The 115343-nt window shown below is 40.7% G+C and carries 118 protein-coding genes, 1 tRNA gene and 2 pseudogenes (1 of these 121 running past the window's edge); 45 read left to right on the forward strand and 76 right to left on the reverse strand.

Annotated elements, in window-relative coordinates:
* Nucleotides 1–460: 460 nt before the first annotated feature.
* The gene (locus tag ACIQ0C_RS18185; protein ID WP_403062507.1) at nucleotides 461–658 is read left to right on the forward strand and encodes a helix-turn-helix domain-containing protein; all 198 of its coding nucleotides are present in this window, start codon (nucleotides 461–463) and stop codon (nucleotides 656–658) included.
* A gap of 353 nt (nucleotides 659–1011) precedes the next feature.
* Entirely contained in the window at nucleotides 1012–2145 is a 1134-nt protein-coding gene (locus tag ACIQ0C_RS18190) for a site-specific integrase (protein ID WP_403062510.1), read from the forward strand.
* A gap of 106 nt (nucleotides 2146–2251) precedes the next feature.
* Here the strand turns inward: ACIQ0C_RS18190 and ACIQ0C_RS18195 are convergent.
* The 3 genes from ACIQ0C_RS18195 to ACIQ0C_RS18205 all read right to left on the reverse strand — a co-directional run bounded on the left by ACIQ0C_RS18195 (nucleotide 2252) and on the right by ACIQ0C_RS18205 (nucleotide 3878).
* Nucleotides 2252–2323: transfer RNA gene (locus tag ACIQ0C_RS18195), tRNA-Val, on the reverse strand.
* A 542-nt stretch (nucleotides 2324–2865) separates the two neighbouring features.
* Nucleotides 2866–3447 (reverse strand): hypothetical protein, encoded by a 582-nt coding sequence (locus ACIQ0C_RS18200; protein WP_403062513.1) that lies wholly within the window; start codon nucleotides 3445–3447, stop codon nucleotides 2866–2868.
* On the reverse strand, nucleotides 3423–3878 hold the full coding sequence (locus ACIQ0C_RS18205) for a hypothetical protein (protein WP_403062516.1): 456 nt from the start codon (nucleotides 3876–3878) through the stop codon (nucleotides 3423–3425). Before ACIQ0C_RS18205 ends, ACIQ0C_RS18200 begins: the two co-directional genes overlap by 25 nt.
* Before the next feature lie 614 nt (nucleotides 3879–4492).
* Here ACIQ0C_RS18205 and ACIQ0C_RS18210 point away from each other — a divergent pair.
* Nucleotides 4493–4714 (forward strand): hypothetical protein, encoded by a 222-nt coding sequence (locus ACIQ0C_RS18210; protein ID WP_402836411.1) that lies wholly within the window; start codon nucleotides 4493–4495, stop codon nucleotides 4712–4714.
* A gap of 17 nt (nucleotides 4715–4731) precedes the next feature.
* Here ACIQ0C_RS18210 and ACIQ0C_RS18215 read toward each other — a convergent pair whose 3' ends face one another.
* The gene (locus tag ACIQ0C_RS18215) at nucleotides 4732–5289 is read right to left on the reverse strand and encodes a phosphatidylglycerophosphatase A family protein (protein ID WP_034314446.1); all 558 of its coding nucleotides are present in this window, start codon (nucleotides 5287–5289) and stop codon (nucleotides 4732–4734) included.
* A 190-nt stretch (nucleotides 5290–5479) separates the two neighbouring features.
* On the opposite strand from ACIQ0C_RS18215, the gene ACIQ0C_RS18220 reads away from it, so the two are divergent.
* From ACIQ0C_RS18220 to ACIQ0C_RS18240, 5 genes are all read left to right on the forward strand, one after another.
* Complete coding sequence (locus ACIQ0C_RS18220; RefSeq protein ID WP_403062519.1) at nucleotides 5480–6202, forward strand: alpha/beta hydrolase; 723 nt, start codon at nucleotides 5480–5482, stop codon at nucleotides 6200–6202.
* 88 nt (nucleotides 6203–6290) lie between these two features.
* Nucleotides 6291–6806, forward strand: a complete 516-nt coding sequence (locus ACIQ0C_RS18225) for a YjcG family protein (protein ID WP_063232156.1) — start codon at nucleotides 6291–6293, stop codon at nucleotides 6804–6806.
* 4 nt (nucleotides 6807–6810) lie between these two features.
* On the forward strand, nucleotides 6811–7239 hold the full coding sequence (locus ACIQ0C_RS18230) for a GNAT family N-acetyltransferase (RefSeq protein WP_403062523.1): 429 nt from the start codon (nucleotides 6811–6813) through the stop codon (nucleotides 7237–7239).
* A 159-nt stretch (nucleotides 7240–7398) separates the two neighbouring features.
* On the forward strand, nucleotides 7399–7662 hold the full coding sequence (locus ACIQ0C_RS18235; RefSeq protein ID WP_402836417.1) for a hypothetical protein: 264 nt from the start codon (nucleotides 7399–7401) through the stop codon (nucleotides 7660–7662).
* Between the two features lie 233 nt (nucleotides 7663–7895).
* Entirely contained in the window at nucleotides 7896–8384 is a 489-nt protein-coding gene (locus ACIQ0C_RS18240) for a spore coat protein (RefSeq protein ID WP_367406946.1), read from the forward strand.
* A 54-nt stretch (nucleotides 8385–8438) separates the two neighbouring features.
* Here the strand turns inward: ACIQ0C_RS18240 and ACIQ0C_RS18245 are convergent, their stop codons facing one another.
* Complete coding sequence (locus ACIQ0C_RS18245) at nucleotides 8439–8735, reverse strand: hypothetical protein (RefSeq protein WP_402836419.1); 297 nt, start codon at nucleotides 8733–8735, stop codon at nucleotides 8439–8441.
* 150 nt (nucleotides 8736–8885) lie between these two features.
* Between ACIQ0C_RS18245 and ACIQ0C_RS18250 the strand changes: the two genes are divergently transcribed.
* Nucleotides 8886–11159 carry an ATP-dependent helicase gene (locus ACIQ0C_RS18250; RefSeq protein WP_403062525.1) on the forward strand — a complete coding sequence of 758 codons (2274 nt, stop codon included), beginning with the start codon at nucleotides 8886–8888 and terminating at the stop codon, nucleotides 11157–11159.
* 116 nt (nucleotides 11160–11275) lie between these two features.
* Here the strand turns inward: ACIQ0C_RS18250 and spoVIF are convergent, their stop codons facing one another.
* From spoVIF to ACIQ0C_RS18295, 9 genes are all read right to left on the reverse strand, one after another.
* Nucleotides 11276–11530: a sporulation-specific transcription regulator SpoVIF gene (gene spoVIF, locus ACIQ0C_RS18255; protein ID WP_034314458.1), complete on the reverse strand. Its 255-nt coding sequence runs from the start codon at nucleotides 11528–11530 to the stop codon at nucleotides 11276–11278.
* Between the two features lie 112 nt (nucleotides 11531–11642).
* A complete protein-coding gene (locus tag ACIQ0C_RS18260) occupies nucleotides 11643–11780 on the reverse strand; it encodes a YjcZ family sporulation protein (RefSeq protein WP_402836423.1) in 138 nt (45 codons plus the stop codon).
* 103 nt (nucleotides 11781–11883) lie between these two features.
* Nucleotides 11884–12240: a stage V sporulation protein AE gene (gene spoVAE / locus ACIQ0C_RS18265; protein WP_402836424.1), complete on the reverse strand. Its 357-nt coding sequence runs from the start codon at nucleotides 12238–12240 to the stop codon at nucleotides 11884–11886.
* 16 nt (nucleotides 12241–12256) lie between these two features.
* Nucleotides 12257–13282 (reverse strand): stage V sporulation protein AD, encoded by a 1026-nt coding sequence (gene spoVAD / locus ACIQ0C_RS18270; protein WP_402836425.1) that lies wholly within the window; start codon nucleotides 13280–13282, stop codon nucleotides 12257–12259.
* 3 nt (nucleotides 13283–13285) lie between these two features.
* Nucleotides 13286–13756: a stage V sporulation protein AC gene (spoVAC, locus tag ACIQ0C_RS18275; protein WP_402836427.1), complete on the reverse strand. Its 471-nt coding sequence runs from the start codon at nucleotides 13754–13756 to the stop codon at nucleotides 13286–13288.
* Nucleotides 13757–13772: 16 nt separating this feature from the next.
* On the reverse strand, nucleotides 13773–14270 hold the full coding sequence (locus tag ACIQ0C_RS18280; RefSeq protein WP_403062528.1) for a YhcN/YlaJ family sporulation lipoprotein: 498 nt from the start codon (nucleotides 14268–14270) through the stop codon (nucleotides 13773–13775).
* 290 nt (nucleotides 14271–14560) lie between these two features.
* Entirely contained in the window at nucleotides 14561–14926 is a 366-nt protein-coding gene (locus tag ACIQ0C_RS18285) for a DUF1360 domain-containing protein (protein ID WP_402836430.1), read from the reverse strand.
* A gap of 14 nt (nucleotides 14927–14940) precedes the next feature.
* The gene (locus ACIQ0C_RS18290; protein ID WP_402836431.1) at nucleotides 14941–15513 is read right to left on the reverse strand and encodes a hypothetical protein; all 573 of its coding nucleotides are present in this window, start codon (nucleotides 15511–15513) and stop codon (nucleotides 14941–14943) included.
* Nucleotides 15514–15524: 11 nt separating this feature from the next.
* Complete coding sequence (locus ACIQ0C_RS18295; RefSeq protein WP_402836433.1) at nucleotides 15525–15839, reverse strand: hypothetical protein; 315 nt, start codon at nucleotides 15837–15839, stop codon at nucleotides 15525–15527.
* Between the two features lie 219 nt (nucleotides 15840–16058).
* On the opposite strand from ACIQ0C_RS18295, the gene ACIQ0C_RS18300 reads away from it, so the two are divergent.
* From ACIQ0C_RS18300 to ACIQ0C_RS18310, 3 genes and pseudogenes are all read left to right on the forward strand, one after another.
* Nucleotides 16059–16226 carry a hypothetical protein gene (locus tag ACIQ0C_RS18300; protein ID WP_403062531.1) on the forward strand — a complete coding sequence of 56 codons (168 nt, stop codon included), beginning with the start codon at nucleotides 16059–16061 and terminating at the stop codon, nucleotides 16224–16226.
* 40 nt (nucleotides 16227–16266) lie between these two features.
* Nucleotides 16267–16485, forward strand: a complete 219-nt coding sequence (locus ACIQ0C_RS18305) for a hypothetical protein (RefSeq protein ID WP_402836436.1) — start codon at nucleotides 16267–16269, stop codon at nucleotides 16483–16485.
* Nucleotides 16486–16539: 54 nt separating this feature from the next.
* Nucleotides 16540–16725: pseudogene (locus ACIQ0C_RS18310) on the forward strand (Ger(x)C family spore germination C-terminal domain-containing protein); the annotation flags it as partial.
* A gap of 117 nt (nucleotides 16726–16842) precedes the next feature.
* On the opposite strand, the gene fabI reads toward ACIQ0C_RS18310, so the two are convergent.
* The gene (fabI, locus tag ACIQ0C_RS18315; RefSeq protein ID WP_402836438.1) at nucleotides 16843–17616 is read right to left on the reverse strand and encodes an enoyl-ACP reductase FabI; all 774 of its coding nucleotides are present in this window, start codon (nucleotides 17614–17616) and stop codon (nucleotides 16843–16845) included.
* Nucleotides 17617–17749: 133 nt separating this feature from the next.
* Nucleotides 17750–19120, reverse strand: a complete 1371-nt coding sequence (mgtE, locus tag ACIQ0C_RS18320) for a magnesium transporter (RefSeq protein WP_403062889.1) — start codon at nucleotides 19118–19120, stop codon at nucleotides 17750–17752.
* Between the two features lie 122 nt (nucleotides 19121–19242).
* Between mgtE and prpE the strand changes: the two genes are divergently transcribed.
* Nucleotides 19243–19986, forward strand: coding sequence for a bis(5'-nucleosyl)-tetraphosphatase PrpE (prpE, locus tag ACIQ0C_RS18325; RefSeq protein ID WP_402836440.1), 744 nt, complete (start codon nucleotides 19243–19245; stop codon nucleotides 19984–19986).
* 92 nt (nucleotides 19987–20078) lie between these two features.
* Here the strand turns inward: prpE and ACIQ0C_RS18330 are convergent, their stop codons facing one another.
* The 3 genes from ACIQ0C_RS18330 to yjbM are packed head-to-tail and all read right to left on the reverse strand — an operon-like array spanning nucleotide 20079 to nucleotide 22475.
* Entirely contained in the window at nucleotides 20079–20993 is a 915-nt protein-coding gene (locus ACIQ0C_RS18330; RefSeq protein ID WP_403062534.1) for an RluA family pseudouridine synthase, read from the reverse strand.
* Nucleotides 20994–21010: 17 nt separating this feature from the next.
* On the reverse strand, nucleotides 21011–21805 hold the full coding sequence (locus ACIQ0C_RS18335) for an NAD kinase (RefSeq protein WP_053534153.1): 795 nt from the start codon (nucleotides 21803–21805) through the stop codon (nucleotides 21011–21013).
* Between the two features lie 49 nt (nucleotides 21806–21854).
* Nucleotides 21855–22475 carry a GTP diphosphokinase gene (gene yjbM / locus ACIQ0C_RS18340; protein ID WP_034314484.1) on the reverse strand — a complete coding sequence of 207 codons (621 nt, stop codon included), beginning with the start codon at nucleotides 22473–22475 and terminating at the stop codon, nucleotides 21855–21857.
* A gap of 320 nt (nucleotides 22476–22795) precedes the next feature.
* Here yjbM and ACIQ0C_RS18345 point away from each other — a divergent pair, with 320 nt between their 5' ends.
* The 4 genes from ACIQ0C_RS18345 (at nucleotide 22796) to ACIQ0C_RS18360 (ending at nucleotide 25590) form a co-directional block, all read left to right on the forward strand.
* Nucleotides 22796–23374 carry a CYTH domain-containing protein gene (locus ACIQ0C_RS18345; protein ID WP_403062537.1) on the forward strand — a complete coding sequence of 193 codons (579 nt, stop codon included), beginning with the start codon at nucleotides 22796–22798 and terminating at the stop codon, nucleotides 23372–23374.
* Nucleotides 23375–23396: 22 nt separating this feature from the next.
* Complete coding sequence (locus tag ACIQ0C_RS18350) at nucleotides 23397–24062, forward strand: lytic transglycosylase domain-containing protein (protein ID WP_483878365.1); 666 nt, start codon at nucleotides 23397–23399, stop codon at nucleotides 24060–24062.
* A gap of 233 nt (nucleotides 24063–24295) precedes the next feature.
* A complete protein-coding gene (locus ACIQ0C_RS18355; protein ID WP_053534150.1) occupies nucleotides 24296–24700 on the forward strand; it encodes a globin domain-containing protein in 405 nt (134 codons plus the stop codon).
* Nucleotides 24697–25590: a ClpXP adapter SpxH family protein gene (locus ACIQ0C_RS18360; protein ID WP_402836449.1), complete on the forward strand. Its 894-nt coding sequence runs from the start codon at nucleotides 24697–24699 to the stop codon at nucleotides 25588–25590. Before ACIQ0C_RS18355 ends, ACIQ0C_RS18360 begins: the two co-directional genes overlap by 4 nt.
* Nucleotides 25591–26525: 935 nt before the next feature.
* On the opposite strand, the gene pepF is transcribed toward ACIQ0C_RS18360, so the two are convergent.
* From pepF to ACIQ0C_RS18390, 6 genes are all read right to left on the reverse strand, one after another.
* A complete protein-coding gene (gene pepF, locus ACIQ0C_RS18365; protein ID WP_402836451.1) occupies nucleotides 26526–28343 on the reverse strand; it encodes an oligoendopeptidase F in 1818 nt (605 codons plus the stop codon).
* A 188-nt stretch (nucleotides 28344–28531) separates the two neighbouring features.
* The gene (locus ACIQ0C_RS18370; RefSeq protein ID WP_403062543.1) at nucleotides 28532–29740 is read right to left on the reverse strand and encodes a competence protein CoiA; all 1209 of its coding nucleotides are present in this window, start codon (nucleotides 29738–29740) and stop codon (nucleotides 28532–28534) included.
* A 97-nt stretch (nucleotides 29741–29837) separates the two neighbouring features.
* Nucleotides 29838–31349: a cardiolipin synthase gene (cls, locus tag ACIQ0C_RS18375; protein WP_403062546.1), complete on the reverse strand. Its 1512-nt coding sequence runs from the start codon at nucleotides 31347–31349 to the stop codon at nucleotides 29838–29840.
* 89 nt (nucleotides 31350–31438) lie between these two features.
* Nucleotides 31439–32107 carry an adaptor protein MecA gene (gene mecA, locus ACIQ0C_RS18380; protein WP_034314498.1) on the reverse strand — a complete coding sequence of 223 codons (669 nt, stop codon included), beginning with the start codon at nucleotides 32105–32107 and terminating at the stop codon, nucleotides 31439–31441.
* Between the two features lie 496 nt (nucleotides 32108–32603).
* Entirely contained in the window at nucleotides 32604–32999 is a 396-nt protein-coding gene (gene spxA / locus ACIQ0C_RS18385; protein WP_034314502.1) for a transcriptional regulator SpxA, read from the reverse strand.
* A 914-nt stretch (nucleotides 33000–33913) separates the two neighbouring features.
* Nucleotides 33914–34495 carry a GNAT family N-acetyltransferase gene (locus ACIQ0C_RS18390; RefSeq protein ID WP_403062549.1) on the reverse strand — a complete coding sequence of 194 codons (582 nt, stop codon included), beginning with the start codon at nucleotides 34493–34495 and terminating at the stop codon, nucleotides 33914–33916.
* Nucleotides 34496–34591: 96 nt separating this feature from the next.
* On the opposite strand from ACIQ0C_RS18390, the gene ACIQ0C_RS18395 reads away from it, so the two are divergent.
* A complete protein-coding gene (locus tag ACIQ0C_RS18395; protein WP_402836458.1) occupies nucleotides 34592–34780 on the forward strand; it encodes a hypothetical protein in 189 nt (62 codons plus the stop codon).
* Between the two features lie 51 nt (nucleotides 34781–34831).
* Here ACIQ0C_RS18395 and ACIQ0C_RS18400 read toward each other — a convergent pair whose 3' ends face one another.
* A complete protein-coding gene (locus ACIQ0C_RS18400; protein ID WP_403062892.1) occupies nucleotides 34832–35977 on the reverse strand; it encodes a putative glycoside hydrolase in 1146 nt (381 codons plus the stop codon).
* Between the two features lie 538 nt (nucleotides 35978–36515).
* Here ACIQ0C_RS18400 and trpS point away from each other — a divergent pair.
* Nucleotides 36516–37502 (forward strand): tryptophan--tRNA ligase, encoded by a 987-nt coding sequence (gene trpS, locus ACIQ0C_RS18405; RefSeq protein WP_402836460.1) that lies wholly within the window; start codon nucleotides 36516–36518, stop codon nucleotides 37500–37502.
* 305 nt (nucleotides 37503–37807) lie between these two features.
* Here the strand turns inward: trpS and ACIQ0C_RS18410 are convergent, their stop codons facing one another.
* The 4 genes from ACIQ0C_RS18410 to ACIQ0C_RS18425 form a co-directional block, all read right to left on the reverse strand.
* Entirely contained in the window at nucleotides 37808–38563 is a 756-nt protein-coding gene (locus ACIQ0C_RS18410; protein ID WP_034314514.1) for a YjbA family protein, read from the reverse strand.
* A 108-nt stretch (nucleotides 38564–38671) separates the two neighbouring features.
* The gene (locus tag ACIQ0C_RS18415; RefSeq protein WP_403062553.1) at nucleotides 38672–39502 is read right to left on the reverse strand and encodes a DUF2268 domain-containing putative Zn-dependent protease; all 831 of its coding nucleotides are present in this window, start codon (nucleotides 39500–39502) and stop codon (nucleotides 38672–38674) included.
* Nucleotides 39503–39568: 66 nt separating this feature from the next.
* Complete coding sequence (fabF, locus tag ACIQ0C_RS18420; protein ID WP_048686925.1) at nucleotides 39569–40807, reverse strand: beta-ketoacyl-ACP synthase II; 1239 nt, start codon at nucleotides 40805–40807, stop codon at nucleotides 39569–39571.
* A gap of 50 nt (nucleotides 40808–40857) precedes the next feature.
* Nucleotides 40858–41793 carry a beta-ketoacyl-ACP synthase III gene (locus ACIQ0C_RS18425; RefSeq protein ID WP_402836464.1) on the reverse strand — a complete coding sequence of 312 codons (936 nt, stop codon included), beginning with the start codon at nucleotides 41791–41793 and terminating at the stop codon, nucleotides 40858–40860.
* 203 nt (nucleotides 41794–41996) lie between these two features.
* Between ACIQ0C_RS18425 and ACIQ0C_RS18430 the strand changes: the two genes are divergently transcribed.
* The gene (locus tag ACIQ0C_RS18430) at nucleotides 41997–42218 is read left to right on the forward strand and encodes a hypothetical protein (RefSeq protein ID WP_402836466.1); all 222 of its coding nucleotides are present in this window, start codon (nucleotides 41997–41999) and stop codon (nucleotides 42216–42218) included.
* A 41-nt stretch (nucleotides 42219–42259) separates the two neighbouring features.
* Here ACIQ0C_RS18430 and ACIQ0C_RS18435 read toward each other — a convergent pair whose 3' ends face one another.
* The 3 genes from ACIQ0C_RS18435 to ACIQ0C_RS18445 all read right to left on the reverse strand — a co-directional run bounded on the left by ACIQ0C_RS18435 (nucleotide 42260) and on the right by ACIQ0C_RS18445 (nucleotide 44341).
* Nucleotides 42260–42442: a ComZ family protein gene (locus ACIQ0C_RS18435; RefSeq protein ID WP_034314525.1), complete on the reverse strand. Its 183-nt coding sequence runs from the start codon at nucleotides 42440–42442 to the stop codon at nucleotides 42260–42262.
* Nucleotides 42443–42682: 240 nt separating this feature from the next.
* Nucleotides 42683–43516 (reverse strand): Rossmann-fold NAD(P)-binding domain-containing protein, encoded by an 834-nt coding sequence (locus ACIQ0C_RS18440; RefSeq protein WP_403062557.1) that lies wholly within the window; start codon nucleotides 43514–43516, stop codon nucleotides 42683–42685.
* A gap of 102 nt (nucleotides 43517–43618) precedes the next feature.
* Nucleotides 43619–44341 (reverse strand): alpha/beta fold hydrolase, encoded by a 723-nt coding sequence (locus ACIQ0C_RS18445; protein ID WP_403062560.1) that lies wholly within the window; start codon nucleotides 44339–44341, stop codon nucleotides 43619–43621.
* A gap of 295 nt (nucleotides 44342–44636) precedes the next feature.
* Between ACIQ0C_RS18445 and ACIQ0C_RS18450 the strand changes: the two genes are divergently transcribed.
* Nucleotides 44637–44828 (forward strand): YjzD family protein, encoded by a 192-nt coding sequence (locus ACIQ0C_RS18450; protein WP_048686917.1) that lies wholly within the window; start codon nucleotides 44637–44639, stop codon nucleotides 44826–44828.
* A gap of 82 nt (nucleotides 44829–44910) precedes the next feature.
* Here the strand turns inward: ACIQ0C_RS18450 and clpB are convergent, their stop codons facing one another.
* The 5 genes from clpB to ACIQ0C_RS18475 all read right to left on the reverse strand — a co-directional run bounded on the left by clpB (nucleotide 44911) and on the right by ACIQ0C_RS18475 (nucleotide 51748).
* Nucleotides 44911–47499 (reverse strand): ATP-dependent chaperone ClpB, encoded by a 2589-nt coding sequence (gene clpB / locus ACIQ0C_RS18455; protein WP_403062563.1) that lies wholly within the window; start codon nucleotides 47497–47499, stop codon nucleotides 44911–44913.
* Nucleotides 47500–47838: 339 nt separating this feature from the next.
* Nucleotides 47839–49041, reverse strand: a complete 1203-nt coding sequence (locus ACIQ0C_RS18460) for an FAD-dependent monooxygenase (RefSeq protein ID WP_402836474.1) — start codon at nucleotides 49039–49041, stop codon at nucleotides 47839–47841.
* 123 nt (nucleotides 49042–49164) lie between these two features.
* On the reverse strand, nucleotides 49165–50277 hold the full coding sequence (locus tag ACIQ0C_RS18465; RefSeq protein WP_403062566.1) for a cupin domain-containing protein: 1113 nt from the start codon (nucleotides 50275–50277) through the stop codon (nucleotides 49165–49167).
* A 30-nt stretch (nucleotides 50278–50307) separates the two neighbouring features.
* A complete protein-coding gene (locus ACIQ0C_RS18470) occupies nucleotides 50308–50799 on the reverse strand; it encodes a DinB family protein (protein WP_403062569.1) in 492 nt (163 codons plus the stop codon).
* A gap of 1 nt (nucleotide 50800) precedes the next feature.
* Nucleotides 50801–51748 (reverse strand): fumarylacetoacetate hydrolase family protein, encoded by a 948-nt coding sequence (locus tag ACIQ0C_RS18475; RefSeq protein WP_403062572.1) that lies wholly within the window; start codon nucleotides 51746–51748, stop codon nucleotides 50801–50803.
* Nucleotides 51749–52121: 373 nt separating this feature from the next.
* Between ACIQ0C_RS18475 and ACIQ0C_RS18480 the strand changes: the two genes are divergently transcribed.
* Nucleotides 52122–52880, forward strand: a complete 759-nt coding sequence (locus ACIQ0C_RS18480) for an IclR family transcriptional regulator (RefSeq protein ID WP_403062575.1) — start codon at nucleotides 52122–52124, stop codon at nucleotides 52878–52880.
* A 54-nt stretch (nucleotides 52881–52934) separates the two neighbouring features.
* Here the strand turns inward: ACIQ0C_RS18480 and ACIQ0C_RS18485 are convergent, their stop codons facing one another.
* The 8 genes from ACIQ0C_RS18485 to argC all read right to left on the reverse strand — a co-directional run bounded on the left by ACIQ0C_RS18485 (nucleotide 52935) and on the right by argC (nucleotide 62689).
* Entirely contained in the window at nucleotides 52935–53114 is a 180-nt protein-coding gene (locus ACIQ0C_RS18485) for a YjzC family protein (protein WP_034314546.1), read from the reverse strand.
* Between the two features lie 123 nt (nucleotides 53115–53237).
* Entirely contained in the window at nucleotides 53238–54197 is a 960-nt protein-coding gene (gene argF, locus ACIQ0C_RS18490; protein WP_403062578.1) for an ornithine carbamoyltransferase, read from the reverse strand.
* Nucleotides 54194–57313 (reverse strand): carbamoyl-phosphate synthase (glutamine-hydrolyzing) large subunit, encoded by a 3120-nt coding sequence (locus ACIQ0C_RS18495; RefSeq protein ID WP_403062581.1) that lies wholly within the window; start codon nucleotides 57311–57313, stop codon nucleotides 54194–54196. Before ACIQ0C_RS18495 ends, argF begins: the two co-directional genes overlap by 4 nt.
* Nucleotides 57306–58388, reverse strand: a complete 1083-nt coding sequence (locus ACIQ0C_RS18500; RefSeq protein WP_402836486.1) for a carbamoyl phosphate synthase small subunit — start codon at nucleotides 58386–58388, stop codon at nucleotides 57306–57308. Before ACIQ0C_RS18500 ends, ACIQ0C_RS18495 begins: the two co-directional genes overlap by 8 nt.
* A gap of 81 nt (nucleotides 58389–58469) precedes the next feature.
* Nucleotides 58470–59621: an acetylornithine transaminase gene (locus tag ACIQ0C_RS18505; RefSeq protein ID WP_403062584.1), complete on the reverse strand. Its 1152-nt coding sequence runs from the start codon at nucleotides 59619–59621 to the stop codon at nucleotides 58470–58472.
* Nucleotides 59618–60391 carry an acetylglutamate kinase gene (argB, locus tag ACIQ0C_RS18510; protein WP_402836489.1) on the reverse strand — a complete coding sequence of 258 codons (774 nt, stop codon included), beginning with the start codon at nucleotides 60389–60391 and terminating at the stop codon, nucleotides 59618–59620. The genes ACIQ0C_RS18505 and argB overlap by 4 nt, the downstream gene beginning before the upstream one ends.
* An 11-nt stretch (nucleotides 60392–60402) precedes the next feature.
* Entirely contained in the window at nucleotides 60403–61635 is a 1233-nt protein-coding gene (gene argJ, locus ACIQ0C_RS18515) for a bifunctional ornithine acetyltransferase/N-acetylglutamate synthase (RefSeq protein ID WP_402836491.1), read from the reverse strand.
* Nucleotides 61636–61651: 16 nt separating this feature from the next.
* Entirely contained in the window at nucleotides 61652–62689 is a 1038-nt protein-coding gene (argC, locus tag ACIQ0C_RS18520) for an N-acetyl-gamma-glutamyl-phosphate reductase (protein ID WP_403062586.1), read from the reverse strand.
* A gap of 232 nt (nucleotides 62690–62921) precedes the next feature.
* Here argC and ACIQ0C_RS18525 point away from each other — a divergent pair, with 232 nt between their 5' ends.
* Nucleotides 62922–63611 (forward strand): Crp/Fnr family transcriptional regulator, encoded by a 690-nt coding sequence (locus ACIQ0C_RS18525; protein ID WP_402836495.1) that lies wholly within the window; start codon nucleotides 62922–62924, stop codon nucleotides 63609–63611.
* A 243-nt stretch (nucleotides 63612–63854) separates the two neighbouring features.
* Here ACIQ0C_RS18525 and moaA read toward each other — a convergent pair whose 3' ends face one another.
* The 3 genes from moaA to ACIQ0C_RS18540 all read right to left on the reverse strand — a co-directional run bounded on the left by moaA (nucleotide 63855) and on the right by ACIQ0C_RS18540 (nucleotide 66168).
* Nucleotides 63855–64868: a GTP 3',8-cyclase MoaA gene (gene moaA, locus ACIQ0C_RS18530; RefSeq protein WP_403062589.1), complete on the reverse strand. Its 1014-nt coding sequence runs from the start codon at nucleotides 64866–64868 to the stop codon at nucleotides 63855–63857.
* Nucleotides 64869–64974: 106 nt separating this feature from the next.
* The gene (locus tag ACIQ0C_RS18535) at nucleotides 64975–65283 is read right to left on the reverse strand and encodes a metal-sulfur cluster assembly factor (RefSeq protein ID WP_192203688.1); all 309 of its coding nucleotides are present in this window, start codon (nucleotides 65281–65283) and stop codon (nucleotides 64975–64977) included.
* Nucleotides 65284–65379: 96 nt separating this feature from the next.
* The gene (locus ACIQ0C_RS18540; RefSeq protein ID WP_403062592.1) at nucleotides 65380–66168 is read right to left on the reverse strand and encodes a prolyl oligopeptidase family serine peptidase; all 789 of its coding nucleotides are present in this window, start codon (nucleotides 66166–66168) and stop codon (nucleotides 65380–65382) included.
* Between the two features lie 216 nt (nucleotides 66169–66384).
* Between ACIQ0C_RS18540 and ACIQ0C_RS18545 the strand changes: the two genes are divergently transcribed.
* From ACIQ0C_RS18545 to ACIQ0C_RS18555, 3 genes are all read left to right on the forward strand, one after another.
* Nucleotides 66385–67200: a Cof-type HAD-IIB family hydrolase gene (locus ACIQ0C_RS18545; RefSeq protein ID WP_402836502.1), complete on the forward strand. Its 816-nt coding sequence runs from the start codon at nucleotides 66385–66387 to the stop codon at nucleotides 67198–67200.
* 103 nt (nucleotides 67201–67303) lie between these two features.
* Entirely contained in the window at nucleotides 67304–67456 is a 153-nt protein-coding gene (locus tag ACIQ0C_RS18550; RefSeq protein WP_164468789.1) for a hypothetical protein, read from the forward strand.
* Nucleotides 67456–67647 carry a DUF3813 domain-containing protein gene (locus tag ACIQ0C_RS18555; RefSeq protein ID WP_403062595.1) on the forward strand — a complete coding sequence of 64 codons (192 nt, stop codon included), beginning with the start codon at nucleotides 67456–67458 and terminating at the stop codon, nucleotides 67645–67647. Before ACIQ0C_RS18550 ends, ACIQ0C_RS18555 begins: the two co-directional genes overlap by 1 nt.
* 98 nt (nucleotides 67648–67745) lie before the next feature.
* Here ACIQ0C_RS18555 and ACIQ0C_RS18560 read toward each other — a convergent pair whose 3' ends face one another.
* Nucleotides 67746–68588, reverse strand: coding sequence for a YitT family protein (locus tag ACIQ0C_RS18560; RefSeq protein WP_403062598.1), 843 nt, complete (start codon nucleotides 68586–68588; stop codon nucleotides 67746–67748).
* Between the two features lie 157 nt (nucleotides 68589–68745).
* Here ACIQ0C_RS18560 and ACIQ0C_RS18565 point away from each other — a divergent pair, with 157 nt between their 5' ends.
* The 5 genes from ACIQ0C_RS18565 to ACIQ0C_RS18585 all read left to right on the forward strand — a co-directional run bounded on the left by ACIQ0C_RS18565 (nucleotide 68746) and on the right by ACIQ0C_RS18585 (nucleotide 72418).
* Nucleotides 68746–69612: a DegV family protein gene (locus ACIQ0C_RS18565; RefSeq protein WP_403062601.1), complete on the forward strand. Its 867-nt coding sequence runs from the start codon at nucleotides 68746–68748 to the stop codon at nucleotides 69610–69612.
* A 68-nt stretch (nucleotides 69613–69680) separates the two neighbouring features.
* Nucleotides 69681–69812, forward strand: coding sequence for a DUF3941 domain-containing protein (locus tag ACIQ0C_RS18570; protein ID WP_402836510.1), 132 nt, complete (start codon nucleotides 69681–69683; stop codon nucleotides 69810–69812).
* 102 nt (nucleotides 69813–69914) lie between these two features.
* Complete coding sequence (locus tag ACIQ0C_RS18575; RefSeq protein ID WP_063232211.1) at nucleotides 69915–70406, forward strand: YajQ family cyclic di-GMP-binding protein; 492 nt, start codon at nucleotides 69915–69917, stop codon at nucleotides 70404–70406.
* A 217-nt stretch (nucleotides 70407–70623) separates the two neighbouring features.
* Nucleotides 70624–71511 (forward strand): SDR family oxidoreductase, encoded by an 888-nt coding sequence (locus tag ACIQ0C_RS18580; protein ID WP_402836512.1) that lies wholly within the window; start codon nucleotides 70624–70626, stop codon nucleotides 71509–71511.
* Between the two features lie 118 nt (nucleotides 71512–71629).
* Nucleotides 71630–72418, forward strand: coding sequence for an MBL fold metallo-hydrolase (locus ACIQ0C_RS18585; RefSeq protein WP_403062605.1), 789 nt, complete (start codon nucleotides 71630–71632; stop codon nucleotides 72416–72418).
* Between the two features lie 38 nt (nucleotides 72419–72456).
* Here the strand turns inward: ACIQ0C_RS18585 and ACIQ0C_RS18590 are convergent, their stop codons facing one another.
* The 4 genes from ACIQ0C_RS18590 to ACIQ0C_RS18605 all read right to left on the reverse strand — a co-directional run bounded on the left by ACIQ0C_RS18590 (nucleotide 72457) and on the right by ACIQ0C_RS18605 (nucleotide 78496).
* Nucleotides 72457–73500 (reverse strand): LacI family DNA-binding transcriptional regulator, encoded by a 1044-nt coding sequence (locus tag ACIQ0C_RS18590; RefSeq protein WP_402836515.1) that lies wholly within the window; start codon nucleotides 73498–73500, stop codon nucleotides 72457–72459.
* Between the two features lie 330 nt (nucleotides 73501–73830).
* Entirely contained in the window at nucleotides 73831–75480 is a 1650-nt protein-coding gene (locus ACIQ0C_RS18595; protein WP_403062608.1) for a glycoside hydrolase family 13 protein, read from the reverse strand.
* A 79-nt stretch (nucleotides 75481–75559) separates the two neighbouring features.
* Nucleotides 75560–77095: an alpha-amylase family glycosyl hydrolase gene (locus ACIQ0C_RS18600; protein WP_403062611.1), complete on the reverse strand. Its 1536-nt coding sequence runs from the start codon at nucleotides 77093–77095 to the stop codon at nucleotides 75560–75562.
* A gap of 150 nt (nucleotides 77096–77245) precedes the next feature.
* The gene (locus ACIQ0C_RS18605; RefSeq protein WP_403062614.1) at nucleotides 77246–78496 is read right to left on the reverse strand and encodes an extracellular solute-binding protein; all 1251 of its coding nucleotides are present in this window, start codon (nucleotides 78494–78496) and stop codon (nucleotides 77246–77248) included.
* A 364-nt stretch (nucleotides 78497–78860) separates the two neighbouring features.
* On the opposite strand from ACIQ0C_RS18605, the gene ACIQ0C_RS18610 reads away from it, so the two are divergent.
* Nucleotides 78861–80612: a glycoside hydrolase family 13 protein gene (locus ACIQ0C_RS18610; protein WP_403062617.1), complete on the forward strand. Its 1752-nt coding sequence runs from the start codon at nucleotides 78861–78863 to the stop codon at nucleotides 80610–80612.
* A 44-nt stretch (nucleotides 80613–80656) separates the two neighbouring features.
* Here ACIQ0C_RS18610 and asnB read toward each other — a convergent pair whose 3' ends face one another.
* A complete protein-coding gene (gene asnB / locus ACIQ0C_RS18615; RefSeq protein ID WP_403062620.1) occupies nucleotides 80657–82504 on the reverse strand; it encodes an asparagine synthase (glutamine-hydrolyzing) in 1848 nt (615 codons plus the stop codon).
* Nucleotides 82505–82788: 284 nt separating this feature from the next.
* Between asnB and ACIQ0C_RS18620 the strand changes: the two genes are divergently transcribed.
* Entirely contained in the window at nucleotides 82789–83355 is a 567-nt protein-coding gene (locus ACIQ0C_RS18620; protein ID WP_063232220.1) for a DUF2777 domain-containing protein, read from the forward strand.
* Between the two features lie 57 nt (nucleotides 83356–83412).
* On the opposite strand, the gene ACIQ0C_RS18625 is transcribed toward ACIQ0C_RS18620, so the two are convergent.
* The 4 genes from ACIQ0C_RS18625 to ACIQ0C_RS18640 form a co-directional block, all read right to left on the reverse strand.
* Complete coding sequence (locus tag ACIQ0C_RS18625; protein WP_402836526.1) at nucleotides 83413–83757, reverse strand: YisL family protein; 345 nt, start codon at nucleotides 83755–83757, stop codon at nucleotides 83413–83415.
* 133 nt (nucleotides 83758–83890) lie between these two features.
* On the reverse strand, nucleotides 83891–85072 hold the full coding sequence (locus ACIQ0C_RS18630; RefSeq protein ID WP_403062623.1) for a DUF418 domain-containing protein: 1182 nt from the start codon (nucleotides 85070–85072) through the stop codon (nucleotides 83891–83893).
* Between the two features lie 40 nt (nucleotides 85073–85112).
* Nucleotides 85113–86387, reverse strand: a complete 1275-nt coding sequence (locus ACIQ0C_RS18635) for an MFS transporter (protein ID WP_403062626.1) — start codon at nucleotides 86385–86387, stop codon at nucleotides 85113–85115.
* Nucleotides 86388–86706: 319 nt separating this feature from the next.
* Nucleotides 86707–88299 carry a long-chain-fatty-acid--CoA ligase gene (locus ACIQ0C_RS18640; RefSeq protein WP_403062629.1) on the reverse strand — a complete coding sequence of 531 codons (1593 nt, stop codon included), beginning with the start codon at nucleotides 88297–88299 and terminating at the stop codon, nucleotides 86707–86709.
* A 225-nt stretch (nucleotides 88300–88524) separates the two neighbouring features.
* Here ACIQ0C_RS18640 and ACIQ0C_RS18645 point away from each other — a divergent pair, with 225 nt between their 5' ends.
* From ACIQ0C_RS18645 to ACIQ0C_RS18670, 6 genes are all read left to right on the forward strand, one after another.
* A complete protein-coding gene (locus tag ACIQ0C_RS18645) occupies nucleotides 88525–88746 on the forward strand; it encodes a spore germination protein (RefSeq protein ID WP_063592643.1) in 222 nt (73 codons plus the stop codon).
* A 21-nt stretch (nucleotides 88747–88767) separates the two neighbouring features.
* The gene (locus ACIQ0C_RS18650) at nucleotides 88768–88974 is read left to right on the forward strand and encodes a spore germination protein GerPB (RefSeq protein ID WP_403062633.1); all 207 of its coding nucleotides are present in this window, start codon (nucleotides 88768–88770) and stop codon (nucleotides 88972–88974) included.
* A gap of 83 nt (nucleotides 88975–89057) precedes the next feature.
* On the forward strand, nucleotides 89058–89669 hold the full coding sequence (gerPC, locus tag ACIQ0C_RS18655; RefSeq protein ID WP_402836538.1) for a spore germination protein GerPC: 612 nt from the start codon (nucleotides 89058–89060) through the stop codon (nucleotides 89667–89669).
* Nucleotides 89659–89838, forward strand: a complete 180-nt coding sequence (locus ACIQ0C_RS18660; RefSeq protein ID WP_402836540.1) for a spore gernimation protein GerPD — start codon at nucleotides 89659–89661, stop codon at nucleotides 89836–89838. Before gerPC ends, ACIQ0C_RS18660 begins: the two co-directional genes overlap by 11 nt.
* Before the next feature lie 5 nt (nucleotides 89839–89843).
* Nucleotides 89844–90251, forward strand: a complete 408-nt coding sequence (locus ACIQ0C_RS18665) for a spore germination protein GerPE (protein ID WP_403062636.1) — start codon at nucleotides 89844–89846, stop codon at nucleotides 90249–90251.
* 21 nt (nucleotides 90252–90272) lie between these two features.
* Nucleotides 90273–90491, forward strand: a complete 219-nt coding sequence (locus tag ACIQ0C_RS18670) for a spore germination protein (RefSeq protein ID WP_095392665.1) — start codon at nucleotides 90273–90275, stop codon at nucleotides 90489–90491.
* Between the two features lie 46 nt (nucleotides 90492–90537).
* On the opposite strand, the gene trpB is transcribed toward ACIQ0C_RS18670, so the two are convergent.
* Complete coding sequence (trpB, locus tag ACIQ0C_RS18675) at nucleotides 90538–91701, reverse strand: tryptophan synthase subunit beta (protein WP_403062639.1); 1164 nt, start codon at nucleotides 91699–91701, stop codon at nucleotides 90538–90540.
* 403 nt (nucleotides 91702–92104) lie between these two features.
* On the opposite strand from trpB, the gene ACIQ0C_RS18680 reads away from it, so the two are divergent.
* A complete protein-coding gene (locus ACIQ0C_RS18680) occupies nucleotides 92105–92767 on the forward strand; it encodes a transposase (RefSeq protein WP_403062642.1) in 663 nt (220 codons plus the stop codon).
* 143 nt (nucleotides 92768–92910) lie between these two features.
* Here the strand turns inward: ACIQ0C_RS18680 and addA are convergent, their stop codons facing one another.
* From addA to ACIQ0C_RS18700, 4 genes are all read right to left on the reverse strand, one after another.
* Nucleotides 92911–96645 (reverse strand): helicase-exonuclease AddAB subunit AddA, encoded by a 3735-nt coding sequence (gene addA / locus ACIQ0C_RS18685; protein ID WP_403062644.1) that lies wholly within the window; start codon nucleotides 96643–96645, stop codon nucleotides 92911–92913.
* On the reverse strand, nucleotides 96638–100135 hold the full coding sequence (gene addB, locus ACIQ0C_RS18690; RefSeq protein ID WP_403062647.1) for a helicase-exonuclease AddAB subunit AddB: 3498 nt from the start codon (nucleotides 100133–100135) through the stop codon (nucleotides 96638–96640). Before addB ends, addA begins: the two co-directional genes overlap by 8 nt.
* Nucleotides 100136–100324: 189 nt before the next feature.
* Nucleotides 100325–100888 (reverse strand): signal peptidase I, encoded by a 564-nt coding sequence (lepB, locus tag ACIQ0C_RS18695; RefSeq protein WP_403062650.1) that lies wholly within the window; start codon nucleotides 100886–100888, stop codon nucleotides 100325–100327.
* A gap of 33 nt (nucleotides 100889–100921) precedes the next feature.
* The gene (locus tag ACIQ0C_RS18700) at nucleotides 100922–101536 is read right to left on the reverse strand and encodes a TVP38/TMEM64 family protein (protein ID WP_402836555.1); all 615 of its coding nucleotides are present in this window, start codon (nucleotides 101534–101536) and stop codon (nucleotides 100922–100924) included.
* A gap of 290 nt (nucleotides 101537–101826) precedes the next feature.
* Here ACIQ0C_RS18700 and ACIQ0C_RS18705 point away from each other — a divergent pair, with 290 nt between their 5' ends.
* Nucleotides 101827–102198, forward strand: coding sequence for a YhjD family protein (locus tag ACIQ0C_RS18705; protein WP_402837156.1), 372 nt, complete (start codon nucleotides 101827–101829; stop codon nucleotides 102196–102198).
* A 251-nt stretch (nucleotides 102199–102449) separates the two neighbouring features.
* Here the strand turns inward: ACIQ0C_RS18705 and ACIQ0C_RS18710 are convergent, their stop codons facing one another.
* Together ACIQ0C_RS18710 and ACIQ0C_RS18715 are read right to left on the reverse strand one after the other, a co-directional pair.
* A complete protein-coding gene (locus tag ACIQ0C_RS18710; RefSeq protein ID WP_403062653.1) occupies nucleotides 102450–102713 on the reverse strand; it encodes an STAS domain-containing protein in 264 nt (87 codons plus the stop codon).
* A 110-nt stretch (nucleotides 102714–102823) separates the two neighbouring features.
* Nucleotides 102824–103096, reverse strand: a complete 273-nt coding sequence (locus ACIQ0C_RS18715; protein WP_403062656.1) for a hypothetical protein — start codon at nucleotides 103094–103096, stop codon at nucleotides 102824–102826.
* Nucleotides 103097–104084: 988 nt separating this feature from the next.
* On the opposite strand from ACIQ0C_RS18715, the gene ACIQ0C_RS18720 reads away from it, so the two are divergent.
* Complete coding sequence (locus tag ACIQ0C_RS18720) at nucleotides 104085–104924, forward strand: ComEC/Rec2 family competence protein (protein WP_403062659.1); 840 nt, start codon at nucleotides 104085–104087, stop codon at nucleotides 104922–104924.
* A pseudogene (locus ACIQ0C_RS18725) lies at nucleotides 104925–105142 on the forward strand (DUF3006 domain-containing protein).
* 90 nt (nucleotides 105143–105232) lie between these two features.
* On the opposite strand, the gene ACIQ0C_RS18730 reads toward ACIQ0C_RS18725, so the two are convergent.
* Nucleotides 105233–105796 carry a competence protein ComK gene (locus tag ACIQ0C_RS18730; RefSeq protein ID WP_403062662.1) on the reverse strand — a complete coding sequence of 188 codons (564 nt, stop codon included), beginning with the start codon at nucleotides 105794–105796 and terminating at the stop codon, nucleotides 105233–105235.
* Between the two features lie 316 nt (nucleotides 105797–106112).
* Between ACIQ0C_RS18730 and ACIQ0C_RS18735 the strand changes: the two genes are divergently transcribed.
* Nucleotides 106113–106349, forward strand: a complete 237-nt coding sequence (locus tag ACIQ0C_RS18735) for an IDEAL domain-containing protein (protein ID WP_251437004.1) — start codon at nucleotides 106113–106115, stop codon at nucleotides 106347–106349.
* Nucleotides 106350–106401: 52 nt separating this feature from the next.
* Here ACIQ0C_RS18735 and ACIQ0C_RS18740 read toward each other — a convergent pair whose 3' ends face one another.
* The 7 genes from ACIQ0C_RS18740 to ACIQ0C_RS18770 form a co-directional block, all read right to left on the reverse strand.
* Complete coding sequence (locus tag ACIQ0C_RS18740) at nucleotides 106402–107211, reverse strand: YitT family protein (protein ID WP_251433446.1); 810 nt, start codon at nucleotides 107209–107211, stop codon at nucleotides 106402–106404.
* Between the two features lie 142 nt (nucleotides 107212–107353).
* Nucleotides 107354–108619 (reverse strand): M48 family metallopeptidase, encoded by a 1266-nt coding sequence (locus ACIQ0C_RS18745; protein ID WP_402836563.1) that lies wholly within the window; start codon nucleotides 108617–108619, stop codon nucleotides 107354–107356.
* A gap of 334 nt (nucleotides 108620–108953) precedes the next feature.
* Nucleotides 108954–109619, reverse strand: a complete 666-nt coding sequence (locus ACIQ0C_RS18750; protein WP_403062665.1) for a LuxR C-terminal-related transcriptional regulator — start codon at nucleotides 109617–109619, stop codon at nucleotides 108954–108956.
* Nucleotides 109620–109799: 180 nt separating this feature from the next.
* On the reverse strand, nucleotides 109800–110327 hold the full coding sequence (locus tag ACIQ0C_RS18755; protein ID WP_034314654.1) for an HD domain-containing protein: 528 nt from the start codon (nucleotides 110325–110327) through the stop codon (nucleotides 109800–109802).
* Between the two features lie 176 nt (nucleotides 110328–110503).
* Nucleotides 110504–112048: a fatty acid--CoA ligase family protein gene (locus ACIQ0C_RS18760; protein ID WP_402836568.1), complete on the reverse strand. Its 1545-nt coding sequence runs from the start codon at nucleotides 112046–112048 to the stop codon at nucleotides 110504–110506.
* A gap of 180 nt (nucleotides 112049–112228) precedes the next feature.
* Nucleotides 112229–113218, reverse strand: a complete 990-nt coding sequence (gene lplA, locus ACIQ0C_RS18765; protein ID WP_403062668.1) for a lipoate--protein ligase — start codon at nucleotides 113216–113218, stop codon at nucleotides 112229–112231.
* A gap of 40 nt (nucleotides 113219–113258) precedes the next feature.
* Nucleotides 113259–113993 (reverse strand): MBL fold metallo-hydrolase, encoded by a 735-nt coding sequence (locus ACIQ0C_RS18770; RefSeq protein ID WP_402836572.1) that lies wholly within the window; start codon nucleotides 113991–113993, stop codon nucleotides 113259–113261.
* 173 nt (nucleotides 113994–114166) lie between these two features.
* Here ACIQ0C_RS18770 and yhfH point away from each other — a divergent pair, with 173 nt between their 5' ends.
* Nucleotides 114167–114295, forward strand: coding sequence for a protein YhfH (gene yhfH / locus ACIQ0C_RS18775; protein ID WP_065310849.1), 129 nt, complete (start codon nucleotides 114167–114169; stop codon nucleotides 114293–114295).
* A 158-nt stretch (nucleotides 114296–114453) separates the two neighbouring features.
* On the opposite strand, the gene ACIQ0C_RS18780 is transcribed toward yhfH, so the two are convergent.
* Nucleotides 114454–115029 carry a TetR/AcrR family transcriptional regulator gene (locus ACIQ0C_RS18780; protein WP_403062671.1) on the reverse strand — a complete coding sequence of 192 codons (576 nt, stop codon included), beginning with the start codon at nucleotides 115027–115029 and terminating at the stop codon, nucleotides 114454–114456.
* Nucleotides 115030–115308: 279 nt separating this feature from the next.
* Nucleotides 115309–115343 carry the final stretch of a ferrochelatase gene (gene hemH / locus ACIQ0C_RS18785; protein ID WP_034314663.1) on the reverse strand. It continues 901 nt past the right edge of the window, so the window shows 35 of its 936 coding nt (coding positions 902–936); its start codon lies beyond the right edge, outside the window; it ends in the stop codon at nucleotides 115309–115311.

Below are 115343 nucleotides of genomic sequence, written 5' to 3' on the forward strand. Positions count from 1 at the left end.
ATGGTGTAAACCATTGGTTTACATAAAGAAAATCATAGGTAGTACAGTAGTAATCTATTTCAAATACATTATCCCTTGTTGAGCTAACCTGCCCCATTAGTTTAAGTTGAAACCATCACAATCTCTCAAATTTACTTTTGCTATGCATTATCTTATTACTTTTTTATTATTTTTCGAGTCCCCCTTGAAAATGAGAGGTTTTTAAAAATATAATGTGTCCGAATTAAATAAGTTAATTCTAATTAATTACTTTTAAACTAATAAATAAAAAATTAAAGGAGAAATAAAGTATGCCTAAAAACATCGAAGATTATCATTTTGAGACAATAACCTTTTTATTTTTAGAGTAACCCCTTGAAAACGATTGGTTTTTAAAAATATAATGTGTCCGAATTAAATAAGTTAATTCTAATTAATCACTATTAAACTAATAAAATAAAATTATGAGGAGAAATAAAGTATGCCTAAAAACATCGAAGATTATCCAATGATCCTAACAGCCGTACATTTATCTGAAATTTTAATGGTATCTAAGCCAACCGCTTATGAGTTAATGGAACAAAAATCATTTCCACTTATTAAATTAGGTCGCAGCAAACGCGTGCTCCGTGATGAATTTTTTAACTGGCTGACGCAGCAACAAGTGTGCAGCTTATAAAACCGGAAATGCATAGTGGTCATATCAATGAACTACTTACTTCCCTTACATAATTACTATCAAACATTTACGGAGGTTAGCATAATGAGAGGTAGCTCAAAAAAGAGAGGAAACTCTTGGACATATAGTAGATTTTGAGAATAATTCGCTAGCTAACAGGTGAATGTAGGCAAAAAAAATAAAGCAGATTCACACGCCAAAAAGATGCACAAGCAGCATTTTTCAAGCTGCTCATTTAAAACTTGAGGAAAAGAGCGGCTTATAGAACCGAAAGTAAGTGGTCAAACTGATACTAGACCACTTGCTTTCCATTTTTCTAACACGAACTACAATAGGATATGGGGGCAAGCACTATGAAAGGCACTGTTAAAAAAAGGGGTAAAACTTGGTCATATATTGTAGACATAGGAAGAGACCCGATTACAGGTAAACGAAGACAAAAAACTAAGAGTGGATTTCCTCGTGAAAAAGATGCAGATGCTGCTCTTCGAAAGATTCTGACTGCACTGGATGAAGATCGATATGCCGAACCGAGCAAAGAGTCATTTTCTTCCTATATGGAATTTTGGTTTACGTCACATTATCAAAAAAGGATTAAAGAAACAACAGCCTCAAGCAGAAAGTATTTGATGGATAAGCACTTAATTAGGGAAAATCCCTTTGCCATCAAGCCCCTTTCAAAAATTACGACCGAAGATATTGATGCTTTTTATAACCTCAAATTAGACGAGGAGTATAGTACGAGTACCATTAGAAAGTTACATCAGTTGTTAAATCAGGCATTCGGTCAAGCGGTAAAGTGGAAAAAGATTAGTTCCAATCCGGTGATAAATGCCGATCCACCCTCGGTTAAAAAAGAAGAAATGAAGATATGGTCTTTTGATGAGATTGATTCGTTCCTTAATCAATGCAAGGGAGAACGACATTATCTAACGTTCTTACTCGCCATTTATACGGGAATGAGGAAAGGTGAACTCCTTGGGCTAAAATGGAGCGATATTGACTTTGGAAAAAAATCTATCCGGATACAACGTTCCCTTTCTCACATCCCTAATAAAGGATATCTCTTATCAACACCGAAAACGAAAAAATCAAAACGGCAAGTCCCGATTCCTGATTTCCTTGTCAGGGAATTAAAGGCTCATAAAGAACGTCAAGAAACACTGAGGAAAAGGCTTGGGGAACATTATCAAGACCAAGACTTAGTCATTTGTACAGAGATCGGCACCTTACAAGATCCACGGAACGTGTTACGCGTGATGAAGCGTATCAGTAAAGCGGCTAACGTGACATCCATTCGGTTTCACGATATCAGGCACACACACGCCTCCATCTTGATCTCTGAAGGGGTAGATATCGTCAGAGTAGCGGCTCGTTTAGGACATTCGGATCCTACAATCACGTTAAAGAATTACGCCCATTTGATTCCAAACCAAGATGATGAAGTAGCGGATATTTTCCACAATGCTATTCAGAAGTCACGTTAGCAAAATGTGAGCAAATCACTATCATTGATCTAAACGCATCCAGTAAGACAAAATAAAAAAGGCCCAAATCCCTGTGATATCAAGGATTTGAGCCTTTGGCAGTTGATGACCTGTGAGGGATTCGAACCCACGACCCCTTCCCTGTCAAGGAAGTGCTCTCCCACTGAGCTAACAAGTCGTATGTAAATCAAGCTCTTTAGAGCTTGGTTTTAAACCTTACTTAGTTGCTGACTTCTTTTCTGAACAAGATTTATTATATATTGGTATTCAAAATAAAACAAGTAGTTTTGCTAAAAAAGTTTTTTCCTTAAAGCGATCTTTGAAGTTAATCCCTGAAAGCTTCAAGCTTGTAAGAATCAGTTCACTATTCAAACTATTTATCTTAATGAATTTCCTATATCCGTTATCTCCAGATCTTCGTAGTAAAGTAACACGAGCCAATTTGATAAAGTATCTTTTCTTTATAGTCGGATACTGTTTTTGTCTTCATTTTAGTCATTCTACTGAAAGCTGACGCTGAGTAAGGTTTGTTTTTGAGAAGTTGTTCAAGAGAGTTTACTCTTTTTTCCCCGATAACCGTTCATAGAAAAAAAGAAGCCAGCAGGATCTGACCCCAAAAATCTCTCAGAATAGAATCCGACTAACATTTTTCAAGGCTCAACTTTCATTAACCAATATGATGTCCAGGTGCTCCATCTAAGGCTTAAGCAAAAAAGATCTTTACATTGGAGAAGGGAATCTAGCAGCCTGAAAGTTGGTTAAAGGTGCTTCTGCTAAAATTTCTCCGTTTGCATCTGCGCTAAATAATACTTGTACCCGATCTCCTGCTTGTAACTTAAGGATTGCAGTAACCGATAGTCCAATAGGTCTTGATTTCTCCAAGAAGTCATTAACAATATCTAAATCATCTCCATTTACGTTAATTGAAATGGATGCGACACTTCCTTCTTTTGAAGGATGCTTTTTTTTGTCTTTTGAAGAATGGCTTTTTTTGCAATAATCGCATTTGCAACTATTTTTTCTGCAATAATCACATTTACAATTGTCTTTTTTGTTTTTTGAGGAATCATCGCTTTTACTTTTTGACGGACGAAACGAGACTTTTGCTGTAATCTCATAAATTCCATCCTTAGTTGGAATAAATGTTGATATATGTGGATTATATTCATCTGCTAAATCAAACTGTTCTGTTTGGTATAAAACTTTTACAGAGGGAGTTTCCTCTGCTTTGTAAAGTTGTGGTGTGTTCTTATTAGCCCTGAACGCAGATGCTCTTACTAGATCATGTTTCTTATGGCACAAATGACAGTCATCGGTTTTCTTTTGCTCACAAATACATTCACTGTGTTTTTCATGACAACAATGACAATCATCCGGTTTCTTATGATGACAAATACAGTCATTATGTTTCTTATGGCACAAATGACAGTCACCGGTTTTCTTTTGCTCACAAATACATTCACTGTGTTTTTTATGACAACAATGACAATCATCCGGTTTCTTTTGATGACAAATACAGTCATTGTGTTTCTTATGGCAGCAATGACAATCATTCGGTTTCTTTTGCTTACAAATACATTCACTGTGTTTTTTATGACAACAATGACAATCATCCGGTTTCTTTTGGTGACAAATACAGTCATTGTGCTTCTTATGACAGCAATGACAATCATCCGGTTTCTTTTGGTGACAAATACAGTCATTGTGCTTCTTATGACAGCAATGACAATCATCCGGTTTCTTTTGCACACATTTCTTATTAAGATATGTGGTGTCTATAAAGGAATTACAATGTGAAATGGAATAATGATTTTTAATTATAATCACCTTTTTCTTTTTTTATTTTCGGGTTATTTTATTCATTAAAAGAAAAGATGTTTGTACATATGTTACAAATTTGAAAATAAATCTAACTCAAACAGCGAAAATCTACTGGTTTATAAACCATTTTAAGAAGGTTGGTCGTTAACAAAAAAAAAGAAGGGATTTTTGTGGATGATAATCGGGGAAACAGATTCTTTATTCTTAATCTGAAAAGAGGTGGGGTATAAATGGCACTTCAGTTTGGATTGATGAAGAACCTAGCTACTGTACTACTAAGAGGAAACTCCCGCAGAAAATGGGATGAATACAGTTGAGGATCACCCTTAGAGATATTCACCGTCAAGGAAGTGTTCTCCAACTGAACTAACTTTTCGTATGTAATGACTAACTAGTAATGTACTTAAAGTACATAATTTGTTATTTGTTTTTTTGAGCGAACCAACGTTCCCCCCTTTTCACTTGCATACAAAACGTATGTTCGCATATAATGATAGCAAGCAAGTCAGCAAAGGAGTGACAGAGAATGAAATATATGCTTCGTAAACATATGGAAGATAATGCTCCATTGGAGATAATTTATCTCTCCGAACAAGGTAAAATTACGCAACGGAAAATCCAGGTGATTGAAATTTATCCAGGGCATATTCACGCATTCTGTTTTCTAAGGCAGACGAAAAGGACATTTAAAGTAGCCAACATCCTTTCTGCCCGCCTCATTAAGGCCAGGTTTTACAGGTCTGGATGAAGATTGCTCATCAAGGTTCAACCTATTAACTCTTCTTCTTCCTGGATGTCCTTTTCCTGTTCAGTTAACGATTCTTCTTCATCTCTCAAACGATGGGCTAACCTCGAGGCGGCACTCGCGGCAATGCTTGCAACGATATCATCCAGGAAGGTATGCACGATTCCCTCTTGCTTCTTATCAAGTTCGTGTATGACGCCTATTTTATTTTTATCCAAATGGCCAAAGGTCGTTACAGCAATGCTTCCATAACCGAGTACTGCACCAAAGGCAATCGTTTCATCCACTCCGAAAAGCCCTTCATCAGATTCAACAATCGATTGCAGGGGTTCTGATAGCTTTTTTTGCTCTGCCAGTTTATCCAGCTCCACACCGACTAAAATGGCATGTTGAATTTCCCTTTTCAACAAGACACGCTCAACGCTGTGGATGCATTCCTCCAGCTTAAGATCAGCTTTGTACGGGAACTGCAATTCATAAACGATTTTTGCAATTGCCTCCACACTGACACCACGCTCCAATAATGTTCGTTTAGCCGCCTTTGTCACTTCCCTGCTGTGTACGTGTACATCTGCCATTTTATTCGCCACCTTTTTTTGTATTATTTTTCTATATCCTTGTATTATAGCACCTTATAATTTAAATTTTTAGAAAATATAACGAAAATTTTATATTCCAAATTCTTGTCGCGGGAAAAAGTTGCGAGGCTATGCTAAAATAATCAAGTAAGTTGTTTTTCATTATTAATTATCATTGAGGTGCGGGAGAATGAGTTTACGCAAAGGCACAATTAAAGAGTACATGTTTAAAAGCGAAGCTTTAGCAGAAGAATTGGAACTGCTTGTTTACTTGCCTGCTAATTATTCGCCATTGTATAAATATTCGCTTGTGATTGCTCAGGATGGCCGTGATTATTTTCAAATGGGACGAATCGGCCGGGTGGCAGATGAACTGTTAGGGAACGATGAGATCGAAAATATCATCATTGTCGGCATACCTTATAAAGACCGCTTTGACCGCAGGCGCAAATATCATCCGGACGGGGAACAGCACATTGCATACATACGTTTTCTTGCCCATGAACTTGTCCCGTTTTTAGATGATGAATTCCCAACCTATCAAATGGGACATGGTCGAACTTTGATCGGTGACTCTCTTGGCGGTACAGTTTCTTTATTGGCCGCTTTGCAGTATCCGCATACATTCGGGAAATGCATCATGCAGTCCCCACTTGCCAATGAAGCAGTAATGGATGCTGTACGTAATTTTGAGGATCCGCATCTCCTCGAACTTTACCATGTGATCGGGACTGGTGAAACAGATGTTCCGACGACGGATGGCAATAAGGCAAACTTCATAGAACCAAATAGGGAATTGCATAAATTAATAAACCAAAAAGGATTTCCTTGCTTCTATGAAGAATTTGAAGGTAAGCATACCTGGAAATACTGGCAGGCAGATTTGAAACGAGCACTGTTGGAAATGTTCTAATTCACTCGAAATCATTTCTTTGGGATGGTTTCAAGAAAAAACATGTCCAACTATAATACACAATAAAAAATATCAGGAGGTTTTATTTATGAAATATGGTGTTGCAATTTTCCCTTCAAAAAAACTTCAAGATTTAGCTAACTCCTATCGCAAACGGTATGATACGAAATATGCTTTCATACCACCGCATCTAACGCTTAAACCAACGTTCGAAGCGACGGATATGGAAATTTCAACAATCGCGGAACAATTAAAAGGCATCGCTCAAAAGTGCAGGCCTTTTACGCTGAGCGTAACGAAAACGAAGTCTTTCCAACCAGTAAGCAATACTATTTATTTCAAAGTAGAATTATCCGAAGGACTCCAAGAGCTGCATGATGCACTTAACAATGAGGATTTCATAAAAAGTGAAAGTGAACATGCATTTGTCCCGCATATTACGATCGCTCAAGATTTATCCGATAATGAGCATTCTGATGTTTTAGGCCAATTAAGCATGCTTGACATCAGCCATGAAGAAGAGGTGAAACGAGTTCACTTGCTGTATCAACTTGAAGACGGGGCATGGACCGTTTATGAAACATTTAGATTAGGAGCTGAATGATTTCGTGTTTGTAAAAATTGCAGAGAACAGCCAAGAGCTTGAAAATGCATATATGATTCGAAAAAAAGTGTTCGTCCAAGAACAAAACGTCCCTCTTGAAGAAGAGATCGATGAACATGAAAAAGAATCTACACATTTCGTTTTATATGATGAGCAGCATCAGCCAATCGGTGCCGGCCGCTTCAGGGTCATTGACAACATCGGTAAAGTACAGCGCATTTGTGTACTATCATCGGGCCGTAAGAATGGTGCCGGGGCCATGATCATGAATGCTATTGAGGAATACGCAATCCAGCAGGAAGTGCCTCAATTGAAGCTTGATTCCCAAGTGCACGCTATCCCTTTTTATTCAAAATTAGGGTATGAGATCGTTTCCGACGAATTCATGGATGCTGGCATTCCTCATAAAACGATGAAGAAAACCATTTTATGATATGAAAAAGCTGTCCTTTCAGTCTTCTGATTGGACAGCTTTTTTTGTTCGTTCATGGATTTAAATTATCGTTTTATGAAAAAAACCATTTCCGTTCAATGGCAATCTCCTCAAAAATACATAGTCTATATATAGAAAGCAAGAAGGAGGGAAAATTTTATGGGTAACAATGATTTTAACCTGGAGGAGTCTCAAAAAAGACTGATGGAACTGCTGGTTTCGAGGACTATGAGAAAACATGGTTTCAAAAAGGAAAAGGTCGATCTAACTGAAAAAGAGAGAAACAACCTTAAAGAAACCGTGCGTTATTTACAAGAGCAATCACTAAAAATCATAAACCAAGAAAAGAACATCACGGAACATGATGTTAATCCAGTTACAAATTCCATTCACAACAAATTCACGGATTCCAAAGATAAATGATGCACCATATCACCTAATCACCCTACTTGCTGGCGAGAAATAAGTAAACCGAGTCATAGCAGCACTTACATTTCATTCCTAAAGCTCCAGCTTCTTTATTGTTCATCCCCCACACACTAATACTTTCTCTAAGTATTTAAAAAATAGACGAATGAACTGATTTATTCGTCCAACCCGATTAACCAGCAAAGCATATTTTAATAGGGAATAAAACCTAAGGAGGAAAAAACAACATGAACCAAAATGTATATCGTAGCAACTGTAACACACATGATGACTCTGAAAGGTCATGGTCGGCTCTAGATTCAGCTTCCAGACATCCCCTTTCAGGATTCTGTAACGACGATGACACAAAGATTGACCAAGATGCGAAACAGGATAATAATCAAGTTCAGCTTTCTGAAGAACTTATTTACATTAAAGATTCTTGTAATGTAAATATCACTTCAACGGATGTTAAAGCGGCCCTATCACTACAAGCTGCTCTACAAGCTGCAATTGCGGTCATCGTAAGCATTTCCATTGCAGATGCTGATAATGCTGAAAAGATCACTCAAGAATTAATCCAATCTTCTAATGTTAAACAAATCACGCGCCAAAAAACAATTGTTGAAAACAGCCGTGATATCGACATTACAACAACTGATGCACAAATCGCTCTAAACATCCAACTTTTATTGCAACTATTGTTAGCTCTAATCGTGGAAATAGACATTCTTTAAGAAATCAACACAAAAAGGACACTTCACGTGTCCTCTTTTGTCTTTCTGGAGGAACTAGACAATTTCGTTGATGAATCTGCCTTTTCCCGTCATTCCAGCCGTTAAATCTTCACTGGCGCTCATGCCCATTTTATATTGATATGTGCCTGCTCCATATGCACATACCCGATCATTATCTTGAATTTGATGTAATCCTTCAACGCTTTCCCTTTCCCTTTCCAACACCTGATCAAAACGGATGGGTTGAATGGGTGTCGTTCCTTTAACAATTCTTACTTTCCCTGCAGCTTCGACAGTCCGGTTGGCATATTGAATATAATCAAATTGTGTGACAGGTGCTATATATCCCATACTAACCCTCCTTATATTGAAATAGTTATATTGTCATTTAATTACCCTGCCGGAACAATATTTAAACATGATTTCCGCATTCTTTTTTCCTGATCTTCTGGTATGATGAGTATTGCCGATATTTTTAATAGATTAGAGGTATCCATTTATATGAATCAAGCAAAATCTGGCAATGAAATCGTACATTTACATACCGTTTCAGCTGGTGAGCTGCAGACACTTTTTGAAAAAGGAAAACGTGATCAGCTTTCTTGTATCATTTGTCATAAACCAGTGAAATTATTTATTGGAATCCATGAAACGCCTTATTTTTATCATAGTGATCCATCGCAGGTACCCTGTGACATGCCAATTTCAGAACCAATAAATGAGGAAAACCCATTAGAATACATGGAACAGAATGGATTTAGGATTCCTACATCACGAACCATTACGGAAACGAAAACCATTACCGAACCTTTCCTTAAAAGCCGGCCCATAACCGGCAATCCGAAATATTCAGATAAACCATCTTGCCTTGCACAATCAGAGGAACCATACTTTCAAGAATTAGCCTCATCAGGGGTTGTTCTCGATGCAGAGCAACTAAAGGCGGTAACGACGATCGATGGACCCATCCTAGTCCTTTCAGGAGCAGGCAGCGGGAAAACCCGCGTATTGACGGTACGCACAGCCTACATGCTTACAGTGAAAAAGATTGATCCTAAAAGTATCATGCTTGTAACATTTACGGCGAAATCCGCAAAGGAAATGCAGCAGCGTCTGCTCGGTTATCCCTATATGACTCCTTCCCTTGTTTCTCAAATCGTTAGCGGGACCTTTCATAGCATCTTTTATAAAATCCTGATTTTCCATGAACCAGCCAAATGGCAGCGTGATTTCCTATTGAAGTGGGAGTGGGAAAAAGAAAAGGTATTGAAACAGGCTGGCAGGGAATTGGAACTTGATGAGAAGGAATTTGCATATGATCAAGCCCTTCAACAAATTGGGCTTTGGAAAAACTCATTGGCCTTTCCAGAAGATATCCAACCTAAGGACGATTGGGAGAAATCGTGTTTATTTTTATATAAGAAATATGAAGAATATAAACAGCAAACAGGGAAGTATGATTTTGATGATATGCTTGTAGGCTGTTATGTATTTTTAAAAAACCACCCGGATTTTTTAAAGAAATATCAGCAAAGGTTTAACTATTTTTTGGTAGATGAGTTTCAGGATATTAATAAAGTTCAATATGAATTGATAAAACTCCTCTCTGCTGAATCAAAAAATGTATGTGCAGTTGGAGATGATGATCAATCGATCTATTCATTCCGTGGAAGCGATCCGAAGTATATTTTGAATTTCAATCATGATTTCCCTCGCTCCCAAGTTGTGAAGCTGACGGAGAATTACCGCTCTTCCCATGAAATTGTCGCTACAGCGAACCGCTTGATCAAGCGCAACCAGAACCGGATGGAGAAAAAGATGAGGGCACAGCATGATTCAGGAAATCCCCCTGTTTTATTTTATCCTTATGATGAGGAATTGGAAGCAACGATGATCGTATCCGATATCCAGGAGAAAATATCCAAGGGAGCAAACCCTGGGGACTTTGCAGTATTGTACAGGACACACACGATGTCCAGGGCCATTTTTGAACGGCTAGCCGCTTCCAATCTGCCATTCGTCATTGAAAAGGATGCGGATTCGTTTTATCAGCGCAAGGTCATTCGCGGCATGCTTGCCTTTATGCGCTTGAGTTTGTTCCCGCATGACAGCAAGGCAGCATCCGATGTCCTTTCCTCCTTATTCTTAAAGCAAAGTATATTACAGGAGTTAAAAGCAATGACAATATTGCAGGATTGTGATTTCATCGATGCATTTGCTTTCGTTAAGACTGGACATGCTTTTCAAGAACGAAAATTAAAAACGATTCCGGGACAGATCCGATCTTTAAAAATCATGTCGCCACTCGTAGCGTTAGAAATCATCGAGAAAGATTTGGGATACCAGGAATATGTAAAAAAACGCGGTAATGATGCGAACCTGGAAAAAGGGTCCGATGACATCCGTGACTTAAAGGTGGCGGCAAATCGTTTCCCGACCGTCGCCGCTTTCCTTGAACATGTCGATCATATGACCGCGATGGTGCAAGAGATTAAACAGCTATCGAAACACTTTAAGGATGCCATACAGCTTACCACCATACATCGTTCCAAAGGGCTTGAATATCAAACCGTATATGTCCTTGCTGCTGTCGATGGCAGCATTCCTCATGATTTCGCACTTGAATCTTACCGCAAAGGGGAACTATCCCCTCTTGAAGAGGAAAGACGATTGCTCTATGTGGCGGCAACCAGGGCTAAAAAGGACCTTTACCTTTCCATCCTGCAAACTAGACGCGGACGGACCGCCCATCCATCACGCTTCCTGAAGCTTTGACCAAAAGCTGGTGCTATAAAGCTATGACTGTTTTAAATTAAAAAACCGCAGGCAAGCTCGCTTTTTTTTCGAGTTTGGCTGCAGTCTGAAGGCCTGCATGGATAGCAGGCCTTTTTTCACTTTTTATTTATCATATTGGATATCGTCCCGAAATCGAGTTTATTCCCTTCCGCTACGATGGAATGAACGATTTTATCTTCCGTTTCCTTATTGACCGGTTTATTCGCTATTTTTGAAACGCGCTTAATGACGTTTCTAACCGTTGTTTCATCTTTGAAGTTGGCTCCTTGCAGCGAGTTTGCCAATTCTAATACATCTTTCATATTTACGCCGGTTTTACCTTCTATGTTTTTAAAAAAGTTATTATCCATACTTAAGCCCCTCCCTTTTCTGTACCTATCCTATGGCATTATCAGAAAAAAGTGCTAGGCCCAACAAAAAAAATAAAAGGAATAGGCTTCTTCTGCCTATTCCTTTTATGCCTTAGCAGAAAGAAGCCCCTACAATGATCAATAGGATAAACAATACAACGATTATCGCGAAAGTAGATCCGCCGCCGTATCCTCCGCCGTATCCATAACCGCTGCCGCCACAACAACCGTAGCCACCAAAACCAAACATACAATATCACCTCGCTCTCGCTAAAGCTTACTGATAACATATGTAGGTCTGGACAAATATGTATAGGCCATGTCCTATTCGAAGGCTGCCTATTTCGCTTCTTTTACCCTTTTGGCCTGAAAACCAAAGCTCCGATGAATCCAAAGACGATTGCTGCAGAGATACCGGAACTCGTAATCTCAAACATACCTGTCAGTACGCCAACGAGACCATGTTTTTCCGATTCCATCATCGCCCCGGTCACCAGCGAATTCCCAAACGAAACGATCGGTATGGTTGCTCCAGCACCGGCAAAGTCAACAAGCGGTTCATATAAATCAAATCCGGCAAGAACAGCTCCTATTACAACGAACAAGCTTAACGTATGTGCTGGCGTCAGCTTAGCAACATCGAAAAGAAGCTGGCCGACTACACATATCAAGCCACCGATGACAAATGCCCAAAAAAACATTGCTAACATCGAAATCCCTCCTTTTTCATGAATTCATCCCATACTCAATGGCCACCGCATGGGCAATGCACGGAATCGTATCTTTTTGCTGGACGGAAAGCGGCGACAATAATGCTCCTGTTGCGACAAGCAGGATTTTTTTATATTTACCGGAAATCATTTCATTTAATATATGACCGTATAAAACGACTGCCGAACATCCCGCACCGCTCCCGCCAGCCAAAACAGGCTGGTCCTTTTTAAAAATCATCAATCCGCAATCCTTGAATTTTTCCTGATTGATATCACAGCCCTTTTGCTTTAATAAGTCAAGAGCTGTCTCCCTCCCTATTTGACCTAAATCGCCAGTAATGATGAAATCGTAATCATCCGGGGTCAAACCAGTATCTTTAAAATGGGAAAGAATCGTATCGGCGGCCGCCGGGGCCATCGCTCCCCCCATATTGAAAGGATCTTTCAGCCCCATGTCAATGACCTTTCCAATAGTGGCCGAGACAATATGGGGAAATTCCCCTTGCTTGCTTCCATTAGGAGCAACCAGCGCCACCCCCGCTCCTGTTATCGTCCATTGAGCCGTAGGTGGTTTTTGCCCTCCATATTCAGTTGGATAGCGAAATTGTTTTTCAACAGCTGCATTGTGGCTCGATGCACCTGTCAACACATAGTTAGCCCCGCCATAATTAGTGATGAAGGCAGCTAGAGCAAGCCCTTCCATCGATGTGGAACAGGCTCCAAACAAGCCGAAATATGGAATTCCATTGGTTCTGGCTGCAAAGCTTGTCGGTGTAACCTGATTGATTAAATCACCCGCCAAGAAAAATTGTACCTGCTCCTTGTCAATCTTCCCTTTCTCCAATGCAAGCTCTACCGCTTTCTCCATCAAATGTCGATGAGCCTTCTCATATGAATCCTGCTCCATCCACAAATCGTCGTATAGAATATCGAAATCACCCGCGATTTCTCCATTAGCTTCAAATGGCCCTCCTGTTACCCCTGTTTCCAAGATGACCGGTTTATTGGTGAACATCCATGTTTGTTTTCCCTTTAACACCGCTTAGCCCCCAATCATTAGGTAAATCGTTTTTATCAACGCCACGACAAAGGCTGAAAATACTCCAAATAAAATAACGGATCCGGCCAATTTAAACATATTGGATCCAACTCCAAGGACAAAACCTTCCGTCCGATGTTCGATTGCTGCAGAAATGACTGCGTTACCGAACCCCGTAACAGGGACGGCACTCCCTGCCCCCCCAAACTGGCCAATGCGGTCGTAAAACCCGAACCCGGTCATCAAAAGGGCCAGAAACACCATGGTTGCCGTTGTCGGACTTCCGGCTGTCTGCTCCGTAAAGTTGAAAAAATAAATATAGAAGTAGGAAATGGCTTGTCCGACTGCGCAGAATATGCCACCTACCAAAAAGGCTTTCAAACAATTCTTCACTAATGGTCTTTTAATTTCATGCTTCCCTTGAAGCTCTTGATACGCATCCTGTATTGGGGTCGTTTTATCCTTGCCGCTCATGTGTTGAACCTCTCTTCTAAATTAATTCTTTTTGAAGTTCTTCAATTTCCTTGAACTTCTTCCTTGCCTTTTTCTCAGGTACATCTTTTTCCTTGAGTAACTCGTTCAATCTTACAGATTCCAAAAAGATTTTATAATCGCTTGAAACAATAAAATCATTATCGGGAAACCTTTCTTCCAGATGTTCAGTCACAGTCTTTTCAATTTTCTTCATGTGAAAACGTTGTAAGTGCTTAACTTTATAAGCGACGATAATCTTTTTCCCGTTCTTCACGACGATCACGTCATAGATGGTGTCTTCATTAGCAACTGTTTCCTTGACCTTTGAGATCAGTCCCTTTTCATCCTTCTCATCCATTCCATTAATGATATCCATCGGTTCAGGATTCGTACGTTTAATCATTGCTAAATTCTCCGTTTTTCCATCATTCTGATTGCTGCATGCAGTAAGCACACACAAAACAACTATAAAAACCAGCCAGCTTCCTTTAAAATATCTTCCTTGTCTGAACATAGAATCACATCCTAATTTATCGTTCTATTGTTATTTTCTTGTTTAACTGTTTTTTTATGAATGGTAGGATTAGGAAATAAAAAAACCCTTCCAAAATGGAAAGGTTTTTTTACTCAATAGCCTTTATTTTTATTGTTATTATTACAGCCACAGTCCTTCTTGATTTTGATTGGCTGATCTTTTTTTATCGGTTTGGCATATGCCCATGGATTCTGTTTCTGATTCAATTCATGACTCCTCCTTTAAGATCTATATCATACTATATGAACGAATAGACAAGTTGTTTCCAATCAAATGTCCATAATTTTGCTGATTAGGACCTCAATAATCGCTCCTACTGCTGCGACGGCAAGGATTAATATCAGTACGTCGCCTATAAACCAATGTTGGATATAAAGGAAAACCAGAAACAGGCTGACCCAGACACCCACGCACCAAAAACAGCTTAGCAATTGTCCAAACCAGCCAAGCAGGCCCTTTTCCTTGGGCATTAAAAATATTTCCACTTCCCCTTCTTCATTTTTTTCCTCTATCTCTTTAAAAAAGGGGCTGCGCAGCGGCTCCATGATTTTATCGAAAACGATCAAGCGTGTCAGCCTGAAGGAAGCCAAGCCCAATATGATAAATAAGGTAAATTCATTTTGTGGGGGAAACATTTAATATTGCTCCTTCACTTGGATTCTTCAATTATTTTGGCATCGATAATATCCGGCAGACCCACGAAACGGATATGGTTCCCTCTTTTAATCTTCACTGATTCCCCTCTCATTCCCAACACATGAAACCGAAGCGTTTCTCCGTTAATTACAGCCTCACATAATGGTTTTGGAAAACCTTGATGATTGGATAGGCGGGAAATGATGTCCCGGGAAGATTCTTTCTTCTCCACCTTTTTCCTTTTTCTCTTAACTGGCTTTTCGTTTTCCTGTTCTATATGTTCAGGGTGTTCCATTTTTTCAACTGGAGTTTGCTCAGGGACATATTGTTCGGTGATTTTCCTTAATCCCGTAATCTCTTTTTCAATTTCCATCATGGCATCATAAACACCAAATTCGCGTTTGACTTTTTCGATTTTTTCTTCTTTATTCTCGGCTTCTTCCTGAAGTTCCGGCTCAGCGCTGTCTTGAGGTTTAGCTTTTTTCGTTCGAAAATCACTTTGCATATTTCCACGCTGATCTGATATTTTTGCTTGATCGACATACAAAAGTGGTTTGGATTCCTTATCGCCATTTTTCTCTGACATGAAAACCCTCCTTAATATTTCAGAATATCCACGGACTGTAGCTGTTCCATCTGGTATTGGACAACTTTTTTCCCGAATTTATGCCTTATGAACAAACTGGATTCTTTTTTTTGTTCCAATTTCCCGAATAGTGTACGGTCATTGATGATGAACTTACAAACAGGCTTAGGTGCAAAGGCTGGAAGTCGGGACAATAGCTCCACCAATTCCTCGGCGGTATATGAAGTGCTGATATTTTTTTCATTCAAATCAATATGTCTCTTCAGCGGATTGTGTCTGGTTTGTTTTCCAACAGCACAAGGCAGACCAACTTTCTTCACGTCCATGATGCCCCTCCTTCTTTTTTACGAATAGGGTTGAAAGCAGGTTTTTGCCGATTCTCGCAAATAATGAATATCAGCTCTATGTATCATTTATATGAGATTCACCCTTCTTTATGCTGGAGATGTGCCACTCCCCCAAAAAAAGGACATCACCCAATCTTGGATATGTTGGGCATTAGTGGAGAAAACTAATAAATAATGGCTGTTAAAGGAGCTCCGAAGATGAAAAAAAGCGGAAAGATCGATCCTTCCTCATTTACTGCCAAGTGCAAAACGGGTATCTCCATTGCATTTTCAAAATTGAGTGATCCGGATGATAACTATCATCAAAGTTCATTCATCCTGCCCATCAATCTTAGAGAGATCCATTCCAGAATTAAAAATAACTAAGCAATGGACCGGTCAGGATAAAAAGAAGAAGTCATTATTAATGGAAAGTGTAACTATCATTTCCAATAATAAAATAAAAGATTTTCTGCCGAATAACGTCATGAATGGCGGACGATTGGTCAATAAAGATTTCGTTCGTGATAACGTAACCCTTTTCCCCGGAACAAAAAAGGATACATCTGTCATCCTTTACGATAAAAAGACAAAAATCACTCCTAGCAAAGGGAAAAACGGGAAAGTCGTTTTAATGTGGACTTAAAAATAAGGGCAAGTGTGGAATTGATTAAAAATGATATAACGCGTAAAACAATATGAATCAGAAATAAAACGCTCAATCAAGAAAGAGATAAAAAAGACATATCAATATACGCAAAAAAGAGATATCGACCTCTTCAACCTCCCTAAAATACTCTATCGGAATGGAAATGATACTTGGAAAAGAATTGAGAACAAAGGAATGATCCCCTTGGAAGATGATACTCAGATCAATTTGGGTTGAGGTAGAACTTCAAGACACCGGTAAACAAAATTATCTCCTATCTTTGAAGGGCACTGAGACAAAGGAGTTGAAAATCAATAAAAAAAGGGGACCGATATCGGCCCCCTACTTTTATTGTCATCCGATTACATGGTAACCGGAATCCACATGGATATTTTCCCCGGTAATTCCGCGGGACATGTCACTTAATAAAAATACTGCCGTATCCCCTACTTCTTCAGGAGTCGTTGTACGACGAAGCGGTGCTTCTTCTTCAATCTTCTTTAAAATTGTATTGAAGTCACGAACACCTTTAGCGGATAAAGTACGGATAGGTCCCGCTGAAATAGCATTGACTCGAATGTTATCTTTGCCAAGATCACTTGACAGGTAACGGACATTGGCTTCAAGCGAAGCCTTGGCCACTCCCATTACATTATAATTAGGCATGACCCGTTCACCGCCAAGATACGTCATTGTGACGATGCTGCCACCTTCAGGCATGATTTCCTTCGCCGCTTTAGCTACAGCTGTTAAAGAAAATGAACTGATATTATGGGCAAGCAAGAACCCTTCACGGCTCGTGTTGACGAACTCACCATCCAGCTCTTCCTTGTTAGCGAATGCGACACTGTGTACCACGCCATGAATGATACCTGCTTCTTCCTTAATCGTCGCAAAACATTTATCAATGCTTTCATCCTTCGTTACATCACATTGTAAAATGATGGAGGGCTCCCCTTCCAATGTAGAAGATAGTTCCTTGACGCTTTTTTCTGTACGGTCTTTTCCGTAAGTGAAGATAAGCTTTGCACCTACTTTATGTAAGGAACGGGCAACTCCCCATGCAATACTTCTTTTATTCGCAACACCCATTATGACAAACGTTTTTCCCTCTAATGAAAAAGTCATCGTATGTGACCTCCTATTTTTAATACAAGTTATTAGTACCTGCTACTAATTACAGTATATCAAATTTCCTTTGATAAAAAAACCGTTTTCTAAAGTCCTCTGGGAATGACCCTCCAAGAGGGCATTCTTTGACTTATAATAAATAGCCCATTAATAATGTTGCTAATCCGAAATAAATAAGAATACTGATAAGGTCATTTATAGTTGTAATGAAAGGACCTGAAGCTACTGCTGGATCGATTTTCATTTTATGCATGAGAAGCGGGACGATTGAACCGGCAAGTGTGGCAACGATTAGAGTTATGAAAATCGAAATACCGACTAATAATCCCAGCATTAAATCATTTTGCCAAAAATAGACGATAAAAATGATGGCAATTCCGCATGTCAGGCCAATAATAAGGCCAGTTCCAGCCTCTCGAAGGACTAGTTTCCACTTGCTTTCCTGTTCTAATTCACCTGTTGCGATCCCTCTGACCGCTACTGCCAATGCTTGTGTTCCTGTATTTCCAGCCATTCCGCCAATCAATGGAATAAATACAGCCAGAATCGCTTTTTGGCTTAGTGTCTCTTCGAATCGGCCGATCAAACTCGCAGTCAGCAAGCCTAAGAACAAGAGGATGACCAACCATGGCAGCCGTTTTTTTGCAGCTGAAAATGGACTCTTATCAACATGATCAAGATCAGATATACCTGCCAATTTAGAATAATCATCGGATGCCTCTTCATCCATGACATCAATGATATCATCAACCGTAATAATCCCTAACAAATGGTTTTGGAAATCGACGACCGGCACGGCAAGGAAATTATAGTCCCTTATTTTTCGTGCCACCTCTTCCTGGTCTTCAGATACAGGTACCGAAACTACCCTGTCATCCATTAAATCACCGATTAAAGCATCTTCATCTGCAATGATCAATGTCCTGAGCGATAAAACACCAAGCAGCTTCTTATCCTGATCGGTAACGAACACATAATATATCGTTTCCGCATCCGGAGCTTCCCTTTTTAAGATCTGCATGGCTGATCGAGCCGTTTCATTTGCTTCTATGGCAATGAACTCTGTCGTCATGATACTTCCTGCCGTAGATTCCTCATAATTCAGAAGCCCCTGGATTTCACTTGCGGCTTCATCATCCATGATGGTCAAATAGCTGACGGCCTGCTCATCATTGATTTCATTCAGGACGTCAGCAGCATCATCCGCATACATATGGGAAAGCATTTCGGCTGCGTAAGAAGGATTCATTTCAGCCAACAGGCTTTCGTAATCCTCTTCATCTATTTCTATATTTTCAAAAAGGTCCGCCATTTCTTCCGGTGACAAATATGTGTAAACGACGGATCTGAATTCATCTGACAAGCTTGTATAAAATTGAGCCTGATCATAAGGATGCATTTCAAGGAACTCCGTACGAAACTGATCTAGATTTTCCGTTTTAAGCGCTTCAAGCAAAAACTCGTTATCCACTTGACTACTCTCCCGCTCCCGGTCCTTCATCTCCTCCATAACCATACACCTCCTAAAACATATTTTTTCATTTCCTCGGTTTATATTTTATTTTTTAAATAATACTATACTAATACCATAAACATATACAAAACAAACAAAGGATGTGTCAAATGAACATCGATATCATAGGGGACATTCATGGATGTTTCGCTGAATTCAGGCAGCTGACCGAAAAAATGGGCTATACATGGGAGACTGGGTTTCCTGTACATCCCTCTGGAAGGATCCTCGGCTTTGTAGGGGATTTAACCGATCGCGGCCCCAATTCCCTGCAAGTGATCGAGGTTGTCCATGAATTAGTCATTAACCAAAATATAGCAAGGTATGCCCCAGGTAACCACTGCAATAAATTGTATCGTTATTTTTCAGGCAATAAAGTCCAAATATCACATGGTTTGGAGACTACTGTAGCTGAATACGAATCACTGAACAGTCGGGAGCAGAAAAAAATCCGAAAAAAATTCATGGATCTGTATGAACGTTCCCCACTTTACCAACTCATTGATGAAGGGCGATTGATCATTGCCCATGCAGGAATTCGCAGTGACTATATTGGTCAATATAGCAGTAAAGTAAAAACCTTTGTCCTCTATGGTGATATAAATGGCTCCAAACATCCGGATGGGTCTCCGGTCAGGAAGGACTGGGCCAAATCATACAAAGGGGAAACTTGGATCGTATATGGACACACACCTGTCCCTGAAGCTAGACGAGTCAATCATACATACAATATTGATACAGGCTGCGTCTTCGGTGGAAAACTGACGGCTGTCCGTTATCCCGAAATGGATCTTCAAGAGGTGCCTTCAACGATGCCATATATAGCTGAAAAATTCAGGACATCTTTTGATTAACCAAAAAAACTCGCCATCTTGGTGAGTTTTTTTGCGTCTATGGATTTATTCATAATCTTGAATCATTCGTTTTAATGTGCCCCGTTATAAAGTCAGGAATCCCATCCTTTACTTCCCTCGAGCAAACGGGTCATATCTTCTGGCAATTCTTCTTGAAACAACATCATCTTCTTTGTGAATGGATGTAAAAATTTCAACTCAAAACAATGCAGGGCTTGGCGAGGGATACCTCTCCTGTTCCCTCCATATAAATCATCACCAGCCAGCGGGTGACCAATATGCGCCATATGGACCCTGATTTGATGTGTACGCCCTGTTCGCAATTCCAAATTAAGGAATGTATGGGACTCTGTGTGTGCCAATACCTTAAATAGGGTACAGGCATGCCGGCCATCCTCCCTGACTTCCCGTTCAATGATGCTTGTCGATTTTCGTCCGATTGGCGCCACTATCTCCCCTACAGGTCCTTCAACGATACCTTCAGCTATGGCTTGGTATCTCCGTTTAACCTGTCCTGATTTTTGCTGTTCACTTAAAAGGTGATGGATATGCCTGTGCTTGGCAACTAAAACCAGACCCGATGTGTCCCGGTCAAGACGTGTAACGATATGGATCGTCGCCTGTACTCCCGTCTCCCTATAATAACCCGCCAAGCCATTCGCCAGACTGCCTTTGGGATGCTCGCGGGAAGGAATGGTATTCATGAAAGGGGGCTTGGCCACCACCAATACAAAGTCATCTTCATACCTGACATCCAGTGGGATGGGTTCCGGTAAAAGGCCTTCGCTAGCCTGCTCCGGCGGGAATATGACGGTGACGGTGTCGCCTGTTTCAATCCGTTCCCTAACGGTTACTTCTTCGCCGTTCAACCGGATATATCCACCTTTAAACTTAATATCCGTTAATGCTCGTTTTGAAATATCGCATTTGCTGAGAAACTCTCGCAATAAAGAGCCAGAATCCTCTTCAAAAACCGACCAGGTCAAAGAAAAGTTTTGATTTGACATGAGGTGAGTCTATCTCCTTAATTAGCAATAAATGAATCATGCACTCTTTTCCAGAAAGGAAAAGGGCGGAATCTGGCAAATCGGATCTTTTCATCTGCCACTCGGCACTGTATCGACTTTACATTCTCCTGAAGCAAGGACAAATGGTCGACAGTAATTTGAAAATTGACCGCATTGACCGGCCTGAACATGCATGTATGATGTGCCGGCAGCAGAAGTGGAGATCCTACCGTTCTAAATACCCGGTTATTAATGGATGCCAATTCGGTAATCTGGATGGCATCGATTGATGGATGGACGATGGCCCCGCCAAGCGCCTTATTATACGCCGTGCTTCCAGATGGCGTCGCAATGCATAAACCATCTCCACGGAACGTCTCGAAATGCTGGCCGCGTATTTCAACGTCCATTACGAGCGTCCCTTCAACACTTTTGACTGTCGATTCATTCAAAGCCAAAAATCTGGCTTCCCGTCCTCCATGCTGATAACGGACAATCGTTTCGAGCAGTGGATATTCCACTATTTGAAATGGGGTTTTCGCTAAAGCTATCACCAATTTTTCGATTTCATCAGGGGTCCAATCTGCATAAAACCCAAGATGTCCTGTATGTACACCAACAAAGGCGGTTTTATCCAATCGATTCTTATACCGGTGAAAAGCATATAATAAAGTGCCATCACCACCGACAGAAATGACAATATCCGGCTGATCTTCGTCATATTCCAAATGAAAGTCCTGGAGATACGTTCGCATCCTTTGCATTAAAGTATTCGATTTAGCATCTCCTTTTGACGTAATCGCAAATTTCATGTAATCCCACCTTCAATTTAGACTTCTTCTCGTTTTCCCATTTATGCGTTCAAGAATCTTTCTTCCTGGAAAAAAGACGCTGTGCTTCCTGGATTTCCGTACGGATTTGCGACATTTCTGCATCGAGCAGGAAGGCCGCTTCAGCTGCGCGTTTGAGCCGCAGTTGAATATCTTCCGGGAAAATGCCTTTATATTTATAATTCAAAGAATGTTCAATCGTCGCCCAAAAATTCATCGCAAGAGTCCTGATTTGAATTTCGGCAAGGATATTCTTTTCGCCATGTATCGTCTGGACCGGATAGCGGATTACAACATGATAAGATCGATAACCGCTTGCTTTTTTATGGGAAATATAATTCCTCTCCTCGACTATCTCGAAGTCATTGCGACCTCGTAATAGTTCAACTACCTGTTCGATATCATCCACGAACTGGCACATCATGCGAAGCCCTGCAATATCCTGAATTTCAGTTCCCAATTTATCAATGGGAATGTCCTTTAGGCTCGCCTTATCCAATATGCTGACAATCGGCTTTACCCTGCCTGTTACAAATTCGATCGGTGAGTGAATATTCTCTCTCTCAAACTGTTTCCTTAAACCCTTTAGCTTAACCTTTAATTCTTCGACAGCCTGAGTATAAGGCGCCAAGAAATCGTCCCAACTCTCCATTGCCACACCACCTATATCTATCTAAAAAGCGCCTGTTCAACTCTGGTATGGGCAGAACGCTCTCCTGAATCCAGAAGTCACATGACTTATGCAAAATTCACCACTGGATCCTATTAAATCTTTCCCTAGCAAAAAGTATGTATTAAATTTCTATATATACGATGATTCAATTCTCGTGCTCAACGTTTATATTTTATCATATCCTGCAAATGATTCCTAAATATTCAAGTACAATAGCAAAAAATTATTGAATTCAATTTGACAGCTGGAATGGTTCTTATATGATTAACCTAAGAATCAGCCAGAAAGGAAGGTAACACATGAACCAGCATATTGAAATTGAATTTAAAAACCTCTTAAACAAAAAAGAATTTCGCCAACTGATCGACTACTTTCATGTCGGGGCATCGAACTTTAAAACACAGAAAAACCATTACTTCGATACACCTGGATTCTCTTTGAAAAAGCAAGACTCTGCACTTAGGATCAGGGAGAAAAACGGGCATTACGAGCTGACTTTAAAACAGCCAGCTACAGAAGGATTATTGGAAACGAATCAGGATATTCCTGAAGGAACCGCATATGCGTTCCTGAAACATAACATATTCCCTGATGGCGGGATCCGACATCTTATCCTCGAATGCGGAATTGATCCAAAAGACTTTACATGCTTCGGGACACTAAAGACAGACCGTTTTGAATTTCCTTACAAAGAGGGTTTAATCGTTTTAGATCATAGTTCGTATTTGAATCAGGAAGATTTTGAGCTTGAATATGAAGTGTCGGATGCAAAAGCCGGGAAAAAAAATTTCCTGACCCTCCTTGAAACCCTTCAAATTCCGGTAAGGGAAACCGAAAATAAGGTTAAGAGGTTTTATCGTGCCAAATTCCAGGAATAATCCTGTTTGAACCCATTCGGAGGTGGAGAGTTTGAAAATCCAAGATTTCAAAACGTTTATGGAATTGCAGGCAATCCAGCAATTCACGAACAACAACATCAAAAATACAAATTCATCTCGATCCGTTTTCCAGGACATGCTATCGTCACTGGTTTCGGGTGATGCTCTGGAAGGCACTTCACAGACATTGGGTTCCTTATTATCCAATGTGGAAGCGGAAACGAAGTCCTTTCTTCAACCCGGCGGCCTGACATACATGAACATCAACCCGATATCCACTGCCCATGCTAACAATCAGAGCAGCGAAACCGCAACAAACTATGATCATATCATCAGCCAGGCGGCAAGTTTATATAATCTCCCGGAAAAACTGATTAAGTCTGTCATTAAACAAGAATCGAACTTCAACCCTGAAGCCACCAGTTATGCGGGTGCAACTGGCCTTATGCAGTTAATGCCAGCAACTGCAAAAAGCCTTGGGGTGGATGATGCAGCCGATCCAGAACAAAACATCATGGGCGGGAGTAAATATTTAAGTCAAATGATGGCCCGTTATGACGGGGACATCCAGGTTGCCCTTGCTGCTTATAATGCAGGACCAGGAAATGTCGATAAATATAACGGCATCCCGCCTTTTAAAGAAACTCAGAACTATGTTCAAAAAGTTTTTGGCACATTTTCAAGCTAAAGCAAGCTGACCCTGTTTGTTCATGACGGGTCAGTTTTTTCATGTCTATATATGCTTCTTCCACGCACCCCGAGCAAATGGTAAAGATCCCCAAAAGCTTTCATTTTCAACCATTCCCCTGTGTCATACTACAGATGTAAAATTTTCTTTAAGCTATATATTTGTTATATCAGTACGTCATTGATAAAATATGAATAAATATCAACCATCTTTCTTTAAAAGGAGTAATCAACATGATGCAAGGGAACCCTACACCATATGAATTAATTGGAGAAGGGCAATTACACAAATTAATTGATGTGTTTTACTCCAACGTTAGTCAACACCCGGATCTGCAGCCAATATTCCCTGACGATTTAACTGAAACGGTCCGTAAGCAAAAACAATTCATGACTCAATATTTAGGGGGTCCCTCTTTATATACCGAAGAGCATGGCCATCCTATGTTGCGGGCTCGACATATACCTTTTGAAATTACACCAGAACGTGCGAAAGCCTGGCTCTCATGCATGTATCAAGCTATGGACGAAGTTGGCCTTGAAGGTGAGATTAGGGAGTTTTTCTATCACCGCCTCTATTTGACGGCACAGCATATGATCAATACATCCGGAACTGACGGGAAAGGAGAAGACAGTTGAGCGCACAAAAACCAGTTTTCAATATTTCCGATTGGATCAAGACGCAGCATTGCTATGATATAGGAAAAAAGCCAATTGAAATTTATGTTTTTGTTGATCCGCTTTGTCCCGAATGCTGGGGCTTAGAACCAATTATTAGGAAATTACAGATAGAATATGGCCAATTGTTCAGTTTACGCCATGTTTTAAGCGGTAAAATCGATTCTCTTAATATGGGGAAAAATAAAAATTATGAAAACATTGCTCAAGTTTGGGAAAAGACAGCCAGCCGCTCGGGAATGTCCTGTGACGGGAGCCTTTGGTCTGAAAACCCAATTTCTTCTCCATATACAGCTTCCATCGCAATAAAAGCCGCGGAATTGCAGGGCCGTAAATTGGCCATTCGCTTTTTAAGGCAGCTTCAAGAATATGTATTCATAGGTAAAAAGGATATATCCAATATCGAAGTCTTGACCGAATGTGCCAAAATGGTTGGATTGGATGTTGAGGAATTCCTTTATGACATCAATTCTTCCAGTGCAGCCAAAGGCTTTCAATGTGACATGAAAATCACAAGTGAAATGGAAGTGACTGAAATACCTTCCCTTGTCTTTTTCAATCAAAATATTGAAGAAGAGGGAATAAAGGTTTCAGGTGTCTATTCTTACGAGGTATATGTTCAAATTTTAGAAGATATGCTGAATGGTCTTCCAGCCCCTGCACCCCCTCCCTCTCTCGAAGAATTTTTAAGCTGTTTCAAACTAGTGGCCACAAAGGAGATTGAAACGGTTTATAATATGAGTAAGAATAACGTCGAGTTGGAAATGAAAAAGCTTGTTTTAAAACAGTTGGCAGAGAAAATTCCTGCTAAATACGGAACGTTTTGGAGATATACAAAGAAGCAGTCATGAATTTGGCTGCTTCTTAGTTATAAAAAAGAAAAACCATGCAAATCAAAAGATTGCATGGTTTTTTTATTTAGAAATAAGGGGATGGGAGAAATTTTACACGATCAAACAAAGGGGTATAAGTTTGTTTGTGATTCACTTCACAATATATAATATAACAGATAACCCTTTTACGTTTCAACTATATGTGTAACTTTTCACAAATTGTTCACAATATATTTTTTTTCATCTTTTATTATCCCTGCTGGTATATATAGCTAAATAAGAGCCAATTTTAATTTAAAGCCATAAGTGTTTTTGATATCTGATATAGCTTGGAATGAACTTAATTGTGAAATATATCACAATAATAAACTAATTCATTTCTTTTTATAACTTCATCTTTCGTTCAACTTTTGTTACTACCGTTACCATTTTAATCTTTTTACATTTCATTCAAATGAAAAACCCCAGCAAATCGCGAAATTTGCTGAGGTTTTCATCTATTTATACGATTAAGGGGATGGGAGAAATTTCACGACGAACAAACAAAGGGGTATATGTTTGGGATGTGATAACTTCTATATCTGTACTATAGCAGATTATACACCTTATTTGCAAGAACTTTGTGCGCAACTTCACATTATTGTCATATTCTTAGAATACTGCTTATTCTAAAACATACTATCTAATAAAGAGCAGATGAGTTTTTACTGCTGCCAGGTTGGAGGTGACCAAATTGAAAGGCTTTATTCTACTCATACTCTTGATAGGGTCGCTATTTGTCCAGCTACTCGGTATCATGGACCTCATTCCTCTGTATTTTACCTCCCCTATTCTATTTTTTGCTTTCTTCATAATTCTTCATAGTTTAAATCAGAGAAATCGTTTTAAAGGATTATGACGGACATCGATATAAAGATGAAAAGGACCCGAAGTGTTCGGGTCCTTTTCACATCCTATTTTTTCAAAAGTTCTTCCAACTCATTTAATTTTTCTTCGAATACATTCATGGCTTCTTGTACAGGCTCGGCTTTTGTCATATCTACGCCGGCCTTTTTGAGTACTTCAATCGGATAATCGGAACTTCCTGACTTCAAGAACTCCAGATACCTTTCGACAGCCGGCTCTCCTTCTTCAAGGATTTGCTTGCTCAATGCTGTTGCTGCACTGATTCCAGTTGCATATTGATAAACATAGTAATTATAGTAGAAGTGTGGAATACGAGCCCATTCCAAACCGATTTCTTCATCAATCGTCACGTTCTCGCCAAAGTATTTCTTGTTCAGCTCATAATATTCCTTAGTGAGCATATCCGCTGTCAACGCTTCCCCATTTTGAGCTTTTAAATGAATGGTATGTTCGAACTCTGCAAACATCGTTTGTCGGAACAATGTGCCACGGAAACCTTCCAGGTAATGGTTCAGTAAGTAGATGCGTTTCTTTTCATCTTCGATTGAATTCAGTAAATAATCATTCAACAGGTTTTCATTACAAGTCGATGCAACTTCCGCTACAAATATTGAATAATTCCCGTATGGATATGGCTGATGTTTCCGTGTATAGTAGCTATGGACCGAATGCCCAAACTCATGAACGAGCGTGAATAAGTTATTGACGTTATTTTGCCAGTTCATCAGAATATAAGGGTTCGTCCCGTATGTACCCGAAGAATAGGCACCGCTTCGTTTCCCTTTGTTTTCATGCACATCGACCCAACGGTTTTCAAATCCCTCTTTCAAAACGTTCAAATAGTCCTCCCCAAGCGGAGCAAGGCCTTTAAGGACATAATCTTTGGCCTCGTCATATGTCACTTCCATCTTCACTTCTTTAACAAGAGGAGTGAATAGATCATACATATGAAGTTCATCTAATTCCAGTACTTTTTTACGTAAATCAAGATAACGGTGCAGTAATGGCAAGTTGTCGTTTACCGTTTTAACGAGATTATCGTATACGGTCTCAGGAATGTTATTATTACTTAACGCCGCTTGGCGTGCTGATTCATATTTTCGAACCGTGGCATTGAAGTTGTGGTTTTTGACCTCACCTGACAGGGTTGAAGCAAATGTATTACGGAACTCCCCGTACTTGCTGTATACCCCTTTAAATGCCTCCTCACGTACTCTGCGATCTTCACTCTCAAGAAACCTGATATACCTTCCGTGAGTAATTTCGACTTCATTTCCCTCTTCATCCTTGATGGTCGGGAATTTCAGGTCGGCATTGTTAAGCATACCGAAAGTATTGCCCGATGCATCGAGTACTTCTGATGCCTGCGCCAATAATTCTTCCTGCTCTGCTGATAAGATATGGGGTCTCTGAAGATTGATTTCCTCTAAAGAATGTTTATATAATTTCAATTCTTCTTTTTCTTCCAAAAACCCTTCCACTTTGCTTTCGTCAATACTCAATAGTTCAGGAACCATGTATGAAAACGCAGCCGCTGCCTGGGCGTATAAAGCTTTTGCCCGATCCTCCATCCCTTGATAAAAAGGATTGGTTGTATCTTGATCATTGCGCATATGTGAATAAGAATAAACTTTGCCTAGCTTCTCGAAAACCTCATCTTGAAGTTGAAGGGCCGCAAATAGCTTTTCTGCGCTTTCCCCCAACGTCCCTTTATGTGCCTCCGCTTTCTTGAGGTCTTCCTTTACCGTTTTGAAGGCAGCTTCCCAATCTTCCTCGGTTGCGAAGATATCTTCCAGTCTCCAAGTATCTTCAGGAGCTATTTCGCTTCTTGAAGGTAATGTATTCGCTTTTGTTTCCTGTGCCATAAAAAATTCCTCCCCATTCTATAGAAACTTGCCATTGGGCTGACTCATTAAACCGATTGAACACTGCAATGCTTCATTCTGCGTTCATTCTTTCTTAAAGTTTTTAATTCCCAGTTCTTATTACTATTTCTCCATTTACAAAAATAATCCTGCCATTTCATCTGAATTCAAGATAAATAGAGATGTCATCACTGATTATACTGGATATTCCCCTTTTCAATCATCAATTTATGCTTATCATAGAAATCTTTTTCCAAAATTTGAGCTTGATCACTTGTGACAGGAAGGGTAATTTCCTTTTCAACTTTAAAAACCCCTTCTTCCAGCTTTGATAGATAACCCAATTGCTCCAAAATCCTGATATATTGACCTATAGGATACTCGATGGTTTTTTCATGAAGCAATGGCAACGGTCTGAACTTTATTTCCCCTTTTTTTGAACGCTTTCTAAAAATGTGGATAATATCAGCCATAGAAATCTTTTCCCCTGTTCTTTTCTCTTGAAACACCTCCATGTATAACCATGCCTGCCATTCTATTGAGGCAGTTTCGATCAACAGCATTCCTCTGACGGGAACACCCACTTCAATTGGAAGTGTCGCAGGTGAAATATGATGTAAATATAGCGCTTCGAAAAAAGGATCGCGTCTGCGTGCTGTTTTCACTCGATGGAGGGACCAGCCAATTCGTTTATATCTCCATACAGGGAGAAAAGGGAAACGAAAGCAGTTCTGGGGCAATGCCCGACTAGGGGGAAGGAGCTTCAGAGAAGCTGTTGTCAATTCGGCAAAGACGGTTCTAGGGGTAAAAGGAGTGAGGTTTTTCAATACTGATAAATGATCAGTTTCCGGGCAATACAACCAAAGAAACGGATGATGGAAGCTGCCGGTGACGAAGAGCCATTGGAAGCGGGATAAACTGAATTCATAAAAGCCTTTCCTTTTCAAGCTTTTTGCAGCGAGGATCCAGATTGGCTTGATGCCTATGCTTTGATAGGCTCTTGACCTTTCCATGAATTCCAACTCGGGAATAACTGAGCATTGAAATTCTATCGCATAGCGATTACCTCCTATCTTAACTAAAATATCAGCCCTTTTCTTAATTTCGGGAAGGTAGGCTTCTAGATCCACTTGATAACCATGTGATAAAAACCACTGAAACAATTTTCTTTTTCCCATTAAATGATAGGCAGATTCCGGTTCTGAAGAAGCACCGCATGAAGAACTATTTTTATGGGCGAAATGCGGAACCCTTACGTTTCCCGCTTTGATGGTCAATTCCATCTTGCAGCATGGACAGTAATAATCTGCTGATTTTCTCCACTCATCAATCATGTTTGCCGGTATCTTTTCAGGGAGGGTAATCCAAGCCCCATCTTTATTTATCGCAGTTAGCATACATCTCCTCCTCATCCACTACATTCGCCTGCTTTGCTTAGGATTCCTTTTAATGTGCAAAAAAAAATGCCTGATCGGCATAAAAGAGAGTTACTATCTAAAGAAGGGGTGAAAGCAATCGGCAAGTGGACTCCAATAATTTCAAACCGAAATTCCGTTTGGAAAACGCATCAATCTCCAGTTCTTGGGATACCTTCATATCTTCCATGTAATCATTCACCAGCTGCTGAGTACTTTCCGTCCGGTAGAGAAAAGCATTGACTTCAAAATTCAGGTGAAAGCTTCTCATATCGATATTGGTTGTCCCAATTGATGCCAGTTGGTCATCCACAATGATGATTTTACTATGCATGAAGCCTTCATTATATTGGAATATACGAACTCCCGAAGCAAGCAATTCGGGAAAATAAGTTCTCGATGCATGAAATACGATACGTTTATCGGGGTTCTTCGGGACGAGAAGCCTGACATCCAAACCACTTAAAGCAGCCACCTTCAATGCTTGTAAGATATCATCATCAGGAACGAAATACGGGGAGGCAATCCAGACGGACTTTTCTGCTGAAGTGATCATCTTAAAAAAAATGCTTTTAATGATTGTCCATTCACTATCCGGTCCGCCGCCAATCAATTGAACTCCGCCATGTCCGTGATGATGGTTCGTCATTCCGGCCATGAGGTATTCATCGCTTAAAAAACTATTATTGGTGCTATAATACCAATCCTGCAGAAATATGAGCTGTAAAGTCCTGACCGCTTCCCCCTTTATGATAAGATGCGTATCCCGCCAAGAACCGAATTTCTGGTCTTGTCCCAAATATTCATCCCCTATATTGAGGCCACCGATGAAACCGACAGAACCATCTATCACAATTATTTTACGATGGTTGCGAAAGTTGAATTTATTATTTAATAAAGGGAAATGCAACGGACCAAAGGCCACCATTTCGGCTCCCGCATTCTTCAGTTCATCGATATAAGAGCGAGCCAACTTCCAAGAACCAACCGCATCATAGAGAAAACGGACCTTTACCCCTTCTTTTACTTTTTGTATCAAGATGTCTTTTAGCAGTACGCCAATGCGGTCATCCCTAACAATATAATATTCTAAATGAATATGATGTCTTGCTTTTTTCAATTCTTCGATGATATTGGAAAATGTCTCCTCACCATTCCTTAAAACCCTGGTTTCGGTCGTAAATGAAACAGGGCTATTCCCCAGCCTATTTGCAAGAGTGATTAACTGCTGAGGGTTCTCGCCCATTTCCTTAATTCGTTCATTATATCCCGCTTCGCCGCTTATTTTCACGAAAGTCTGTTTATCCAAAAAGTACTTCTTGCGAAATATCCTTTCTTTCCGAAAATTACGGCCAAACAAAAAGTAAAAAATGAAACCGATGAATGGGAAAGCGCAAAAAATAACAAGCCATGTTATGGTCTGGATGGGATCTCGATTTTCCAGGAAAATGTTGAATCCAATTATCACTAAGAAAAGGGTCAATATAAGGCTAGAATAAAAAATCAGCCCCCCATCAACGCCATTTATTAGAAAATACCAAGTGCTGACCAACATGAGAATAAGCAGACCGATGCCAACTATATCCTTCACCTAGACTCCCTCCAATTAACAAACACAGGCACACTAAAAAACCCCCTTAGACGAAAAGGCCGATTTCTACTGAAATCGGCCTCAACAGTCTATGCGAAATATTTATCGACCGTTGTGAATACATCATTTTCGATAACTATCTTTCCGTACTCTTCAAGCATGTGCACCGTTATAGGTGACTCCTGGCTATATTCCAATAAAAGACTTAGAACATTATCGATTTCTTCCTCATCAATCTCCGCTTCGGAAAATTCGATATAAAGATAATATTTATTCTGATAAACATAAAGTTTAGTCGTCCAATCATCCAGGCCATGACGTTTGCTTAATGAAATGACATCTTCAAAATCCTCGAAAGTCGTGATGAATTCAATCATACCATCTTCGAATGTCATACCGCTTTCTTCATCTTTACCATGAAAATGTTGATCAAGAAGCGTATCCATCTTGTCTGATACATTCAAATCCCTTAACTTATCATCTGAAAGAGGCAGCTCGAGTTTCTGACCATCTTTGGCAAGCTGGGCTTTTGTGACCAAAACTTCCAAACCTTTTTCAAGGGCTTGAACTTGAATCCATAAAGGTCCTTCAATCATGAATTCTTCTTCTTGATGCACTTCATCCATCATTTCCCAAAAAAGTTCCTCACTTCGCTCGCGGCTGTACCAAATTTCTTCGCGATCAAAGCCTCTTTCCTCAATATCTATATAGGAAATATAAAATTTTACTGTATCGTCATTAATGCGTTCGATTTCCATGATTCCCCTCTCCCTTCCTTTCTCATTTTGAAGGGATAATAACCCCCAAGCGAAAATTGCTCTTAAAAGCTCTTTACCCGTAAGTGAATACTGTAAATCATGATAGTCATTAAAACAGACTATTTTACATCATTTTATGACAAAACCTTGAAGAAGGGAAATAAAAAACATTACTTATCTAAAAAACAATTGTTTGCCTAATATTCCATACATTCTATAAAAAAATACATCCGCATGCAACTATCATAATGCTTTAATAAATTTTAATCTTAATGCCGTCAATGTCATATTATATACACGGCATGATGAGCTGCATTCTTATTTTTTTTCTTTAAATGATGACCGGTTCAAGGAACCTGCTACAGCCCAGGAACGACCCCTGTCGCCTATGAATCCTGTTATGTTCCCCGTCATTAAGTAAAAAAAATCGGCGGAAAATCGGATATGTATAAAGAAAAAGCCCTGCACATTTCCTGGCAGAGCTTGAAAGACCTTATTAGTTGACCATACGTTGTGCTTCCCGTAATTGGAAGGTACGGACTTTACGCGGTAAAAAGCGTCTTATCTCATCTTCATTATAACCAACTTGAAGCCGTTTCTCGTCAAGGATAATTGGGCGTCTCAACAATCCTGGATTCTCCTTGATCAATTTATATAATTCTTGAAGAGGCAGGCTCTCTAAATTAACGTTTAACTTTTGGAAAGTTTTTGACCGTGTTGAAATGATTTCATCCGTTCCATCTTCTGTCATTCGAAGAATTTCTTTAATCTCATCAATCGTTAACGGTTCTGAAAAAATGTTTCTTTCTTTATATCCAATCTCATGTTCCTCTAACCATGCTTTTGCTTTTCTGCATGAAGTACAACTAGGTGATGTATATAATGTTACCATGCTTACTCACACTCCCTAAATATAGAATCGGTGATCTATGAGGAGAAATCTACTATTAGTATTCATAAGTACCACTCTAATTTGAAATAATTTTAAATAAGTATTTCATGTTCCTTATTATACACTAATTTTTTTAAAATGAATACCCTTTTTGATATTTGAAAAATTCCTTTAAAACTTCCTGTTCAGCCTGTACTATAGCTTTTTCATTTTTTTATGTAATACATTAAGACCACATTTTCTAATTGAAAAAACACACCTGCCATTCTCATTTAACACTCAATTCGGCCCTCATGATTTTTTAATTAATTCGTTACTTTTATTTACCCCCAATCCTTGTCAATAAACAAGTTCATGTTAATATATTTTCTTTAATAAAAAGCAAATTCCTCCTTTTACATTAAAAACCATTCTTTTAGCACATATATTTCCAAAAGTTAAAAAGGTAATTCGAAAGAATCAACGATAAGGGAGTAATCTACCATCCAAGAAGTTATAGATATTCATTTTCTTGCAAAATATGCAAAATAAGAAAAGACAGTCTAAAAAAAGATCCTTTTGTTTTCAGAAACCCTCACCCTTTCGGCCGACTGTCTGCCAACCTCTCCTGAACGCAAGCGTCTCCGGTAGCTCGATCAGCAGTTACTCGGCTGGAGTGTCGCAAATTTCTTCAATATATTTGGGGTTACACCCAAGTGAAAAAAGTGAAAATTGAATGTTAACCAAGTTCTCCTTTTAAAAGCATGGTGTGAAGTAAAACCATTCCGGATCTCTTTTATCGACAAATTCTAAGAAAAAACAGTTTGCTTCACTTTTTCTAAAATAAATGTTCTCTGCTGAGTACTTTTTTCGTCCTTTACCGCAACTTTTTTCGACAAACTAAAAAGGGCCGGTGAACGACCGGCCCTTTCCCCTCAAATTTCCATCTCTTTAAAAATATCCGTTTCCTGACCTGCATTCAAACTTAGTACATCCTCTACATCTTGATAAGATTTCCCATAAAGGTCATCATCTTTGTAAGTATGGATTTCAGAATATATCTCTTTCATGAAATCAAATACATCTTCTTCATCAACAGATGGATTTGCCGGCCAATATAAGATTTCCATAGGCGTATTCTCCTTGGTGGCAAGGGATTTTCTGCTGTAGGAAATTGAAGAGGCATGCTGGAATCCTTCCCTTTTATAAAATTTAAGCCTTTTAAATGTATCGTCATCATTTTCTTGTACTGGTTCTACTTCCAGCAAGATCGTTTTCTGCTTTTTTTGCAATTTTTGAATCAATTTCCTTCCTAGTCCCTGCCCTCTTGAATTCTTTGATACAAAAAGGTAATCAACGAATATAAACTCTTCCCCTTCCACATACAATAAAACATGGTCGGGACCTTCATCCTTTTTATATATTTCCTGCTTATCTTCTAAAAGAACTTCTATATGTTCTTTGGACTTCATTTCCTCAATAGGGAAATACTGGTTCAACTTATCATACCAATTCATAATTTAATCTCCTCATTTGCTAGATTATACTTTCCAGATTTTTTCTTATCCACTACAATGGAACTTGAATAGCTTGAAAATATTAGGAGGGTTTTGATGATCAGTTACTTTTTAGACTTTTTTTTAGTCGCTGCTTGCGTTATTGGCATTACAGCTGTGAATGGCGTTGTAACGAATGGCGTCGGCGAAAAATGGTTTGGCGGGAAACGTCACTCTCATATTTTCGATCAATCGAAACGAATTCAGTCAGGGTGGAGTAAAGTTGGCGGGAATAAAAAGCGGTGATTCAGAGAGAAATTGGATGACCGGAAGGAAATTCCAAGGTCATCCTTTTTTTCATGGGGTATAGTCTACTCCCTTTGTATATCGATTTGCTGCATTCCATAATAAGTATTCATCAATACCATTATCATTCAATGCTTTTATTTGGGCTTCCACTTCTTCCTTACCATACCTTTGGTAATTACCCTCTCCTAAATATGAGGCAGTAAAATCTTGTAACCAAGGTCTTGAAGTTGGTGGTGTTTTTAATTCCTTCAGCTTTCCGTTCTCCAATTTCGCATATTCCTTAACGAGATTATAAGGCTCCAAATCAGGCTTATCGATACCAAAATAAGATGTCCAGTGACTCGGATAGATCATCGAGGAAATTACATCGACATTCTCAGAGATTTTTGTGAAGTTTTGCCCGATTCCGGGAGCTTCAGGCAATGTAGCCGCATATCCAAAAATATCCACTGACACATCCACATCATATGGCTCCAGTTGTTTCCTCGCATAACTTACGAAGTCTGTCACTGTCTGAACCCTTTTGGCTGTATGACTCATTTTTGCTTCATCATATTCACCGACATTATATTCCAAATCATCTTCTTTATTTTCGAATCCTTCGGGAAAACGGACATAGTCAAATTGAATTTCTTTAAAACCCATTTTTGCAGCTTCAATGGCAACACCGACATTATAATCCCATACCTCTTTTAAGAATGGGTTCACGAAGGCTTCACCTCTGCCATTTTTCCACACCTTTTCACCATCTAAAAAAGACAATTCAGGTTTCTCTTTGGCCAAAAGGGAATCTTTAAAGACGACAACCCTTGCAATCGGATAAATCTGTTTATCCTCAAATTTTTTCAGCATTGCCCTTGGGTTTTTTATGTAGTCTTTACCAATCCCAGCATATGGAGAATCGGGATCTTCGGTTTTAAACGTTACGTTCCCCTTGTCATCCTTAATGTCAATGACCATCGCATTCAAATCGGTTTCATCTACATATTTAATAAGTTCATTCAATTTAGTGCCACCCGCTGCAGGCCCTGTCACATATATCCCGCGCACAGCATCCGGATAGTCAAATTTCAACCCCGAATCAAAAACAAAACGTGGTACGCTCACAGGCAATTCTTTATTTTCTAATGCTACCTGCCTGGTTTCGTTCATGCCTTGCGCATGAACTGGCTGTTGAATCAGGAATATGCACATGCCTGTCATCAACCATTTACACATTGGTTTCATTTTCTCCACCTCATTCGCCATCAGTCATCAATATTCAACAAATATAATAAACCCCTTTCTTTAATACCACAAACAATTAATTTTACTCCTATATATTAAAAATAATTTAAAACGTTAAACAATCCTGTATCCCCTTGTGAGTATCCTTCCCTAAAATGGTCTGCCCATTGTGATATATGTTAAACGGTTTGATTTTCCTTGAACCCTTCATTTCTTCCATGTCAAAAAAAAGAAACGGATAATCCGTTCAATTGGCTTGATTTCCGTTTCAATTATACATTTAATATGAATAAATGCTAAAATACAGTATAGTGGACATTTCGTATTCTCAAAATGGCATCGATACAGGACAAAACGGCCCTCCACAAGATTCAAATGAGCGTTTCCCATCACAGGAATATGCACATTTCTTTCAAAGAATGTGGATTCATTTTCTATTTATCCTTACAATAATGAAGAGCGAATATCCATTTATCAATAACGTATTTAGAGGAGTGACTAGCAGTTGAAAAGGATTTTCTCCGGCATTCAGCCATCCGGTTCCGTTACTTTAGGAAATTACATCGGAGCCATGAAACAATTCGTTAACTTACAAAATGAATATGAATGTTTCTTTTGTATTGTTGACCAGCATGCAATTACAGTTCCACAAGATCGCATTAAGTTAAGGAAAAGCATCAAAACATTGGCCGCTCTATATCTGGCCATTGGCCTGGATCCTGAAAAGAATACCATCTTCATTCAATCAGAAGTACCAGCACATGCACAGGCAGGCTGGATTTTACAGAGTATATCCTATATTGGGGAACTTGAGAGAATGACACAATTCAAGGACAAATCCGCTGGCAAAGAAGGGGTATCCGCAGCACTGCTTACTTACCCGCCGTTGATGGCTGCCGATATTCTCCTTTATAGTACAGATGTGGTTCCTGTCGGGGAAGATCAAAGACAGCATCTTGAATTGACACGCGATTTGGCTGAACGGTTCAATAAAAAGCATAATGACATATTTAAAATCCCGGAAATCAGCCTCCCTACAGAAGGGGCCCGTATCATGTCCCTTCAGGAACCAACCAAGAAAATGAGTAAATCAGATCCTAATAAAAAGGCGACGATTGCCTTATTGGATGATCCGAAGCAAATCGAGAAAAACATCAAGAGCGCAGTTACCGATTCGGAAGGAATTGTCCGTTACGATAAGGAAAACAAAGCCGGTGTTTCCAACCTGATGTCCATATACTCCATCTTCAGTGGAAAATCCTATTCAGAAATTGAAGAGATGTATGAGGGCAAAGGCTATGGTGACTTTAAAAGTGATTTGGCTGAGGTGGTTCTTGGTGAAATCCTTCCAATCCAAGAACGCTATAATGCATTGATCGATTCACCTGAATTGGATGAAATTCTGGACCGCGGTGCAGAAAAGGCGAATATTGAAGCCAATAAAATGATCAGAAAAATGTATAATGGCATGGGACTTGGCAGAAAGAGATAAAAAAAGACGATTCCAAACGAATCGTCTCAGTTTGTAAACAAAAGGTTTCGGAATGATATCATTCCGAAACCTTTTTGATTTGTTATTGGAATTGAAGCGGTTAGAGAGAAGTTGACTCGTGATCCTTTCACGCATTCCTGCCAAATGTGATGTGTACCCCTCCGCTGGCTCAAAGGACCGCCCGCGGAAAGCGAGTTCCTGGAGGCATTTCCAATAGTACAAACCATAATAAAACTGTAAACAAACTCGATTTTCATCGAGACTGTCTACAGTCTGGGACCTAACTCAACGGATCGTCTTTTTGTTCATAATATCGATGGGCTATCGCCAGCCTCCACTTGCCAAAGTTTTTCAAAAAAAGGCTGCCCTTTCACAAGGTTTTCACAAAGTTGAAGGTGCTTCTCTGACCAGCCTTCCTTCATTTCTTCATATAACTCAAGCCAAGCGATCTGAAAATCCATTTCTTGAATGCTTTCATATTTCTCAGGGGCCCATTCTGTGTACCAATAGCGGATTTCAGCAGTGTTTTTCGCCGTGAATAATTGGTCCATGGCCATGAATAGCAATTGCTTTAGCTGTCTTTCTTTTCTTGTCAAACCGTTCATGAATAAGGGAGACGGCGACAAAATATGATATTCTTTCTCAGATGTAGGTTTTTCAGTAAAGGTGTAATCCATCTCATCATGGTTTTCTATCATGTCATAAACAATTTGTTCCTGCCGGGGAATTATTCTGCTTTTCCTAATCGGAATATGATAACCTATCGTATCAACAGCTAAAATTCCATTTCCGTCAGTCACGATAAAACAATAGTCAAGCTGAATTCGCTCATGATTTTTCCTTGCATATGCTTTTTGATAAACATCATTCAGCAATGGCTTGGGTAACTCTGACAAGTCGTTTTCTATGTAGTGGAACAATGTTGATGACACTTTCAACAAAGGAACTTGATCTAGTAGTTCGATCCCGTCATCTTTCCTCCATTCATGAAAATGACAAATATTATAGCCGTTTTCTTCTCCTTCAAACCAGTTAACCCATACATCATGAAGATATAGCATCATTCATCCCTCACTTAAACAAATTTCTGTTTGTCAATCAGTATAGGCAGGAACCATACAATTTATTCCTATTCTAGAAAACAGATTAAGAAAAAAAGAACGTATATATTAACTATTTTTTGATAAGAATTCTTCAGATTGAATAATGAACGATTTTTTCACAGAGAGTTTTTCAAAATTTTTCACCAGGTAGTAACCACTGCAGTATCCAAGCATATTTGGATATCCTTTCATCCCAAGCAGAAGTACATCATGAAGAGGATCTGTACGTTTTATCGTGTGCTTTTCCTCTAAATGCTTGCTCCAAAATTCTCGTAGTTTATCTTCCTGATATAACTTAGTCCAATTCGCTAAAAATTTTGTTCCTAAATATTTTCCCACCGTTCTTTCCGCCAGTCCTTCCATGATCATCGTATCAAGGAGAGTGAATTCTTTTTGGTTCTTTTTCAAATGATGCAGACGGCAAACATGATGATATTCATGAATCAACAGGGCCTCCATTTCCTTTTCGGCTATCCCCTTGCCGTAAAAAAGGAATAGTTTATCTTTAAATGCCAACCCTGACTTCGTTTCAACCTTTTTATTCCATATTCCTGAAGACATGAGCGGGAAAATATATATGGGAACATCAGGCCCTCCCCAAAGCTTCTTATAAGCTGTAAACAAGCTTTGTGTTTTTTCCCATACATTATTTTCTTTTAAGTCTTCCCATGTGAGTTTTGTTTTTTGATTCGGTGAATACATGCCATGCTTCATTAAATGATGATAAATCATTTCCGCATCAAGGGTATCGTTGAATGTGCTTTTAAGTCTTTCCATCATCTGGACCGGCCGGTTGAAATCCTTCCTCATCCATTCATTGGTTGAAATGACTCCCATTTCCCATACACCTCCGCATCTATTGACTATCGTATGATTCAATGAAGGCGGTTGACACATTTTATATCCCTTTTCCCTTCAACATAAAAAGAGCAGACCCCAAAAGATCTGCTCTTCCTTCAAAACTTATTGATATTTTTTGAAAAGAATAGTTGCGTTATGTCCACCGAATCCAAGTGAATTACTGATGGCTGCATTGATTTCACCTTTCCTTGCTTGATTCGGAACATAGTCCAAATCACACTCAGGGTCTGGTGTTTCAATATTGATGGTTGGAGGCAAAATGCTGTCCCTGATTGCCTGAATCGTGAATATTGCTTCCACACCGCCTGCTGCGCCTAACATATGGCCTGTCATTGATTTAGTGGAACTTATTGCAAGTTTATTAGCATGGTCGCCAAAGACTTCCTTGACTGCCATCGTTTCGTATTTGTCATTGTATGGTGTACTCGTTCCATGGGCATTCACATACTGGATGTCCTCCGGATTCAAACCAGCATCCTCAATTGCAATTTTCATCGCTCTTGCCCCGCCTTCTCCACCTGGTGCCGGAGCGGTAATATGGAAGGCATCTCCAGTTGAGCCATAACCAGCTATTTCAGCATAAATCTTGGCTCCTCTATTCAATGCATGTTCAAGATCTTCCAGAACGATGATTCCAGCTCCTTCACCTATTACGAAACCATCACGGTTAAGATCAAAAGGACGGCTAGCCGTTTGTGGATCAGGGTTTGTCGATAAAGCCGTATTTGCACAGAAGCCTGCAACCGACATTTTTGTGATTGGCGCCTCGGCCCCGCCTGTGATCATGACATCGGCATCGCCCCGTTGGATGGCTTTAAACGCATCACCAATTGAATTTGTTCCTGTTGCACAAGCTGTTACCGTACATGAATTGATTCCTTTTGCCCCCAGTAAGATGGAAACCTGGCCAGCTGCCATGTCCGGAATCATCATTGGAACGAAAAATGGGCTCACCCGTTTATATCCCCTGTTTAAAAAGTTTTCATGCTGTGTTTCAAGTGTCTCCAGCCCGCCGATACCCGAACCGATCCAGACCCCGACACGTGCAGCATTTTCATCTGTTATTTCCAGCTTGCTATCATTATATGCCATAACGGAAGCTGCAATTGCATAATGGGTAAAACGGTCCATTTTGCGTGCTTCTTTACGATTTATATATGTCTCTATATCAAAGTCCTTGATTTCAGCAGCCACTTTAACGGGATATTCTTCAGCATTCAAACGAGTTAAAGGCCCTATTCCCGATTTCCCCTCGATTATATTCTTCCATCCAGTTTCTGCATCATTACCAACTGGAGAGATTGCTCCGATACCTGTTACAACTACACGACGATTAGTCATTAAAAATGGCTCCTTCCTATTTTTAAAGCTCTTACGTTTTGCTTCTTCTATTATTTACCCCACCTAAGAGCGATCGCTCCCCAAGTAAGGCCACCACCAAAACCGACCATGACGATTAAGTCATTGTCCTTGATTCTACCCGCTTCCATTTCTTCCACAAGGGCCATTGGAATGGACGCTGATGAAGTATTCCCATATTTATGAACCGTTTTTGTCATTTTTTCAAGCGGGAGACCCAATCGTTCCCTTGAGGCTTCCATAATGCGTATGTTTGCTTGATGCGGAACAAGCAGATCCACATCTTCCTTTGTCAAACCAGCTTTGTCCAATACACCCAGGCTGGATTCCCCCATTTGACGGACAGCAAATTTAAATACTTCACGTCCATTCATATGAATGAAATCTCCTTCCTGCAATAAGTGCTTCCCGCCAGTTCCATCTGCGCCTAATTCAAAGGAAAGGACCCCTTTGCCATCAGATACAGGCCCAAGTACAGCTGCACCCGCTCCGTCACCAAAAAGTACAGCAGTATTGCGGTCTTCCCAATTGGTTACTTTCGAAAGTTTTTCAACACCGACAATCAACACATGCTTATATGCACCTGACTGAATAAATTGCTGCGCCGTGATCATTGCATACATAAATCCGGCACATGCAGCACTTACATCCATTGCAGCTGCCTTCATCGCTCCCAATTTCTCTTGAATCATGCAAGCGACAGAAGGAAACGACTGATCAGGTGTAACAGTGGCCACAAGAATTAAATCTATCTCTTCAGCCGAAATTTCCGCATTTTTCAATGCAGCTTTTGCGGCTTCATAAGCCATATCCGATGTATCAATATCATCATTTGCAATTCTTCTTTCCTCAATACCCGTCCTAGTCCGGATCCACTCGTCGGAAGTGTCCATAATTTTTTCTAAATCCGCATTTGTAACGATTTTGTCGGGTAAGTAGCGGCCAAGCCCTAGTATTCCAGCATTCATCTTGCCATCCCCTTATATTTTAATGAGTTATTATAATCATCTATTATTACCTGGTACTAATTTTATATAAAAAAAGACTTCCTTGCAAGAGTTAACAGTTTGAAAAGCTAAAGAAATCTCTTTCGGAAGTCGGTCAAGCGCCTATGCCAGGGGAAATTCAGGGACATACATTATAAATAAAAGGAGCATAGGAGGAACTCATTGTGGACATCTTCAATCGCAACCGCGAAAGAAAACCGGATGATCATTTTTCGAATTTGATGTTTGGCAGGAAAGCTGAACCGGAGCAAGAGGAATCGCAGGTTGATTACTTGCAATTGATGGCGAGCGTTGAAACATTGATGGGCTTATACAGTCAATACAAACCGACCATTGATAAAATCAATCTGAACCCATTGATCGCCAAGTTCTTGAAAAAAGAATAAAAAAATTAAGGCTGCCCTTTATCCGGACAGCCTGCCTTTAATTAACGCTGAGCATCTTGTTTACCAAGCTCATAAGCTTCTTGCATTACGCTTTTAAAGAGCTCCATGAATGGCTCTGCCATCTCCATTGAGAATGGAATCCCGCTTGCCTCAAGCTTCGCTTTAGCCTCTGGGAAGTATTTCATGGCGATTCCCATAAATTCAAGAGTTTTATCTGAACTCATTCGCTTTTCCCCCCTATCTTTTGAATGTTCATCAATTGATCATTGTGATGCCCAAATAAAGCTCAATAATATCATAATTCCACAGAACCCTTTCGTAAAGGGCGTACATATAAAATCATGAATATCTTTTGATGTTAATTCCTATCCTTGAACATTATAGTACAAGACATATAGATTAGAGGCAAATATACAGTTTTGTCCTTTCCAAATAACGAAAATATTTGATTATCGCTCTCCGCGTTAATCACGCTTTCTCCACTTTTTAAGTAAGTTTAACCGTTTATTATGTTTTCTTTGCAATGCAATGCCTTCTTCTGGTTTCAATTTGCATTGCACTTCAAATTTTGTTCCTTTATTGATTTTAGTTATTGATTGTTGGGTAGTGAATGAATCCATACTTTCACCAAATATTAGCTTGGCACATTCAATCCAATGATCATCTATACTGCTGCACAATTGGATGTCCCTATCGGAACTTGAGGTAAGCACCGCTTCCAAAGCATTTATAAAATCAGAGATATAGAGAGCATCGCCGGTATATTCGGCAGCAATTGCCGCTTCGATATCAGACTGTCCAAGCTGATTGATTCCAGCTTCAAAGCTCATGCCTTCCGATTGCCAAGGTCCATAAATCGTCGGCAAAAATAGGATTTTTGCAGAATCTATGCCACGAATCGTGCTTAAAATGGACTGAAATATACTGATATCTTTTTCAATGGGCATGAAAAGAACGAAATTTGGCGTTTCATTCTTGCCATTTTTGAATTTCTCAATGAAGGAAACGATTTCGCCAATCAGAAAATCGATTTTGTCCATTTTTCCGCTTTGAATATCGTAACAAGAGATGAACACCGTGTCCTCCTGTGAAATATCCAATAATTTTAGTTTATTTATCGGAAAGTATATATAATTTGAATTCCTGCCTATTTCAAGTTCCTTTTCTTCCATAATATATTGATTTGCTTCGGAATCAGCCCAATCGATTCCGATTACTTCTTTCCCTTGGTTCAAAAAATATTGAGTCACATAGAATCCCACAAATCGATAAGTGCCAATGACAATGTTTGTTTGCATAAATACAGCCTCCTCGTATGCCATCAAGCCCACTTCACCCGGCACGTCTGGTTTTTTTAGATGCTGTATCGTATGCAAACTATTGTAAAAATATATCTCTTCTCATAAAATCTCTTCATTCTCATTGAAAAACTTTTGTATTTGATAGGGGATTTTATAACGTTTTTCGGGCAATATATACGTCAGCTGCAAGTCTGTTTTTCTAGCCAGCTGGATTTGCCGATAAAGGGAGGCTTGCTCTTTCCGTAAGCTTCCAAAAACCTGAATCACTTTCATGGGGATATTCTCTGCGATGACTGAATCTTCAGTGTCCAGGATATGCTGTTCACATTCTGCCGGATCGAGCTCATATGCAGCAGCAACCTCGGACAGCCACTTTTTAAAGAAGAACTTATTTTCCTTTTCTTTTTCCAATTGTGCTTTCAAGGAAAAAACCGGATCAATCAATACGACAGACCGAATTTTATTTCCAAGTTCGTTCATTAGCTTTAGGGCAAGTAGTGCGCCTGTCCCCTCTGCCAATATATGAACCCTTTGATTGACTATTTCTTTTTTCATGAAAAGAATATATAGATTAAGGGAAAGGTCCAGTGCTTTAGGACTGCCCCAGTTGGCTCCGTGAAAATTGGATGAAAATAGCGTGTATCCGTATTCCTTTAAATATTCCAATATCTGCAGCCTGCCAGGATGCTGCAGCCAAAAGCTGCTGTCTTTTTCGACAAAATGACTACGGTCTCCAATAACCATTACGGAAAAACCACTGGGCCGCTCTGGATAATAGATGATATTCCATTGGTCATCAATTTGAAAAGTTCGTTGTTCCATCGTTCAAACTCCTTTAAGGAATATTACTACTACTATATTAATTTATGACGAAAAATAGAAAGGGTCAGTGGAAACGCCTAACTTCTTATCTTAAATTAACCAAGCAGGGACGATTTTTGTTTTTATTTCCCCCTATGATTTCCCTTTTGAAGTTTGGAACCAACTTGTCTGCCAAAAAATTTCACTTATGATTTAATGTATTGAATTATTTAAAGGTTATTATTAAAAACACGTTTTAACTGTATATTAATTATGGTAAGATAAAAATGAATGTAGTGGAATGAGGTGAAATTCGATGCGTTATGCTTGGACAATTTTTTGGACATTCTTATTAGTGCATATGACTGTATATGTTGTTTCTTCCATGATCGGAGTTTCATACGATGCTGCGCAGGGAACTATTTTAGGATTAGCTGCTGCTATCCTGATTTGTATCATCCCAGCTATCATGCCTGCCGGGCCAGCTAAAGACTCCCATCAACATTAAGAAACAAAAGAGGACATCCTTTTTAGGATGTCCTTTTTGTTATACCGTACTTTGCTTACCGGTAAACTGCATTTTAACATTTTTATATGAGGACCAATTCATCATGAGCATAATCAATCGTTATTCCTTCTTTAAGCTCAACAGTCCCAGATATGATTTTACGGGCGATTTTCGTTTCCAGATGCTTTTGGATGAACCGCTTCAGCGGTCTTGCTCCATATACCGGATCATATCCCTGGTCCGCAATGAATTCCTTAGCCGCTTCTGTAACGTTCAGGACTATATTTTGTTCAGTTAACCTCACTTGTAATTGATGAACCATTTTCTCTACGATTTCAACGATTTCTTGTTTCGTCAGAGGTTTGAATAAAACTATGTCATCAACGCGGTTCAAAAATTCCGGACGGAAATGCCCTCTTAATTCTTTAAAGACCTGATCTTTTATTTCTTCTTCAATGCCACCATCCACCCGGTTGGATTGCAATAAGAAATGGGAACCGATATTGGAAGTCATGATGATCACCGTGTTTTTACAGTTGATTGTTCGGCCTTGGGAGTCTGTTATCCTTCCATCATCCAACATTTGCAGTAAAATATTGAAGACTTCCGGATGCGCTTTTTCAATTTCATCCAATAATATGACTGAGTATGGGTTTCTCCTAACAGCCTCCGTAAGTTGGCCGCCTTCCTCAAATCCAACATAACCAGGAGGTGCACCAACAAGTCGGGACACGGAATGTTTCTCCATATATTCCGACATATCAATTCGAATCATATGTTCCTCACTATCGAATAACGTTTCTGCCAAAGCTTTTACCAATTCGGTTTTACCGACACCAGTCGGCCCAAGAAAAATGAATGAACCAATTGGTCTGTTTGGATCTTTAATTCCAGCCCTTGCTCTTAAAACAGCATCGGATACGAGTTCCACCGCTTCTCCTTGACCTATTACACGTTCATGCAGGATATCGGATAGGCGTAGCAGCTTCTCCCTTTCACTTTCCACCAGCTTGCTTATCGGAATCCCCGTCCACCTTGCAACAATCGAGGCAATTTCCTCCTCCGTCACTTCCTGGCGAAGCAATCGTGATTCCTGTTTTTCCTTTTCCAATTCGCCTTCCATTGCTTCCAATTCTTTTTGAAGCTGCGGAATCCTTCCATGCCGAAGTTCAGCTGCCCGGTTAAGGTCATAGTCATTCTCAGCCTGTTCCAGTTCATGACGCAGTTTCTCAAGCTCTTCACGTTTATCCTGCACTTTTTGAAGCGCTGATTTCTCCGTTTGCCACTTGGATTTCATGCTATTAGCTTGATCCTGAAGTTCTGATAGTTCTTTTTGAAGCACTTCCAGCCTTGCTTTGCTTTGAGGGTCCTCTTCATTTTTCAGGGCCGCTTCTTCAATTTCAAGTTGCATGACTTTTCTCGTGATTTCATCCAATTCGGATGGCATTGAGTCGATTTCCATTCGGATCATCGCACATGCTTCATCCACAAGATCTATCGCTTTATCCGGTAAAAATCGCTCCGTTATATATCGGTTCGAAAGGACAGAGGCCGCAACGATCGCCCGATCATGTATCCTGACACCATGGTGAATTTCAAACCGTTCCTTTAATCCCCGCAAAATTGAAATCGTATCTTCAACATCCGGTTCAGGAACCAGAACCTGTTGGAAACGGCGTTCCAAAGCCGGATCCTTTTCAATATATTGCCGATATTCATCAAGGGTCGTTGCACCGATACAATGCAGCTCACCGCGCGCAAGCATCGGCTTTAACATATTCCCGGCATCTAGTGCGCCATCCGTTCTTCCTGCACCGACAATTGTATGCAATTCATCAATGAATAAGAGAATTTTCCCGTCACTCTTCTTAATCTCATTCAACACCGCTTTTAGGCGTTCCTCAAATTCACCGCGGAATTTGGCCCCTGCGACAAGTGCACTCATATCCAGTGAAAAAACGGTCTTATCCTTTAAACCTTCCGGCACATCCTTCCTGACGATCCTTTGTGCCAACCCCTCGACAATCGCTGTTTTACCTACTCCAGGTTCTCCTATTAATACAGGATTATTTTTCGTTTTCCGTGAAAGGATCCTAATGACGTTACGGATTTCCGTATCTCGACCGATTACGGGATCGACCTTACCCGATTTAACCTCAGCAACGAGATCTCTGCCGTATTTTTTCAGTACTTCATAAGTGCTTTCAGGATTTTGACTAGTCACTCGCTGATTCCCCCTTATATCGCTTATAACCCGTTTTGCTTTATCATAATCAATTCCATATGATGAAAATAGCCTGTTTACATTCGTTTTATTGACTTGCAAAGACGCAAGCAGTATATGTTCGACAGATAAGTATTCATCCTGCCACATCTGCATTTCCTTTTCGGCAGCCGTCAAAATTTGCTGTAGGGAGGATGACATGTAAACCTGGGAAACACCCCCGCTCACTTCCGGTAATCTATCCAGTTCCTTATTCAGCTCTATATCAAATTGATTCACCGGTTTACCAGATTCCGATAAAATCCTGATTAATAAACTTTCATCCTGCTCCATTAAGGCCTTTAATAGATGAAGCTCCGTCAGCTCGGGATTCCCTCTATCTTTGGCTAGTTCCTGGCCGCCAATGAATGCCTGTTGGGTTCTCTCCGTCATATTATTAATATCCATCTTAAAACCTCCCATTCATCTATATATCATGAACGAATTCCCACTCAGTTTGACCAAATTTGACCTTTATATTTTCATTATACTTCTAATTTTCCCCATGTAAAGGAAAGTTATAAAAAATGCAGTTGGTATGGAGGATAAACGGCAAAAGCCTTTCTTCATATAGAAGAAAGGCTTTTGCCGTTTGTACAATTTGGTTGATTCCTCTCCAGGCACTCTCTTTCCGCGGGCGTTCCGCCCTCAGCGCCTTGCGCCTGCGGGGTCTCCCCTGGACTCGCTTTTCCCGCAGGAGTCTCGTACCTTCCGTTCCAATCAACTGCATAGATGAAACAAAATGGATTATGCTTTCACGGCCGTTTTATTGTAACCATGAAATTCATCGACGAATTGGAAATCCTTATCCGTCCGACCTGCAAGGATCGTATCTCGGAGCAGAATGCCTGCATCGGTCGTATTGTGGATGATTTCCCCCCACATTCTTGCACTCGTTTGAACATTAGCCGTACGCGGAATGCGTTCCTCTTGATATTCCAAAAATGCCTGTTCAATGTCATTCCCATGCTTATGAAGCATATCCGACAAATAAGCTGCATCTTCTAAAGCCTGACAAGCCCCTTGTGCCAAGTATTGAAGCATCGGATGTGCAGCATCGCCCGTAAGCGTAATTCTTCCTTTTGTCCAATTATCAATTGGTAAACGGTCATACATCGGCCAGCGGCGTTGTCTTTGAATGAATGAAATCGCATTCTGAACAAGTTCACAAGTTCCGGCAAATACACTGTCCATTTCTTCCGGGGTTCCCCATTGATCTGTTTTTTCGTTTTCTTCCGTGTATTGAGAACTTTTGAACACCACTACTTGGTTGTATAGTTCTCCCCTTCTAACCGGGTATTGAACAAGATGAAGGTTTGGCCCAATCCACATATATACATCATCTAAATCTCCATGGCTCGTAACCTCTTCCATCGGGATCGCTCCCCTGTATGCAACATATTGTGAACAGACCGGCTGATCCTCCACAAAAAGTTTCCGTGCCTTGGACCATAATCCATCAGCTCCAATGACAGCAGTTCCTGAATGTTTAGACCCGTTGGCAGAAGTAACCGTCACTTCACCTTCATTTTCTACTGTTTCAATAATGGTTTGGTTCGTGACCAGTTCAATATACGGGTTCTTTTCACAGGCTTCAGCCAGTACTTTATGCAAATCGGAACGATGCAAAACAACATACGGCGCTCCATATCTTTCTTTATAAACATCACCTAAATCCAAAGCGGAAAGCTCTTTGCCGGAAAAGGCATCCATCAGCACCAATCTTTTTGGAAATACTGCAATTTCATTGATTTTATCCATGACGCCTAAACGCTGCAATACGTTGGTGGCATTTGCTGCAAGCTGAATCCCTGCACCAATTTCACCAAATTCGGGAGCTTGTTCAAGGACTTTTACATACTGTTTTGTTTCTGCGATTCCTAAAGCAGTTGCCAATCCGCCAATTCCCCCACCGATAACGATGAATGGTTTATTTTCTGTGTTCATCATCAATTCCCCCTATATAGTTGCTTTTAGCCAATGTTGCGGACCACTACCACAGTAAGCGTTTTCATTCGACTGGCATTCATATATTCACAAGGATCTATGCTTAAGATTCCAAACAGGTTATTATCAAACCAAAACAGGCTTGAATTCACTTTCAACCTTTTGGTACCCATTGTTTGTGTCTAATGCCTGTTGCTGTTCCAAATCGAATCTCTCCATTATTGGCAGGTCGTTTACCGAGAATAGGTAGGAATCCTCCTCTGCAACGTGCTCATGCCATGCCCAATTCGGAACGACGAAATAATCTCCCTTGGACCAGTCAAAACGCACTCCATTAATGACCGTATATCCTGATCCTTGGTGCACTTGATAAATTGTGGAATGGGTATGGCGATGTGCTTTCGTATGGAAACCTTTAGGAAGTTTCTGCATCCATGCCCCCATCGTCGGATTGGCCGTTTGGCCATTTGATGGATTGATATATTCCACGGCGAAACCTTCATATGGATCTGGTTCGAAATTCATCAACCCTTCTATCGCTGCTTTGGTGCCTTTCCACTTGTAGTTGGCAAGCGGTGCCACTTGTGAATAACGGTCGGATACTGGACGAACCATTCCGCCTTGATAACGGAGCTCTGAAAAATTATCCGGACGTTTAGGCGTTTCTATCCTATCTGGATATGGTTCAAAGAAAGTGCCGCCTATGGAATAGATGGTTGGGATATCAAGGGCATCCATCCAAATCATTGGTTTTTCGCCAACATGTCCATGACCATGCCATAGGTTTTTAGGCGTGATCAAGAAATCTCCTTCTTCCATGAAGATCCTTTCTCCCTGCACGATGGAGTAGGCACCTTCACCATTCGTAATGAAACGAAGTGCACTTTGGGAATGACGGTGGGAAGGGGCCACTTCACCTGGCAACAATAGCTGGACCGCTGCATATAGCGTTTGTGTTGTCGAAGCCCATCCCCAAGGCTGGCGATAAGTAAGGCCAGGGTTTTGAAAATAAATCGCCCTGCGCTCCCCGCCTCGGTCAGGTGTGAAGATTTCGGCTGCTTCCATCAATTTTTTTGTCAAAAGCTCTTCTTTCCATAAATAGGCATACGCATGGGGTTTAGGTTCATGGTCCATCAGAGCGGGAATGGCTTCCCACAACGGCCCAAGGTTATACTGCTGAATATCCTTTGTAAAATCTTTTACGATTGTACTATTCATGTATTCCGATTTTTCAGCCATATTAGTCCCTACTTTCTTTTTTATCTTGCCTCACTGGATTTTAGAAAGATTTCGCTTGATTTGATCATAGTGTCCTGAAACATGCTCATCGATGAAGTGATCGACTATATAAGAAACTGGTTTGTTTCCGAATTTAGCGAAATTCCGGTGTGGCGATTCTTTGGATAGTGTTTCTTCATCTAAATTCTTGAGACTGCTCTCCACTTTATATTTAAGCTCCTCCACTTGCTTCATGACATCATCGACAGCAAGTTTGTCAGTATCGGTAACTGCCGCCAATCGGGCTGGATCTTGCAATCCACGTCCCCATTCGGCTCCAGGCATCGCTATTACAGTTTCCACTTCACCTAACCAATAAGGAATGGCTTCAGCTAAATGGGAGAGTATCTGCATGATCGACCATTCATCCTCTGCTGGTTTAAATCGGATCGTTTCTTCCGGTAGGTTTCCCGTAGTCTCTAGAATATGGTCGATTGATTGTTGAACCGATTGGATTGATGTCCCGATTTCCTGATAAGCCATTTTATTTTCCCTCCCCGACACGTCTCACACGATTTTCAAGATAACCTATTTTGTCGATTTCGATTTTGACAACGTCACCATCTTTTAAGAACACTTGTGGATCACGGGCTACTCCTACCCCACCCGGTGTTCCTGTGAGTACGATGTCACCTGGTTCAAGAGTCATTAAGTTCGATAAGAATTCAACTAGATATTTCACATCGAATACGAAGTTGGATGTATTCGTTTTTTGGCGTTCTTCACCATTTACCGTTAATCGGACATTTAAGCCTGATGGATCGGAAAGTTCATCTGAAGTGACTAACCAAGGCCCCATCGGAGCACTTCCTTCAACCGTTTTCCCTTGTAGCCATTCAAGTGTACGACGTTGGATATCACGGTAAGTGACATCATTCGCAATTGTATAACCAGCTACATAATCAAGAGCATCTTCTTTTGAAACATTACGTGCCCTTTGTCCGACTACAAAAGCGAATTCCGCTTCATAATCTAGTTGCTCTGAGATTGGGAAAAACGGTATATCATCCTGGGGACCGATTACTGTATTGGCGAACTTTGCGAATACTACAGGGAATGGCGGCAGTTCACGACCCATTTCAGCAATGTGTTCACGGTAGTTATGTCCGACACAAATAATTTTGCTTGGCTTTTGGACAGGTGCCTCAAGTTTTATATTTTCAATTTCATGGACCAATTGATGTCTGAAGGAATCAAGATTGTTAATAGCGTAGTCCGCAGCCTTTTGCGCGATGGAAAGGCTTTCATTCCCTCCCTGTAAAAACTCCTCCATTGTTGCAGGGACATACGCGTCAGCGATTTGTTCACTGCGAAGTTTCCCCTCGCTTTCTAGAAGAGCTTGATAGGCATAGTTCAAGTCAACTACAACATCATTTGGGTAAATTGCACCAATACGTTTAAATCCTTGACTGCTGAAAGTTACTAATTTCATATTTCATTCTCCTTTATTAATCTGGATTTTTATTAAAACTCTTTTTGATGCCACCATCCTAATTCTGCTGTATTTGCTTCGCAAACCAGAATTTGAATGACTGTACACCTTATCCTTTTCACTTATAGATAACATTGTTCACTATTTATATAAATAATAACTCAATTTTCGGAATATTGTCAAGGAAGTATTGCAAATTTTTGCGCAAATGTTATCATCTACACCATTATCAGTACTGCGGAATCAAAAAATGAACTAAAGTTATTCATTTAATAGGAAAGTATATTGATAGCTTCAGCAGCAGGCGGTTACGTATATTTTAGAGATTCTGATATACTAGACCTAAATTAAAACAGATTAGGGAGATTGATTTATGGAAATCGTAAAATCCGGTTCGACGATTCAATCATTACAAATAGGGATGAGCATCATAGATTTACTTGCTTCCCAAAGAACTCCTTTAAGATTCTCTGATATTCAGGAATTAACGGAAATAACGAAAAGTAACCTCTATAAGTATTTAAATACTTTGACTCAACTGGAGTTACTATATCGCGATAAGACAACCGGTATGTATCACCTTGGGAGCAAATTGATTCAATACGGAATGGCAGCTATAGGAAATGAGGATGTTACGAGCAGAATAACTCCTTATTTACAGGAAATCAGTCACCATACTTCTTGCACGGTCCTTTTTTCCGTTTGGACATATGATGGACCAATCACGGCAAAAATATGGAATTCCAACCAAAACTTAAACATCGGGGCACAGTTAGGTACGCGACTTCCGCCATCATCCTCTTCCGGAAAAGTATTCACTGTATTTCAGGATCCTTCCTTGACGGCGGAATGGATTGAAAAAGATCGTAATGTTGCGGGCTCGTTCCTTAAAGAAACAAATGAATATGATGAAATTCGGAAATACAAAATAGCTTTTGCCAAAGAACCTCTTGTACCATCGGTTTCCTCCATGTCCATTCCGGTTTTTAATTATAATTCGGAATTGTTGGGAGCGATCACTGCCGTTGGGTTCACCGAAAGCATTCCTGATCATTATGAAGATCCTTTAAGCGACTATTTAAGGAAGAGCTGTTTGGAAATCTCGAATATATTCGGTTATTCCGCTGAATAGGAAAAAAGCAGGAAGAAGGATGGCGACCATTCCTTTTTCCTGCTTTTAGATGTTTCATGGCTTCCGCTTATATGTCCAAATCCGGTTATGATTGGATGTTTCAGGAAAAGAATCCCCTGCATCAAGCTTTACCATTTTCGGATTCACTACCGTGCTGCCCGTTTCACCGATTTCTACGTAGGTCCCATTATTAGGTGCCTTCTGACCTGGCTTAAATTGACGATTTTGCCCCATAGATTTCACCCCTTTGCATGCTTTCCCTGTTATTATTACCAGGTTCCTTCCTTTCATGTCAGAAAAATTAGGAAAGCGGCTTTAACAAAAAAAGCGTCTGCTCAGAGCAGACGCCTTTTTTGGTTAAGACATTAAGTCAACCAGGACCGCCTTTTGGGCATGAAGGCGATTTCCGGCTTGGTGGAAAACGACGGAATTAGGTCCATCGATGACTTCAGCCGTAACCTCTTCCTCCCGATGTGCAGGCAGGCAATGCATGAATAAATAATCTTCTTTGGCAAGTTTTACTAGATCACCATTGATTTGATAATCTTTAAAAGCTTCTAATCGGATACCATTCTCGACTTCCTGCCCCATGGAGGTCCAAACATCTGAATAGACGATATCCGCATCTTTTATGGCCTCCGAAGCTGAGGTTGTCACCAAAATTTCACTGCCAGTCTCCTCTGCCACTTGTTTAGCATAGGCGACGACCTTTTCATCAGGTTTGTAGGCGTCAGGACATCCAATGGAAAAATCCATTCCCATTTTTGCACAGCCTACCATCAATGAATTGGCAACATTATTGCCATCACCGATATAACTCATCTTCAAGCCCTTTAATTGCCCTTTTATCTCGATGATCGTCAAGAAGTCAGCAAGCACCTGACAGGGATGTGCAAGATCTGTTAATCCATTGATGACTGGGATAGAAGCATTTTCTGACAATTCCAGGATTTTTTCATGCTCGAAGGTACGAATCATGATGCCGTCAATGTATTCAGAAAGGACTTTTGCAGTATCGGAAATAGTTTCACCACGTCCAATTTGCAAATCATTGCCACTCAGGAACAAAGCGTGTCCGCCAAGCTGCATCATGCCCACTTCAAAAGAAACACGGGTACGGGTAGACGATTTTTCGAAGATCATCCCCAGCGTTTTCCCTTTTAAAGGGGTATATTCTTCACCAGCTTGCAATTTGCCTTTAATGGTCTGTGCCAGCTTTAACAAATCTGCAATTGCCGTTGGTGTAGACTCTTTCATGGTCAAAAAATCTTTTCCATTTAAAATCTTCGCTTGTGTCGGTGCCGTCATTGAACTCATACGTGTGACACTCCTTTCGTATATGGTACAAGCCACTCCTGAAGCGAGGTAACCCCTGGATCAGCATTTTCTACCGATTGTAGATAGGCCTTGAACGTCTCTTCTTCCGTAAATGCAAGCAGTCGGTATTTCGCTGCAAGTAACCTTAGCTTCTTATCTTCTTCCGTTGTTCCATATGCCAAAACGACCGCCGCATTTCCTTCATTTAACCATTTATCAAAATCTGAGTTCCCCAATGTCAAATCTGCTTCTTTGATTTGCACTAACAAATCTTCACTTAATTGGACTGATCCTGATTGATAAACACCTGTAGTATGTTTAGCTTTTTGAGCATGGAACACTTTTGTCAACGCTTCATTTACCGTATCCCCGATGGCGATTCCTTCACCTGTTGATTTCATTTCCGGACCTACCTTCGAATCAAGGCCGCTTAGCGCAAATGTAGAGAATACGGGATATTTGACGACTGCATATGGAATTTCATCCATTAAGCCCGTTTTTTCGAATGCATTCGACAATGAATATTTCCCAAGCAATATTTTTGTCGCTATTTGTACCAAGGGTACATCGGTCACTTTACTGATGATTGGAATTGTCCGACTTGCACGAGGATTCACTTCCAATACATATACACTATTTCCCTCAATTACGAATTGGATGTTCATAAGCCCTTTATAACCAAGTTCACTAACAAGTTTTTTAGCATAAAGGGTCATTTTATCTTTGATATCATCCGTTAAGGATTGAGCTGGCAATAATGCCATGCTATCCCCTGAATGGACGCCTGCTTTCTCTATATGTTCGGCAATGATGGGAATGTATACATCATTTCCATCCGCAATCAAATCGATTTCGGCTTCCTTCCCTGGAATATAGGAATCGATCAACACGGGATAGACAAGTGCCGTTCCATTTGCCATTCTATTCAACAAGCTTTCCTTGGAGCGGATGATTTCCATTCCCTGGCCGCCTATTACATAGGATGGGCGTAAGAGCACCGGATAGCCGATTGCCTCTGCATGGGCAATTAATTGTTCTTCACCATTAGCCATTGAACCTGGTACATGGGGGATATCCAGTTTCTGAAGAAGCTGATAAAAACGATCACGATCTTCTAATTGATCAAGTGTATCGAAGGATGTCCCCAACAAATTGACACCGTATTCTTCCAGGCCTTTTGCAAGGTTTATTGCAGTCTGCCCACCAAATTGGACGATAACGTCTTTTATGTCTTCCGCTTCTATTACATTAAGAACATATTCAAGGGTCAACGGTTCGAAATAAAGGCGATCTGCCGTCGCAAAATCCGTGCTCACCGTTTCCGGATTATTATTGATCATGATCGTTTCAACATTTTCATCCTGGAGTGCATAAACACCGTGAACCGAACAGTAATCAAATTCTATTCCCTGTCCGATGCGGATCGGACCGCTGCCAATCATCAAGACTTTCTTTTTATCAGTTTTTTGCTGTTCGTTCTCACCAAAATATGTTGAATAGTGATAGTTTGTATGTGATTCGAATTCGGCTGCACATGTATCAACCGTTTTGTAGACCGCCGTAATGCCTAGTGATTTGCGGTGTGCTCTCACTTCCATCTCACTTACTTTCCATACGGAAGCAAGATAGCGGTCGGAAAAGCCCTTTTCCTTGTATGTCTGAAGTTCTTCCCTTGTTACCTGATCGATTGCCTTCGCTTCAATCTCCATTTCGCTTTGGATCAATGAAGCAAAGGATTTAAGGAAGAAATAATCTATGGCTGTCGCTTCATGGATTTCTTCAATGGTCACGCCTTTTCTAAGCATTTCAAAAATGACAAAGATTCGTTCATCCGATTTTTCGGCAAGCTTTCCCCAAAGTTCAGGAACGGTTTTATTTTTCAGCGATGATAGCTGCAGCCCAATCGTTTTCAATTCCAAAGAATCTACGGCCTTTTGGACTCCCCCCTCAAAGCTGCGGTGTAAAGCCATCACTTCACCAGTCGCCTTCATCTGTGTTCCCAATTTGCGGTCGGCGGTCGTGAATTTATCGAATGGCCACCTCGGAAACTTCACAGCTACATAGTCAAGCGCAGGTTCGAAGCTTGAATAAGTGCTTTTCGTTACAGGATTGATGAGCTCCGATAAATCGTAGCCGACAGCGAGCTTCGCCGCTATGCGGGCAATGGGATAACCTGTTGCTTTTGAAGCTAGTGCCGATGAACGGCTGACGCGCGGGTTCACTTCTATTAAATAATATTGCTTGCTATTCGGATCAAGTGCAAATTGAATGTTACAGCCGCCTATGATACCTAAAGCAGAGATGATTTTAATGGAAGCGGCACGCAGCATCTGAAACTCATCATCCGATAAAGTCTGTGATGGTGCCACGACGATCGAATCACCTGTATGGATCCCTACCGGATCGATATTTTCCATATTACAGATGGTGATGCACGTATTGTTGCCATCTCGCATAACCTCATATTCGACTTCCTTATAACCAGCTATGCTTCTTTCAATCAAGCATTGTGTAATTGGGCTTTCTTGCAGTCCGCCCCGTACAAGTTCCTTAAAGGTATCCAGTGAATCGGCAATACCACCGCCAGTTCCGCCGAGTGTATAAGCGGGACGTACGATGATGGGGAAACCGATTTTGTCGGCAAAAGCCCGCGCTTCTTCAAGTGTATGGACAATCGTACTGTCGGGAACGGGTTCACCTATTTCAAACATCAACTCACGGAACAGCTCACGATCCTCCCCTTTTTTGATGGAATCGATCGGAGTTCCCAATAATTTGACTTTATATTTTTCAAGTATTCCAGCATCATCCAACTGATAAGCTAGGTTCAATCCTGTTTGACCGCCTAATGTAGCGAGCAGGCCATCCGGCTTTTCTTTGGAAATGATCTTTTCCAGTACATCAACCGTTAAAGGTTCGAAATAGACAGCATCCGCATTCATGTCATCAGTCATGATCGTTGCAGGATTGTTGTTGACCAGGATGACTTTATATCCTTCTTCCTTTAAAGCAAGGCAGGCCTGTGTACCTGCATAATCGAATTCGGCGGCCTGCCCGATGACAATCGGCCCCGAACCAATCACTAAAATGGTCTGTATCGTGTCGTCCTTAGGCATAAGCTTTTTCTCTCCCGCTATAATCATTTATCATTTGTAAAAAGTCATTGAATAGTAATGAACTCTCGATAGGTCCCGGATTTGCCTCTGGGTGGTACTGGGTAGTGAAGATTGGCAAGTCTTCATGCATGAGTCCCTCAACCGTGTCATCATTCACGTTTCTGAATCTCACTTGCAGCGATGTTCCTTGTAGGCTCGGTTCATCAACCTCATAACTATGGTTCTGCGAACTCATATACACCTTTTTCGTTTTCAAATCGACCACGGGCTGATTTGCACCGCGATGTCCAAACAGCATTTTTTTTGTATTCCCGCCTAAGGCAAGGGCCGTTAATTGATGACCGAGGCAGATGCCCATCGTTGGGAAATTCGTAATGATCTTTTTAATGTTTCCTAAGAGGTATTCAAGCTGTTTTGGATCCCCAGGCCCATTTGAAAGCAAAATACCATCTGGCTTCAAGTCCTTGATTTGCTCGAATTCAGTATCGAATGGCACGACAGAGACTCGGCAGCCCTGCTCGACCAATGAATCCAATATGGATTTTTTATAGCCGAAGTCCATCATCACAACATGCTTGTCACCTTCCCCAAAGCTCTGGACAACCTTTGTGGATACCTCGGCAACGTGGGGTGATAATCCATTCAGGCCCGGTACGACAGTGTATTTTTCTTCGGCTGTGATGACTGCCTGCATGGAACCTTCCTGTCTTATATTCTTAACGACCGCTCTTGTGTCAACATGGCTTAAAAGAGGAATGTTCCACTTGTCTAAATATTCGCCAAGTGAATATTTAGCCTGATAATGGGAATGGCTCATATTTCCTTCATATACAATCACACCGGCAACATGCGGCTTCTTACTTTCAAAATCATGTTCATTGATTCCATAATTCCCTATTAGCGGGTATGTGAAGATGACAATCTGGTCCTTATATGAAGGATCTGTCAGCACTTCTTGATATCCGGTCATTCCTGTGAAAAAGACAATCTCTCCAGTGATTGTTTTTTCAGTCGATTTAGTCAGCAGCTCGCCTTCAAAGACGGAACCATTCTCTAAATATAGATAGCTTTTCATGATCTTCACCTCTTTAGATGATGTATATTTATATATACAATAGCATAATTATTCATTTTGTTCTATAAAAATTCAATAAATTTAGACGGTTTGTTTTATTGCCAATACTTTTTTAATTTTATATATAGCCCTATCGATCTCAGGTTCGGTAACTGTCAGGGATGGGAGTAAACGAAGTACTTTAGGGCCTGCACTCAATACAAGTAAGCCCTCTTCTTGGAGTTCCATTAAAAACACCTGAACATCTTGTTTACATTCAATTCCGACCATCATTCCCAGACCGCGAATCTCTTTCACTTCTTCCATGTCCTTCAATGCTTTTGCCAATTCACTTTCAAGGTATTCAGCCTTTTTAACGGTTTCTTTTAAAAACCCTGATTGAAAAATTTCCTTTAATACGGCTTCGGCTGCAGAGACACTTACGGGATTGCCTCCAAAAGTGGATCCATGACTTCCAGGGTTAAAGAACTCAGACAGCGCTTCCTTCCCAATCATCGCCCCGATTGGCAGGCCATTTCCCAGCCCCTTTGCTGAAGTGATGATATCCGGTTGGATATTGAAATGCTGAAATGCAAATGGTTTCCCTGTACGTCCTATCCCAGTCTGAATTTCATCTATGATGAGGAGAGCTCCGTGTTCTTGGCATTTGGTTTGAATCACGTCCAGATATGATTGCTGTACAACATGGATGCCGCCTTCTCCTTGAATGATTTCAATCATTACAGCTGCCGTATTTTCATCAATGGCTGCTGTCATGGCATCATTATCATTAAATGGAACATATTCGAACGAAGCCAGCATCGGTCCGAAACCAGTCTTGATTTTTTCCTGCCCCGTTGCAGCCATCGTCGCAAACGTACGGCCGTGGAAAGACTGCTGACATGTGACAATTTTGCTTTTCCCGGTAGCTTTTCGTGCTAGTTTGATAGCTGCCTCATTCGCCTCGGCACCGCTGTTGGCAAAGAACACCCGACTTAAACCAGAGGCATCAGCCAACATTTTTGCTGTCCGTTCCTGTATGGAACTTTGAAACATGTTCGATACATGCCAATATTTATTAAGTTGTTCCGTCACGGCCATTTTTACTTTCTCATGACAATGTCCAAGATTCAAAACCCCGATTCCGGATGTGAAATCCAGATACTCTTTACCTGTTGCACTCGTAATCTTCAATCCTGACGCTTTTCTTGGCTCAATGTTCCACCTTGCATATGTTGGAAATAAAGAACTCATTGAAATACCCCTTCCTCCTGAAGAAATTTCGTACCGATGAATTGTCCGCCTTGATAAAAATGATCTTTCCCGCTAACGATCATCACTTCTTCAATCCCTTTATTCAGCACCGACAAAGCTGTATTGACTTTCGGGATCATTCCGCCATGGATACTTCCATCCATGATCATATTCTTCGTTTCCGTTTCATTCAATTTCTCAATGATCTGCCCATTCTTCAAGACCCCTTGAACATCGGTCACAAATAAACACATATCAGCCGATAGTGCCTTCGCTACAGACCCGGCAGCCATATCGGCATTCACATTTAATTTAGTGCCTTCTTCGGTAGATGAAATGGGCGTCAATACCGGACAATAACCTTTTTCGAATAAAAGTCCGAATAATTCCGTATTGACTTGTTGTATTTCACCAACAGCCCCAAGTTTCTGTTCATCGATATAATCACCTGTGAGAATTCCGCCGTCAGAGCCATTTAAACCGACTGCCTTGATGCCATGAGCTGCCAATTTATGAACGAGGCTACGGTTCGATTTGCCTGCCAGCATAAGTTCCACGATTTCCAGCACTTCAGCGGTCGTTTTTCTTAACCCATCTTCAAATACTGGTTCAATTTCAAATTTTTCAAGCATTGAATTTATATCAGGGCCGCCTCCATGCACAAAGACGATATGGTAGCCGCGGTTTTGTAACTCTTTAACACTATTGAAAAATGACTCCGATAACTCATTAATGATGCTGCCGCCGCACTTTATGACTAATATGTTCATACTTTTCACCTCTACGAACGGTAGCTTCCGTTTATTTTCACATAATCATAGGTTAGATCGCAGCCCCATGCCGTGCCTGATTCATTACCATCTTTCAAATAAACATTTATGATGATACTTTCATTTTCCAAGTATGCTTTGGCATCTTCCTCAGAAAACATAATCGGCTCACCATCTTTAAGTACGACGATATCACCAAAAACGATTGTAGTTTGATCCGGATTGAATACCACTCCGCTTCTTCCCATTGCAGCTATGATTCGTCCCCAGTTTGCATCCGCTCCAAAAGCTGCCGTTTTCACTAGATTTGAACCAACTATCGTCTTCGCCATCATCTGTGAATCTTGTTTCGTATGCATGCCATGAACATTCACTTCAATCAGTTTTGTGGCACCTTCTCCGTCTTTAGCAATTTGTTTGGCGAGATTTTCCGAAGTTTGCTTTAATAATTCCAGGAAGATGGACCATTCTGGATGGTTAGGTGTCAAAGGTTCATTATTCGCTTCTCCATTTGCGAGCACCAACACCATGTCATTCGTTGAACAGTCGCCATCAACCGTGATTTGATTGAATGTATCATTTGTAATGGAGGATAGTGCTTGCTGTAAGTCATCCGGTTCAATTACAGCATCCGTCGTAATGAAGCCGAGCATTGTGGCCATGTTTGGATGAATCATTCCAGAACCCTTTGCAGCACCGCCCATTTTCACGGTTTTACCGTCAATGATTGTTTCATAACCACAGCTCTTGGTTACGATATCCGTTGTTAAAATGGCGGTACCAAAAGCTTCAGCAGCTTCAGGCGTATTTTCTGGCTGCAATGACTCTATGCCTTTTCTTACCTTTTCCATTTCCATGAATTCCCCTATGACACCCGTTGAAGCCACTGCAAATGAATGGTCCTCCAAACCGAACTTTTGAGCCGCAAGCTTCCTCATTTCATTTGCATCTTTTAAACCCTGTTCACCTGTACAAGCATTCGCACAAGCACTATTCACTACTATGCCGTGGAGTTTTCCAGTAACCGCAATACTATCTTTCGTTACATTGATTGGAGCGGCTTGAACTACATTTTGTGTATAAACCGCCGCCGCTGATGCTGGAACATCGGTAAAAATGATGCCAACGTCCTTTTTAGAATAGCGTAATCCTGCATGGACACCTGACGCTTTGAACCCTTGGGGCATTAAAATGTTTCCTTCTTGAACTTGTTTGATTTCCTCAACTGGCTGTAGTGTATTCATTGTTTCCCTCCAAAGTTTACGGATATATCGGACTGTTCCATAGTCCTGCCGTTTCTTCTAGTCCCATTACTATATTTGCATTTTGAATGGCCTGCCCTGCAGCACCCTTCACTAAATTATCAATAACCGAAACCACCGTTACCTTACCTGTCCTTTCATCATAATCAATGCCAATGTCGCAAAAGTTCGATCCATATACCTGTTTCGTGGATGGAAAGCGATCAAGGGGCTGTACCCGGACAAATGGGTGGTTCTCGTATACGGTTTCGTATAAATCTTTTAATTCAACATTTGAGGTTTCCCGATTTACCTTTATATACATCGTTGCCATAATGCCTCTTGTCATTGGAACAAGATGGGTATTAAATGTAATGGGCTGTAAACCTGATGACCATCGCCCGAGCTGTTGTTCGATTTCCGGTATGTGTTGATGTTGATTCACCTTATATATCCTAAAGTTCTCATTCATTTCACTATAATGGGTGACTGCCGAAAGTGATTTACCCGCCCCTGAAACCCCGGACTTTGCATCGATGATCACATCGGCAGCTGCTCCGGCCAATCCTTCAGTGAATAAAGGGGCAAGACCTAATAGTGAAGCGGTTGGGTAACACCCAGGATTTGCAATAATCGCCGCTTTTTTTATTGCTTCGGCATTCCATTCAGCCAATCCGTATACAGATTCTTCAATAATATGCTGTGGCGCGGCCTGCTTTTTATACCAGTGCTCGTATTCACCTGGAGTTTGAAGCCTGAGGTCTCCCGATAAGTCGATCACTTTAATGTCAAGGTCAGAAAATTCCGAAACCAATTGCGATGAAACACCAGAAGGAGTTGCAAGAAATACAATATCGGATTTTTTTGCAATCGCTTCCGGGTCAATTTCTTCTAATGTATCTTCCATATGCATTAAATGTGCATTTTCTTCAGATAAATTTCGACCAAATTGGGATGAAGTATGCAATGATTTTATTTTAAATTGCGGATGATTATTCAAAAACCTTATTAGTTCCATTCCCCCATAACCCGTTGCACCTACTATTGATACGTTCATAAAACCATCTCCTATAATTTCAGGTCCCTGTCAATCTTTGATTCTATTATTATAAGACTGAATAAAAATAAAATCAAATGTATTTTTATAAAATTTAAAACATAAATTCCAAATGAAAAATCATCCATCTAAAATCCTAAAATTATCCAAACTTGTTGACTACTAGGTTTTTTTTCGTTTAAATCAAAGGTAGTAATTGAGTAATGACGGTTTTTGAAAGGTGGTCATAGGCATGAATGAATTATCATTATCTAATCGGATGCATGCAATTTTAGATAATAAACAACAAGTTAAACATATGGAAAAAGGGTGCTACCTTTTTCATGAGAGCACCCCAGCAAGTGATTTGTATTACATTATTAAAGGGAAAGTGGAAGTGAGCAAGGTTGTTCCAGACGGTCGTGAATTAACTATACGCATTAGTTCGGAGAATGATTTGGTTGGGGAAACAGTCTTGTTTTCTCAAAATCCTAAATATATGATGAATGCAAAAATGATGGAAGATGGAACTGTTGCGGTTATTTCCAAAGAATCATTAGAGAAAAAAATCGCCTCCGATAGCCTTCTTGCTGTTGAGATGATGACATGGTTATCCTCTCAAAACCGTAAAAATCAGGCTAAATTCCGCGATATGCTCCTGCACGGTAAGAAAGGGGCATTTTACTCCACCCTCATCCGTTTATCAAATAGCTATGGAACTGAAGCAGAAAACGGTAAAATTATCAATCTTCCCTTTACAAACCAAGAACTCGCCAATTTTTGCGGTACTTCCCGCGAGGTGGTCAATCGAATGCTCGCTCAATTAAGGAAAAACAATGTCATCTCGATTAAAAAAGGACGCATTACGATTCTTGACTTTGACTATTTAAAACAAGAAATCGACTGTGAAAACTGTCCAATTGAAATCTGTACCATCGATTGAATCCATCCCATAAAAAGAAGCAATACATAATGCCTTACTGATCTTAATATGATTGGAGTTTATTTCAGGCTAAATCCACCCCTAGGACCTTTGAATTATTTTCATTACCTTGTGTCCTATATAAAAATGCATAAAAAAAGTATAAAAATCGATTTCGTCCATTGTCTGACATCAAATCCTGACACTATACTAATAAGGGATGGCATAGCTGCCATCCCTTAATTTTTCATTCATTAGGACAGATTACCCGCCAATGAATGACATTTCGATTTTTTCCTGTTTCTTCACCGTTCCCGCTGCCCGTTCATCCGAATAGCGGTCGTCCCTGCGGTTCCAAAGTGAAATGATGAACCCGGTCAACTCTTCATCTGTCATGTCGGAACGGAGCAATGACTTCAAGTCATGTCCCTTTCCATTAAACAGGCATGTATATAAACTTCCATTTGCAGAAAGACGTGCACGTGTACAACTTGAACAAAAAGACTCGGATACCGAGGTTATGAAGCCCACTTCTGCAGTAGTGCCCTTATAACGGAAGCGTTTTGCCACCTCCCCAAAATAATCTTCTTCAACCGGTTCAAGATCGAATTCGGTTTGAAGCATCGCAAGCAGTTCTTTTTTCGTAATGACATTCTTCAACTGCCAGCCATTTGTGTGTCCGACATCCATGAATTCAATATAGCGTAATTGAATGCCCTCATCTTTACAAAATCGGGCCATCGGCAGGATTTGAGATTCATTGGTTTCTTTTTTCACAACCATATTCACTTTAACGCCAAGCCCTGCTTCTTTGGCAGCAGCGATGCCTTCAATAACGGGCTTTATGCCGATATCCCTGCCGTTCATCTTCTTGAAAAGATCGTCATCGAGGCTGTCCAAGCTGATATTCACTCTCTGTAAACCAGCTTCCCTCAAATCCACGGCATGCTTTTTCAAGAAGACACCATTCGTGGTCAGTCCAATATCTTCAATACCTTCAATTTTAACGAGATTTGAAACCAGAGTGGCAAGATCTCTCCGGAGTAATGGTTCCCCGCCTGTCAACCTTAGTTTTTTTACACCTAAGCTTGCGAATATTTTAGAAAGCCTTACAATTTCCTCATAAGATAATAGCTCACTTTTAGGCAGGAACTGAAAATTCTCATGAAAAATTTCAGCAGGCATGCAATACGAGCAGCGAAAGTTACAGCGATCTATGACTGAAATCCTTAAATCCCTTAGTGGCCTGTCCAATGAATCTTTAATTTGACTGTTCAATTAACCACTCCTAGCCGAATGTATTAGAAAAAACCAGACCATAAAAAGTGGCTCCTTGAATGGATTCACTTTTTTTGACTGGCTTCTCATTTCTATTACAGAGATATTATTTGATTCCTAATGCAATTTTAGCATACCTGGACATTTTGTCTTTCGTCCATGGCGGACTCCAGACAATCTTTACATCCGTTTCCTTGACCTCGGGAATATCTTCCAGAACCAATTTAACTTGATCGACGATCGTCCCGGCTAGCGGACAGCCCATTGCTGTCAATGTCATCGTAACGGTAGTCAGACCTTCCTCATCCATATCCACATCATATACCAAGCCTAAATTAACGATATCTATACCAAGCTCAGGGTCAATGACCTGCTCCAAAGCTCCAAAAATAATGTCTTTTGTATCTTGATCCACTTCGATCACTCCTTTTATGGAAAAATTTCTTCGTTTTAGATTATCGGTTTCATCATTATGTCCGTATAAGCATCATAACAGATTTTGAGTGAGTACTTAAGCATTTTGCACAGTTGACAGTAAATGTTTCGTGAACCAGTCTGCTGTCTTAAGCACTCCTTCTCTACTGACCTTATGTCCAGCCTTAGGGTCAAGGATAAAATCAATTTTTCCTTCTGTCTCGTCATACCCTGCTTTGACCCCTTCATAAAAACGGTATGCATGTTGATAAGGCACAACCGGATCTTTGGCTCCATGCCAAAAAAGAAGCGGTCGGTCGGAAAGCTTATCCTGATTAAGACTCAAATCAAATGGCTTGAGCTGTTCAATCACCTTCGCAACTTCCTCATCAGTAGCTGGGAAATTAACTTTCCTTTTCTTAATCTCCTCCATTTGGAGCTCAGCATACGCGACATATGATGGGTTCCCCATTAAACTGACTCCGGCGGAAATCCATTCATAAGCAGCCAGGGCCCCATTAGTCACTATTCCCCCCATTGAGGTACCTGCTACGCCAATTCTTTCGGGCTCAATCAATTTTCGGGATAATAAATCATCCTTCAACAAAGATAAATCCTGGATTGTTTGTAAAACCATTTCCCAAAAACGGGGCATCATTTGAGATTCACTTAAACCGGCTTCCCTTTCCCCATGATGAATCACATCAGGCAGAAGCACACGAAACCCCTTTTCAGCCAATAAATAAGCATAGTGTAGATTATGTTCTTTTGCACTTTGAAAACCATGTATAAAAATTATAAGCGGCAATTCCTGATTGAAAGTGGTTTCTTTCCCTAGGTGCAATACAGGAATTTGTCCTATTAGTTCTTTTTCAATTATTATCAAGTTAACCCCTCCGAATAATTTGTTCCGGTCTTTCCAATACCATTATCAAAATGGATTCCATTCCTTTAAACCTGAGCTTCGCTTTAATTATAATAATCCTGGATATAGTAATATCATACAGGAATGCATAAAGTATGAAAAAGATTTACATTTACCTTAAAATAGGCTTAACAATATTTGCATATAATGAAATCAAAAAGAACAGAAGGTGTGTACATGGCTGAGAAACATTTAATCGTATTGGATCTTGATGGTACTTTACTTACAGATAACAAAACAATTTCTTCAAGGACTAAAAAAACACTCCTAAAACTAAAGGAAGATGGACACGAGGTTATGATCGCCACCGGGCGTCCCTTTCGCTCAAGTGAACAATATTACCGGGAATTGGGGTTGACTACACCAATCGTTAATTTCAATGGCGCTTTCGTCCATCACCCATTACATACAAGCTGGGGGGTATACCACTCTCCTCTGGATATAAATGTTGCGAAAGATATTGTCGAAGCCTGTGATCAGTTTAAATTTCACAACATCATCGCTGAAGTCCGGGATGAAGTTTATGTCCATTATCATGATGAAAAGTTGATGAACATGTTCAATCTAGGAAATCCGATCATGAAGACCGGTGACTTGCGCGATTACCTTCAGGATTCCCCAACTTCGATGCTGATTCACACAGATAGTGAATTCGTAGGACAGATTCGCCAGCATTTATCCGATGTCCATGCAGAATTGGTCGATCATCGCCGCTGGGCAGAGCCTTTTCATATCATCGAAATAATAAAAAGCGGGTTAAGTAAAGCCGTAGGGCTAAAACGCGTATCCAACTATCTGGAGATTCCCCAAAACAGGATAATCGCTTTCGGTGATGAAGATAATGATTTGGAAATGCTCGAATATGCGGGAACCGGGGTGGCCATGGGGAATGCGATCTCACCAGTAAAAACGGTAGCAAATACGACTACATTGACGAATGAAGAAGATGGTATAGCCGTCTTCCTCGAAGAAAAATTCAATATAAAAGCCTAATCCGTCATTTTTTACCTTCATAATCTCCACCTTTCAAGCCAAACTAATATGGACAACAGATTCATTCCGTTGTCGACAACGCTCAGAATCGGAGGAGATAAGAATGGGTAAAAGCAGTAAATCTAAACGATTTGTTCAGCAGGGCAAAGAAAGTGTTGCCAGGCATGCCGAAAAAATCCCTTATCACACTACGTTTGAAGAGGCTGAAAAAGACAGGTTAAGAATTATGTCTGAACAAAGCTATGGTGGCTTCTAATGGGAAACAAATTATTCCAAAAGGCTAGGGAATTTGTTGAAGAAGCTCTCCACTCTGAGCATGACGGTGACCAGCATAAGACAGAGGAAATCGCTAAAAACGCTCTTTCATCAGCTTTTGCCAATACGACCGAGGCTGAAAAAGAACAATTGCGAGAACTTCAGGAAGAGCTGGAAAATCACTCTAAATAATGTGAAAGCCTCCAGGATTCCTGGAGGCTTTCACTTTGTTTTCATCAATTGTTATTTCGTGCCTTACCGCCTTTTGTGGCCTTGATTATTTGTTAATATCATTCCCTGCGGAAAGTTCCAACAATGCCTGACGTTTCTATGATGTTCGTGAAAGCATGTGGGTCCACTTCCTTGATGATCTTTTCAAGGTCATAAAGTTCATACCTTGTAATGACAATCAATAGCATTTCCTTATTTTCGTTGGTGAACGCACCTTTAGCGGGAACCCTTGTAATTCCGCGAACTAACTTAGCATGGATTGCCTGTTTAAGCTCTTCGCTTTTCTTTGTAATGATCATGGCCGTAAGCTTTTCATGACGTGTATGTATCGCGTCCACGACACGGGTCGATGTGTAAAGGGTAACAAGCGTGTACAAAGCTTTTTCCGGTCCATAAACAGCACCTGCCGTTACAATGATCACGCCATTCAGCAGAAATAAATAAGTACCTACAGGTTTATCCTTCTTCCGTGAAAGAAGCATGGCGATAATATCCATTCCGCCAGTCGATGCACCGTATTTCAAGGTGATCCCCACACCTACTGCAGCTATGACTCCACCAAATACCGCATTCAATAATATGTCAGGTGACCAGCGTGTAATCGGAATGATTTCCATAAAGAAGGACATCAAGGCAACGCTGAGGAAACTATAAAATGTGAAAGACTTTCCAACCTTTCGCCAAGCAATGATCGTTACTGGAATGTTCAATAAAAACAATAGAATACCTGTTGATACATCAAAAGGAGCAAAAGATCCAATCATCCTCGATAGAAGCTGGGCCACTCCCGTAAAGCCGCTTGCATATACGTTTGCCGGTATTAGAAAAAAGTTCATTGCAACGGCATTAAGCAATGCGCCCACCACAACTATGATAATTTTCTTCATTTCACCACTGTACATCCTAAAAAACCTCCATTTCACCCTTATTCTATTATCTTTTTACCCTTAATTATTTATTCTATTTACGTAGAGATTGAATTTTTACCGTTACGTGCTACACTAAAAAGTAGAGTGACCACTCATTTTCTGAAAATTGTAAAAAGAAAGCAGGTGTATTATGGCTATCACAATTCTTGCAGATAGTGCATGTGATTTGCCGTTGTCTTTCTATAAGGAAAACAATGTTTCATTAATCCCTTTACAAGTCCATCTTGACGGGGAAAATTATGAAGATTTACTTACCATTAATTCTCACGAAGTCTATCAGGCGATGCTTGAAGGAAAAACCCCGAAAACATCGCAAGCTTCCCCAGAATACTTTATAGAACTTTTCACACAGTTTGCCAAAGAGAAAAAACAAGGGATTTATATAGCCTTTTCCTCTGAGTTATCTGGAACATATCAAACGGCAGTGATGATTCTTAATCAGGTGAAGGAAGAGTACCCTGACCTTGACATTGAAATCGTCAATACGAAATGCGCTTCGATGGGCGTCGGTTTAATTGTAAAGAAAGCAGCCGATCTGGCAGCCAACGGTGCCACTAAAGAAGAAATCCTGGCTGCCATCGAATTCCAAACCCGGCATATGGAGCATCTATTCACTGTAGATAACCTTGAATATCTGGCCCGTGGCGGCCGTATCTCCAAGACATCTGCCCTTGTTGGCGGTTTATTAAACATTAAACCGTTATTGCATGTTGAAGATGGGAAGCTTGTTCCGCTTGAAAAGATACGCGGCAAAAAGAAATTGATTAAACGTGTAATCGAATTAATGCATGAAAGAGGCAAAAACTTAACAACCCAAACGATTGCCATCAGTCATGGTGACGATGAAGCAACTGCCCTGGAATGGAAGGAAGCCATCCAAAATGAATTCGGGACAACCGACTTCATGATCCATACAATTGGCTCCGTCATCGGTGCACATGCCGGTCCTGGCACAATTGCCCTCTTCTTCTTAAACGATACCCCTGAGAAATCATAAACATACATACTCCCTTCCATAATTGTGAACAATATATATTGATCAGATAATGGAAGGGAGTTTTCACTATGTCCAAAACAGCCGATGACAATAAAAGGCCAAAAGATAACCAAGCGAGAAATGCTGAAAAAAATATCGCATATCAGGAAAACCTTGCTGCAGGTAAGCACTCCTATTCGAAGAAAACGGACCACAAATGAAGCGTGGGGCTTGTCCCCTCGCTTTTTTATATCGTTTAGATAGTTGTCTTCCTAACATACTTTCTCTATAATAAAGGAAATAAACCCTGCTGGAGGTAAGTGATGGCAAAGGAAAATTCATTTGATATTGTTTCGAAAGTAGACTTTTCAGAGGTAACGAATGCAGTTACCATGGCTATGAAGGAAATACAGACACGCTATGATTTCAAAGGGAGCATAAGCAGCATCACCATTGAAAAAGAAGACTTGGTTTTAGTATCCGACGATGAATATAAGCTCGAACAGCTGAAGGATGTTCTCATCAGTAAACTCATTAAACGTGACGTACCCGTCAAGAACCTGGATTATGGCAAATTAGAAGGGGCTTCTGGCGGGACCGTTCGCCAACGGGCCAAGCTAATTCAAGGCATCGATAAGGAGCAAGCTAAAAAGATCAATACCATCATTAAAAATAGCGGCCTTAAAGTAAAAAGCCAGATCCAGGATGATCAAATCCGGGTTACCGGTAAGAACCGGGATGATTTACAAGGAATCATTTCCGCTATTCGGGGCGCTGATCTGTCCATTGATGTACAATTCTTAAATTACCGCTAAGTATGAAGGCCTCACCTGTTGGTGGGTCTTTTTTTATTTGTTTCAACTGCCTCCTTCAGCGTTCATCCCCCATTTCCTTCAAATGAATCGCCTTCATGGAACATGGAAAGACTAGTCATGTTCTCTTCAGTTAAAACATTAAACATGATTTTTTTGGGTATTTTTTCCATGTTTTCTTTTTCCTAAAAGAAGGAATAGAGAAAGCGTAGATAATTAAATGGGAGGCGTTTATATCTTGACTACTCAAAATCAGAACAAGCAAGGATTTCCACCTCAACATCAGCAGCATCAACCTGGATTGGAAACAAAAATGGAACCGAACCCTGATTCAGTTAAAGCTGCCTACAAAGGAAGCGGCAAATTAAAAGGTAAAACGGCAATCATAACAGGAGGAGACAGCGGAATCGGTAAATCAGTTGCCATTTACTACGCTAAAGAAGGAGCGAATGTGACAGTTGCATACTTGGATGAACACGAGGATGCCAAAGCGACAAAAGAATTGATCGAAAAAGAAGGCCAAAAATGTTTACTCATTTCCGGTGATATCGGTGATGAAGCCTTCTGCCAGGATGTCGTCAAAAGAACGGTTGAAGAATTTGGCGGTTTGGACATTCTTGTCAACAACGCCGGAGAACAGCATGTGCAGACAAGTATCCTGGACATTTCGGCTGAACAATTGGAAAAAACGTTCCGCACGAATATTTTCTCGATGTTCCACTTAACTAAAGCTGCATTGAAGCACCTGAAAAAAGGAAGCAGCATCATTAATACAACCTCTATCACAGCCTATCAGGGCAACCCAAAACTAATCGATTACTCTTCAACAAAAGGTGCCATACTGGCATTTACAAGAGCCCTGTCGAACTCCATCTCAAAAGATGGCATCCGAGTGAATGGTGTTGCGCCAGGTCCGATCTGGACACCGTTGATTCCTGCCTCATTCGGCGAAGAGGATGTTGCCAAATTCGGGCAGGATACTCCAATGGGCCGTGCAGGGCAGCCAGAGGAATTGGCACCAGCCTATGTATATTTGGCAAGTGATGATTCATCCTATGTAAGTGGACAAGTCATCCATGTAAACGGCGGGACCGTTGTAAACGGATAAGACCTTACCTTTCCAAAAGCAGTGGATTTCACAAATTGAAATCCACTGCTTTTGCTCTTTCATGCAGGATATTCCCGGTTAACGCGGAATATATGAGTGGGAAGGAGTGGAGTCATTTTTGAAAAATATTGTAGATCCATGGTTCACGGTTCAGGGATTGGACTCAAAAACGTTTGCAATCAGTGAATATGGTCATTGGGAGAAAGTTCATTCCTTTTTATTACTAGGGGAGACCCGTGCTGCGTTAATCGATACAGGGTTAGGCATCGATTCGATTAAGCGGATTACAGACCAGCTTACAGATCTTCCGATCATCGTCCTGACCACACACGTTCATGCTGACCATATTGGCGGTCACGGTGATTATGACACAATTTATGTTCATGGTGATGATGCCAATTGGCTGATTAATGGCATTGCAGGTTTGTCCTTGGAACAAATAAGAAAGGACATGGCCCGGGATATCACATTACCCATACCCGAATCATTCGATCCTGATACATACAAGCCATACCGGGGTTACCCTGATAGGCTGTTATCGGATGGGGACACGATTAATCTTGGAAACCGCAGTTTAGGCATTTATCATACACCTGGGCATTCACCTGGCCACATTTCAATTTTGGATAATGAAACAGGTTATTTATTTACTGGCGACCTGCTTTATTCAGATACTCCCGTTTATGCATTTTATCCCTCGACAAGCCCTGAAGACCTTGTGAATTCGTTGGAAAAAATCACAAAGATCAAGTCAGTCTCCAAAATCTATGGCGGGCACAACCAACTAGGCCTCGAACCAGGGATCCTTGAAGAAGTCCTTGCAGCCATTCAATATCTTAAAGAGAATAATTTAGTCAGACACGGAACGGGTGTACATGCATTCAAAAGTTTCAGCATACATTTCTAGTGAAAATAAGGCATTGCTTTTACGCAATGCCCTCTCGTTCAGTATGTCATGGCCATTGCACCTTGCTTGATCGATCTGCAGGAATGCCTTTCCACGAAATGATGTGGAATGATGGTCCCGGCAGGTGCATCTCCAGTCTGCAGCATATGAATGATGCCCTTAGCGGCCTGATATCCCAAATCAAAAATATTAATATCTACGGAAGTCAGGGCTGGTAATGACAGTTCAGAGAAAAGAACGTTATTGAAGCTGACGATTGAAATTTCTTCAGGAGTGCGCACGCCCATCTCGCGAAGTGAATGCACGATGCCAAGTGCCATGAGATCATCACTGACAACCAAAGCGGTTGGTGGTTCTTCGATGGATAGTAACCTTTTTGCAGCTGCTTGTCCCCCTTCATGCAAAAAATCTTCATGCAGGGTATATTCCCCCCTTCGATCGATTCCAGCCCGCTTCAATGCCCGTTCATAACCTGACAAGCGATCAAGGGTCATCACAAGGGTTACATCACCTCCGATGAATCCAATCCTTTCATGTCCTAGCTGTATGAGGTAATCCGTTGCCTGTTCGGCAGCCAAGATATTATCGTTATCAACATATGTTATCTCCTCGATGTAATCATAGGGTTTCCCAATGATCACAAATGGAAAAGCCCTTTCCCTCAAATAGGTCAGGATGTGATCGTTCATCCTTGAATACATCAGGATTATTCCATCCACCATCCCCCCCTGTACCATATTCACTACTCCTTCGTAGATTTCATCTTCTGTTTTTCCCGTGCTTAGCAACAGGGAATAATGGTTTTCCTGAGCTCCTTCACTTAGACCCTGGAGGATCGTCGGAAAGAATGGGTTTTGATAATAATCATTTGACGAACTTGGCATTACCAAACCAATGATCCTGGTCGATTGATTGGCAAGACTACGTGCAATGAAGTTTGGATGGTATCCTAATTTAGTCATCGCCTTACGTACCCGTACCTTTGTCTTTTCACTTATCCGAGGATTGTTTGCAATCACTCGAGAAACTGTTGAAGGAGCAACATTCGCTAGCTGTGCCACATCTTTTATTGTGATGGCCATGCATTTCCCCTCTCCCTTCTTAGCCTTTATTGACTTCATTTTTAAAAAAGGTGAATACCAATAAACACTTCTTTAATATTTATTTTATATTTATACATTTTGTATGTATTCATAATACACTCAGTCCAATAGTTATATCCATACTTTTTTTAATGTTTATTTAATTTTTCAGAAAATACTCACTTTTCCGTTTTCTTCATTCATGTTTAAAATCCAAAAAGAAGCTGATGTATGATCAGCTTCTTAAAAAACGACAGGTCTATTGGAAATCAAGAAGTCAGACGACTAACTACATAGGTTTTAAGCCATTTCCAATCTAGTCCATAGAAATCAATAACGATAAATCCTCGTTTCATATGGACGTAAATCAATAAGCGACACCTCAGGACAATCCTCATAATTAGCCAGCAAAAGTTCCATTTCCCCCCAATAGGAAAGGTCGATTTGATGGTGATTCATACTAAAGTTACATACTACCATGACTGAATTATCATTCATAGTTCTTGTATAAATATAAAGATCGGGGTGATCTTCCCATAATAATTCATATTCCCCATATACGAGGACCTGATGTTTTTTTCGAAGTTCAATCATCTTTTTATAAAAATGATAAATGGATGACGGGTCATTTTTCTGCTGTTCTACATTAATTGCGCGATAATTTGGATTAACCCTCATCCAAGGTGTTCCATGAGTGAATCCGCCATTTTCAATATCATTCCATTGCATCGGTGTTCGTGAATTATCACGGCCGCTATGCCATATAATGTTCATGATTTCATCATGGGGACGACCTTTCGAGGTCTCTATCCTGTAAAAGTTTTTCATTCCGACATCATCATAATCATCAATCGAATCAAATTGGACATTCGTCATGCCAATTTCCTGACCTTGATAAATAAAAGGTGTCCCTTGCATGAAAAAGTATAGGGCTCCTATCATTTTTGCGCTTTCCAACCAATATTGATGATCATTTCCCCACGTTGATACACTTCTCGGCTGGTCATGATTTTCAAAAAACAAAGCATTCCATCCTTTGTTTTTCAGCCCCTTTTGCCATTTGGTCATCGTGCGCTTTAACCCTTGAACATCAACAGCGTGATTCTGTCCCCTATTCCAAAGTCCAAGATGTTCAAATTGAAAGATCATATTGAACTTCCCATTCGATTCCCCGACCCATTCTTCCGCCTGCTCAATCCTGACGCCATTGGCCTCACCGACCGTCATGATATCATACTTAGAGAAAGTCTCTTCTTTCAACTCCTGAAGGTAATCCAGAATCCCGTCCTGATTTGTATGCATTTCAAACGCAGGTACATACTGATGCCAATAAGGATTGGACATATCCGGAAGGCCTTCACGCTTATGAATATGCGTGATCGCATCAATCCGGAAGCCATCGATTCCCTTATCGAGCCACCAATTGACCATTTCATATAATGCCTTTCGCACATCAGGGTTTTTCCAGTTTAAGTCTGGCTGCTTTTCGGCAAATAAATGTAAATAGTATTGATTGGTCCTTTCATCGAATTTCCAGGCACTTCCGGAAAAGATGCTTTCCCAATTATTAGGCTCACGGCCGTCCTGCCCATCCCTCCAAATATACCAATCCCGTTTCGGATTATCGCGGGATGAACGTGACTCGACGAACCAGGGGTGCTCATCACTAGTATGATTCAAAACAAGGTCGAGTATCACCTTCATTCCACGTCCGTGAACATCTTTCAATAACAGATCAATATCTTCGATCGAACCGAATTCATCGGAAACTGCTTGATAATCACTAATATCATAGCCATTATCCGCATTGGGAGATTTATAAAAAGGACAAATCCAAATAACATCTATCCCTAATTCCTGCAGATAGTCGAGCTTTGAAATCAAACCTTTTATGTCTCCGACTCCATCACCATTACTATCCATGAAACTGCGCGGGTAAACTTGATAGCAAACCGCTTCTTTCCACCAGGTCTTATTCATGCTGTAACCTCCCGATCCTGTTTTCCACAAAGCCTTAGGGACAATGTTTGGCGGCTACCGACAATCGAGAGGTATATGATTATTTTGGTTGATTCCGTTTTGAACGCTTAATAACCAAAGCAATGAATATACTAAAAATGAGAAGAACCAATCCTATAACTAACAGGTAAGGAATATTAATAATCGACTTAGGTGACAGCGTATAGACTTCTGTCGTCTCCCTATCGATTACGATCGAGTAACTGTTGTCCTTACTGCGGACCAGATCCCCATTCAGCATACCTCTCAACTCTTTATTACTTTCAAGTTCCTTATCAGTAAGGTTTATCGTTTGAGTTTCAGTCGTATTGTTCATGGCGACGACAATGGTTTCATCACCATATACACGCTTGAATACCGAAGCTCCACCTTTTTCATATAAAAGCTCCATATCCCCTTTTGCCAATGCTGGGTACATGTCTCTGAGATCAGAAAGCTTTGTTATATATTCAACCAATTCCTGTTCTGTCTTAAAATTCATCAACTTATGATTATCCGGGGCAATATCGCCATTTAAGGCAATTTCCGATCCATAAAATACGATAGGAACCCCTGACATTGTATATAGATACGACAGTGCCATTCTCCATCTGGAGCCTGGATTTTCGTTATGATCGGCTGCATCCTTTGTAAAACGGGGCATTCCCTGTGTGTCCATGAACAATGCCTGATGGGCATTGCCCCCAAATTCATCTTCGCTTTTCGCAAACGCTTTAAAAACAGGTTTCAGTTCCTTATCGGGCGCAGCAAATGCTTCACGTAGCTCAGCATTCTGCGGATAAGCCATAAAAGTATCGATACCCGTCTCCTTGTAACTTGAGATCAATTCCGCATCACCTTGTACATCGCCGATTGTATAGAAATTTGATTTTTCAGATTTGACCGCATCCACAAATTCCTTCCAAAAATCTTTTGCTACGTATTGGACTTTATTTATACGGTATCCATCAATATCGGTTTCCGTTATCCACCATTTGGCTGCATCAAGTAAATATTTCCTTGTTTCCTCATTATCTTGATTCAAATCGGGAAGACCATCGACCCATCCTGTTTCCAAATCATTCTGCTTACCGTCCTTGGAAATCTTTTTTTCTTCATGGAACCAATCTTGTTTTTTGGGATCGGTCAGCCACGCGGAGTCAGGGCCCACATTATTTGCCTGAAAATCAATGATCACCTTCATATCGCGTTTATGTGCCTCATTCACGAGTTTTTTAAACTCTTTCATTGTCCCATAGTGTTTATCGGTTTTATAAAAATCGGCCACCCAATCGCCATGATAGCCATTTTCATCATTAGCGAAAATCGGTGAAAGGATGATAGCGGTATAACCCATATCTTTTAAATAATTCAGTTTCTTCGTGACACCTTCGAAATCCCCACCATTAAACGCGGAAGGGTCATTCACGTTCGCATCTCCGTTATTTTGAGTATCCCCATCGAAAAATCTGTCGACCAATAATGAATATACGATTTCATCCTTCCAAGTTCGTTGTTCTTTTTCAGCTGCTCCTACTGGAATGGCGTAAAAAAGAAGCAACGGAATTAAAGCGAGTGATAACGCTCTTTTTCTCATATCCGCTCTCCTCCTAGCTATCTCTTTACGCCTTTAAGATTAGCCTTTTGCCCCCTTAACGTCAAATCCAATTTATAAAAAACTTTACACTTAAGGGACAAACTGGGGATACTGGTTATGGTTACTGAATTGGAAGAGAGCAGAACACGGTTAACGTTCTTTTTTTATCGTCTTTACCGCTTTATCCAAAACCCTTTTTGGTTTTACTTTTTGAGTGGTCATTTCATCCATGGCTGAATTCATCGGTCCCCATACCTTATTCATTTCCGGAATATTCGGCACTGGTTCAGCGTATTGTAATTGTATGCTTAAGGCTTGTGCCCTTTCATTTTCTTTGATTGCGGCATTGTGTTTGATTGATTCATTAGGAGGCATTTCCCCTGTTAAATCATAACGCTGCATTGCATTATTATCATTAGTCAAATATTCAACTAACTTCGTAGACCAATAAGGGTGTTTTGTGAAAGCTGTTACATGCCAGCCTTTGATTTCCATGAACGTTTTCATTGGCTTGCCATCGGGCAATTTGGGCATGGGGGCAATTCCTGTATCCTTTCGCTCGGTAAATGAGTTCCCGTCACTCATGATAGAAGCCAAATTCCCTTGTAGAAACAACTTCTCGATCACTGCCTTGTCGCCTTTGGGAATCAAACCCGCCCCATACCATTTTTGGATGTACGAAGCCCCTTTTATGGCACCCTTATTATTCAAGCCAATGTCATTAGGGTCTAATTTTCCATTCTTATCTTTAAATATATAACCTCCCATTCCAGCGATTACTCCATACGAATCATGGAAATCATTCCATTTGGCATAGTAACCATGAACATTGCCCTTTCTTAATCCCTTCGCCTTTTTATAAAGATCATTCATCGTCTCAGGAGCCTTAGGCATCAATTTTTTATTATAAAAGAAAACGGATGTGTTTACGGATTTCGGCAATCCAAATACCTTATCTTGATACATCTCCCCTCTAATTGAAGATTCAATGAAGGCATCCAATACCTCATCGTCCACCTTCACTTCCTGAATTAAGCCTTCCTTCACGATTTGGCCGACTTTTCCATGGGAAAAAGTTACGACATCCGGGGCCTTTCCGTTTCCGATTGGCCCATCACGACGAAGCCGCTCGTACATCTCGGTAGCCATTTCAAGCTCTTCATGCTCAACTTTGATTCCATATTCTTTTTCAAAAGCTTCAATTACCGGCTTTAGAGCCTCCGCTTTACCTTTTTCCTCCCAAATGATCAGTTTTTCCGGCTTCGCTTCATTACTGGCTTCGTCTTCTTTTTTCTTATTTTCTTTAACTGCTTCATTTTCCAAATCTGAACTGGAACCACAAGCATTTACACTAACGATCAAAAACATGGACATGAACAAATGAAAAATCAACTTCTTCACTTTCATTCTCCTTTTTAAAATGTTTATTCTATCATGTCCAAAAGCACCAAATAATACTGTTTTTTCAGTTCAGTACTTCAAATAAAGCCACTTAATGAAAGCGATACCAAAGCTATTGTTATCATTATATGAACGGCTTTGGTTTTTACAACATTTTACTTGGCGTTTTTATTTCCTTGTAGTGATGAGCACTTTTTGTTATTTTTTAGTTAATAAGTGCTTTTTTCAATTGAAATAGGGTATATAACCGTATTGAAAAAACACTTAACCTGGCTAGTGCAGCTTCATGGAGATCCCCCTCATAAACAGCTGGAAGTTTCCTTTTTCACATCCTCAAATACTTATAGAATTGGAGTGGTTTTTAATGGAATTTTCATCCATACACCATAGACCTAATGACAATTACGGCTATCCCATCAACACCGAAACCCTACATATCCGCCTACGTACGAAAAAACAAGATATCTCCTCAGTTGGATTGATCTTTGGCGATCCATACATTTCAGATAATGGTCAATGGCAGTACGAAGAACTTCCCATGAGTTTGTCAGGCAGCGATAACCGCCATGATTATTGGCATATCTATGTGAAGCCTCCCTACCGAAGAATTCGATATGGGTTCAAGGTATCGTCAGAAGATGAATGCTCCATTTACACGGAAAAGGGCTTCTTTAAAGAGCCTCCCCGAGATCCCGGAAGCTATTTCGCGATTCCCTATCTCCATCAAAATGAAGTTTTTGGGGCACCGGAATGGGTCAAGGATACTATTTGGTACCAAATTTTCCCTGATCGGTTTGCAAACGGAAACCCCGACAACGATCCGGAAGGTGTGAAACCCTGGGGAAGTGAAGACCCGGCGGTGGATAATTTTTTTGGCGGGGACTTCGAGGGAATCATTGAACATTTGGATTACCTTGAGAATCTCGGCATCAACGGAATTTATTTCACGCCAATCTTCCATGCCTACTCCAATCATAAATACGATACGATTGATTATCGGAGTATCGATCCGCAATTCGGTACGAAGGAAACACTGAAGACACTAATAGCCGAATGCCATAAACGGAATATACGGGTCATGCTGGATGCCGTTTTTAACCATAGCGGCTACTATTTCCCCCCTTTTCAGGATTTACTCGAAAAAGGAGAGAAATCGAAATATAAGGATTGGTTCCACCCACACAGCTTCCCTCTTAAGGGAGGGGAAAGGCCCAATTATGAAACATTCGGTTTTTTTGAATCGATGCCAAAATTGAATACGGCAAATCCGGAGGTGAAAGAATATCTGCTCGAAGTCTCGGCTTATTGGATCAAGGAGTTCGATATAGACGCCTGGCGCCTCGATGTGGCAAATGAGGTCGATCAGCCATTCTGGCGTGAATTTCGAACAACAGTGAAAAATATAAAGCCTGACCTTTATATTCTTGGGGAAATTTGGCACGACTCCATGCCATGGCTTCGCGGCGATCAATTCGATGCCGTCATGAATTACCCTTTCACCAACCAAGTTTTTCGCCTGGTCGCCTCACAAACGATCAATGCACGCGAATTCACTGAAGAAATGACAGCCATCTATCACAGTTATCCGACCAATGTTTTTGACGTGACATTCAATCTTCTTGGAAGCCATGATACACCGCGGATTTTCACGGATTGCGGGGAAGATCTAGCCCGAGCCAAGCTCATTCACGCAATCCTGCTGACATTCAATGGCACCCCTTGTATTTACTATGGAGATGAAATCGGCTTAACCGGTGGGATGGATCCTGGGTGCCGAAAATGCATGGTCTGGGAAGAAGAAAAACAAAACACCGAGCTACTCAATGAAATTAAGGCATTGATCCACTTGCGAAAAGAAGAACGGTTACTTGCCAATGACGGGGAGTTCAAATTCCTTGATACAGCCGGAAACGAAAATATCGTGGCCTACCAAAAGTATAATGAAAAACGTTCTGTCGTGATCCTCATCAATCCGACCGACGTCCAGCAATCCTTTACCCTTCCTGTTGATTTGAAAGGACGTACACTAACGGATTTAAGAACAAAGGAAACCACACAGGTTGGCAAATTTGAGTTGGGTGGTTATCAATATAAAATTCTCGCATTCAATCATTGAGGCAAATGAAAACGGGGCAATGAAAATCATCCGCCCCGTTTTTTTCACTCGATTATTTGGATATCATATTCTTTGAACCATACATGGGTCTGTGCCAAATGTGCGAGCAACTGTGGACCTGACATCAATTGCCCGAACCACGGCACTTTAAAAGCGGCACCCTTGGAATCCACTATATCGGTTAGCTTCTGCTTATCGAAAAACTCATGCAGGACCGAATTCTTATCCGTCAGTAAGTCTTTCAACCACGCCTGCACACGGTCTGTATATATAGGGTTATGGGTTTTTGGATATGGACTTTTTTTACGATACAATACTTCATCCGGTAATAACCCCTCCAAAGCCTTCCTAAGAATACCTTTTTCACGGTTGCCTTCCATTTTCATTTCCCAAGGAATGTTCCATGCATATTCAACAAGGCGATGATCGGCAAATGGCACGCGCACCTCTAAACTTGCCCCCATACTCATCCGATCCTTCCGGTCAAGGAGCGTCGTCATGAACCATAATAAATTCACATAGAAAAGCTCTCTCCGCTTTGCTGCTATACCGCTTTCCCCTTCCAATTTAGGCGTTTCGGCAAGTGTCGCCAAATAAGCTTCCTGCGCATATTCCTCCAGCTTCAGTTTCTCGCGCCATCCCGTTTTCAATAAAGATACCCGCTCCCCGGTCGACCTCATCCATGGAAAACCGGCACGATTCAAATCATCCTCACGATGAAACCAAGGATAACCCCCAAAAATTTCGTCCGCACATTCGCCGGACAGGCCTACGACAAAATCCCGCTTGATTTCCTTACAAAACCAAAGTAAAGAAGAATCGACATCCGCCATGCCTGGGAGGTCCCTTACAAGGACAGCTTCCGTTAAATAATCCGTCAACTGCTCTTGAGTGATGACCGATGAATGGTGAACGGTGTTAAAACTATCCGACATCTTTTTAATCCAATACCCATCAGAGTTTGGCTGAAAATCATTCGCCTTAAAATAACGCTCATTATCCTCATAATCAATGGAATACGTATGAAGCTGGCCTTTCCCTTCTTTTTGATAGGCATTTGCAGCAATGGCCGTTATCGCGCTTGAGTCAAGCCCTCCTGATAAGAAGGTACATAGCGGAACATCAGATACAAGTTGCCGCGTCACTGCATCTTCGACAAGAAAGCGAACCTTCTCGGCCGTCTCATCAAGCGTATCCCGATGTTCTTCGCTTTTCACATTCCAATATCTCCAAATCCGGAGGCCTTTCCTTGATAAAGTAAGCGCATGGGCAGGCCTTAATTCCTGGATATTATGAAATACGCCTGAACCTGGCTTCCGGGATGGACCAACACCAAAAACTTCAGACAACCCTTCGCGGTCAATCTCCGTTTTAACATCCGGATGGGCAAGAATCGACTTCAGCTCCGATCCGAAAATGAACCCGCCGTCCCTTTCCGCATAAAAGAATGGTTTTACCCCCATGCGATCTCTTCCAACGAATAATTTCTGTTCCTTTTCATCCCAAATCGCAAACGCAAAAATCCCATTGAACAAGTCAATGCATTTTTCTTTCCATTCTATATAAGAAGTTAATAAAACTTCTGTATCAGAATGACCTTTAAAGGAATATCCTTTTAATAATAGCTGTTTACGAATATCCTCGGTGTTATATAGCTCACCATTATAACAAAGCGTATATCTGCCGTTTTCGTGATTTTTCGTCATCGGCTGTTTTCCGCCTTCCGCATCGACAACCGTTAACCGTTTATGACCAAAGGCAACATGGGCTTCGCTCCAAACATTATCTTCGTCAGGCCCCCGCTTTGCCAACGTTTTTGTCATGTTTTCCAGCGTTTTCGTTTTTGTCCGTAAATCTTTTTGAAAATGCACCCAGCCTGTTATCCCACACATTTTACACTTCATCCTTTCTATCCGGACTATCAAAAATATATTGGCTCCCTGTCTTAAAAAGATTTACAGTCCCTAAGTATCGCTCAGCATCATTCCGTAGGACCCCCTGCCAACAACGCCCGGCGTCATTAATGAATTGTTGAGCAAAGCATCCCGTGTTAAACATAGCCTATGCAAAGACGGAAAGATGGTTATTTGTCCATAATATTTTAAAATATACAGTTATATTTTCATTGGATTTTGACTAAAAAGTAGGTGAGGATTCCACTATTGGAGGTATATGTATGAGTCAGCAACAACGAACTAAGTTAATGAATAGGCAAACAAGAGCTTTTACCGAAGGAACAGTGGAAAATATCAATCAACAATGGATTTTTTTCGATGATGAAACAGATGAGGCCTGCTCCATTGAAGACCACGTTGACAGCATCATCGAAGTGTACAGGGGTGGGCGCTGGCAGCAAGGAGTAGTTGAAGAAGAGGGAAAAATCCTGCTTCACCGGGAAATCACCTTCTTAAGGGAAAATGAGCCCATTCGGATACGCAAAAAGCTGCTCTACTCTTTTGAACGTTTATTGGAAGAATTGAACGACGATTCCTTTTTCCAATTTGTAACGACATTGAATTCACTTGATTTTTCTATTTATGATTGTATATATAGCTATAACCAGCTTACTTTTTTAAGGGCCGTCCCAAACCAGTCCGGCGTGAATTTCTTCACCTTTGATAACGAGAGCCAAATTTGCCTCGTTCAGCACCATTTTTCTTACGGGAAAAAGGATCATGATCGTTTTGAATTCACCCTGAACACCGGAAAAAGGATCGTCATTGAGAAAGTGAATTCACAATAACAGGTAAAAGAAAACGGGTAAATGAGATTTCCTCATTTACCCGTCTTTAATTCTGTATTAAAAAAAGTCCATTCCTTGTGGCAGCGCAAGTCCTAAATAAAGGACGAATACAAGCGCTACGATGAACAATATCCACATGGCACTTGTGCTTTTTCCTTTTTTCGTACGGACCAGCACCATTTCCATCGCCGCAATCACGATGATCCCAACAATCATTTTTACTGCGTAAGCACCAAAATCAGTGATCAGCATGCCGCCAGTAAGGAAAATCAATAGATAGAACAACCGTGTTATCATATGTAGCATTTTCGCTTTCGGGTTTCCACCTTTAAGCATCGAATATGTGACAAAGAAAAGAATGATTCCGATAACCCAAGCTGTAATATGCATATGTGTAGTCATTTTTTTGCCCCCTCGTTCAGTTTCCATTTCATCATATCATAGGCTTTTACAAAAAAACAAAACTAAGTATCCACCTGAATGGGTAAAACCAACAATTTAATGAACATCATTTACATTTCTTCTTAACTGGTCCCTACCTGCGCATAACCGGCTTTTTACCATATGTAAAAAAACGCCATATATATTCAACCGGTCCGTATTTATACAGACCCATCCACAATAAGGAAAGCAGAATTTGCAGGCAAAACAGGGCTATTAAGAAAACAAATCCTGTCGTATATGAGACTGATCCATATAAACCAAGGCCATATGAATAAAAAATGGCCGTACATACCATCGATTGGAACAAGTAATTGCTCATCGACATCCTTCCGATATACAAAAGCGGGTGTAACAGGCGGGAAGCCACTGACCGTTCCGCCAAAAGCGTGATTGCCGTAATATAAAAAATTGTAAGTAACGGCCCTCCCAAATAATCCTGCACGAATATCGTTCCAAAATGGTATACCGACACATATGGCAGAATCTTAATTGACATGCCCAATAGAAAGCTTACAATCGATATCGCTTTCAATTGTCGTTTATATTGGGTTGGATTTTGGAGAAAACCTTGTTTTGCAACGCCTGCTCCAATTAAAAAAAACGGAAAAATCGATAAAAAAAGGATAATGGCATTAAAAGGGTTGTTCACCATATACCAATCCAGTGCCCTTTGACTCATCAGTTCCGTAAATGTACCAGATTGATAAACTTCCAAAGACTGTTTCACCATCGCTGAATCAGTCGTAATCGCCATCCCTTCACTATCAAAAATGCCCATTATAAGAAATAGAGAGCCCAATATCGCAAAAGGCAGGACATAACAAACCGAACCTAGCAGAATTAAATTCCTGGCCTTCATCTTATAAAAAAACAAAAGTGCAAACCCAAATACAGCATAATTAATGAGGATATCCCCATGCCAGATGAAGAAAGCATGAATGCAACCAAGTATCAGCAGGAAACTTAGCCTTTTCATATATAGTAACGGAAATGAAATACCCCTTTCTTCACTCCTTACTGCCAAAATGATTGCCCCGAAACCGAACAGAAAGGCAAATAACGGATAAAAGCTAGCCTGTGCGACTATATCACTGAAACTGTACAAAATCCTGTCCCATCCTCCTGCCCACCGCTCGGCACCATCTATGTACAAGAGCGGAGAGTGGAAAGAAGGCATATTCACTAAAAAGATCCCTAAAATGGCTAATCCACGTAAAAGATCGATGCTTACGATCCGTTTACTTTCCTGCAATGGTACCATCGCGCCCTTCATGGGTACACCCTCTTTCATTCATACAGATTTAACATCTTTTCTATATCTCCATTGCATCATCTTTAACTTGCGTGACCGCTTTTTGCTTTTTTATCAGTATGACAAACAAGCTGCCCAATAAGCAAAAGATTCCTGCAAGGAAGAATGCCCATGTATAGGAGCTGAATATTTTGAAGATAAGCCCTCCACCGTACGCCGCCACTGCTGCACCCACCTGATGGGCCGCGAATATCCACCCGTATACGATCCCGCTTTTCCCCATGCCAAATACTTGCCTTGAAATGCTTATGGTCGGAGGAACGGTCGCTATCCAATCCAAGCCATAAAAAATGGAAAAGATGACCAATAGACCGATAGAGCCTTCATTTAGTGCAAAAGGAAGTAATACGAGGGAAGCACCCCTTAGAGCGTAATACCAAAACAACAGCCAGCGGTTATCAAAACGATCTGATAACCACCCGGATACAGTCGTACCAATCAAATCAAAGATTCCCATGAAAGATAGCAATGATGCTGCCGTCACAACCGGTAAACCAAAACTAATGCAGTAAGAAATGAAATGTGTCCCGATCAACCCACTCGTAGAAAGTCCGCATATAAAAAAGCTTCCTGCCAATAACCAGAATTCCTTCACTCTCACCGCTTCAATCAACGACTGAAAAGCCATGGCGACGGGGTTCTTATTTTGGACTGTAACAGTTTCCTGCTTTTCCTCTTCCAATCCATATGGAAGAGCGCCGACTTCCTTCGGATTGTTTTTCATGAACAAAAGGATGATTGCCAGCATGATCAAGCTAAGGACCAAAATTAATCCAATCGCAAATCTCCACGAATAATTCTCAATGATGATGGCTAAAACCGGAAGTAAAATGAGCTGACCTGTTGCCGTACTTGCCGTCAGTATCCCGACCGCCAGCCCCCGCCTCTTCTCGAACCAACGATTTGCCACATATGGGCTCAATACCGTTAAAAACACTCCAGATCCCAATCCAACGATAATTCCCCAAATAAGAATGAGCTGCCACTCATGCTGCATGAAAAAAGTGAGGAAAATCCCTGCCAATAAAGTGGACATGGCCAATACCATCATTTTCTTCAATCCAAGAACTTCAATTAGCGCGGCCATGAACGGACCCGATAATCCATAAAGAAAAAGACTTATGGCGAAGGCTAAAGAAATGACGGATCGGTCCCACCCGAACTCATTTTCAAATGGTACGATGAATACTCCCGATGATGACCTTACGATTCCGGCTACAATAATCGAGAAGAATGCTATGATTAAAATAACCCAGCTATAATGAATACGTTTCAATGCTCTCCCCCACAATCCATAACTCTTAAAATCAACTTGATGAAAAAAGAAAAATTATAATAATTTGAAATATTTTATAATAGTAACATTTTATCGTTAAACAGGAAGCTTTTTATCGAAACAAATTCAAGTGTTCCTGAATGACCATCCCTAATCCAACAATGACATGAGTTACTGCGGCTTATTTACGAATGGAAACCTATCAGTGTCCACCTCAATTTTCATTTCTTCAGGATGAAATCTTCATTGCTTAATATGAAACCGAATTTAAAGGGCAAAGAAAAAAACGCTGATCATTTCTGAACAGCGTTAGCGAGCTTCAATTAACGAATCTGCCTGTTTTCCCCTTAGATTCCCAATAATCATTACGGAGATGGATTTTTTGTATTTTCCCCGATGCCGTTTTTGGAAGCTCATCGACGAACGACACACTGGTAACTGATTTGAAATGAGCTAATTTTTCCCGTGTGAAGGCCTTTATATCATCCTCCGATAATTCAACGCCCAATTTCGGCACAATGAAGGCATGCGGTGTCTCTCCCCACTTTTCGTGCGGAACGGCAATGACTGCCGCTTCAAGAATGTCCGGATGTTCGTAGAGTATTCCTTCCACTTCTATGGAAGAGATATTTTCTCCGCCACTAATGATTATATCCTTTTTGCGGTCAACGATATCCACATTCCCATTTTCATCGATTGTGGCCATATCCCCTGTATGCAGCCATCCATTTATCAGTGTCTGGCTGGTCGCTTCTTCATTTTTCCAATAACCTAACATCACTCCATGGCTGCGGACGACAAGCTCGCCGATATCCACGCCATCATGGGCAACTTCCTCACCATTGTCATGGATAACCTTTACCTCACTGCCTATGATGGGATATCCGGCTTTCGCCTTCATTCTGTATTTTTCTCTTTCCGGAAGATCATCGAATTCAGAACGAATCAGCGATATCAGACTGACAGGTGTTGATTCAGTCATTCCGTAAATTTGAATGAATTCCCAGCCTAACTCTTTTTCCACCCTTGTAACGAATGCAGGAGGCGGAGCGGAACCAGCAACAACAATTCGGATATCCTGCTCGATATTCGGAACACTCCGTTCATAATATTGGAACAGTGAATTCAGAACCGTGGGTGCCATATGCATTATGGAAACCTTATGCTTTTGTAGTGCATCAAATATCATCTCGGGGCTGGTTTTCCTCAAACAAACTTGTGTGGCACCATTTGCGGTATAATAAAATGGCGCACCCCACCCATTCACGTGGAACATCGGCAGTACATGCAAATATGTATCGCGGTCATTGACCCTGAAATGATGCATCGCACCCAGGGCATGTAAATAGTTGTTGCGGTGAGTCAGCATCACCCCTTTGGGATTTCCTGTGGTCCCGCTAGTATAAAGGAGGCTCGAAACATCATTTTCATCCACTGACTCCCGATTAAAGCACTTGTTATCATAACGTTCCAGCCAATGGTTGTAATCGGTTTCATTTATCTCTTCATCTTTATAATGAACGATTATGTGCTTCACCGATTCAAGTTCATCCTTGATAGGTGAAATTAGATGATACAATTCCTGATCTACGAAAAGGACCTTGGACTCGCTATGGTTCAAAATGAATACATAATCTGCAGGCTTCAAACGGATATTCAAGGGAACGATTACTGCCCCAAGTTGAAATATCCCATAAAAGCCTTCAAGCATTTCAATTGAGTTGGGTGCCAAATAGGCCACCTTATCACCCTTTTTGACACCGAGATCCCTTAACCCATTTGAAAGCTGGTTTACACGGCCATTCAGCTCTAAGTATGTTAAAACCTTGTCATCTCCAATGATGGCTTTCTTATCGCCATATAGTAAGGCTGCTCGATCTAAGAAATGCGATAAAACTAATGGTACGTTCATTTCCTCACCTCTAATTTTATTTAGAAAATTCTGAATTAACATTATGTTACCATATCTGTTTCTAACATTTCAATAATGTCAGCCGTTGTTATATAACAATATATTTATAGGCAGATGAATCACATCAATCATGAGTCAACATACAATACATTGAAACTCCCTTCAGTGATAGGCTCATGGCCTGACATTCAAGGGGAAAACCAGAATAAAAAAAGGGTGATTTTCTTGCCGGCCATCGTAGGAATCGTTCAAGTCATCAACGTCGGTAGCAGTGGAATTGTCCATATTGGTGACGTCTTTAAAATTAATCCATATTCCACCTCAAAAACGTTTGCAGGTGCTGGCTCTTTTAATACAGGTGAATCCATATCCCTCTATAATGCCTATAGCACCACGAATACAAATGATACTGATGGTGTCGATCAGCCACTGGTCCTAAATCTCTAATGTTTTAAGAAAGGAGTCAGCATGATCTTCAATATTCACCAGACCATACAAATCAATATGGTAAAAATTGAAAGCATCGCCAATTCATCCGTTTTTCAAATAGGAAGTGCCGGAGTGATTAAACCATATTCCACATTAGCCAATACCGGTGGATTCACTGAGCCTGCTCCCGAAATTGAAGCTGATGTAGTCCCATTAACCAGCTTCGTCCCATTTACACCCTCCTAGTTCATAGGCATTCACCTACATCTAACTTTTTCATATACTGTCATATATGAAATTAACTTATTGTGAAGGCGGGGTGTTGAATCGTGAATCAGGATCTTTATTCATATTCCATACAAATGCAGCGTTTTCTTGAAGCCCAGGATAAACGGATCATGAAACTTGAACACGAAATCAAACGCCTGACAGATGAACTAGCCGAGCTGAAAAATAAACCACCAATCCATGTTGATAAAATTGAATATAAATTCGATCAGTTAAAGGTCGAATCTTTAGATGGAACATTGAATATCGGTTTAAATCCAACTGACCTTAACAACATAGATGAATTTGCCGTAAACAACCAACCTGTTCCACCTGCCCCTAACCTATTTCCAGGCAGGGAGATCGTCGTCCAGGAAATTCATAACGAAATACTTTCAGACTTGGAAAATATGATTCACGATGCGGAAAACCAGCTGAAAATATCATTGGAACCTTCTTATCATGACTTCATTAAGCAGGATGTAGAACGCCAGCTGCATCAACGAATCAATATGTATTTCGATAATCTTTCGTACGCTGAACGTGCTCCGCAGCAAAGGGATAATATCAAGGAAAAGATCAGGGAAAAGGTGAAATCCGATATTCAAACCGCACTATTTCAATTCATTACCCATTCACAAGCCGAGACAGGAGGAAATCCAAATGGAGTTTAATGTAACCAATCATCAGCTTTGCGTAGGAGATATTAAAATTACCGGTGTAGCAAGTTCTGCTTTATTTCTCATAGGGGATGTACAAACGATCCAACTATCCTCGGCATTCGATACCCCGCCGGAATCCCTTATCATCGGGCCACTCGTGCCGCTTTCTCCAGAAGGATAAATAACATGTTTTCTAGAATATCAAAAGTAAAATCTTTATTATCCGACACGGTATCATTCAGCTCCACTTTGCAAATCGGGGATACTTCATATATAGACGGTAATTCCCAGGCTTTAGCGGTCCAAAAGAGAAGTGAAACTTTCCACTCAGTCGATATTCATTTCGAAGACTATGACATTTTTAAGAAACCATTTTACATCCCAAGATTGAATGAACCAGTCATATCAAGTTTTTCAAATCCGAATCCCTTCATACGGGTCGGCAATATCAATATAATCGGGGTATCAGCCTCATCTGTGGTTGGTGTGGGGAACGTAGGCCATGCACGTATGGAATCAAGAGTGAAACATATTCGGGAGGTTCCTAAAGAAAACGAAGAGACGCCAATCGAGGATTCAACCAACAACACTTAAACTTTTAAAGGAGGGGTTCATATGCCCGCCATTATCGGCCCAGTTCAAGTATTCAATGTCGCGCAAGGAAACCTGTTATTCGGTGATTGCGCTGTCATTTCCCCTAAGTCTTCCTCCAAATCCGTTTACGGATCCGGTTCAGGGAACACAGCTGCAATCACCTTCACGGCTAATGGCCTGAACGGTAGCAATGTCCTTGATGTCAATGGGGTCGACCAGCCCATTACAGGGAATAATTAGTCAAAGTAAAAAGCCTCCCATTTCCAGGGAGGCTTTTATTCTCGGCCTATTTTTCTAACATGTTAAATACTTGCTCAACATCTTTGTCTCCCCTGCCTGATAAATTAACGATCAGTATATCATCTCTTGTTAACTCTTTTGCGAGCTTCATGGCGTGAGCTAGAGCATGTGAGCTTTCGAGAGCTGGAATGATTCCCTCTGTTTTGGATAATACCTGAAAAGCCTCTAGAGCTTCTTCCCCTTTTACCGTCACATACTCCGCCCGTCCGCTATCTTTCAAAAAACTATGCTCGGGTCCCACGCTTGGGTAATCCAAACCGGCGGCTATGGAAAATGTCGGTTTTGGTTCCCCTTGCCCATCCACTAACGTCAAACTTTTGAATCCGTGCAAAACTGCCGGGACACCTTGCGAAATACTTGGGGCTTCAATTGGCTCTACACCAATTAAACGGACATTTTCTTCATCGAGATAATGAGCAAAAGCACCGATCGCATTACTTCCCCCTCCTGCACAAGCAATGATGGCAGTTGGCAGTTTTCCTTCCTTTTCAAGGATCTGACGCTTTGATTCTTCACTTATGATTGATTGGAAATGCTTAACGATCGTTGGATACGGGTGTGGTCCCACTGCTGAACCAAGCAAGTAAAAAGTATTTTCATAGTTTTGAACCAAGTCATTCAATGCCTCATCAACGGCATCCTTCAATCGACCCTGTCCCTTTTCGACCGCTACGACTTTTGCCCCCAGCAATTCCATCCGAAAGACATTCAATGCCTGCCTCTCCGTATCCAGCTTACCCATATAGATCACACACTCCATGCCAAACATCGCACATGCCGTCGCAGTCGCCACACCATGCTGTCCAGCTCCTGTTTCTGCGATGATGCGTTTAGCACCCATTCGTTTAGCGAGCAGTATTTGTCCGATCGCATTATTAATTTTATGAGCACCTGTATGATTCAGATCTTCACGCTTCAAATATATTTTTGCCCCGCCAACCTTTTCCGTTAAATTCTTTGCAAGTGTTAACGGGTTTTCGCGTCCGACATATTCTTTCAGATAATATTGAAACTCCTCAATAAATTCCGGATCATCCTTATATTTCAGGAATTCCGCTTCTAAAAAATCCATAACTTCCTGAAGTTCACCAGGTATAAAGCTTCCACCGAACTCACCAAAGTATCCCTTGCTCTTGATCTCACTCGTCATACTCTTCTCTACTCCTTTAAAAAGGTATTTTTCTCCACTAGTATATAGTAAGCATTTATACCTTTTCAAACTATTCTGTTTATTTAATCAGAAAGAAGCGTTCCACATCAATGGGACACTAGACTGTAGAGAAACTCGATGAAAATCGAGTTTCTCTACAGTTTTTTTGGGCTTGTACAAATTTTGACGTTGATTTCCACTTCAGGCACTCGCTTTCCGCGGGCGGTCCGGGAGCCTCCTCGGCGCACTTGCGCCTGTGGGGTCTCGCTTGGACTCGCTATTCCCGCAGGAGTCTCGCACCTTCCGTTCCAATCAACTATGTTTAAAATTTCAGATAGAACTCCTTTTTGCCTACAGTCTTTTTTGTTTTAAAATAGAACTATTAAAACTTGAGGTGATGAGGATGCTTTCGAAACATAATTCTAATCAGCGAGATCAACTTGAAATAATTACTTTAGATCAACTGGTTCCGGCGAATCATTTGGTTCGTAAAATGGAGGCTTCCATTGACTTCACTTTCATTTATGACTTGGTGATAGTTATGTATTCAGAGGTAGGACGCCCAAGTATTGATCCAGTTATCTTAGTTAAACTGACATTCATTCAATTTACCTTCGGTATTCGTTCCATGCGTAAAACGATTGAAGAAGTTGAAACAAATATGGCTTACCGTTGGTTCTTAGGCTATGGTTTCCATGATAAAGTACCTCATTTCTCAACGTTCGGGAAAAATTATGAGCGACGCTTTAAAGATACAGACCTGTTTGAACAGATTTTCTATCGCATCTTAATGACAGCTGCTGAAAGAAAGTTAATAAGTGCTAAACATATATTTGTCGATTCCACACATGTGAAAGCCAATGCGAATAAGCGTAAATTTGAAAAGAAAATCGTACGCAAAGAAACGATTGAGCGTGTATTCGCAGATGCAAAAGAAAAGCATGGTATGCGTTGGACTACTTTAAGGGGACTTAAAAAATTGTCGATGCAAGCGATGCTTACTTTCGCTGCCATTAATTTAAAGAAGATGGCCACTTGGACATGGAAAGGTCCTAAAATGGCTTAACATAGTGGCTCGAAGAGCCCAAATCTCTTATCCTTTGGTCAAAATTTCAAGGGAATTTTAAAAGGGGTTCGGAATTTTTTAAATTCCGAACCCCTTTTGTCTACAAACTGAGCGTCCCACATCAATGGGACACTCCTTCTCTCCTATACTTCCAATAAATGCGAGCCGTCAAAGAAAAACAAGTAACGGCCGGTTACCTTCTTATTCATTATCCCTTCAACAGCCCTCGTATAAAGCTGAAGCTGCATCCGGTATCGATCGGCAAGAATCCCTTTAGCCCCTTCATACCCGCTTGCAAAACGGCCGGTGATTGTATCCGTTTTATAATCGAGAAGCACAAGACCTTGTTCATCCTCAAAGATACAATCAATCACACCTTGGATAAGGACTTCTTCATCTCCAGCTGTCCAATCGCTGTAAGCTTCCTTTGCAGGCAGCGACATCGTAAATGGCACTTCACGGCGAATGCTTTCGGCCCTCTGCATTCTTTGCCCGATTTCACTGTCAAAGAAATCGACGATCGTCTCCGGATCCACAGCTTCCTTCTGTTCCTCCGTCAACAACTCACGTTGAATCAAGTCAATGATCAGTTGCTGAATCGATTGAATGGTAATTTCTTTAGATAGATCGATATGCTGCATGACTAAATGTGTAATCGTACCCCTTTCAGCAGGAGTCAGTGACTTTTCTTGCATGAAAGTCGGCCGCTTCGTGATAGGCCGCTTAAATTTACGCAACAGCTCTGTGGAGCTTTGCTCGTCCTTGAGTTCATATTGACGTTTTAATTCAGAAACGGATTGCTTGGAACGATACACCGTCGCCTCATGCTCGGGGTACTCCCATTCCAGCTGTTCCTTGATATCATCATAAAACTCGGAAACGATACCGACCTTCTCCGATTTCTGGACATGTTCAAGCATTTGCTCTTGAACCAGTGCCTCTTCCTCATCCAGAACAGCAAGCTCTTCACTTGGAATGACGGAAATGGACCAATTCGAGGGATGCGACTCCATTTCCGAGCCAAGACCTGCAGCACCAAGAGAATCCCGATGTCGGACAAGGGAGGGACCAATCCAATCAAGATAACTTTTTGCACCTGCCCGTACATAGTCCTTTAATAACCAATCTCCATGGGCAGCATTACTTTCCCAGTTCTGGCGCGTTTTTTCTGCATCATTGATGCTTGCAATCAAATAAAGCTTTTCCTTAGCCCTTGTAAGCGCCACGTAGAGGACACGCATCTCCTCGGCAATTAATTCAAGCTGCTTTTTTTTCTTAAAAGCCAATTGAGGGAGGGAGGGATAAGTTATTCGTAATGCGGAATTCACATACTTTGCCGCAAAGCCATAATCCTTATCCAGTAAATAGGACTTGCGTAAATCCATCATATTGAATTGCTTGGAAAGACCGGCAATGAACACAATCGGGAACTCAAGCCCCTTTGACGAGTGAATCGTCATCAGCCGGACTACATCTTCCTGTTCCCCTAAAGCCCGAGCTGCCCCTAAATCATCTCCACGTTCTTGCATCCTTTCTATGAACCGCAAGAAACGGAACAGACCGCGGAAAGAACTTGCTTCATATTGCCTTGCCCTGTCATACAGCGCTCGTAAATTGGCCTGACGCTGTTTGCCGCCCGGCATCCCACCTGCAAAATCATAAAACTGCGTTTCGCGGTATAGGAGCCAGATCAGATCTGATAATGCCTCCTGCCTGGCAAGCTTCCGCCACTTCACTAGTTTTTTATAAAAAGCGGAGGCTTTTTCATAAAGCCCCGGATGTTCTTCCGGATCACTCTTTCTGTAAAAATCAGCTAGCGCTTCGTAATAGCTTCCTGTATGGAATAAACGCACCTTTGACATCTCTTCTTCATCCAACCCGACGATAGGTGAACGGAGAACGGATGCCAATGGGATATCCTGTTGCGGATTATCAATCACCTTCAATAAGGAAATCATGATGGCCACTTCGGTCGCTTCAAAATACCCTGTAGACAAATTGGCATAGACTGGAATTCCCTGCTTTTTAAATTCCTCCATGATTTGCGGTGCCCATGGCATCGAACGAAGAAGAATGACCATGTCCCGATAAGTGGCAGATCGGTACTTTTTGGTTTTCGTATCATATATCCGTTGCTTTTCGCTTATAGCCTTTTTAATGAGCTTTGCCATCTGTCTTGCTTCGAGCTGCGCTTTTTCAAGCTCCTCGGCCTCAAACCCGCCATCATATCCTTCCATTTCCGAATGAGCTTCCGGATCGGCTGTTCCATCAATTAAATGGAGTTCGATCGGGTTTGGATCGTCTTCGGGATATGGGGCACCTTTTTTCAATTGGGCATCTTCATCATAATCAATCTCACCGACTGTAATGCCCATCAACTGTTGAAACAAGAAATTGGTCCCATCGAGAACTTCCTTTCGGCTCCGGAAATTGCGGTTTAAATCAATTTTCAGTCCGGAATCAACACCGTCATGGGTAAATCGTGTGTATTTTCCAAGGAAGAGATTCGGTTCTGCAAGCCTGAACCGGTAAATGGACTGCTTGACATCACCTACCATGAAAAGATTCCCATCATATTCTCCGTCAGCCGTCACCAGTTTTAAGATTGATTCCTGAACCAGGTTCGTGTCCTGGTATTCATCTACGAGTACCTCTTTGAACTGGTTCCTGTATTCGATGGCTGCCGCTGAAGGTTTTCGTTCACCATCCACCGTTTCCCCTGTCAAAATTTGAAGACAATAATGTTCTAAATCGGCGAAATCCACCAAGTTTTTTTCTGCTTTTGCAGCAAAGAATCTTTCGTCAAACCGTTTAACAAGCATTACAAGTGTATCAACATAACCCTTAAGCTCCCTTATATCCCGCAGGTAGCTTTCCGGTTTACGGGAAAATAACTCTTCCTGTAACGATTTGATGATCTTCTTGGCCTTATCCCGGTACTTGGTAGCCTCATCTGTAACTTCCTTAATAAAATCTGCACCAGTAAGGCGTTTTGCCGTCCCAAATTTCACGTTTTGGATTTCCTCATAAAGTGCATTCCAGGATTGGTCCTTCACTTCCGAAAGTTTAGCAACCAGGGCAAGATCGGCTAAATAGTTTTCAGCCCTTGGTGCCGGCCCCCCAGGGACTTTTGTCAATGCAAGCGAGCGTTCCAATAAATCCCTGGCAGTATCCAATTGTAAACCAATATCGAACTTCAATGAATCGATAAACGAAAGATCATCGATCCCATCATCATCTGCCAGCTCATACATGCTGGCCGCACCGTCGAGCCATCGGTCCGGGTTTGGATTCGATTGCGAAAAATCATGCAGCGATCGAACGATATTCTGAAGTGCATCATCGTTTCGATCGCTTGTGAAAGCATCAACCAAATTAAAAAACTCTTCGTTATCACTTTGGCCATACTGCTCCTCGAAAAGCTCTTCCATCACTTCATCACGGAGCAGCTGGATCTCCGTAGAATCTGCAATACGGAAGCCCGGGTCGATATCCGTAAGATAATAATACTTCCTGATCACCTCCAAACAAAAAGAATGGAGTGTGGAAATCGAAGCACGATTAATCAAGCTCAACTGCTTACGCAAATGCTGTGAATGGGGATTATCATTGATCGCTTTTTCTAATGCCTCACTTACCCGATGGCGCATCTCGGCAGCCGAGGCATTGGTGAATGTAACCACGAGCAGTTCATCAACATCGATTGGATCTTTTTCTGAAATGACTTTTTGAATGATCCGATTGACCAGTACCGCTGTTTTCCCTGAACCTGCAGCAGCCGCTACCAGAATGTCCTGATCTTTAGCCCATATCGCCTTCCATTGATCTTCCGTCCAAGTCACGTCTTCTGGCAGGGCAGGAATTTTCGTTTTACTCATCTCTCTCCTCCTCTCCCCTTAATAGCTCAAGGACGTCATTTTGTTTCTTCTGTGCCAAATTCCTGAATTGGTTTTCCTCCAGTGACTGGTCGAATTGGCATACAGATTTAAAGGAACAGAAGGTACACGGCGTTTTTTCCTTTAATTTGTATGGTGTTATATCCACATCACCATCGACCATTCGATTACCAGCTTCCTGATAAATACGGCGCACATGATGATTCAGAAGCGAAAACTCTTCCCTGCTGGCAACTTTGGAAGCTGCCAGGAGCGATCCGTCCTTTTTAAATCCAGCTGGAATGATATCCGACTTACCGGAATTTTCAATATCAAGTGAGGTATCCATCATCTGAATGACATTTGAATGGTCCAGTACAAGTCCATTCATTTTAAAACTTTTATAAATTTCTTCTTCAATTTTATCCAAACTGAGCATTCCCTTTGATTTGACAACGGGATTATGCACATGAAAATACAAAACTCCGGCTGGAATCGCTTCTTTTCCAATAAGCGACTTTGAATGGGTGACGACGATATCAAGATATGTCAACATTTGCAGGGCGAGTCCATAATATACTTCACTCATGTTCAGTTCCTTTTCACTCGACTTATAATCGAGCACACGCAAATAGACACCCTCATCTTCTTCCGCTTTATCCACACGGTCGATCCGGCCGATCAATTCCATCTTCGTACCGTTTTTCAATGTGAAAGAAAGTGGGGGCAGCTCGCCATTTTTTCCGAATCCAAGTTCCAATCCGATTGGAGCAAAACCGCTCACCTTTGCATGTTCACTTAATACGATCGAGGCCCGTCCAATCACATGTTCCAGTTTCCTGCGTAAATAATGATGGCGGTTCGTACTTAACAAAATCTGATTTTGGAGTTTAGGAGCAAGTCTCTCCACAGCAATTCTGGCCAGCTCCAAGCATTGTTCCGAGGTCAATGTAGCCCAAGGAATATCATGTTCCTTCAAGTAATCGGAAATCATTTTCAACGCTCCATGGAACATCTCGCCTATATCAGGTGCATCCAAACGGAAAATCTGCCGTTCCCGTAATTTCAAGCCATGAGCGGCATAATGGGAAAACGGGCAGCTATTGAACATTTCCATCCGTGATACACTCGTAAGAATGCTCTCACCGTATAATTGCTTACTTGTTTCCTCAGATAATTTCTTTGTCCTATTTTGATAAAAAAGGCTCGATAAAACCTTAGTTGCTGAAGGACTGGCCATTTCATCATCAATAATGGCATTATATACATCCCACCATAGTGGATGGATTGGATAGTTCCTTTTTTTCAGCTGCAATTGTGCAGCCAGGTACGATAGGGCCACATCATGATTCGCAGCATACTTCACCTGTTCCTCAGCAGATAGATCGGACGGATCGTTCATATAATACACCTCGGAAACGTTAGGCAATACGTCCCTTACCCGTTTCAAATAGGATGAGGGTAAAAGCGCCTTTCCTTCCTCATCGGCAAGGGGATATGTTAAATAAAGGGTCTCGGCAGGCGTAGTGAATGCTTTGTATGCTGTAAACTCCTCATCCAGCAGGCGCACCTTTGAACTTGGGGCAACATCAAGTCCACCAGCCAGCAGCACCTCACGATCACTATCTGAAAATATCCCGTCAGATACAGCTTTCCCAGGCAGAACCCCTTCGTTCAGGCCGATAACAAAAGCTGTCTTCACATCATCCAGGCGGGATAAATCTAGATTAGCGACCAATACTTGGTCAATTGCCGGCGGTACCAAAGAAAATTCAAGAGATTCCAGACCAGCTTCAATGATTACCGCAAACTGTTTCATGGAAAGCTCTTCCCCGCTCAGCAGTTCGACGAATTGGTCCAATAGGTCGACAACCGCATTCCATGTTTGCTCATGCTCTCTTGCCGATACCAAATCACCTGCTTCTTCCGCCTCCAGTTTCAGCTTTTCCAATTTTTCCGGCACATGCAATTCTTCAAGATATAGATAAAGGGCTTCACACAATTCCCTGCCATTAGCAGCCTTTTTAGCCCGTTTTGAGAGCTTTAAGATCGGCTCGGTAAATAATTGCTTCATCTCATTCAACTCTTGCTCAAGCATCATTTCCTTATCCGTTTGGTTCCGGTCCTCGAGTTCCAGTCCGCGGAAGCGCCGGTAGGTCCATCGATCTTTGGATGTCCACCTGCTTCCTTTAATGCCGCGGGCCAGCACATAGTTTTCCAGCTTATCTACCTGTTCACGCATCCTATCGTGGTTTTTTTGCAGCGGAAATAGAAGCTCCGTCTTGATTGCACGAAATACCGGCTCATAACGCCAATAGCCATTGATGATCTCCAAAGTGGAACGAATCAGTTCTATCAGAGGATGATTCAGCATCGTCCGTTTGGAATCGACGAACAAGGGAATTTGATAATCCCGAAAAACGGTTTGTAAAATATCAGCGTATGCTTCCCCATTACGGACTAAAATCGCGATATCACGGAAACGGTGCTGTTTCTGTCTGACCAGCGACAAGATATCCCGGGCAACTCCTTCAATCTCAGCTCTGCGGTTAACTGCCTGGGCGATCGTTACTTCAGGTGACTGCTCAAACGTTTGTGCAGGACGCGTGGAAAAATAGGTTTCCAGATGATTCAGCCCCGGACTCTTTCCAAACCTTTCCGTTCCTTTTAAGATTCGGTCTTCTGCAATCGGAATGCCATTCCTCAATCCAGCCTGATAAAGGTGATGATAAAGATTTCCCGTTTGCCTGAACAATTGCAAATCATCCGGAGCATATCGCCTGTAGGGCTGATCTAACGTCAGCGAGATCGTTACACTCCTGCACAGCTTCATCATTTCTTCCACAATCAATAATTCTTGTGGGGTCAAGCTATAAAAACCATCAATATATATATCCGCATTCCTTATATATGAAGACTCTGACATTTTTTCGATCAGCAAAGTGAAATAATCTTCGGAATCTAAATATTTGTTGACCATTTCATCCTCAAAAGCCTGATAGACCAATTCAAGATCATGCAGTTTATCCTGAATGCCGCTGCCGGCCTGCGAGGTTTCAGCCATATAGTTTTGAATGTCATCAGGTTGGATGCAATACTGCTTGAACTCAGCCAGCATTAGCTCCATCTGTGCAATGAACCCCTGCTTATCAGCAGATCGACGAAACATCTTTAACTCTTCCTTTTTATCATCCATGATTTTCCGTATCAACATATTAACGCCAACACTGTCCAAATGCAGCCTGCTCATCCCCCCGGTTTCCTGAAGAACACGCCAAGCAAGCCTGCTAAAACTGAAAACCTGTGTCCGGATCATTCCGGCAAGGCCTGGTGTTTTAATTAATTTATATTCAGATAGAAACGTCATCTGATCAGGAACGAGGTAGATAATTGGATTTCCTTCGGGATCTTCTGCCATTTTAGAACGGATTTCGTCCAATATATTCGAAGTTTTCCCTGCACCCGATCTTCCCAGTAAAAAACGGAGTGACATCTCTTTTTCCCCCTTACAACTTAATATCTAGACCCATCATACCAGAAATACCTTCGTCTTTATGACTAGGTTTCTGTTTCCAATTAGATTTACTTTCTATTATTTTACCGTTTCCCTTAAAAAAACACCAATCGTACGTTCGCTTTTCCCCCAAAAGAAAAAGCCCACATAATTCTCGGGCTTCCACAATCATTCACCTGTAAATTTAAAATTGAAATCCTTGACCGGCCAATATCGAACATCCACTTTACCAACAACATTTTCAACCGGTATATAACCAAAGTGACGGCTGTCAGCACTTTCAAGACGATTATCACCCATGACAAAAAGCTTGCCCTCCGGAACTTTGGTCATGTCCGTCAATTCTTTTAATGTAAAATCACCCGTAAAATCCTGTCCTGGGAAACCTTCCTTGAATTTCTCAAGATAAGGCTCATCCACTTTCTTACCATTTATATATAGCCAATCATCTTTATAACGAATACGGTCGCCTGCAACCCCTATAACCCGCTTAACATAATCTTCTTGTGAATTCGCATGAAAAACAATAATGTCAAAACGGTTGATATCATGAATCTGGTAATTGATTTTATTCACAACAAGTTTATTTCCATCTTCAAGGGTCGGCTGCATCGACTTTCCTTCAACATCATAGCTTGAAAAGAGAAATGTACGGATTAAGATGTAAATAACAAAAGCTATCATCGCTGGTTTTATCCAATCGGATAAAGAATTCTTGTTTGTTTTTTCCATCTAGTTCAACCCCTACTGCATTTATATATTAATTTATTGTCCTTCTTCTCTCTTCATGCTTCTATTTAACCGGACTTCCAATCTTTTCCCCACATACCATAGGATGAAGATGACGATTCCGATAATGACCGTTCGCACCGGTTTATGAATTAAGGATACTAAATCGTAACCCACGAAACTGATCGTAAAAATCATCACCGCTTTCCCTCCCACTACTGCAAGTCCATATTGCAGGGTACTGACTTTTGAAAGTCCTGCCACGATATTAACGATAGCAGAAGGTGTAAAAGGGAAGCAGAGCAATATGAACAAAGGACCGAATCCATGGCTCTCAACCCAAACCATCAACCTCTGCACCTGTTTATGCTTTTGCAAAAATCGGAAAAACCTCATTTGACCATATCTTCTAATAATCCAAAAAAGCAAAAAAGACCCCGCTACCGCACCAATCCAAGAAAATAAAAACCCCCACCAGAGACCAAAAGCCGTTGCATTAGCAAGCACGAACACCACTAAGGGCAAAAAAGGCAAAAAAGCTTCCAGCATCGGCAGTAAGATTCCGGGAATTGGACCGAATGAGCGATATTGCTGAATAAGTGCCGATATATGATCAAGTGTAAACCACTCACGTATAGTATCCAAATCCATAATTATCTCCCTCGACATGCTGCCATCAAAGCAGCATAAACTTATTAAAAACTGTTTATTTTAGATATATCACTTTCCCCTGAAATTGCAAGAATTATTATCCATATATCTTCATACTTTCCCTATCTCCGGAAAACATAATCTTGTTAACGAATATTTCTAGATTTATCAAAATTGCTTGCATATACACTGAAAATACATTAGGATAAAAAAACAGAACAAACGTTCTAATTTTTACGGAATATACATATTATCATTGAAAACGTACTATTTAGAAAGGGGCGGTCATGATGACCCGCATTCCAGAAGGTGACCGAAATATGATTGAAAAAGCCATCTACCTCCCTATGGTTATTACAGTCTTAAACCTGGATCTCAAGGTCATCGAAATTAGTCCGTTTAAATTAAAAAGGCCCTATTCGGAGCTAGTCGAACATACTTTAAAAGTGGTTCAAGACGAACTTGCCGAGGTACGGCGCTATTTGCGCAAAGAGAATATTAAGGTTAGTGAAATCAAACGCGATGAATCCTTCACGATGTATTGTTTTTTATATAAAGGATACGAGGAACATCATAATTATTTCAATCCCCGCCTTCGCAACAAAACCGAAGACTTGTTATGTTATTACTTTTTCGAAAAAAACCACCGTTCAAGGAATTAGCGGGCGGGTACAGGCATCCTCCATACATGTTTCTGTGAATGCTGGATGCTTGGATCCTTCGGGAAGGGACAGATCCCTTGGATGTAAAAAGTATGACCACAAAAAAGCATTCCGCCCTTCCAGGCATAAAGGTAAGTGAGTCTTTCATGATCAAGACCGATAAGACTCACTTACCTCCATTCACCTGTTTGAATATTCCATAATCATAATTTAATCGGCTTGTTAAAACCATGGATTCATCTTTATGAATATTACTTTTCGCTCAAGGCATAACCTATGTAATCAAGTGCATACTGAATATCCTTAACCATTTTAGTTTTGAGATTCTTCAAATAAAAGTTATTTACATGCTCCTTTACAAAGGTTGGAGTCGCACCCATTATGATTGTCTCTGCCCCCATCAAACCAAGAGCACTAATCATCTTGAAGAGAAGGATAGGAAAACAGTTATCTTGAACAAGGAGCTTAAAGTAAACCAATATCATGATCCGCCGCAGAATGTAACACGCATTCATGATTTCCCCTGATCGATTGCCTTCAACAATTCCCTGTGTCGAAAAAATGAAAATACCTTTAATACGATGGGGACGCTTAAAAAGCCCATGATATCCTTTGTTTGATTGATCTATGCCATGTGGGATGAAATGTCTGCCATGGATTTCAGATAGATAATTCTTCTTCTGAAAATACCTTTTACATTTAACTGAATTACTTCAAGCTCCCTTGTTATGGCATCCTTCATTAAATTCACTCTATGCATAGCATCGCCTTTGTTCTTAATGATTAAACGGCAGAATGTCCCTCCATATTCGACGCTGTATCCTTCTGGTATACTCTCCTCTTCCCCATTATAGGAAATGAGGACTGTCAATCGCCGTTTTACATAAGCCGTTTGCACAATTACTGCTTACTGATCAGGGCAACACTTTCAAGGAAACAGTCCTTAACGATTAATAGGTCGGGCTCGTTTGTTCAATATTAATCGACAATTTAATTTCCATTCATCTATTATAACTATACGTCAACACTATCATTTTAGTGTCAGTACAACGTTATTGAAAAAGATGTTAATTGAATATCCATACCTAGTATTATCTACTAGTAGCGATTTCTTAATATAAAACGTATAAAACAAAAGAGTTCCAGAAAAATAATAACCTTTTTCGAACAGTTTGTGAAAAACTGAACAAAAGATGCATCGTCGGTCTATTGTCTAATATATTATGTATCAAGGAGTCAAACGTTAAGGAAACTTATACCCCATGTTTTGATCGTAAAAAATTTTCCCAACCTTTATTTCTTATAAAAACCATGCAATGTTTTATTTGCATGGTTTAATTCGTAGCCAAAAGGGTTTCCATCTAAATTTTAAAACAAAGATGGTTGGAACGAAAAGTGCGAGACTCATGCGGGAAATGCGTGTCCAAGGGAGACCCCGCAGGTGCAAACGCGCCGAGGATGCTCACGGACCGCCCGCGGAATGCGAGTGCCTAGAGTGGAAACCAACGTTTAAATTGTACAAATCCTAAAAAAACAGTAAACAAACTCGTCAACATACTCTTTAACAAAATATTTTTTTGGTAATCCTAACTTTCTATATTACTTTCAACTGCAGATACGCAGCCCTCGTTTAATAGTGCCAACTTCACACTTTCAACATTCTCCTTAATAAAATTTTGAGGAAAATAGATTTTCTATTGATTGAATCTGTGAAATAATGTTTTTTTCATTTTGATTCAAGAGAATTCACAAGACAATTAATCACCCAGGATCATTTTACCTAACCATAGATTTAGATGACTTTCCCCTTTTTTTACCACGAATAAAAACCGTGTCCAAATTCCAATTTTTCCGGTTTTACATGGTAAATTATTTGGAGGGGAAAAATGAAGAAAATAAATATTCTACTGGTTGCTGTGCTTGTTTTGTCTTTATTCACTGGACTTAAAACAACTGAGGCAGCCTCAAATGTAAAGGTACATTTCATCAACGTTGGACAAGGAGATTCAATCCTTATACAAACCGGCAATGAAAACGTTTTAATCGATGGCGGCGGTAAAGGAAAGGGCGCCGAAGTTGTTGCCTACCTAAAAAAACAAAAGGTAAAAACACTTAGCGCATTAGTATCCACTCACCCAGATTCGAATCATGTTGGCGGTCTGGCTTATGTGATTAAATCGCTTAATGTAAAATCTGTGTATGCCCCTAAAATTTCTCATACTACCCAGGCATACAAAGACTTTTTAACGGCTGTTAAGAAGAAGAAGCTTACAATAAAAAAAGCGAAGACTGGCGTGGAAATCAACACTAAAGCAAATGATAGTTCCCTTAAATTCATTGCACCTGTTAAAGACTATGCTAAGTCTGACTTAAATAATTGGAGTGCTGTCCTGTTACTTAAACACAGCAAAAAAACATTCTTGTTTACAGGTGATGCCGAAGAAAAAGCAGAGAAAGATATGCTGGCTAAAAAACTGGTACCAAGTGTTGATGTACTTAAAGTAGGCCATCATGGAGCAAAAACATCGACAAGTTCAGCTTTCATTAACAAAACAAAACCGAAATATGCTGTAATCAGTGTGAGGAAAAACGGCTATGGGCACCCTACTTCCACTGTTGTAAAACGGTTGAATTCAGTGAAAGCTAAAACTTATCGCACGGATAAATCAGGTAACATTATTTTTACTTATACAGGTCAGAAAATTACTGTAAAGACGGTGAAATAAATGGTACAAGGAATTATTGATCGCTTCGAAGGAAAGGTAGCTGTCGTTGAAATCGATGGTGGTGACATGAAGGATTTCCCTAAAAGTGCTCTTCCCAAGGGAGCAAAAGTAGGAGATATGCTGATTATCGATGGTGATACTATCACGATTTCCAAGAAGGCACTGAAAAATTAAGAAAAGAAATTGACGATTTAATGGATGAATTATTTGAAGATTAATTCCAGGGCCCTTCTTTAATAAGAAGGGCTTGCTTAATTTTGAATGATTCGGCGTTTGCATTCTTCTATGATTTTTCCCTGAACCCCCTCTTATCGAGGTATATACTTTGAGATTACTTCTGAAGCCTTGGCTCCATTAGCATCAGTGAACAGATAAAAGGATTTCCTCTTTGTTTCCTCAAGCCTCTGGATTAATTTCGTTTTTAAAAAAGATGTCCGGTGCAGCTGGTTTTCGAAAGAGCTGCATGATACTGCTATATCGATGGTTTGTCTATTCCTGAATGTGATGGTTGTATGTTTGGAATCCAGGCGATCATAGGATACCACATGCTCATGTGATAACCAGATGCATTGAGGACGCAACGGAGATGTAGTTGGAAAGAAGAATATCGAACTGGTCGGATCAATCGCGATCGGTGCTTTATGCGTGATGTTTATGAGCTGTTTCGTGCCTTGCTTGCGTCCTTCATAACTTGATCCGAAGAACTCGCAGCTTCTCTTAATTATTTCCATAGGTTTAAACGGGGAGATGAACTCGTCCTCCATTTCAACGATACGGGCATATATTTTACTGCCGTAATTGATTGGCGAAACCATTAGTGTATGTGGCGTGATTTCATATTCCTCGATGATTCCCTGATTGTTTTCCTTCATTTTTAATCCACCTCTTCCTCATTGCTAAACTCCGCTTTCACTTTACCAAAGCTTATATTCTTGATTGCTTATACCCTTCCATTCCTGTCCAAGAAGAGTGAAGGGAGATAGTAAATGTATGTTAAATTACTCACTATAATAGCACAACCCTTAAACATAAAAAGCAAGTTCACAAAAAATTAAAAATTCTTTTATATAGTGGCTTTTTCGTCATCTAAACGACACATTCTCTATTAAAATTTTAATTTTTAAAATTTTCAGTTGATTTTATCCACTCAAATCCATATAATAATAAAAAGGGTCAGGGGTGGTAACTTTGAAAAATGAAAAATCTTATTCAGAGTCAGTGAAGTCCTTATCAATGAGCGAAATGAAAAACGATGCCGTGGTTCAGGGAATGTTAATTGATATGATTATTCAGGAAGCCGTCCTTACTACCAAAAAGAATATCCTTGCAAAACAGATCGATGAAGCCTTGGATATGAAAAACAAACCTTTATTCTTAAAACTAAGTTCTGAAATGAACGTTTTACTAAAACAATTTGGAAATTAACATTAAGATCAGAAAAGCCTCCCATAATGTCGGGAGGCTTTTCTAATTATCATCACTCTTTATGAAACATCCCCATGACCTCGGCAGTTTCGGTTATATTAACAAAAGCATTCGGATCCACTTCTTTTATCATCGTTTTTACATCGGTTAACTGATAACGTGTAATGACTGTCATCATTACTTTGCTCTTTTCTCCAGAATATGCACCTTCACCATCCATGACTGTAATTCCACGATAAAGGTTGGTCAGGAGCTTCGTTTTCATTTCGTCACTCTTTTTGGTAACGATCATTAATGTTAATTTAATGTGATTGGAATGGATCGTATCGATCACCTTTCCTGCTGCATAAATGGAAATCAGCGTATATAATGCGGCATCCCAACCAAAGATGAATCCTGAGATAACCACCACAACTCCATTCATCACCGAAAGCAATGTACCAAGTGGAAAGTCGCTCTTCTTCGCCAATAGCATGGCAATGATATCAAAACCGCCCGAAGACCCCGAAGCACGAAAGATGATGCCTATGCCAAACCCCGATATGATTCCGCCAAATAAAGAAGACAAAATCGGTTCAGTGGATATTCCGTGAACTGGAATGAGGTATAAACTGACCGAAATCACGACAACTGATAATATCGTATAGGTTATAAAGCGTCTCCCTAATTTCAGGTACCCAAGAATCAGCAACGGCAGGTTCAACAGGAAATTCAATATCCCTGTGTTGACTGGGGTGATGATTCCGAACATGATCGCAAGTCCACTAAGTCCGCTGCTTAAAATTAAATGGGGTATCAAAAATAAGTTGTAGGCTACTGCAACAAGCACTGAGCCTATAGTGATGAAAAGTACATTATACATATCCGATCTCCTTAAAACGAACTGGGAATTTAATTTATTATAGTAGAGAACCTAAGATTTTTTAAAAAAATAGTTTTTTCTGAAAACATCTACAAATTCCCACTTTCCAAAGAAAAAAAGCCAGCTGGTTTTCAGCTGGCTTTCAATCTCCCTTTGTATCTGCATTTTCAACCGTTGAAATCCGCTCGAGCATGGTAGGATGGGAATATCGCAGCCATTTAACCAGGAATGGCGGGTTGACCTGACTCAACCCCGACCTCGTGAGTTCCTGGAACGTCGTGATTGCTGATTCTTTATCCCCGGTCATTTCAATGGCATAACGGTCAGCCCTTGTTTCTTGATATCTGGAAACATAATTGGACAGCGGGCTTGAAGCAAAGAGCAGCACAGACGTTATTAAAAGAAATAATGGGAGAGAAGAAATGCTGTCAACCGAACGGATCTTTAATTGATGGCCCCAGCGACCAATGATAAAATTCATGATTTTCGATGTCAGCCACAAACCGATTAAAGTCAGTCCTAAATAACCTGCAATCCCTATATAAATGTGCTTTTCCACATAATGAGCCATTTCATGTGCCATGATAAAAAGGATTTCATCTTCTTTCAGTTTGTTCAAGGTCGTATCCCAAAGGACTATTCTTGAGTTGGAACCTATGCCGGTCACGTATGCATTCAAGGCATTGGTCTTTTCCGCCATATTTACTTCATACACGTGTTCAGCCGGAATCTCAGCCTGTGAGGCAAGTGCCAATATTTCCGTTTCCAGCTCTTTATTTTTGAGCGGATAGAATTCATTGTAGAGCGGATCAATCAATACAGGCTGAACAAACATCAGGAACAAGGTAAATGGAATGGACAGCATCCAAGCATAGAGCCACCACTTCTTCACACTTTTCTTCATTAACCAATATAAAACGGAAACGATGATGAACATCATCCCAAAATTCACCCAGAATTCGATGACTCCATCCTTCATCCACGAGGTGAAACTTTGTGTACTTATGTGGTAACTCTTGCTCATCCGGTATCCAATGAAACTGATTGGAAACAGTGCCAGGTAAGAAATAATGGAAAGCCAGAATAAGTAAATGCCCGTTCTGATCGCTTTCAGTCTCGAGACTGCCATTGACGATTTTTCAAATGCCTTTGAAAAACCGAATAATAAAATGAAGAAATACAGCAGCCATTCATATGGCGTGGATACGAAAAAAATAAAATTCCGCAGTCCTGAATACTCTTCGCTAAGCTTTAGTTCCCTTGCATTCAGGAATGTTGCAGGATCTGCTGCAGTTCCACGCAAAGCTTCGGGAATGGTGGTATCAGCTCCATAAAAAATATACCAATACATCGCTGCTGCATATAGGATATATAATATAATCGCTCTTCCAGCCCATTTTCTAACCATGATGCCCCTCCTTAAACGAATCTCCCTCTTAATAGTTTAATCCAAAATGGACAGGTTAGAACCGGATTTCCCTTCAATATCATTCTTCCCTTACAATCTCCATCATTTTGTTGATTTTTTATTCTTTATTATCAACCTTAAGATCTCACAGAATACACCTCCAGCCAAAAATGCACATCCGGGATTGGAGGCGGAATGATGATCAGAGACACTAAAAAAACAGAGGGATGTTTAAAGCAACCACTTAATTGCTTAGATGAAAATCGTTTCATCAAAGGTTTTGGTAAGGGCATTATGAAAGAGGCCGATTAACGGAACGGCAGGGCATGTGTAGTCATCCCTTCATCCCGCTTTTTGGAAAACTATACAAAAGTGCCATAAGCTCCGGTCGATTATTAACATTCAGTTTTCTGTAAATACGGCTTATATAGTTTTTTACCGTGCCGATCGATAGAAAAAGTTTTTCTGAAATTTGCTGATTCGTTTCGCCTTGGGTTAGCAGGATAAGCAGTTCATGCTCGCGTTTAGAAAAGACCCCCCATTTTTCTATTGCCTTTTCCAAAGTCACTGGTGATCTTTCAACATCCTGCTGCAGCTTTTTCATTAATATTGATTTAAATGAGGCAGGATAAACTATCTGACCGTTGGCACATTGACGGATTGCCGACATCACTTGTTTCATTCCGCCATCCTGTAACACATAACCTGCTGCACCATGGCATATGGCTTCGATAAGATAATGATTTTCTGAATAGGCAGTAAAAATGAGGAAAGGAGTGAATGGATATTTTTCCTTCAGGATTTGCATGACTTCCTGTCCATACTTTCCTGAAGACCGGGCATCAATAAGAATGACATCTGGTATGGCTGATGAATGATCAGAATCAAGAAGGTCCATTTCATTTCCTGTCTTCCCCATGACCTTAATGTCATCTTCTTTTTCGATGATTCCCTCAAGTCCTCCCTGACCACCATATATCATTAGCTTAATCGACTTCATAACCTCACCTGTTACTTTCTTTATTTGTTATTAATCCGATAATTTTTTGTAATTGTCCGCCGCAAGTAGTTCTATTGGTCTATATTTTACATCATTAATTTACCTGTAACAAATTTAAACTGTTAAATGCTTTAAAAAGTGCTCCTTCTGACAATAAAAAGGCTATCAACCCGTTTGACTTCAGGATGATAGCCTTTTTCTTTGTTCCTCATCTATGAGAGTATCAAGTTTCATGATGCTTTCCTTTGCCCGGGGAAAATCAATTTTGCGATAATGGTGTTTTCCACCTTCTTCTTCATCTTTTTCGTCGGCCCATTTGACGACTTGCTGAAGCGGTGTGCGAATAATATCATTTGAAGGTAAGAACGAATCGGTGTGAAATAAAATGGCGAGGGAAATGGTCTTTGCCTTTATCGGATTTTCTCCCAAGCGGATTAATAGTTTATGTGCTCGTTCTGCTCCTTTGATCGGGTGAATATCATTTTGTTTATATAGATCATAATCCCATTTACCATTGCGATACCAGGTGAAATGACCCATATCATGCAAAAGTCCAGCTTTGGCAGCAATATCAGGGTCGACATTATATTCATTTGCTAAGTGAAACGCATGGTATGCTACCGCAATCGCATGTGCCAGACCTGAACGGTTCAAGTATTTTTGAGCAATGGGATGTGTAAAAATATCCAAAAGCTTTACATCTCTCATCTAACCCCTCCTTACAATTTTGTGGAAATTTTTAATGACAATGATAACTCTTTTCGAAACAAGAATCAAGGTTTTAAGTTCTTCAATATATTTTATGCATCCTCATACACTTTGGTTGTACAAAAAAAAGGACCATTGCCAGTTATAGGCAATGATCTCCTCATGATCAATGTAATTCAGTTTTGCAGTACATGGTTTTTCAAGGAACGTCGCAAAATTTTACCAGTCGCGTTTTTTGGAAGTTCATCCAAAAACTCAATTTTTTCCGGTACCTTATATTTGGCCAAGTGTTCCATGCAATAGGCAAGCAGCTCTTCCTCGGTCAAAGCATTGTTTTTCTTTACCACAAAGCATTTAACCACTTCTCCCTGATTGGGATCGGGAACACCGATGGCTGCTGCCTCAACTACTTCAGGATGGGCATACAAAACCTCCTCCACTTCACGTGGATAGACATTATAGCCACCGACGATGATAAGCTCCTTTTTACGATCTACAATGAAAAAATAGCCTTCATCATCCATCCTGGCTAAATCGCCTGTATATAACCAGCCATTTTTCAAGACAGCGGCTGATTCTTCAGGCATTTTATAATAACCCTTCATTACATTCGGACCTCTGACAATCAATTCCCCTACCCCATTGATCGGAACTTCTTCTCCAAGCTCATTGACCACTTTGTTTTCCACCCTAAGGATGGAGGTTCCGATGGAACCCGCCTTCCTTGGACGGTCCAAAGGATTGAAGCAGGTAACAGGGGAAGCTTCGGATAAGCCATATCCTTCTGAAACCCTGACATTAAATTTCCGCTCGAATGATTCAAGCAGGGACACTGGCATAGCGGATCCGCCCGAGATGCATATCCGCAACGACTTCAAAGCATCCTCTTTCGCATCTGGATATTGGAAAAGAAAGTTATACATCGTAGGCACTCCAGCAAAAACGGTCGCTTCGTATTTTTTGACTTGCCTGAATATTTCCTTTGGACTGAATTGCGGGACAATTAAAAGCGTACCACCGCTTATCAACGGGGCATTCACAACTACCGTTAAACTGAAAACATGGAACATTGGCAATGTCGTAATGACACGGTCACTTTCCGTGATTTTTAAATATTCCCCAATATCATGTGCATTGGAGTAGATATTGGCATGTGTGAGCATGGCCCCCTTTGGTTTCCCCGTAGTTCCCGAGGTATAGAGTATGATTGCCGTATCTTCAGGATCCAGTTCTGGACCTTTAAACCCGTCATCCCCCGATTCGACCATTTTTGTAAACGATTTCATTTTTTGATAGATGTTAAATTTGCTAATCTCCCCATTATCCGGCTGCGTTTCACAAATTACATATTGTTCGACGCTTGAGAGGGTTGGGTTCATTTTCTCTAATAAGGGTAAAAGCTTGTCTAATGCCACAACAACCTTTACATCGCCATTATTCAGGATGTAACCAATCTCGTCAGGTGTGTAAATGGGATTGACGGGAATTACGGTCGCCCCTGCTCGCATAGCTCCATACAACGAAATGATGAAATGTGGAGAGTTGCCTAATAACAGCGCAATGTTATCACCCTTTGTAACACCAAGCCTATGTAATTCGTCTGCGAACTTCGTAACGGCCTTATCCAATTCCCCATATGAAGTGGATTGATCCACAAAGTAATATGCTGGCTTATCCGCCTTTTTTAAAGCCATTTGATGAAGCCGTTCAGATAAATTCATCTTTCTCCCTCCCCTGCAAATAGCATGAATGAATAGTCATTCATTTTTTATGGTGAACTAAATACAGTTTTATTATATTAAAAGAATGCGACCACAGCAAGAATTTTATCCATTTTCAAGAAATTACTGTCATTATTAGGCATAAAAGCCGTCCTATTAAGTCGGGACGGCTTTTCAAGCTTAATATATTAAAGCCAATATTTCTTCTTTTGTTACATTGCCAAAATAATGACGAACATCGATCTCATCCAGTACCCTGCTGATTGCTTCCTTTTCATAGCGTATTCCAGTAAGCTTTTGTTCAATATCCGCAACCTCACCGACCCCGAAGAAATCACCGTAGATTTTACAATTTTCAATGATTCCCCTGTTCACTTCAAGGCGGATATCAACAGATCCCACAGGGAATCTATGCGAGTTTTGCAAGTTGAATTTAGGTGATTTTCCATAATTCCACTCCCAGTTTTGATACCTTTCTTCCGATATTTCGTGAATTTTCTCCCAATCCGTCTCGGTTAAAACATACTCTGTAACCTTACCGCTATCTTTGAAAATATTTTGCAGGAGGAATGAACGGAATTCTTCAACAGACATCGGTTCTTTTAGGAAATCGGCGATATTACCGACACGGCTTCTTATCGATTTAATCCCTTTGGACTCGATTTTATCTTTTTTCACTTTTAAAGCGGATACAATGTGATCCATTTCTGATTGAAACAGCAATGTCCCATGACTGAACATCCTGCCCTTCGTTGAAAACATCGCGTTCCCTGAAATCTTCTTTCCTTCAGCCAGAATATCGTTACGTCCGCTCAATTCAGCATGTATTCCTAGTTTCTCGAGCGTTTCCACGACAGGCTGGGTGAATTTCCTGAAGTTATGGAAACTATCCCCATCATCTCTCGTAATGAAACTGAAATTGAGATTCCCCAGGTCATGATAAACCGCTCCGCCCCCGGAAAGGCGGCGAACAACTGTAATGCCATTTCCATCTACATAATCGGAATTGATTTCTTCAATCGTATTTTGATTTCTTCCTATGATGATTGAAGGACGATTAATGTAAAATAGAAGATAAGTTTCATCTATATCTAAATGTTTAAGCGCATATTCTTCGATGGCCAGGTTAATTCTTGGATCTGTAATTCCCTTATTATCAATAAAAAGCACAGTTGTTCCTCCTTGTAGACTTCATATCCCAGATGTTTTTTTATAGTTGGAATTCGAGATTGGTTTTGGCTACAGCTATTTCCCTTTTGAATACCTCGGATGCTTCTTTTTTCAGTTGATCGAGATTCCCATAATGAGGAAGGTGAGTTAACAGCAATAGCTGGACGTCTGCCTTTTCTGCCAACAGGCCCGCTTCCCTTGCCGTCATATGCCCCGCCTTTGAACCATCCATATCACTATAAAAGTTACTTTCACATAATAAAACATTTGCGTCTTTAGCGAAATCTGCAAGCTCGTCCATATATGAACTGTCCCCTGTGTAAACTATCGAATGATTTTCTGCTTCAATCCTCATTGCAAAACAAGGGACTGGATGTTTTGTTTTCATGAACGTAAATTTACACGGTCCAATGGTTAAGGGTTGATCAGCAGAGTAGGCGATCCCCTTTGTCACGTCTTTATAAGTTAACTTACCGAATTCGACTTCGTCCAAATCATGACCATAAATAGGAATGGTCCTTTTTTCGCTGCCCAATATCTGCTGTATGAACGCAGCGTGCTGCAGGACACCAATATCCGCTACATGATCCGGATGATAGTGGGATAATACAACTGCACCAAGATCCTCTGGCTTCATATGGTTTTGCAGCTGTGATAGAACACCGCTGCCACAGTCAAGCAGAATGCGAAAATCTTCATATTCAAGCAAATAGCCGGAACTTGCCTCATTTTTAGCTGGATATCCGCCCCAGCAGCCAATTACGGTGATTTTCATGCTTAGGCACTCCTTTTTTTCTCTCAATGACTTCCCCATTAATATAAACTATTCTTGCCCTTATTTCACCTTTTTTACTTATGTTATAAAACATTCATTGACATTTTAAATCTGTTATAATACAATAAAACCATAGAAATGAGAATAATAAAAAAATTCAGGAGATGATCTTCATGATTCAAAGTAGCGTTGAGTTCTTTAAAAACCTGCCACCGAAACAATGCACGGAATGCGGAAAAAAAATTGAAGAACAGCACGAATGTTATGGAAACCACTGTGATCATTGCCTTTCTGGAGAGTAGTAGTCTTGTGTTTCACCATCCGCTTCCCAAATAGCAGGATGAATATATATATGTTTCGGTTTCGCAGCTGAAACCAACCCCAATAAAAGAAGAGATACCGATCATCGGTATCTCTTCTTTTATTGAGGTTCATTGCCTTTCAGCAAAAAATAGAATTGTCACGTAACGGATAATCCTTTGAATAAATATATTTTAAATAGTTCAGCAATTTCCTCTTTCTCTAATGGGGCATGGTTCCTTTCCCAATCAAAAATCAGGGCAAGGTACATCTTTAGCATCAGGAAAGCTGTTATCTCTGGATCGCAAGGTTGTACATAGCCCTTATCAATCGCTATTTTTAGTTTGTCCTTAATGTAGGATACAATGGCTTCTTCCATTTCATTAACCATCTCCTGAACGGCTGGCGTACCTATTTCCCGCTCTTCCTGAAGAAGTTTTAATGATAATTGATGTTCCTGCCTGAACTCCAGAATTCGATAAACGGCCCGATGCAGGTTTTCAAAAAAGGAGAGTTGGTCATCCAAAGACTGTTCCGCCTCATACTTCATTTCCTCTATCAACCGCTGAACGATTTCTTTAAACAGCTCTTCTTTATTTTTATAAAAGGTATAAATGGTCCCTTTTCCCACATTGGCAATTTTAGCGACTTGATCCATCGTCGTTGCCTTATAGCCAAAAAGTGAAAACGACTTGGTCGCGGCTTCCAAAATTAATTTTTTACGATCAACAGACATTTCCCACCTCAATCCTGACCAGACGGACAATACAGTCATTATGTTCAACGATATCATATCAAAAATTTTCAGTCTTTTCAATTATATTATCAATTACTTAGAGAAACAATGGCCATCCCCGTTACTGGACAGCCACTTTTCGAAAATAGGGTATTTATTTAAATCAGCAAGGTCAAGTAAAAAGAATGCGTCGCTTTTCCGGTGAATTACCTAACATCAAATGAAAATTTGCAGAGCATATTGCAAGCTTGGTTAAACTAATTTTCTCCTATTGACTGATCACTTTTCCTGTAATCTGTTTAAAATGATCGTGG

The organism is Peribacillus sp. NPDC096448 (assembly GCF_044762675.1).
Classification (GTDB): Bacteria; Bacillota; Bacilli; order Bacillales; family DSM-1321; genus Peribacillus; species Peribacillus frigoritolerans_B.

Coding starts and splice junctions, on each gene's coding strand:
- ACIQ0C_RS18185 (WP_403062507.1), top strand. CDS start 461: ATGCCTAAAAACATCGAAGATTATCCAATGATCCTAACAGCCGTACAT.
- ACIQ0C_RS18190 (WP_403062510.1), top strand. CDS start 1,012: ATGAAAGGCACTGTTAAAAAAAGGGGTAAAACTTGGTCATATATTGTA.
- ACIQ0C_RS18205 (WP_403062516.1), bottom strand. CDS start 3,878: ATGATTGTCATTGCTGTCATAAGAAGCACAATGACTGTATTTGTCACC.
- ACIQ0C_RS18210 (WP_402836411.1), top strand. CDS start 4,493: ATGAAATATATGCTTCGTAAACATATGGAAGATAATGCTCCATTGGAG.
- ACIQ0C_RS18215 (WP_034314446.1), bottom strand. CDS start 5,289: ATGGCAGATGTACACGTACACAGCAGGGAAGTGACAAAGGCGGCTAAA.
- ACIQ0C_RS18220 (WP_403062519.1), top strand. CDS start 5,480: ATGAGTTTACGCAAAGGCACAATTAAAGAGTACATGTTTAAAAGCGAA.
- ACIQ0C_RS18225 (WP_063232156.1), top strand. CDS start 6,291: ATGAAATATGGTGTTGCAATTTTCCCTTCAAAAAAACTTCAAGATTTA.
- ACIQ0C_RS18235 (WP_402836417.1), top strand. CDS start 7,399: ATGGGTAACAATGATTTTAACCTGGAGGAGTCTCAAAAAAGACTGATG.
- ACIQ0C_RS18240 (WP_367406946.1), top strand. CDS start 7,896: ATGAACCAAAATGTATATCGTAGCAACTGTAACACACATGATGACTCT.
- ACIQ0C_RS18245 (WP_402836419.1), bottom strand. CDS start 8,735: ATGGGATATATAGCACCTGTCACACAATTTGATTATATTCAATATGCC.
- ACIQ0C_RS18250 (WP_403062525.1), top strand. CDS start 8,886: ATGAATCAAGCAAAATCTGGCAATGAAATCGTACATTTACATACCGTT.
- spoVIF (WP_034314458.1), bottom strand. CDS start 11,530: ATGGATAATAACTTTTTTAAAAACATAGAAGGTAAAACCGGCGTAAAT.
- ACIQ0C_RS18260 (WP_402836423.1), bottom strand. CDS start 11,780: ATGTTTGGTTTTGGTGGCTACGGTTGTTGTGGCGGCAGCGGTTATGGA.
- spoVAE (WP_402836424.1), bottom strand. CDS start 12,240: ATGTTAGCAATGTTTTTTTGGGCATTTGTCATCGGTGGCTTGATATGT.
- spoVAC (WP_402836427.1), bottom strand. CDS start 13,756: ATGAGCGGCAAGGATAAAACGACCCCAATACAGGATGCGTATCAAGAG.
- ACIQ0C_RS18280 (WP_403062528.1), bottom strand. CDS start 14,270: ATGTTCAGACAAGGAAGATATTTTAAAGGAAGCTGGCTGGTTTTTATA.
- ACIQ0C_RS18285 (WP_402836430.1), bottom strand. CDS start 14,926: ATGTTTCCCCCACAAAATGAATTTACCTTATTTATCATATTGGGCTTG.
- ACIQ0C_RS18290 (WP_402836431.1), bottom strand. CDS start 15,513: ATGTCAGAGAAAAATGGCGATAAGGAATCCAAACCACTTTTGTATGTC.
- ACIQ0C_RS18295 (WP_402836433.1), bottom strand. CDS start 15,839: ATGGACGTGAAGAAAGTTGGTCTGCCTTGTGCTGTTGGAAAACAAACC.
- ACIQ0C_RS18300 (WP_403062531.1), top strand. CDS start 16,059: ATGAAAAAAAGCGGAAAGATCGATCCTTCCTCATTTACTGCCAAGTGC.
- ACIQ0C_RS18305 (WP_402836436.1), top strand. CDS start 16,267: ATGGAAAGTGTAACTATCATTTCCAATAATAAAATAAAAGATTTTCTG.
- fabI (WP_402836438.1), bottom strand. CDS start 17,616: ATGACTTTTTCATTAGAGGGAAAAACGTTTGTCATAATGGGTGTTGCG.
- mgtE (WP_403062889.1), bottom strand. CDS start 19,120: ATGAAGGACCGGGAGCGGGAGAGTAGTCAAGTGGATAACGAGTTTTTG.
- prpE (WP_402836440.1), top strand. CDS start 19,243: ATGAACATCGATATCATAGGGGACATTCATGGATGTTTCGCTGAATTC.
- ACIQ0C_RS18330 (WP_403062534.1), bottom strand. CDS start 20,993: ATGTCAAATCAAAACTTTTCTTTGACCTGGTCGGTTTTTGAAGAGGAT.
- ACIQ0C_RS18335 (WP_053534153.1), bottom strand. CDS start 21,805: ATGAAATTTGCGATTACGTCAAAAGGAGATGCTAAATCGAATACTTTA.
- yjbM (WP_034314484.1), bottom strand. CDS start 22,475: ATGGAGAGTTGGGACGATTTCTTGGCGCCTTATACTCAGGCTGTCGAA.
- ACIQ0C_RS18345 (WP_403062537.1), top strand. CDS start 22,796: ATGAACCAGCATATTGAAATTGAATTTAAAAACCTCTTAAACAAAAAA.
- ACIQ0C_RS18355 (WP_053534150.1), top strand. CDS start 24,296: ATGATGCAAGGGAACCCTACACCATATGAATTAATTGGAGAAGGGCAA.
- pepF (WP_402836451.1), bottom strand. CDS start 28,343: ATGGCACAGGAAACAAAAGCGAATACATTACCTTCAAGAAGCGAAATA.
- ACIQ0C_RS18370 (WP_403062543.1), bottom strand. CDS start 29,740: ATGCTAACTGCGATAAATAAAGATGGGGCTTGGATTACCCTCCCTGAA.
- mecA (WP_034314498.1), bottom strand. CDS start 32,107: ATGGAAATCGAACGCATTAATGACGATACAGTAAAATTTTATATTTCC.
- spxA (WP_034314502.1), bottom strand. CDS start 32,999: ATGGTAACATTATATACATCACCTAGTTGTACTTCATGCAGAAAAGCA.
- ACIQ0C_RS18390 (WP_403062549.1), bottom strand. CDS start 34,495: ATGAATTGGTATGATAAGTTGAACCAGTATTTCCCTATTGAGGAAATG.
- ACIQ0C_RS18395 (WP_402836458.1), top strand. CDS start 34,592: ATGATCAGTTACTTTTTAGACTTTTTTTTAGTCGCTGCTTGCGTTATT.
- ACIQ0C_RS18400 (WP_403062892.1), bottom strand. CDS start 35,977: ATGTGCATATTCCTGATTCAACAGCCAGTTCATGCGCAAGGCATGAAC.
- ACIQ0C_RS18410 (WP_034314514.1), bottom strand. CDS start 38,563: ATGCTATATCTTCATGATGTATGGGTTAACTGGTTTGAAGGAGAAGAA.
- ACIQ0C_RS18415 (WP_403062553.1), bottom strand. CDS start 39,502: ATGTGTCAACCGCCTTCATTGAATCATACGATAGTCAATAGATGCGGA.
- fabF (WP_048686925.1), bottom strand. CDS start 40,807: ATGACTAATCGTCGTGTAGTTGTAACAGGTATCGGAGCAATCTCTCCA.
- ACIQ0C_RS18425 (WP_402836464.1), bottom strand. CDS start 41,793: ATGAATGCTGGAATACTAGGGCTTGGCCGCTACTTACCCGACAAAATC.
- ACIQ0C_RS18435 (WP_034314525.1), bottom strand. CDS start 42,442: ATGAGTTCAGATAAAACTCTTGAATTTATGGGAATCGCCATGAAATAC.
- ACIQ0C_RS18440 (WP_403062557.1), bottom strand. CDS start 43,516: ATGCAAACAAACATTGTCATTGGCACTTATCGATTTGTGGGATTCTAT.
- ACIQ0C_RS18445 (WP_403062560.1), bottom strand. CDS start 44,341: ATGGAACAACGAACTTTTCAAATTGATGACCAATGGAATATCATCTAT.
- ACIQ0C_RS18450 (WP_048686917.1), top strand. CDS start 44,637: ATGCGTTATGCTTGGACAATTTTTTGGACATTCTTATTAGTGCATATG.
- clpB (WP_403062563.1), bottom strand. CDS start 47,499: ATGGATATTAATAATATGACGGAGAGAACCCAACAGGCATTCATTGGC.
- ACIQ0C_RS18460 (WP_402836474.1), bottom strand. CDS start 49,041: ATGATGAACACAGAAAATAAACCATTCATCGTTATCGGTGGGGGAATT.
- ACIQ0C_RS18465 (WP_403062566.1), bottom strand. CDS start 50,277: ATGGCTGAAAAATCGGAATACATGAATAGTACAATCGTAAAAGATTTT.
- ACIQ0C_RS18470 (WP_403062569.1), bottom strand. CDS start 50,799: ATGGCTTATCAGGAAATCGGGACATCAATCCAATCGGTTCAACAATCA.
- ACIQ0C_RS18475 (WP_403062572.1), bottom strand. CDS start 51,748: ATGAAATTAGTAACTTTCAGCAGTCAAGGATTTAAACGTATTGGTGCA.
- ACIQ0C_RS18480 (WP_403062575.1), top strand. CDS start 52,122: ATGGAAATCGTAAAATCCGGTTCGACGATTCAATCATTACAAATAGGG.
- ACIQ0C_RS18485 (WP_034314546.1), bottom strand. CDS start 53,114: ATGGGGCAAAATCGTCAATTTAAGCCAGGTCAGAAGGCACCTAATAAT.
- argF (WP_403062578.1), bottom strand. CDS start 54,197: ATGAGTTCAATGACGGCACCGACACAAGCGAAGATTTTAAATGGAAAA.
- ACIQ0C_RS18495 (WP_403062581.1), bottom strand. CDS start 57,313: ATGCCTAAGGACGACACGATACAGACCATTTTAGTGATTGGTTCGGGG.
- ACIQ0C_RS18500 (WP_402836486.1), bottom strand. CDS start 58,388: ATGAAAAGCTATCTATATTTAGAGAATGGTTCCGTCTTTGAAGGCGAG.
- ACIQ0C_RS18505 (WP_403062584.1), bottom strand. CDS start 59,621: ATGAGTTCTTTATTTCCAACATATGCAAGGTGGAACATTGAGCCAAGA.
- argB (WP_402836489.1), bottom strand. CDS start 60,391: ATGAACATATTAGTCATAAAGTGCGGCGGCAGCATCATTAATGAGTTA.
- argJ (WP_402836491.1), bottom strand. CDS start 61,635: ATGAATACACTACAGCCAGTTGAGGAAATCAAACAAGTTCAAGAAGGA.
- argC (WP_403062586.1), bottom strand. CDS start 62,689: ATGAACGTATCAATAGTAGGTGCAACGGGTTATGGGGGAATGGAACTA.
- ACIQ0C_RS18525 (WP_402836495.1), top strand. CDS start 62,922: ATGAATGAATTATCATTATCTAATCGGATGCATGCAATTTTAGATAAT.
- ACIQ0C_RS18545 (WP_402836502.1), top strand. CDS start 66,385: ATGGCTGAGAAACATTTAATCGTATTGGATCTTGATGGTACTTTACTT.
- ACIQ0C_RS18550 (WP_164468789.1), top strand. CDS start 67,304: ATGGGTAAAAGCAGTAAATCTAAACGATTTGTTCAGCAGGGCAAAGAA.
- ACIQ0C_RS18555 (WP_403062595.1), top strand. CDS start 67,456: ATGGGAAACAAATTATTCCAAAAGGCTAGGGAATTTGTTGAAGAAGCT.
- ACIQ0C_RS18560 (WP_403062598.1), bottom strand. CDS start 68,588: ATGTACAGTGGTGAAATGAAGAAAATTATCATAGTTGTGGTGGGCGCA.
- ACIQ0C_RS18565 (WP_403062601.1), top strand. CDS start 68,746: ATGGCTATCACAATTCTTGCAGATAGTGCATGTGATTTGCCGTTGTCT.
- ACIQ0C_RS18570 (WP_402836510.1), top strand. CDS start 69,681: ATGTCCAAAACAGCCGATGACAATAAAAGGCCAAAAGATAACCAAGCG.
- ACIQ0C_RS18575 (WP_063232211.1), top strand. CDS start 69,915: ATGGCAAAGGAAAATTCATTTGATATTGTTTCGAAAGTAGACTTTTCA.
- ACIQ0C_RS18580 (WP_402836512.1), top strand. CDS start 70,624: ATGGGAGGCGTTTATATCTTGACTACTCAAAATCAGAACAAGCAAGGA.
- ACIQ0C_RS18590 (WP_402836515.1), bottom strand. CDS start 73,500: ATGGCCATCACAATAAAAGATGTGGCACAGCTAGCGAATGTTGCTCCT.
- ACIQ0C_RS18595 (WP_403062608.1), bottom strand. CDS start 75,480: ATGAATAAGACCTGGTGGAAAGAAGCGGTTTGCTATCAAGTTTACCCG.
- ACIQ0C_RS18600 (WP_403062611.1), bottom strand. CDS start 77,095: ATGAGAAAAAGAGCGTTATCACTCGCTTTAATTCCGTTGCTTCTTTTT.
- ACIQ0C_RS18610 (WP_403062617.1), top strand. CDS start 78,861: ATGGAATTTTCATCCATACACCATAGACCTAATGACAATTACGGCTAT.
- asnB (WP_403062620.1), bottom strand. CDS start 82,504: ATGTGTGGGATAACAGGCTGGGTGCATTTTCAAAAAGATTTACGGACA.
- ACIQ0C_RS18620 (WP_063232220.1), top strand. CDS start 82,789: ATGAGTCAGCAACAACGAACTAAGTTAATGAATAGGCAAACAAGAGCT.
- ACIQ0C_RS18625 (WP_402836526.1), bottom strand. CDS start 83,757: ATGACTACACATATGCATATTACAGCTTGGGTTATCGGAATCATTCTT.
- ACIQ0C_RS18630 (WP_403062623.1), bottom strand. CDS start 85,072: ATGAAGGGCGCGATGGTACCATTGCAGGAAAGTAAACGGATCGTAAGC.
- ACIQ0C_RS18640 (WP_403062629.1), bottom strand. CDS start 88,299: ATGAACGTACCATTAGTTTTATCGCATTTCTTAGATCGAGCAGCCTTA.
- ACIQ0C_RS18650 (WP_403062633.1), top strand. CDS start 88,768: ATGATCTTCAATATTCACCAGACCATACAAATCAATATGGTAAAAATT.
- ACIQ0C_RS18660 (WP_402836540.1), top strand. CDS start 89,659: ATGGAGTTTAATGTAACCAATCATCAGCTTTGCGTAGGAGATATTAAA.
- ACIQ0C_RS18665 (WP_403062636.1), top strand. CDS start 89,844: ATGTTTTCTAGAATATCAAAAGTAAAATCTTTATTATCCGACACGGTA.
- ACIQ0C_RS18670 (WP_095392665.1), top strand. CDS start 90,273: ATGCCCGCCATTATCGGCCCAGTTCAAGTATTCAATGTCGCGCAAGGA.
- trpB (WP_403062639.1), bottom strand. CDS start 91,701: ATGACGAGTGAGATCAAGAGCAAGGGATACTTTGGTGAGTTCGGTGGA.
- ACIQ0C_RS18680 (WP_403062642.1), top strand. CDS start 92,105: ATGCTTTCGAAACATAATTCTAATCAGCGAGATCAACTTGAAATAATT.
- addA (WP_403062644.1), bottom strand. CDS start 96,645: ATGAGTAAAACGAAAATTCCTGCCCTGCCAGAAGACGTGACTTGGACG.
- addB (WP_403062647.1), bottom strand. CDS start 100,135: ATGTCACTCCGTTTTTTACTGGGAAGATCGGGTGCAGGGAAAACTTCG.
- lepB (WP_403062650.1), bottom strand. CDS start 100,888: ATGGAAAAAACAAACAAGAATTCTTTATCCGATTGGATAAAACCAGCG.
- ACIQ0C_RS18700 (WP_402836555.1), bottom strand. CDS start 101,536: ATGGATTTGGATACTATACGTGAGTGGTTTACACTTGATCATATATCG.
- ACIQ0C_RS18705 (WP_402837156.1), top strand. CDS start 101,827: ATGACCCGCATTCCAGAAGGTGACCGAAATATGATTGAAAAAGCCATC.
- ACIQ0C_RS18710 (WP_403062653.1), bottom strand. CDS start 102,713: ATGAATGCGTGTTACATTCTGCGGCGGATCATGATATTGGTTTACTTT.
- ACIQ0C_RS18720 (WP_403062659.1), top strand. CDS start 104,085: ATGAAGAAAATAAATATTCTACTGGTTGCTGTGCTTGTTTTGTCTTTA.
- ACIQ0C_RS18730 (WP_403062662.1), bottom strand. CDS start 105,796: ATGAAGGAAAACAATCAGGGAATCATCGAGGAATATGAAATCACGCCA.
- ACIQ0C_RS18740 (WP_251433446.1), bottom strand. CDS start 107,211: ATGTATAATGTACTTTTCATCACTATAGGCTCAGTGCTTGTTGCAGTA.
- ACIQ0C_RS18745 (WP_402836563.1), bottom strand. CDS start 108,619: ATGGTTAGAAAATGGGCTGGAAGAGCGATTATATTATATATCCTATAT.
- ACIQ0C_RS18750 (WP_403062665.1), bottom strand. CDS start 109,619: ATGAAGTCGATTAAGCTAATGATATATGGTGGTCAGGGAGGACTTGAG.
- ACIQ0C_RS18755 (WP_034314654.1), bottom strand. CDS start 110,327: ATGAGAGATGTAAAGCTTTTGGATATTTTTACACATCCCATTGCTCAA.
- ACIQ0C_RS18760 (WP_402836568.1), bottom strand. CDS start 112,048: ATGAATTTATCTGAACGGCTTCATCAAATGGCTTTAAAAAAGGCGGAT.
- ACIQ0C_RS18770 (WP_402836572.1), bottom strand. CDS start 113,993: ATGAAAATCACCGTAATTGGCTGCTGGGGCGGATATCCAGCTAAAAAT.
- yhfH (WP_065310849.1), top strand. CDS start 114,167: ATGATTCAAAGTAGCGTTGAGTTCTTTAAAAACCTGCCACCGAAACAA.
- ACIQ0C_RS18780 (WP_403062671.1), bottom strand. CDS start 115,029: ATGTCTGTTGATCGTAAAAAATTAATTTTGGAAGCCGCGACCAAGTCG.